The following is a 115,343-nucleotide window of genomic DNA, read 5'->3' on the forward strand; positions in this document are numbered from 1 at the left end:
AGTTCACCAATTTCAATCAGTGGGTAATCAGAATGCGGCCAAACTTTAGTTAAATCAAATGGGTTGATAGCATACGTATTCGCTTCCGCTTCAGGCATGATTTGCACTTTCACAGTCCATTTAGGAAAATTACTATCCGCAATGGCTGCAACCATGTCGCGCTGTGATGAATCAGGATCAATGCCTTTTAGCACGTCGGCTTGTTCACCAGTTAAATTCACTACACCTTGCTGTGATTTAAAATGGAACTTAACCCAGAAACGTTCACCTTTTGCATTCCAGAAAGAGAATGTATGCGAACCGTAACCATGCATTTGACGATAGTTAGCTGGGATACCACGGTCTGACATTAAAATTGTCACTTGATGCATGGCTTCAGGGTTTAATGACCAGAAGTCCCACATCGCTTGAGGATCTTTTAAATTGGTTTGCGGGTTGCGCTTTTGAGTATGAATGAAATCAGGGAACTTGATCCCGTCTCTTAAAAAGAAAGTCGGTGTATTATTACCAACAATGTCATGGTTACCCTGCTTAGTATAAAAACGCAGACCAAAACCACGAGGATCACGCTCAGCATCTGCGCTACCCATTTCTCCACCTACTGTAGAGAAACGAATAAACGTCTCAGTCTCTTTACCTACGCCGTTAAAATGTTCTGCAATGGTGTAATCACTAAGATCTTTGGTTAAGGTAAATTTACCGTAAACACCTGTACCTTTTGCATGTACGATACGCTCAGGGATCCTTTCGCGGTTAAAATGAGCAAGCTTTTCAATTAAATGCCAATCTTGCAGTAATAGCGGCCCGCGTTCACCGGCAGACAGAGAGTTTTGATCGTCGGCAATTGGAGCGCCATTCTGGCTTGTTAAGTAGTTATTGTTCATTTTATTTACCTTTAAATTATTCAGCTAGTAACCATTGTTCAATTAAATCAAATACTGTTGCCACGATATCTCTCCTGGCTGTGTTTCATTGAATTCATAATACCAATCGAAGACTAAATGCAAAAACGATTAAATTTGATTACATTGATTGATAAATACGATTGAATAAATAAAAAAAGAGCGATGCATTGCATCACTCTTTTTATAATATTGTACGACTTAATAGCTGAGTTTGATCTAAAACAACAATAAATGTAAGTTATGTATCAATACTTTACAGGCTGGTAACTTAATAAGTTATCTCTTAAAATGCAGCCGCATAATAATTTAACCAGCGTAACCCTATAGCCTTTCTAATTGTCTACAGGCTTGGACGGCTCACGATATAGTTTAACTAAATAGTATGCATCTATAAGTACAATAAAAAAGTTAACTAAGGCAACAGGGATTGCGTCAATAGCCAATCCATAGGCTACAAATAGTGCAGCACCAATTAAATTCCACCAGCGAAGTTTTTTGATGTTAGACATCATCAACGAAATCGCGACCACGACAGAAGCGAGGTAGCCTACCCATTCCCAAATTGTTGCAGCTTCCATTCATCATCCTTCTTTAAAAGCATCATATTGTCAGTGTAGTTAATTTTAATCATTCACACAGGTTCAAGTTTCGACAGTTATGTTTATTTAGTTGATTTACGTGCTACTACGGCTGCTGTCATTCTCGAAATACAACACAATTCACCAGCGCTGTTAGTTATAAGCACTTCCCAGACTGAGCTTCTTTTGCCTATGTGTACCGGCTTAGTTGTGGCAATTAATTCGCCTTTACGCGATGCTTTTAAGTGATTAGCATTGATTTCTTGACCAACACAGTAAAAGTTTTCGAAGTCGACAACAAAGTTAGCTGCGTAACTGGCAACAGTTTCAGCAAGTGCGACATTGGCACCACCATGAACAATACCAAGAGGGTTATGTACTGAAGGATCGGCAGGCATTGTTGCCACCATATAATCATCACCAATTTCAGTCACTTTAATCCCTAGTGTTTTCATCAAGGTGCCCTTTCCATGCATCCCGATATCCATTTTGGCACAATCTTCTAATGTAACTTCTCTAAACCAAATACTCATGACATCCATCCAAAGTAATAAATTATCATTAGTCTACTGATTAGCCTTTTAATATCAAAGCATTTACAAAAAATGCTTATATATAAAAAGGGATGGCAAGCCATCCCTTTCTTTCATTTTCACTCTATTTACATAGAATTATTGAAACATTAAAAAACTGCAACAATAGGATCTGAGCATAAGCTAGACTCTGTTTCACATATTTTATAAGTCACTTCTGCTGGGGCGTCAGTGAAACGATCGCGGAAGCGACCATCATTAGACGTTGTAGACACCATGACATCATCACGATAGATAGCGACATCTTCACCCACTGCACCACTCCAAGTTAAATCTACTAGCGCACTACCTCGGCGAGACTTCATTGTGCGTGTAACTGCTGCATCAATTGAATATTCAAATACTTCAACATCCATAGAAACAGTATCAGTCTGCGATTCGCTATCAGTCACAACAAGAGAAACAGTATACGTTCCACCAGCTGCATACATATAAGCAGGAGAGACATCTGAAGACATATTGCCATCACCAAAATCCCACTCGTAACTGACAATATCATCGTTAATATCTGAACTAGTATTGGTGAAAGTCACCATTAATCCATCAACATCATAATCAAAACTTGCCAGAGGCGCTGCTGGTGCTGCTTCACCTAGCGCAGAAATATCGAGTCCCCAGCTATTAAGTGCACCGGTATCGCCACCTGCATTATCTGAAATCGACAAGGTCCACGTACCAGCAGCAACTTCACCATCAAACTCAGATAAACTCCAAGTCTGAACTAAGTCATCAGTATTACCGCCAGCACGATCGTGTAACACTGCCTCTGTACCATTTGGTGAGGTTAAGGTTACGATTAGATCACCGATCCAAGTATGTGAAATATCGACATTAACTGCTAAATCAAAGATTTGAACAGGGTCGGCGATTTCAATAGTACTTGTGATAGTGGTATTGTCTGAAATATCAACTGGCGTATCATTACCGTAAGTAAAGTCATTTAATCCAGCCGGATATACTGTCAACGCAACGGCTTTATCTTTGACTGTCATACCGTCATCGGCAGATACGGTCAATACATAATTGCCCCAAGCAGCATCGTCTAATGTCGCCACATCGAGGGTAAAATTATCACCAGCCATTGCGGTGGCGGTTGATAAACTGACACCATCTAACGCTGGAGAAGCCGATACAGTTAAACTCACTTGATCATCCCAACCAGCGATACTGCCAACAGAGAAGTCATAGCTAACAGCACTACCCGCTTCTACCGACTGCGAACTTGGCGAAGCTGATAAATTAAATGAAGGATCAGGATCTGCTGCATCTAAAGCATTTGCGACATTCAATCGGGTACCTGCAACAGTTAAGCCCGTTAAACCAGCATTAACTTCACCTGAATCCATTAATAGCTGCTTCATTTCAACAGCGCCAATATCAGGTGCAACAGACCAAACTAATGCTGCAGCCCCGGCGACATGTGGCGTTGCCATAGAAGTGCCTGAAATAGTGCCATAACTATCATTAGGGAAAGTTGATAAAATCGATGTGCCTGGCGCCCCCATATCAACACTTGTAAGGCCCCATTGTGAAAAGTCCGACATTGCATCATTTCTATCAGTACTCGCAATAGAAAGTACAACATCTGAGTCATAACTTGATGGATAATGTGGATTAACATCATTATCTATGGCGTCATTACCCGCTGCAGCAACAAATAAGATGCCTTGATCACCTGCCGATTCAATGGAATCTTTAAGTGCTTGGCTAAATCCACCGCCACCCCATGAGTTGTTTGTCGCTTTAACATCAACACCATGATTAACTTTTAAGTTAGTAAAATAATCAATACACGCTATGGCGTCTTCAGTACTCCCCGTTCCACCATCTGATAGGAACTTACAACCAATCATAGTGACGTCCCAGTTAACGCCCACTACACCAACACCATTATTACCAGTCGCACCTATAGTGCCCGCAACGTGAGTACCATGGCCATTGCCGTCCATAGGATCACCAGTACCTGTTGTAGGGTTATAGCCATGAATGTCATCGATTACGCCATTGCCATCGTCATCAATGCCGTTTCCTGCAATTTCACCTGGGTTTACCCACATATTGGCAACGAGATCAGGATGGTTATAGTCAACACCAGTATCAATCACACCAATCACCACGTTACTACTGCCCGTGGTGATGTCCCAAGCAGCCACTGCATCAATGTCAGCTCCAGAGGTTCCTCCTGATTGGCCTGTATTATGTAAGCCCCACATATCAACAAAACTAGGATCATCTGGCATTCCTAGTGCTCTATATGTGTAGTTAGGCTCAGCATATTTAACCGCAGGGTGTTTACTGATCATTTTAATCGCGGCATCTAAATCACTGCCACTTTTTAACTCAAGTTTTGCAAGACGACCTGATAATAAATGTTGAAATTTATCATCAATACCATCTAAATTCTTATCGGTTAACGTACCGTTCACTAAACGCTGTGCTGAAAGTCTTTCAAATTTAGTGACATTATCTTTATAAACCACAAGAATTTGATCTTTCTTGTATTCAACTTTGTTTTTAGCGATTGCAGGGGCAACATTTAGTGCCATAGTAGAAGCAATTGCAATTGCAATTGGAGTCATTGTTTTTATCATTTCTGGCTTTCCTATATTCCATTATTAATTCCCAGAACCGGTACCTCAACACTGGTAGCTTTTCCATTAGCCTATTAAGCGAGTTGGTTTTCCACGAAGTGAAATCCGGAATTGTTGTAGCCTTTTGATTGTTGTCATAATGAAAGCAGAATAAAAGTAGCTAAACCTTAAATAGTAATAAACTACTAATCCTATTAGTGTAAGCAATTCGCCTACAAACGAAAAACAACAACACAAAACCAAATATAACAACAACTTAAAATTTTGTAGTACGAAAGTTCTCTTGTTAAAAACCCTCAAAAATATAGCCATTCTTCCGATTGAGATAACTCTCTTCAATCCGTAAGTTAACTCTGTAACTTGTCAAATCAGCTAAAGGATGCGGTTTAGTAATCAAATACGTCAGCAAAGAATTAAACCGATAAAGAGATATCGAATAAGCAATTTCTTAGGTTTATATTTTGATTATTAATGCCCTAGCTAATTCATATTGATGAACGTCAATAACAAGTTTATTTACTTGCTCACCTTCAAATATCAGATAATCAACATTGGCTTTTTTTAAGCCTGATTTGTTTGTATTTAGAAGGCGAATTTCAATATTGAAAGATAGTAAAACAGCTATCAACTCACTCAATATCCTTACAGGGAGCGTCAAATGAAGTCGCAAACAAAGTTATCGTTAATCTCACTCGCCATCGCTACTAGCCTCGCTTTACCCGTTTCAGCTACAGGATTATCACTGCCTGGTGTTGCATCCGTTGAAAAATCAGCAGAAGTTGCAGCTGCTGTTAATAACCAATCAACCGTAGAGCAAAATGGCCTAGGTCAGGATACGTCAGTATCACAATCAGGTTCACGCCATGTGGCTGAAGTCACCCAAAACGGAAATGATCAAATAGCTGAGGTTGTTCAATCTGGTGATTGGCAAGAGTCATATATAACTTCTGCAGGTGATGGGAATCTTGTTACGACTAACCAAGTAGATGATTGGCATATTTCTAATGTCGCTATTACCGGTAATGATAACCAAGCGACCGTGAATCAATCAGGTTTTTGGAATACCAGTGAAACTACTGCACTCGGTAACGAAAACATCGCTGACACTATGCAAGATGGATTTCAGAACAACAGCATCATTCAACATGTAGGTGATAGTAACCTTACGCAATCCACACAATATGGTTCAGCTAACTTAGCAGTATTCCGTGTTGATGGTAATGGTAACGAAGGTGTCATCACTCAAGATGGTAATAATAACCAAGCAGGACTTGTCGCACCGGGTGGTACAGCCAATGTAGGTAATGACAATGTCTTATTCGTTGACCAATCAGGTGACGAAAACTTTGGTGCAGCCATTGGCGTATACGGCGACAGCAATAACATTGAAATCAATCAATCTGGTTATGCTAATACAGGGGTTGTGGCTAGTCTTACAGGTAATAGTAACGACATCGTTATCGACCAATCAGGTGATGTAAACAGCGCTGTGATTGAATTTGCAACTGGCGATGGCAATGAAGTCTATATCTACCAAGATGGTACAGATAACCAAGTAGGTGATGCTAACATCGCTGTCATTTCTGGTAATGACAATGTCATCGATATCGATCAAGCTGGCATGTCTAATTTAACAGAATTTGAAACCAGCGGTGATGAAAATACCGTCACAGTATTACAGGATGGTGAATCAAACTATGTCGCATCAGGGACTTATGGCTTTGGCAATGAGGTCAGCGTTAGCTCTGAAGGCATGAACAATGAAGTCGCAGTGTTTGTTAATTTAGATGACAATATGGTGACAGTTGATCAGACAGGCGATACTAACTTTGCTTATGTAGATACTATTGGATTTGAAAATGAAGTGACTACTGAGCAAGTAGGTTCAGATAACGAAGCGAGCTTGACTAATATCGGTATTGCTCAAGTTATCGATATTGCTCAAGACGGTGAGTTTAACCTCACTGACGTAGTTGCTTTTGGCGATGAACACGTCGTTGATATTACTCAACAAGGTGACGGAAACTGGATTGGCGGTGATGAAGGTTACTTCTCAGTCGATGGTTACAGCAATAACTTAACTATCTCGCAAATGGGTAATGATAACCTAGTCATTGGCTCACAAATCGGCGAAAACGGCATGATTAATGTTTCTCAAACCGGTGATTTCAATACTGCGACTGTATATCAAAATTAATATTCGAGTATTGACAACATAAAACAAAAAAGGGAGCTATATGCTCCCTTTTGTTTTGATTTAATCTATAAATTACGCAAATTCAAAGTGGGCTTGATAAGTTTGTGCCCAACGTAATAACTCAACTCTATTTCGCGACTGAGTTTTACGAAAAATAGAAGAAATATGTGCTTTAACTGTGTGCTCGCTAATACATAAGCGATGGGCTATCTCTTTATTTCTCGCACCACTAGACACAAGTTGGATAATCGTTCTTTCGCGACTAGTTAGCATCTGAAGCATGGCAACTGTATCTGGTGGAATCTCCGTATTAGCATCTAACTTTTGTACTAATCTACGGAAAATTTTACTGATTAACGGCCTGTCATACCAAAGTTCATCAGCTACCATTTTACGCAGCCCTGTCAACATCAAGTCCATACGTTGATCGGAGTAGAGTAGCCCTCTTACGCCCAGTAATAACGCTGACTCTTGATCTAAGGAGCCTCGCTCAACTTGATATAAAGCAACTGGCACATGGTTAACCAAACGAGACACAAGTAAAGGTATCCCTTTACTGTCTAAAGCAGCGCCCTTTTGCGCCACCAAATAAAAACTGTTGGAATTTTTTTCTACTTCCAAATCACTAGCATGTTTAACTATCCTGGTTTTAAGACCTATTGATTCCGCAAGAATGGCCAAATTACATGGCGCTGCAACTTGGTGTAAGAAAACTAATTCATCAATATTTGAGCTCATCACTTTTCTCCCTGAAAAGCATCCCTAACATCCCGATCTAACGGGTTTCTTCCTGAATTTCGATAACAAAATAGTAACAATACTCAATCATAGTATATTTTAACTAGTTAATATGGTTTTTTTGTCATACTAACGCATTAAATAAAACGATAAGTCCTTCTAATACCCTCTATTAATAGCATAAAAAAACTTAACTTCATGCTACAAAAAGCATAAAACACTAATTTTTATTTTTTATCAGTGATGCTAACTGTTTATTATGCAATCGAGTAAGCACTACTAAAGCACTAATACCTCCTAATAAGGCCATCAACATGTCAGATTGAGTATCCCAGACGTAACCTTGAGTACCTAAAAATGCTTCTGCATCTTCACCTGTTCCAATAGCAACCCACCACTCGATTAATTCGTAAAAAGCTGAAAATGCCAGAACGAAACATACAGACAAAAACTGACACCAATACCCTAGTTGTAGTACTTGGTTTCTTAGCATGACCTCACGAGCTAAAATGACTGGAATAAACCCTTGAGCTAAATGGCCTATTTTGTCGTAATTATTTCTATCGCTCCCCATCCACTGCGCTATCCAATCAAATAAAGGCACTTCTGCATAGGTGTACTTAGCTCCAACGAGTAACACACAGCAATGAATGAGTATTAAAACATAGGAAAGTGGTGTTAACGGAAACCGATCACGTGTGAAAAATAAGATAGGAATTGCCAATAAGGCAGGTAATGCTTCTAACCACCATGTAAACATATCTTTAGGCGAAATGACTGACCAAACTAAAACTGCGCAATATATAACTATCCATATAACTTTCTTATTCAAACTAAATCCCTCTTAGATGATATTGTTCTAGAATTAGAATATTAACTTTAGCCATCTAGCCCTCTACAAGCGTTAAAAAAAGTGCTACTTTGGTCGGGCGTTTATATCAGCATAACATAAGCATAACTATTGATAAGAGGGTACCCATATCATGGCGAAACACTCGCTTGACAAGGATAAGATAAAAATCCTGCTGTTGGAGGGCGTCCACCAAACTGCGGTCGATGTACTTGAGCGTGCAGGTTACACAAACATTGAATACCATAAAGCATCTTTACCTGAAGATGAGTTGCTGCAATCCATTAAGGATGCGCACTTTGTTGGTTTGCGTTCCCGTACTCAATTAACTGCAGACGTGTTAAATCATGCTGAAAAACTCGTCGCCATTGGTTGTTTCTGTATTGGCACAAACCAAGTTGATATCGCCACTGCTGAAAAGCTCGGTGTACCGGTATTTAATGCGCCTTTTTCTAATACCCGCAGTGTTGCAGAGTTAGTGTTAGGTGAAATCATCATGCTAATGCGCGGTATTCCTCAGCGAAATGCTCATGCCCATCGTGGTGGCTGGCTTAAAAGTGCCAGTGGCAGCTATGAGGTCCGTGGGAAAACCCTTGGTGTTATTGGTTACGGCCATATTGGTACTCAACTTGGTATTTTAGCTGAGACCTTAGGTATGCGAGTGGTTTTCTACGATATTGAAGATAAGCTACCCCTAGGCAACGCAAGCCAAATTCATTCGTTAGAAACGTTATTAGGTGAAGCTGATGTGATCAGTTTGCATGTCCCTGAAACGCCTCAAACAAAAGATATGTTTGGTGAAAAAGAGTTTGCTCAAATGCGCGAGAAAAGTATTTTCATTAATGCATCTCGTGGCACTGTGGTTGATATCGACGCACTATCAAATGCATTGAAATCAGGTCACCTTGCTGGCGCAGCTATCGATGTATTTCCAGTCGAGCCAAAATCAAATGATGACGAATTTATCAGCCCATTACGCGGCCAAGATAATGTCATCATTACCCCGCATATTGGTGGCAGTACAGCTGAAGCACAAGAGAATATCGGCATTGAAGTTGCTGGCAAGCTAGCCAAATATTCAGATAACGGTTCAACGGTTTCTGCAGTTAATTTCCCAGAAGTTTCTTTACCGCAACACAAAGGCACTTCGCGTTTACTGCACATTCACCATAACCGACCTGGTGTATTGATTAAAATTAACCAAGCCTTCTCTGAAAAAGGCATTAACATTGCTGCACAATACCTGCAAACAACTGCAGAGATTGGTTATGTAGTAATGGAAGTTGATTCGAATCAAGCAGAACAAGCCTTAGGCGAGTTAAAAGCAATTGAAGGTACGATTCGTACTCGCGTTTTATTTTAACCACCAGTGTTAATTTGACGTACTTTTAGTTGTACAGGTGAACTGTGAAATAAAGCTATCTTCATTCAATTGGAGATAGCTTTTTCTTTTGAGCGTTAATGATTTCCGTTACACTCAATCCATATATCTGTTGGTCATCTTAGGAATTAGTTTATGACACTTGCAACGACTCTGCCTGATTGGGATTTTTTACATACCTCTCCTGACTTATTAGTCGCCAATCTTACTCATTTAGGCTTAATTGAAATAACCGGTGAACAGGGAAAAACCTTTATTCACGGTCAAGTGACGACTGACATCATGTCATTACAGGATGATCAATGGCGTTGGGGTGCACATTGCGATGCGAAAGGTAAAATGCTTTCAAGCTTTAGAACCTTTTCAATTGCTGAGCAGCTATTTGCCCTATTACCTGCTTCAGTCCTGCCTCTGAGCTTAGCTCAATGGCAAAAATATGCCGTTTTCAGTAAAGCTGAATTAATTGATGTTACCGCTGATAAAATCATTCTGGGTTTGGCAGGGAAAAATGCGGCAGCATTTATTGCCCAGCAATTTGGTGACATCACAGCTGAATTAACCACAGTTGCAGATACTATTATCCTTAAAGATGGTGAACGTTTCATTGTTATCACAGAAGCCGTAAAAGCCCATGAGTTAGTTGCAGCTTCAGAACAAGTTTTACAAGAGGCTGCCACTTGGCAAGCTCTTGAAATCAAGTCAGGTTATGCCAATATTGATGCTAACCACAGTGGCGAATTTGTTCCTCAAATGTGTAATGTACAAGCAGTCAACGGTATCAGCTTTGAAAAAGGCTGTTACATGGGGCAAGAAACAATCGCAAGAATGAAGTATCGCGGCGGTAATAAGCGTGCTTTATATATCCTTACCGGAACCACATCAGAAACAGTTAGCAGCGAAACTCAAATTGAAATTGCTGATGAAGACGGATTTCGTCGTGCAGGTAAAGTCATTGAGTCAGTACAGCATGAAGGTAAAGTCTTACTCACTGCGGTTCTTGCTAACGACACAGAAAATGATGCAAAACTGCGTATTAAAGAAGATGAAACAAGTGAGCTCAGTGTTATTGCACTGCCTTACTCGTTGGAAGATTAATCATTTATCTTGGTACAGTAGTAAAGCAAAAAAGGATAAATACATTAAGTATTTATCCTTTTTTATATAATAAGATATGAAGAAACAATATTTTATAACACGCTAGAATGACTCTTCATGCTCGGCTTTGATCAATTTCACATCATCCATGACAGATTTAAATTTCTCAACCAGTTCTGGATCAAAGTGCTTACCTGATTCTTTCTCAATCAAACTCAACGTATCTTCCACTGTCCAAGCTTTCTTATAAGGTCTTGCCGATGTCAGTGCATCAAACACATCAGCGATAGCAATAATACGCCCTTCAATCGGAATATCTTCACCAACAAGCCCGTAAGGATAGCCACTGCCATCCCACTTTTCATGATGACTAATAGCAATTCTTTTGGCCATTTGTAATAAAGGGTCATCATGTTCACCAATGATTTCAGCACCGATTGCTGCATGAGCTTGCATTTCTTTCCACTCATCCGCATCTAGCTTTCCTGGTTTCTTGAGAATGGCATCTGGTGTACCGATTTTACCAATGTCATGCATAGGCGCTGCATTATATAGCAGTTCACAAAACCGAGAGGAATGCCCTGCAGCCATAGCAAGTAATCTTGCATAATGACTCATACGAACAACATGCAATCCTGTTTCATTATCTTTGTATTCTGCAGCTCGCCCTAATCTGCGAATAATTTCAAAACGCGTTTCTTTTAGCTCTTTAGTACGATGTTCCACTTCCGACTCTAATAACCTTTTTTGGTCGTATAAACTTAAATGTGTTTTAACCCGCGCTTTAACGACTGCAGGGCTTACAGGTTTAGTAATATAATCAACTGCGCCGAGCGCAAAGCCTTTAGTTTCATCTTCAGTATCAGAAAGTGCTGTCACAAATATCACGGGAATATGGCAGGTTAACGGTTCATTTTTCAGTTTTTGACATACTTCATACCCATTCATTCCAGGCATCATTACATCAAGCAATATTAAATCAGGAGATGATTTTTGTGCGAGAGCTAGCGCTTTAGGTCCATCTATGGCAACTTTGATTTTGTAATCACTACCCAAAATCCCGACTAAGATATCGATATTCTCAGGCGTATCATCAACTATCAGCACAGTCGCTTTTTCCATGTTAATTACCTATATCTTTGCTTAATATTAATCTGTTGCTTGGGAGGAGTGTTGACGAATTTGCTTAATCAACTCAACCGCATCTTCAAACTGATAACCTTTAATCATTAACCCTACTGGTTTTAATTGATCCCAGGTTTGATGATTCACCTGCATCTCTAGGCTATCAATCATATCGATTGCACTCGCATCACCGTCATCTAGCAACACCAACAGTTCATCTAATAAACTGAGAAAAGCATCGTTACTAATGAGATCAGCTGACTCAGTCTTTACTTTTGACTCATTATTATTCAACCATAGATCTATGGCTTCACATAATGACCTCACCAGCATATCAATGGCATTAAGTTCAACTGAAAACTCAACTTCGTCAATCAAGTTCTTTTCAAGTTCCGCAGCAAGCTCAGACAGTTTATTACTGGCTAAATTACCCGATAAACCTTTAAGAGTATGAGCAAATCTAACAGCATCCTCTCGATTATCAGCTTCTATCGCGGCTGCTATTTGCGTTGCAATATTGCGTTTACCTTCAACAAAACGAGTTAAAATCTTTCGATATAATCTGGCTGAGTTCTGCACCAGTTGCAAACCACGATCGACATCAATATCTGGGTGTTGTGGCCAGGTTTCCACTTTAATATTGGCAGTTTTTTCAGGTGTGGCTAACTCGATATCGCTGACTTTATCGCCTAAATATTTAAGTAAGGTTTGATAAAGTAAAGCAACCTCTATCGGCTTAGCCACATGGTCATTCATCCCTACACTGAGGCACTTTTCTTTATCTCCCGCCATCGCATTAGCCGTCATTGCAATAACAGGTAAAGTTTCGTACGCAGGATTCTTTCGCAACTGTTCTGTGGCGGTATAACCATCCATGACTGGCATTTGGCAATCCATTAATACTAAGTCAAATTCTTGCTGAGCTAATTTATCTAAGCCAATCTGACCATTATCAGCAATCGTTAAATCAATTCCCACTTGCTCTAAAAACTCTGTAGCAACTTCTTGATTCATATCGTTATCTTCAACTAACAATATTTTTTTACCATTCAATTGCTGTAATAAGGCTTCATTAAGCTCTGTGGCTTTTGCCCTAACTGGCATATGCCCTTGCTTACCTAGCGCCGACATAATGGCATCAAGTAAACGAGACGCGCTAACAGGTTTGGTTATATAGCCATTAATTCCCATGTCATTGATAGAATCTGTAAATTCCGTTGTTGCATGAGCTGAAACCATAATGGTAAGCGGTGGGTTTGCACTTTGCTGGATGATGGTTTCAGCTGTAGCAAGGCCATCAAGCCCTGGCATTTTCCAATCAATTAAGGCTAGTTTATATTCATTAGAATGGCACATTGATATCGCTTCTGTGCCATCTTTGGCCAGCGCGACGTTAAAGCCCATGCTTTTAAGCATAGTGTGTAAAATGTCTCGTGCGGTTTGATTATCATCAACCACTAAGATTTCCATCCCTTCCAGCTCTTGAGTCACTTTAAGCTGCAGGTCATCAGCCTTACTGACATTAGCAGAAAAGTAAAAAGTGCTGCCGATACCGCGCTTACTTTCAACACCAATTTCTCCCTCCATCAGCTCTACAAGTTGCTTACAAATCGCTAAACCTAACCCTGTTCCGCCATACTTTCTGGTTGTTGAACTGTCAGCTTGGCTAAACGACTTAAACAGTTTGTTGCATTGTTCCGGAGTTAAACCGATACCGCTATCTCTCACACTGAACTTAAGCTCAAGTTCATCACCTTGCTGACTAATAGATTCAATCGCTAAAATCACTTCACCACGATCAGTAAACTTAATCGCATTATTCATCAAGTTTATCAACACCTGACTTAACCTGAGCGGATCGCCCATTAAATGACTCGGAATATTTGGCGCAACAGAGAACAGCAACTCTAATTGTTTCTCAGCCGCTTTTGCGGCAAACATGTCACTGAGATCTTCCAACATGGTATCAAGCTGGAATGGCACGATTTCAATCTCCATTTTTCCAGCTTCAATTTTTGAAAAGTCCAAAATATCATTAATAATCCCAAGTAAGGATTTAGACGCTCGCTCAATTTTCTCAACAAAATTATGTTGTTTCTTATTTAAATCGGTTTGCAGACACAGGTGTGACATACCAATAATGGCGTTCATGGGGGTTCTAATTTCATGGGACATATTCGCTAAGAAATCACTTTTAGCTTTACTGGCAGCATCAGCTTCGTCTTTGGCTTGTTTCAACTCGTTTGATACTGTCATTAAACTGGTTATATCTGCCATTGAAACCACTGAAGATGTCACTTCTCCTTGCTCATTTTTAAGCGCGGCAAAGGTCATGTCCATCCAAATATTTTCACCATTTTGGCTGAGTACCCGTGGTTCAATATTAAAGTTTTCAAACGCCCCACTGATTAACAAATCAAATCTTTCTCTGGCTAATACTTTATCTTCTACAACCATGAACTCGAAAAACAGCTTACCTTCTAAATCGTTGGAGTTAATGCCAATATTACGACCAAAATGCTCATTGCAATTAATAATCACACCATTAGTATCAATATTAACAATGCCCATCTCTGCTGTATTAAGTAAGGTGCGTAAGTGCTTTTCCCTATCAGCTAAACGAGTTTCAGCATTCTTACGATCGGTAATATTCATCAAATAGCCATTCCAGAGAATGGCATCATTTGCTAATGCTTGACCTTTAGCACCAGCCTGCAACCAAATCACCTCACCAGAGGGGTGTCGGTACCTAAATTCAGTGACCCAATGTAAACCGTCTTCGCCTTTACCCGACAAATCATCAATAACCGTTTGTCTTTCAGTGTCAATAATACGCCCGATTAATAAATCTAAATCTTGCATTAACATGTCGCGAGGAAAACCGATGATGCTAATACACGCCTCAGAGAGGAAGCTAAACTCTCGTTCAGTCTCCGAGTGCCATATCATTTGATACACTAAATTAGGTAAGGATTCGGTGATGTTTTCTAACTGTTTTTGTGAGTTTTGAATCGCTTCTAAAGCCTTTTTACTTTCAGTGACATCATTAATACTGCCATCGAACCATAATGGTTTTCCTTGCTCATCATAGCTGGCTTTGCCTTTCTCATGGATCCATTTGACGCTACCATCACGATGAAAAATGCGATACTCAACATCAAAGTTTTGCTGAGTTTCAATTGCCTGAGATATTGCCGTAAAACAATCGGCATCGTCATCAGGATGGATAATGGTATTAAACTGAAGTTTATGGCTTTCTATCAGATCTGAGGCTGGATAACCGGTTATGTCTGCGATGTTATTACTGACATATTCCATCGTCCAATTATCGCTTATGCGGGTTCGATATATTGCACCCGGTATATTAGCCACCAAGCCTCTAAAACGGCTTTCGCTGTCTTTTATCTTACGTTCGATAGCCATCTGACTGGTGAGATCGCGAATAGTGGCAGCAATTTGTTTCTTGCCATCATGGGCTATCGGCAGTAAGGCTAAGTTAATTTCTACCCTAATTTCTGTGTTATCAGATTTTAATGCCACCCAACCTTCTTTCGGGGTGGTGAAACGGGTTAACCCTTGCTCTAAAAAGACAGCCCTTACTGCATCATGCTTTTCTCTAAAACGCTCAGGAAATAGCAATTCAACATTAATATCTAAAAGTGCATCAGCTGGATAGCCAAATAATTCCTGGCAACGTGTATTAGTAAAAATAATACCGCCATGTTCATCAACAATTAACATGGCTTGAGGCGATGACTCTATCACTGCATTTGACCATAGCGCTGCAGAAAATTGCTCTGTCACATCAGTAAATAGCATCTCTACAGAAATGATGTCACCAGAGTCAGCAACAAGAGGCTGCATAAAGACATCCAAGCGTCTTATTTGGCTATCGGCAGCGAGCATTTCAACTTGGTGTGCAGGCACAATTTTTCCTTCCAGTGCTTGCTCCATATAATTCCAATTAACCTCATTAATTGGATCAGCAGTAAACATCCGCTGGTACTTCCTTTTCAAAGTATCAGCATCAACCCCTAGTACTTTCTTTACTCCATCACTCACTTGAGCTAACTGCCCTTTTGGGTCTAAAGAACAATAAAATGACTTATCACTCATACCATCGATTAGACTTGCAAAGCGGCTGCCAGTAGAGTCTTTTAACGCCAACTCTCTTTCTGCTAGTAGGTCAGCTAATTGATTAAACTTATTGGTTAATGTCGACACTTCCGAAATGTTAACTTTATCAGAGGGCAAGCGATCAATTTTCCCTTCACCAAAGTCCATAATGCCATTTTCTAGGTTTTCTAGAGGACGGCTTAAACGTTTAGATGCAAGAATGCTAGTGAATAACAGCGCAATTGATAACAACAATAATATGAAGGCTAATCTTGAAAGGTTGGATAGAAAATACTGATTGAGCTCACTGTCACTGGTCGCAATAACCACTTGCCAATTTAGCGATGACACGATTGCGACACTGACAAGAAAACGGTCGCCTGAAACAGTAATCGCTTCAGTTTGACCAGCTATGTTGTTTGCCAGTAAAGATCTTAATTGATCATTTTGTGGGTCATCAGACAGCCACTTGTCACTACTGCCTTTTAAATCACTGTTAGCTGAATCGTAAAAAATGACTTTGTCGTTGTCATCAAGAACGACTAAATTTTTACTTGGGATCTTCATTATTTGCGGCAGTTTATTTAATGCAACATCTGCAGTAACGACTCCGTAACGATCATCAAGACTCCCGAAAGCTTTAGAGTAAGTCACCATTAAGATGTTACTCGCGCCTTCGTCAAAATACGGTTCAGACCAAACACCAGTGTTACTGTTCATCGCATCAGTCCACCAGCTCCAACTACCATCGGTATAATCGTAAGCCTCAGCACCAATATCGATAATATTGATATCATTACCTTCCCGATATGCAAAGGGAGCGTAACGAAGTTTGTCAGTCAAAAAATTAGGACGATAAGCGATCGCACTGCCAAAAATACTCGGATTACGCTGGAGTCGATTAATTAATAACAGCTCAATTTTTTCAATGTCACCATATATATTATTACTATCGATATAAGTTAAATAGTCAGAAAGACCGCGAGTAGTATTTTGAACGGAATCCAAAACAAAATTAAGGTGATTAGCAGAAAGTACCGCCTGTTGCTCTAGGCGTTGATATACATCTTCTTCATGTTCTAGGTAATTAATCCAGCCATTAAAACCATACACTAACGCCATGATTAAAATCAGCGGCAAGGCAATAAAAGCCAAAATTCGACTTCGAAAACTGTGTAATATCTGCTTATTTTTATCCATAAATACAAGTCTCATTTACAAGTCAAAATTTGATTATTGCCAATCTTAAACAGCGGTTTTCCTTAACTTGGCTTATTCATACCATGCCCACAGTAAATCATGGGCTGACATTAACCAATACATCATAAGAAGGATTGGACTGCTCAAAAAACACCCTTATTACTATAACCCTTAAGCCTATGATTGCAATTACAAATGTGCTGAAACAATAATCAAATATTTAATCTTCATTGTATTTAAAGCCTAATCAAGAAACATAAAACAGTACAACTAAAGTAGCAATCTTGATTTCTAAGGGATTTCTTCAGTTCATCAATATTCGATCTTTTATATAAAATCTATCGTATGATGATGTAATTCATAGATTTACAAGGCCTTAATATGCAAACAGTCGAAACCAATCTTGTTAGTCAACTCTCACTTGTTTCTAAAGGGTTTACTGACGGCGACAGATACCATCAGGTTCTCGATTGCGTAGATTTAGCCTTGCACTCTGGGGATACCATCGCACTCACAGGTCCTAGCGGAACAGGCAAAAGTACCTTACTCAATATTATTGCCGGATTTGAAAAAATCGATAGCGGTGAATTACAGCTTTTAGGCCAGCAAGCCCAGTGTTGGCAAGACAACCATTGGAGCCACTTTCGTCGCCAACAACTTGGCATCGTATTCCAACAGTTTAATCTACTTACCCCGCTCAATGTCCTCGACAATATCCGATTTCCGTTACAGCTAAACAAACTCAAGTGGAGCCCTTGGGCTGATGAACTTATCAATCAACTTGATTTACGTGAAGTCCTTGCAAGACCAGTAGAAACCTTATCAGGCGGTCAGCAGCAGCGGGTTGCGATAGCAAGAGCCCTCATTCATAAACCCAGTTTATTGCTGGCTGATGAACCCACGGGGAATCTCGATGAAAAAGCGGGACAGCAAGTGATGCAGTTACTATGTGAATTGGCACAAGCGGCTAATACAACAATATTAATGGTAACCCATAGCGATACTTGTGCTAATTACATGCAAAGGCGCTGGCATCTAGAGCAAGGAAAAATCCATGAGTAGCCTTGCCGAGATAAGATTAAGCTTAAATGTTTTCTTGGCTCATTATAAGCATGCCCCACTGCAAGCTGGTGCCATTTTGCTCGGCATCATTTTAGCCGTCACATTACTGATTGGGGTTAAATCAACCAATGAGAATGCTGTTCGTAGTTACAGTGAAGCAACCGAGTTACTCAGTCAGCGTGCAAGTTTGCTCATAACACCGAATCCAGGTGAGCGATATTTAACCGAAGAGGTGTATTTTAGATTACGCCAATCAGGTATCAGCAACGCATTAGCGATTGTTAGTGGGCTCGCTGTAGATCCAGAAGGTCGACGCTGGCAGGTTCAAGGCAGTGATTTGTTTGCGGCAATCAACCTACAAACGACTCAAGCTACTGTAAATGAATCAATTACAAATGATGAAAATACCCGTCAGCAAAACAATCTAGTTAACTCAGATATTCCTATTGCTAAACTGCTTGCTGCTGAAAACATTTTATTAATGAGCCAATCATTAGCCAATAAAGTGGCACCTAATGGTGAGTTTTATCTGCAAGATCCTATAGATAAGCAGAAACCGATCAAACTTGAAGTGATTGGCTTAGATGATGAATTAGGACTTGGAAATGCCATTGTTGCCGATATTTCTCTGGCACAAAGACTGTTAAATCAACCTCAACAGCTGTCTTACATCGCACTGTTTGATGATCCTGAGTCATTGATAAATCAAATAACTCAACGCAATCTATTGCAACAACAAGCTAATATTACCGAGCAAGACCAAGGCCAAGCGCTGCAAGAGTTAACTCGTAGCTTCCATTTAAACCTTAATGCAATGAGCATGCTTGCCTTTGTAGTTGGGCTTTTCATCGCCTATAACGGTGTCCGCTACAGCTTAATGAAACGTCAAAAATTACTGGTTCAATTACTACAACTTGGCATTCAAAAAAATCATTTAATGATTGCATTAATCTGTGAGCTGACTTTACTGGTGTTAATCGGCTCTATTATCGGTTTTATTTTGGGGCTTCAACTGAGTTTATGGCTACAACCAATGGTGGCAATGACCTTGGAGCAACTTTATGGCGCCAGACTTATGCCGGGATCTTGGCAGTGGCAATGGTTAGTTCAAGCGATGTTGCTTACACTGTTCGCAGGCCTGCTCGCATGTTTGCCACTCTATCGACAACTGACCAACCAGCCACTAGCGAGAATAAGCACTAAAATAGGCCAAGTCAGTCACTTAATCCGAACCCATCGAATCCAGTTTACAATTGCAATATCTAGTCTTGCTTGCTGTGCAATTGCCTTCCCTTTCGCAAAGCAATATCAAGTTAGCTTAGGGTTAATGGGCGTTGTGATTATTGCCATTCCTCTTTTATTGCCCTTAACCATCTATAAAATCAGTCAATGGCTTGCTCGGCTTTGTCCTGCTGGAATTTGGCATTACATGATTGCAGAAACCAAAGAGCTCATAGGCCCTTTATCACTCGCGATGATGGCAATGCTGTTAGCCTTAACTGCAAACATTTCAATGAATACCTTAGTCGGGAGTTTTGAGGTCACGTTAAAAACTTGGCTTGAGAGTCGCCTACATGCGGATTTATACATGCGTCCTGCCAGTGATAAAATCTTAGACATAAATGACTTTTTAGACCAAAACGACAAGGTCACTGGCATATATAACCAATGGACAATTAATTCCACCTATCAAAATATGCCGATAGAACTTGTCAGTAGAGACTTATATTCAACCAAGGTAACCAGCTCATTAAAAGCCCAAACCAATGATTTATGGTCTGAGTTTCAATCAGGTAACCAAATCCTCATTAGTGAACCCATTGCGATTAAATATGGTTTGAATTTGGGCGACAGCTTTTCTATTGCTCCATTTACCAAAGCGCTCTCCATTACATCACAGCCCATTACATCACAGCCCATTTCATCACAGCCCAATTCATTGCTACCGACGATTGGTGGAATATTTTTTGATTATGGTAACCCTAAAGGCCAAGTGGTGATCGACCAGCTGTTTTGGCAAAACATAGGCTTGCCTAAAAAACCCAAAAGTATTGCAGCCAGTTATCAAGGTGACGTTACTGAACTTGAACAACTATTAGTCGACACTAAGCTTATTGGCACTGCGCAAATGTACAATCAAGCCAAAATAAAACAGCAAGCGATTGCAATGTTCAAACAAACATTTTCCATCACTATGGTGCTGAATAGCCTCACTCTCATCGTCGCTGCAATTGGTTTATTTAGTGCCTGTTTAATGCTCACGCAAGCAAGGCAAGCGCCGCTCGCAAAACTATATGCCTTAGGGCTCAGTAAAGGCCAATTAAGACTGATGACATTCGTGCAGATGCAGCTCATAGTATTGCTCACTTGCTTAGTGGCATTGCCAACAGGAGCAATCTTGGGTTATTTACTGATAAATAAAGTCACGCTGCAGGCCTTCGGTTGGAGTATCGCCATGCTATGGGACTGGCATGCCTACATTCGCGTGGTTGTTATTGCGCTTACAACAAGTGCTGTCGCTATTGCAATTCCTCTATATTGGCAGACAAGAAAACCATTGATAAATAGCTTGCAGCAGGAGGCATTATGAAGCGGTTGCCCGATATATCGTTAACAGTAATCAACAATGCCCAACGGGCTAGCATATTCATGATTGCTTTAGTCACGTTAAGTGCCTGTCAGCCAGAGCCTGCATCATCTATTAGTATGGGCGGGATTTTGGGTGATTCCTCCTCTCAATTAAACCAATACGCTACTGTTACCCCAGGTTATCAATTATCTTTTCCTGCAGATCATTTAAGTCATGATGATTTTCGCCAAGAGTGGTGGTATTTAACGGCCAATATGCAGACTGAATCAGGGGAGCAACTCGGTATTCAGTGGACACAATTTAGGATTGCACTTGCGCCCGAAGCCGCACAGTCTGCTATTTCAGACTTAGATGCTGCAAACCCTAACGCATTAAACCCTGACGCATTAAACCCTGAAGTATTAAACTCTGAAGCTTTAAACTTAGATAGCTCAAATTCAGAAGCATCAAATTGGGCAACATCACAAATATATATGTCCCATGCAGCATTAACGTCATCAGTAGCCCATCAAGCTGCAGAAAAATGGTCAAGAGGTCACCCAGAACTGGCTAACGTTAGCGCAAAGCCATTCACAGCCAAACTGGATGATTGGCAATGGTTGAGCGGATCAGATGGCCTTTTCCCCGCTACGTTATCTGTCGCAACGAATGAATTTAGTTATCAGCTTTCTTTAACCAGCCATGCGCCAATGCAATTGCAAGGTGACAAGGGTTACAGTATCAAAAGTGCTGATGCTGCTGTTGCCTCTTATTATTACAGCCAGCCATTTATTGATTTAAGCGGCACCGTCACAAGAAATGGAAAGCAAGAAGCTGTGACTGGTAAAGCTTGGTTAGACAGAGAGTGGAGTTCTCAGTTTTTGACTAAAGCACAACAAGGCTGGGATTGGTTTTCTATCCGTTTAGATGATGAGTCTGCATTAATGCTATTTCAGCTACGCGGGGCAAATAAAGATTTACCTGCTTTTTACAGTGCCAGAAGAATGTTTGCTGATGGCACAGGCCGCAATATCAGCGGCGATTCAAGTGAACTCATCGCGATGACAGCACTTCAGTGGCAACAAACCGCCAGTGGGCGTTATCCAGTGAGTTGGCAGTTAAGGATTCCTAGTGAACAGATTGATGTCACAGTTTCAGCACTCAACCCTAACAGCAATATGCCTTTATCCATCCCTTACTGGGAAGGCCCAATTGAAGTGAGTGGCAGCCACAATGGCAATGGTTATATGGAGCTCACAGGTTATTAGTCAATATAATTTAACCCATTGAATATCAACGAGCGATATATAAACCAAGATTAAGTCAACTAAAGGTATTAACTTATGCTACCCCATACGTAATACCCAGCCTCTGATATCAATTAATGATAATGACGATTTATCGACTTAATATATTCATGGCAGATTATAATTACATCAATGATTGCACAAAATAAAAACAATTAAAAAAAGTGTAATTTTGGCCTTATATAAGCTTTAATTTCTACCATCTTCACCTAGAATCAATATACTGGTTAAATTACCATCAACTAATTAAGTGACTGAGTAACTTCTAAAATGTGCCACAGATCACATCGTAAAACGTGATCTACAACAACAAACACTCAGTATACTCATTGCGAGGTATACCCTTGCGAAATGTGAGGTTTAAACTCAATTCTATAGAGATGAAAAAGCCATTATTTGGCATACAAAACGATGATTAGCCTGTTTAAGGGCTAACAACTAACAGCAAAGAGTGAGGAAACACCATGAGCATAAGCCGTCGCGAGTTTCTAAAAGCCAATGCCGCTACAGCAGCCGCGTCGGCTGTTGGGCTTGCCTTACCAATCAAAATGGTCCAAGCAGAAGAGAAAGCTGCAGAAATAAAATGGGATAAAGCCCCATGTCGTTTCTGTGGTGTAGGTTGTAGTGTATTAGTCGGAACAAAAGGCGGTAAAGTTGTTGCGACTCAGGGCGATCCAGAAAGTCCGGTTAACAAAGGTCTTAACTGTGTTAAGGGCTACTTCCTATCTAAAATCATGTACGGTAAAGACCGTTTAACTTCGCCATTATTAAGAATGAAAGATGGCAAGTATGACAAAGAAGGTGATTTCACTCCTGTTAGTTGGGATGTTGCTCTAGACACTATGGCTGACAAGTGGAAAGAAAGCATCGCTAAAAAAGGTCCTACTTCTGTTGGTATGTTTGGTTCAGGTCAATGGACTATTTGGGAAGGTTACGCTGCATCTAAATTGCATAAAGCCGGTTTCTTAACCAATAACATCGACCCGAACGCACGTCACTGTATGGCATCAGCGGTTGGTGGTTTCATGCGTACCTTTGGTATCGATGAGCCAATGGGTAGCTATGATGACTTTGAAGCAGCTGATCACTTCGTGCTTTGGGGCGCGAACATGGCAGAAATGCATCCAATCCTTTGGTCACGCTTAACAGATCGTCGTTTGAGCCACGCTGGCAGCAAGGTTCACGTGTTATCGACGTTTGAAAACCGCAGCTTCGAACTTGCCGACAACGCAATGGTATTTAAGCCGCAATCTGACCTAGTTATCTTGAACTACATTGCTAACTACATCATCCAAAACGATGCGGTTAATAAAGACTTCGTTAGCAAGCACACTAACTTTGCTGAAGGTGTGACTGACATCGGTTACGGCTTACGCCCTGAGCATCCGCTTGAGCAAAAAGCGAAAAACCCAGGTAACGGCAAATCTAAGCCTATCTCTTTTGAAGAATACGCAAAATTCGTCAGTACTTATACTGCTGAATACGCTTCAGAAATGAGTGGTGTACCAGTTGAAAATCTTGAAGAAATGGCTAAAGCGTATGCTGATCCTAACATCAAGATCATGAGCTTATGGACTATGGGTATTAACCAACATACTCGTGGTGTTTGGGCAAACAACATGCTTTATAACATTCACTTGTTAACCGGTAAAATCGCCACCCCTGGTAACAGCCCGTTCTCACTAACAGGTCAACCATCAGCGTGTGGTACCGCTCGTGAAGTCGGTACATTCTCACATCGTCTACCGGCCGATATGGTTGTAGCAAACCCTAAACATCGTGCAATGACTGAAGAGTTATGGCAGCTACCTGAAGGTACGATTCCGCCAAAACCGGGTTATCACGCGGTACTTCAAAGCCGTATGCTTAAAGATGGCAAGCTAAATTGCTACTGGACAATGTGTACCAATAACATGCAAGCCGGTCCAAACATTAACGATGAAATTTACCCAGGTTTCCGCAACCCAGAAAACTTCATTGTGGTATCAGACCCATACCCAACAGTGACAGCAACTGCTGCAGATTTAATCCTTCCTACTGCGATGTGGGTTGAGAAAGAAGGTGCATACGGCAATGCTGAACGTCGTACTCATATGTGGCACCAACAAGTTCCAACTCCTGAAGGTGCTAAGTCTGACTTATGGCAGCTTGTTGAGTTCTCTAAGCGCTTTAAAGTATCAGAAGTATGGCCTGCAGAGTTAATTGCTAAAAAGCCTGAATACGCTGAAAAGACTTTATATGACATTCTATTTGCAAACGGCGTAGTGGATAAATTCCCTAGCTCTGAATGTAAAGGTGACTACAACGACGAAAACGATGCATTCGGCTTCTACCTGCAAAAAGGTCTATTCGAAGAATATGCTCAGTTTGGCCGTGGTCATGGTCATGATTTAGCAGACTTTGATACTTACCATGAAAACCGTGGTGCACGTTGGCCTGTAGTCAATGGTAAAGAGACGGTTCGTCGCTTCGTTGAAGGAAGTGATCCATACGTTAAAGCTGGTGAAGGTTATAACTTCTACGGTAAACCTGATGGACGCGCAGTGATTTTTGCTCTGCCATTTGAGCCTGCAGCTGAAGAGCCAAATGAAGAGTTTGACCTATGGATGTCAACTGGTCGCGTACTTGAGCATTGGCATACAGCCAGTATGACAGCTCGTGTACCAGAGCTGCATAAGTCTTACCCTGATGCACAAGTATTCATGCACCCTAAAGACGCGAGCAGTCGCGGCCTGAAAAATGGTGATGAAGTGAAAGTAATTTCTCCACGTGGTGAAGTGAAAACGCGTGTTGAAACTAAAGGCCGTAACAAGCCACCTGTCGGCGTGGTATTTATGCCATTCTTTGATGCTAGACAGCTGGTAAACAAACTATTACTTGATGCAACGGATCCATTATCGAAAGAGACGGATTTCAAGAAGTGTCCTGTGAAGATTGTTAAAGCCTAATTTGACTGAAATGTGATGCCTTATCAAATGAAAAAAGGCATCACTACATCACTAATTTTCTCTATCCATTTATAAACAGATATAGTGGATATGACGGAGTGTAAACCATGAAGAAAATACTCAGCCTTGCTGCGATAGTGCTCAGTCTTAGCGCATGCTCAGGTCAACAAACAGCAGAAACTGCTGCGCCAGTAACTGTTAAATCACTTGCTGGCGATGTAGCGATTACCGCAACAATGCCAGCAGATGCTAAAGCGACTTACCCAAGCCGTGGTACTGCTTTAGCAAGAGATTTTGTGCATATGCCACCGCTCATCCCGCACAGAGACTCATATAAAATTACAGCTAAAAAGAATGGTTGTTTAACTTGTCACAGCACTGAGAAAGCTGCGCGTATGAAAGCGACACCTGTTGATAAATCTCACGTCAAAGCTGATGGCACATTTGATGATAAATACTACTTCTGTGTGCAGTGTCACGTTGCTCAAGCAGACAACAAACAAGCGATTGTTGAGAATACACATACCAACTAAGCTTTATTAAGTTGCTATTTATAGAAAATAAAATGCCACCGTCTTTTGACAGTGGCATTTTTACTTCTTGCTTCTTGATTCTTGATTCAAGCATCAGCCAAGTAATTTACGCATCACAAAATTATTAATTTTCTGACCTCTTACCGCCACACTTTGGGCCTCTTCTTCCACAAAGCCATAGCGGCTGAAAAATGGTTTTGCGGTAATACTCACTTCAGCATATAAACTATTAAGCGTTAACTTTGCAGCCTTGTTGAAGATCGCTTGCATTAATGCATCACCCACACCTTGCTTTTGAAAATCAGCACTACAATAGAAATGATCGATATAACCGTCATCTTGAAGATCGGCAAAACCTGCGATAACACCATTAACTTCAGCCACAAACGGATTAATTTTTGTCACTCTTTGTACCCAAGCGCTTTCATTGTATTCATGAGGCGCCCATGCCGTTACCTCAGCTAACGAATAGTGCTGACTATTAACATTATGGATGGTGTTAAGTTTAAGCTGCCACAAAGGCTTTATGTCGCTTATGGTAAAACGCCTTACGTTAATCATGAGTCTTCCTTGATACTTGTGTTTTTACTTATATGATTGAACCCGATCTTTTCTCGACAAACAAACGCCAAACGATATCTAGCTCTAGGCTTATTTTTTACAACCTACATTCAGTTTCCACACAAATCAAAGAGTAAACCTTAACTCCCTCTATCACCTCGTTGTTGATAAAAACATCAAATTTACAATACTTGACCTGAAATGAGTGTTCATAAAACAGGCAAATAAAGTTAGATCAACGTCACAAGTCAGCTTTCAAAATTGAAGTAGCATCAAAAGCCAAAGACATAATCAATACGACAACCGGATATCAATCTTTGTAGAAATAGATCGCTTATTGAGTAAGCAAACGTACTAATCAATGGCTTTTTATTAGAAGACGTCACGCTCATAGCACACTTACGCTGTTTCATTAATTGTAACGAGTTAGCAGCAATTTAATTTTTCCTAATTAAGCAATACCCGAATAAAGCGATTACGCTGATTTGTTTAATCAATTTTAAAACAACACAGAAATACTCAATACTGTAAATATTAAGTTTGAGAATGGTTTGCACATTATTTTATGGATGAAGGAGATTAACCGATGACTAAAGGTAAATGCCCAGTAATACACGGCGGCGCAACTGAAAGCGGTATGTCCAATATGGAGTGGTGGCCTAAAGCCCTGAACCTCGACATATTACATCAGCACGATAGTAAGACTAACCCACTTACTAATGATGTTAACTATCGAGAAATAGTTAAAACACTGGATGTATCTTCCCTCAAAAATGACTTACATGCTCTCATGACTGATAGCCAAGCGTGGTGGCCTGCTGATTGGGGCCACTATGGTGGTTTGATGATACGCTTGACTTGGCATGCTGCAGGGACTTATCGAGTTGCAGATGGCCGAGGTGGTGCTAGCACGGGGAATCAACGATTCGCGCCACTTAATTCTTGGCCTGACAACGTTAACCTAGATAAAGCCAGACGCCTACTTTGGCCAATAAAGAAAAAATACGGCAATAAGCTCAGTTGGGCAGATTTAATCGCTTATGCCGGCACTATTGCCTATGAATCAATGGGTTTGAAAACCTTCGGATTCGCATTTGGACGAGAAGACATTTGGCATCCAGAAAAAGACATTTATTGGGGCTCAGAAAAAGAATGGCTTGCACCAAGTGGCGGTGAAGGCAGTCGTTATTCTGGAGAACGTGATTTAGATAACCCCCTTGCTGCCGTCATGATGGGATTGATTTATGTTAATCCTGAAGGCGTAGATGGGAAACCAGATCCCCTCAAAACAGCCCAGGACGTTCGAGTAACATTTGAACGTATGGCAATGAATGATGAAGAAACTGTTGCTCTTACAGCGGGCGGACACACAGTAGGTAAGTGCCACGGTAACGGTGATGCTAATTTATTAGAAGCAGATCCAGAAGGCGCAGAAATAGAAGACCAGGGCTTTGGTTGGTTAAACAAGACTAAACGAGGTATTGGCCGAAATACCGTATCAAGTGGTATTGAAGGTGCCTGGACAACCCATCCGACAAAGTGGGATAACGGTTACTTCCAACTATTGCTAAACCATGAGTGGCAACTACAAAAAAGTCCCGCTGGGGCATGGCAGTGGGAACCTATCGATATCAAGGAAGAAGATAAACCTGTCGATGTTGAAGATCTAACAACCCGATACAACCCAATCATGACCGATGCCGATATGGCCATGAAGGTAGATCCTGAGTATCGAAAAATATCTGAGCGATTTTATCAAGATCCAGCCTATTTCTCAGAAGTCTTTGCTCGTGCGTGGTTTAAATTGACTCACCGAGACTTGGGACCTAAAGCTCGCTATATCGGACCTGATGCACCGCAAGAAGATTTAATTTGGCAAGATCCAGTTCCTGCTGGTGCAACTGATTATGATATTCAATCAGTTAAAGACAAGATCATAGCATCAGGACTCAGCACTAACGAGATGGTAACCATAGCTTGGGACAGCGCTAGAACGTTCCGTGGTTCTGACAAGCGAGGCGGCGCCAATGGAGCCCGCATTCGTCTAGCACCTAATAAAGACTGGCAAGGTAACGAACCAGAGCGTTTAGCTAAAGTGCTTTCTGTCTATGAAGATATTGCTAATCAAACAGGTGCCAGTATTGCAGACGTTATTGTATTAGGTGGTAATGCGGGCATTGAAGCTGCAGCCAAAAAAGCAGGTGTCGATATTGTTGTACCATTCTCTGCTGGACGCGGCGATGCTACAGATGCAATGACAGATGCAGCTTCTTTTGACGTACTTGAGCCACTTCATGATGGCTTTAGAAACTGGCTGAAAAAAGACTATGTGGTCAGTGCAGAAGAACTCTTGTTAGATCGTTCTCAACTCATGGGACTAACTGCATGTGAAATGACATTACTCGTCGGTGGTATGCGTGTTATTGGTACAAACTATGGCGGTACTAAACACGGAGTCTTTACTGATAACGAAGGCGCATTGACCAACGACTTCTTCGTTAATCTGACCGATATGAAGTACAGCTGGAAACCAGTTGCAAAGAACCTATATGACATTGTCGACCGTCAAACTGACCAGCTAAAGTGGACTGCCACTCGCGTTGATCTTGTCTTAGGCTCAAACTCTATCTTACGTGCTTATGCCGAGTTATACGCACAAGATGACAACAAAGAAAAGTTTGTAACCGACTTCGTCGCAACATGGGTGAAATTAATGAATGCTGACAGGTTTTAAACAAAGCTAACTACTTAACACCAAACTAGCCTGTGGTGAGTAGCACGCCTACTCACCCGCAGAAAGACTTTTAAACATATTAATTTTTATACCTCAAGTAACACTTAAGGTGTAACAGCTTACAAATATTTAATACGAGGAATGAGTTATGACAGATATTGATATTGGCATTAGTAAAGAAAACAGAGCAGAGATTGCATATGGTCTAAAACGATTACTTGCTGACTCTTACACCTTATATTTACAAACTCATAATTTCCATTGGAATGTAACAGGCCTGCAATTTCGCGAATTACACTTAATGTTCGAGGAGCACTATACCGAACTGGCAACTGCAGTCGACGACATAGCAGAACGTATTCGTACGCTTGATGAACCTGCTCCAGGTACTTATAAAGAGTTTGCCGAACTCAGTTCAATTACTGAAGTTGATGGTGTACCTACATCAATAGAAATGGTTAAGCTACTGACAAAAGGCCATGAGCAAGTGATAAAAACGGCGCGAAGCGTGTTAAAAATAGCCCAAGAGGCTGATGATGAATCAACGGCTTCATTGGTGTCAGATAGAATGGGGATCCATGAAAAAACGGCTTGGATGTTAAGAGCAACCGTTAAGTAATAAACCCTTATTTTAATACTTACTCTCTGCAGCGTAATGGAGCTGTGCTAATTATTATATTGGCACAGTTTCATTATCAACACCTGCACCTGCCCGCAGTCAACACAGTCAACACAGTCAACACAGTCAACACAGTCAACCAGTGTTTAAAGCCCTATCTCAATGCTCTTAAACTACAGCTTGCAACAACTGATTTCAGAATAGACGATTCAAGTTAGCAACCGCAGTTTTCTACTAAATGCTGACATTGTCTATTAATGACTTTTGTCGAAAGGCATGATTCTAAACAATATATAAATGAAGTTAATTTATTCTCTCACCTTCTTATTTAATACAAAGTTAAGTACTTATTTGAACCTAAGTTTGAAAATGACCCATAAAAAAACCGCTGCAAAGGCAGCGGTTTTTTAATTAAAGAGTTTAGTTAATAATTACTTATTAGCTTCACGTTCTTTAACTTCAGCAATCACTTTTTCAGCAACACTGTTTGGACATGGTGAGTAGTGAGCAAATTCCATAGAGAATTGGCCACGACCTGATGTCATAGTACGTAGTGAACCGATGTAACCGAACATTTCTGATAACGGTACGTCAGCTTTAATACGAACACCAGTAACACCAGCCATTTGGTCTTTGATCATACCACGGCGACGGTTAAGGTCACCAATAACGTCACCGACGTTATCATCTGGGCTGAATACATCAACGTTCATGATAGGCTCAAGAAGTTGTGCACCGGCTTTAGGCATAGACTGACGGAATGCGCCTTTAGCAGCAATTTCGAACGCGATAGCTGACGAATCAACTGCGTGGAAAGCACCATCTAAAAGTTCTAATTCAACATCTAATACTGGGAAACCAGCAACAGTACCCGTTCCCATCAATGATGCGAAACCTTTCTCAACTGCAGGCCAGAATTCTTTCGGTACGTTACCACCAACAACTTTAGAGCTGAAAGTGAAACCAGTGTTTTGCTCACCTGGACGGATGATGTAGTCAATTTTACCAAACTGACCAGAACCACCAGACTGTTTCTTATGCGTGTAGCTATCTTCGATTTCACGAGTAATAGTTTCACGGTAAGCAACTTGAGGTTCACCAACGATTAAGTCAACACCGTAAGTACGCTTAAGGATGTCTACTTTAATGTCTAAGTGAAGCTCACCCATACCTTTAAGGATGGTTTCGCCTGAATCTTCATCAGTTTCTACGCGGAAAGATGGATCTTCTGCAATCATTTTACCGATAGCGATACCCATTTTCTCTGAACCACCTTTATCTTTAGGTGCTACAGCGATAGAGATAACTGGCTCTGGGAATACCATTGCTTCAAGAGTACAAGGATGTTTAACATCACATAAAGTGTGACCAGTTTGAACATTCTTCATACCAACGATAGCGATAATGTCACCAGCTTGCGCTGAATCTAATTCGTTACGCTCATCAGCTTGCATCTCAACCATACGACCAACACGTTCAGTTTTACCTGTAAACGAGTTAAGGATGGTGTCACCTTTCTTGATTTTACCTGAGTAAATACGTACGAAAGTAAGTGCACCGAAACGGTCATCCATGATTTTGAATGCTAATGCTCTGAATGGCTCGTCTACAGAAACTGTAGCAACTTCACCCGTAGGTTCGCCTTCTTCATCAGTAAGTGGCTGTGGATCAACTTCAACTGGGTTAGGAAGGTAATCAACAACAGCATCAAGAAGAAGCTGCATACCTTTGTTCTTGAACGCAGAACCACAGTAAGTTGGGAAGAATGCCATTGTACGAGTACCCATACGGATACAACGCTTGATGTCTTCCATAGCAGGCTCTTCGCCTTCCATGTAAGCTTCCATTAGATCGTCGTCTTGCTCAACAGCAGTTTCGATTAACATTTCACGGTATTCTTCTACCATGTCAACCATGTCAGCTGGAACGTCTTCGATCTTGTAGTTTTCAGCTTCACCAGTTTCATCCCATATCCAAGCTTTACGAGTTAATAGGTCAACAACACCTGTAAACTCATCTTCGATACCAATCGGTAAAACCATAACTAATGGGTTAGCTGCAAGAACATCTTGAGTTTGCTTAACAACGCGTAAGAAATCAGCACCCATACGGTCTAATTTGTTTACGAAGATGATACGAGCTACTTCTGATTCGTTAGCATAGCGCCAGTTAGTTTCTGACTGAGGCTCAACACCACCAGAACCACAGAATACACCAACACCACCATCAAGAACTTTAAGCGAACGATATACTTCAACAGTGAAGTCAACGTGGCCTGGAGTGTCGATAACGTTAAAACGGTGGTCATTCCAGAAACAGCTTACTGCTGCTGACTGAATGGTAATACCGCGCTCAGCTTCCTGTTCCATGAAGTCAGTAGTAGATTCACCATCATGCACTTCACCGATCTTGTGGATCTTACCGGTTAGCTTAAGGATACGCTCGGTGGTCGTGGTTTTACCCGCGTCAACGTGAGCGAAGATACCAATGTTTCTGTATTTGGATAATTCGGTCATGATTCAACTTTAATGATTAGTTAAGAGGTACACGGAGTATGAAAAAAGCTTAACACACCGCACATCTGGTTATTTTAGGCGCATATTGTAAGTGGGAACCTTCAAATGCGCAAATAGGACTTGCAAAATTTATCACATTTTGCAAAAAAAAATTGCCTTTAATTTCATTATTCCTAAATAAAACAATAAAATAAAAGTTATTGTTTATTTTTCAAACAACTTAGTTTTTCAGACCCAAATCGTGTATTTTTTATGACGAATAGGTTGAGTAAGACATTTTTTCTGCAATCGGCAACAAAAAAGCGAATTTGTATCAATTAATTCAATCTTAATTACGTTAATTTGTGTCGAGTTCAATCTTGCATAGCGATAAAAAATCCCCAGTTTTTCAACTGAGGATTTAGTTAAGCAATTTAGTTAGCGTAATAGCATTGCTATCACGCTAATTGATTGTTACTCACCATCAATAGGTAAAATAACAAACAATAAATCGCCTTGAGAAACCTGCTGGCCATTACCATTCAGAATACGCTCAATTCGGTATTTCTGATTTTCAGGGTACAGCACAGCGTTTTGACGGTTAAATCCAGCTAGAGTTACTTGCGAGAACATCTTCATCGCTTCTGTAAGCGCTAAATTCTGATCCACAGTAACAATGTCACCTTCTTTAACAAAGTCTGGCTCACCTGGTGCTGGTGAGGTATAGAAGATACCCGCACCTTGTGCCAATACTTTAAGCTCATTACTTTCAGCAACGCGCAGTGATTCAGTATCTAAACCTACTGTTTCAGCAGCGGCTTCCATTTCTGCAACTAGTGCAGGCACATCTAACTCAGCCATTAAGCGCGGCAAGTAGTTAGTATCGTATACACCTTCATTGAACGTCGCATCTTTAAGAATCAACTTCAATAATGGAATATTGGTTGCGATACCTTTAATCACGACATTATCAAGATACTCAGACATCTTAGTGACAACATCTTCACGTGATTCGCCGCGAATAATGATTTGTGCAATTAAGCTATCGTAGTACGGCGATACTTCTTTGCCAGTCTCAGCAATAGAAATGATTTCAATGTCATCACGTTCAGGCATAACGCATTCAGTGATCATTCCTGGGTTAGGTAATAACTGCAGTACACCTTCACTATCAAGTGCTGCTTTTTCAGCTGTTACGCGCACTTCCATGGCGTAACCTTGATCAACAGGTTGTAGATCTTCAATTGAACGGCCCGCAGCAATATCAAACTGTGCACTTACAATATCGATTCCTGATGTCGCTTCCGTTACTGGATGCTCTACTTGAAGACGGGTATTCATTTCCATGAAATACACTTCGTTAGCATCAAGGTTGTAAATGAATTCAACCGTACCTGCGCCCATGTAATCAGTCGCATCACCTAAAGCACGAGTATATTCAAGTACACGTTGTTTCAGCTCTTCAGGCAACATAGTAGAACCAGACTCTTCAATCACTTTCTGGTTGTTGCGTTGCACTGAACAGTCACGAATACCCAATACTTTGGTGTTACCAAATTTATCACGTAATAACTGAACTTCGATGTGACGCAGAGACGTTACATACTTCTCTAAGTATAAATCGCCATTACCAAAGGCTGCTGCGGCTTCTGTAGAAGTCTTTTGGAATAAACCAATCATGTCTTCAGGCTTAGTGACAACCTGAATACCTTTACCGCCACCACCTTGTACCGCTTTAAGCAACACTGGGTAACCAATTTCAAGTGCAACGTTCACCGCTTGCTCAGCGTTAGTCAAAATACCGTGTGAACCAGGTACTACCGGTACATTTTGGTCCTGTGAAGTCTTAATCGCATTTGATTTGTTACCCATCGTCGTCATTGAATGCACACTTGGACCAACAAAGTTAACGCCATTGTTAACACATAGAGCCGCAAACTGAGGGCTTTCAGATAAGAAACCAATACCTGGGTGAAGCGCGTCAACATTTTCGTAGTCAGCGACTTTCAATACAGAGTAGGCATTCAAGTAACTTTCGTCAGATGTATTACCACCAATACAGACTAGCTTATCGTTCACTTTAAGCATGTCAGCAGGCACTGAAGTCATATCAGGATCTGATGCCACTAACACAACATTAATCTTGTTGTCGTGCGCCTTGCGGATCAATTTAACCGCTGTACAGCCACGAGCATGTACTAAGACTTTATCGATTGGCTTCATCAGCTCACGAGGATCGTCTTGAACAATTTTTTCTTCTATTGCTTTCACTTCAGGCACTAAGCTTGATAGTGCTTTAGCAATGATTTCATTGGCATGTAAATTAGGTAGCGGCATTAATGGGTCAATGCTTGATAAATGGCTATCTAACGTATCGCTGAACGGATTGTGAACCAAACCAGTCATTGCACCAGGTACTTTCGACAAGTAGTTCGATAGCGTTGCTGTAGACGGTAAGTAAGCAGGTACTACCATTTGGCCAGCAAATGGCATGTTGGTGCCAGATAGGTAATAAGTTTGCACTAATGGATGGGTAACAAAACTTGCTTGTGCGCCACCGGTACAATCACCAAAACCAAACATCAATACTGGTAATTCGTTATCACGAACAAAACGCGTGATACGGTCATTAACCACAGCCATTGAGAATAGTGCAGCTGCACCTTCTTTGGTTTGCATACCACCAGAACTGATGAAACACACCACTGGCAATTTACGTTTAGCACATTCAATCAATAGCGCACTGAATTTTTCAGCACTGGCCATATCGAATGCACCCGCTTGGAAAGCAATATTTGATACAGCAACACCAACGCGATGTTTGTTATCACCATGCTCAAAGTCAGCGACACCGGTAATCAAACCACATGGGCGAATGCCTTTGTCTAATGCATCTTCAATTGATAAACGGAAACCTGGGAAGTTAAGTAAGTTAGCCGACATTTTGTCGCCATTTAACTCTTCAAATTCAGTGAAGAACTTACCTATAACATTCTCCCAACCCATTTTTCCTTGGCGCTTTTCGTCGCGAAGTACTTTTTGGATTAATAGATCTTGGTAGCCCATGGTGAGGCGGTTCCAGAAATCTTTACGACGACCAATACGCACTGGGTTAATTGCACCTGTGTATTTGCTTTGGTCTTCTTCACTGTCAAAGTATTCTGGTAATAAACGCTCAAAGAAATACGTCAAGATAACGAATAAGCTGTCGTTTAATTGTGGGTTACCAACACTCTTCCATTGCTCTACACGTGTCAGTAATTCTGCACGGTTAGATTGGTCCATGAAGAATTTAAGCCATTTATAGAACTTAGCTTTATCGTTTGCGTCATCATTTTTTGAAAGTGCAATATCGATAGAAGTGTGTAATAGCTTATCAACTGACTCACGAGAAAGACTCTTAGACATCATCGCTTCTTTCGAAATCGACGCTAAGTTCTGAACCACATTGTCGTATAACGCATTAAAGATAAGTACGTTATGACATTGCCAAATGAAATCTTCACGCAGCTCATCGTTAACCACAATATCCAGTACTGTTAACTGGTTTAATTCTGGCCAAGGTGCTTGCGTTTTAGATGCAGGTAATGACTCAAGGTGTTTAATTAACCCCTTAAAGTTGTTGGCTGCGTTGCTCTTCCAGCGATGGTATAAAGACCAACCAATGTTGAACAATAATGCCTTACGGGCTTTTTTATAGTTCTCTTTTGGTTCACCTAAAATGAAACGTGTAATCACGTTACGCTCAGTAGAGATTTCATTACGCTTACTGTCGAACGTGCCCCAAAGCTTATTCAGTTCTTCATCGTAAACCAGCTTATCAGGTGTTGATAACCAAGCTTGGAAGACACTGTCTTGCTCTTGCTGGATACGTTCAAGTAAGTCCCCTTCTGGCACACTCACTTTAGACAAGCGACCGTACTGTTCAACAGAAATTGAGTGAATACGGCTACGCAGTGTCAGGTAACGTAAATAACGGTATGCACTACCAAATAGATTGTGGTGCATTGTAGGGCTACTAGCGACAGCTAAACCTTGGTTGTTTTCAAGCGCTACAAGATTCTTAGATGGGTCTAAGTAACGCGACAAACTACGGTCGTAATGTTCACGTAAATCGGCTGATTCACGTACGAAATTAATTGCAGCAGTCTCAACAGCTTCAATACTACTGATAATAGCGCGGCGAAGATTATGCTGACGCTCATCTTTATCGTAAGGAGAGAAATCTACGATGCCATCAATACAACCAGCAGTAAGTAACTCTTCAGGCGAAACACCCACTGATTTAGCACATTCTTGCCAAGATAAGTTGTACTTACGTGCAATTGATTGCAAACCTTGAGGCTGAATAGTATTGAAAATACCATCACGCAGTGAAAGTAAGATGTTCGCTGCAGCTAATGGAATTGCGCCTCCTGAGTAACCTGCGCCGATAACAATACCGACGGTAGGCACATCAACGTTAGCACTTTCAGCAATCGCTTTAGAAATTGTGTGAGCTTGGTTTTGGCTGTTAGCGACTTCACCCGCATCGGCGCCTGGAGTATCAATTAAATAAACGATTGGCATTGATAGTTCAGAGAAGTGACGAATAGCTTTACATGCAGCTAAGTGATGTTCTGGCATCCAAGCGCCATTACCCGTGGTTCTTTCTTGGGCAATAAAACCAACACGACGAGTACGAGAACCAAAGTTTAATTCGATTTCCGCACTGTAGAATGCACCAAGGTGAGTTTCGCTAATCATCTTACCTTTAAGATCAGCAATAACACGCTTTGCACTTGGGCGATTCTTATCTTGAGTTGGCTGAATGACTTTCGTCACGTAGGTATCGACATCTAATGTCGCTAACTCTTTTAAGTTTGATTGAATTGCATCTTCAGATAACAATCCTTTAATTTCTTCGGCCAAAGATTGCTTGCTATGAGCAGGAAATAATGAAAAATCTTTAGCTAAATGTTCCGCTTGTAAAAATAGCGGATCAGCCGCTTGAGCTGTTGTCTTGTTTACGGGCTGCTTTTTGCTAGTCATCAAAAGATCCTCTGCTTATATAGCCTCTAAAATTTTTAGACGGTAAATATAACTTTGTTCCCTGTCAAATTACCATTAAACTATCGGAGACGCTTTGTTCCATTTTTGAGACAGTGAGGCTAAGGTGCCTGATTTAAACGGTATGATGCTGTTTGCAGCAGTAGTTAGAGCAAAAGGTTTTTCCCAAGCAGCCCGAGACATCGGACAACCAAAATCAACCATTAGTCGCAAGGTTGCTCAGCTAGAAGAGCAGCTAGGCGTGCGGTTACTGCAACGTGACACCCGTAATTTAAGTCTCACTCAAGTCGGTTCGTTATTCTTTCAACACTGTGATTCTATCAGTCAAGAAATCGATGCAGCCAAAGCCATTATTGAAAATACCCATAGTGATATTTCAGGTTCACTACGAGTGGCCATACCAGTCTCATTCTCCCAAGAAGTGATCGCTAACTTATGCAGTAGCTTTATGCGCCTTTATCCTAATATCGAACTGGACGTTCAATTTACCGACAGTAACGTTGGGTTAGTCGGTGAAGGATACGACATCGCCATTAAATATGGTCCACTAGAATCTTCTGACTTAGTGGCTAAACTGCTATTTGAACGTCAACCTATTTTAGTCGCAAGTCCCGGATATCTCAAAAAATCAGGCACACCTGCTACCCCACAAGAGTTGGCACAACACAGCGGCATATTATTAGGCACCAGTTTATCCGCGCCAATTTGGCCTGTGGGTAAAGGTAGTCGCAAGACCATGGCAAGCTTTCAACGTAAAGTGAGAGTGAACAGTGCCAGTATGGTCAAACGCTTAGCACAAGATGACTTTGGCATTGCGATGTTATCAAATAACAGTTGTAAGCAAGAGCTTGCTGCAGGCAGCCTAGTGCCGATATTACAAGAATGGCCAATGGAATCATTTAAAGTTTATGGCGTCTATTCAAGCCGTAAGCAATTAGCCAATAATATTAGTGCCTTTCTAGACTTTTTTGCCAAACGATATAGTAGCCAAGAGTCTCTGCAATCAATAATGAATTAGTACCAGAGCCGTGGTAAATTAAACCATAACAACGAAAAAACATCCTAAAGGAATAGTCATGTTCAAGCCCTTAATCATCAGCACCTTAGTTGCTGCAGCACTGTTAACATCAGCAGCCAGTTATGCCAGAAATGATGCTGCAAACCTAGACGTTGAAGAATTACGTTTACCTAAAGTGATGGATGTTATGGCGGATGTGGCGAACCGTTTTGATAATTTAAATAGTCAATTAGATAGCCAGCTTAGTGCCTCAACAGATGAGTTAGCCATTACCCAAATGGTTGCCTCGCAAGGTACAAAATTATGGCAACAAGCTGTCGCAGATGTAAAAGCGGGCAACTACGATGACCGCGCGCTTTACTGGAGCCGATTGGCAATGCGCCAAACCTTAAAAACCGCTGATGCAGGCTATAACATCGTCCCTTGGCAACGAGACATTCTTGTTAAGGCATTTGAAAAGTCTTCTCGTGGTTTAAGCGATATTCACTTTAAACCAGAAACTCGCATCAAAATTTTACTGACAGGTTTTGATCCTTTCTTTTTAGATAAAGACATCACCCAAAGCAATCCATCAGGCTTAACAGCATTAGCACTCGACGGCATGACGTTTGATGTTAATGGACAGCAAGCACAAATTGAAACCGTGATGATCCCAGTCAGATTTGCCGACTTTGATAACGGCATTATCGAATCATTACTCACACCAATGTATCGCGATAACAGCATCGATATGATTTTCACTGTGAGTATGGGACGCGATGACTTTGATATTGAACGCTTTCCGGCTCGCGGCAGAAGTGCAGCAGCCCCAGATAACTTAAATGTTTATACTGGCGCGAACAAAGCAGCACCTAAAGCGCCGTTTTTTAATGGTGGCACATTAAATGGTCCAGAGTTTGTTGAGTTTTCCTTACCTGTAAGCGCCATGCAAAAAGCAGAAGGCCAATGGCAGGTGAATGATAATCATCAAGTCACTACTATCAGCCGTGGACAGTTTGATGCGAAATCAATTTATGAATTGGCAAATGAAACCTCGGTAGAAGGTTCAGGTGGTGGTTATTTATCAAATGAGATTTCATACCGCAGTATCTTACTCAAACAACAATTTAACCGTGATATTCCAGTAGGTCACATTCATACCCCGAGAGTCAGCGGCTATGATGCAGATACTGAATGGGCTATCGTTGAGCAAATCGTTGAAATGGTAAAACTGGCAGCTGAATAATCAATGCTATAAATGGATTTGCTGCAACCGGATTGCAGCAATCCAGCTCCACAAGATATACTCACTGATATCACCATTGTTGGGTACCAACTCTCCATAACAATGTATTGTGATTATACATTCATGAACCACGATTATTTGAGTCAGGTACAAGCCAGCTTCTATGTTCAAAACCTTGTTTAGTCGCCCAACAAAGCTCTCTTCTACCAAAGCAAGCAGTGTGGGTTCATCCCATACCCGCTCTATAGCTAAAAGCTGCCTACCTAAAACTGAAGTTCAACAAACTGTACTTAAAAAGATTGAAGCTGATTACCAACAGGCAGAGGCAATTCTCGGGCGTCAATTCCCAAGACCCATTGTTCAATTTACCTTAAGAGGAAAAAGTGCAGGTACAGCACATTTACAGCTGAATAAATTACGCTTTAATCCTGTGTTACTTGAAGAAAACAGTACGGAATTTATTGAACAAGTCGTGCCACATGAAATTAGCCATCTGTTAAGTTATCAATTATTTGGGCGAGTAAAGCCCCATGGCGTTGAATGGCAGCGCATCATGCACCAAGTTTATAACGTCCCAGCACACACCACTCATCAACTTAATACCCAGTCTGTAGCAGGTAAACAGTTCGAGTATTATTGTGCATGTGGCCCAGTGCAGTTATCAATTAGACGCCACAATAAAGTATTGCGCAATCAAACCCAGTATCGCTGTAAAAACTGCTCGCAAGTGCTGGCAGCAAAAGCATAATAAATAGCTTATTTGATTAGTTAATCTGATTGCATCACAGGTACCAATCCCTTACCATCCTTCGCAAATATCAACTGATACCAACCCGTATCAATTGTGCCGTATTAATGAAGTTAGGGTTTATTGTGTCGTACCATAAAACAAACAAAATATATCAACTGCCAACACTGCTGTTTATCTTTCTTGCTGTCATTATCACAAGTTATAGCGCGCAAGCAGCAAAGCACCCCACTAGTTTTAGAAGTGCTAAAAAAGTCGCTCAAAAAATTTATAGTACTTCTTTGCCTATGACGAGCTTCTATTGTGGTTGTGATATCAATGTCGTTGGTAAACAATGGAAACCAGATTTAGACAGTTGCGGTTATCAAGTCCGTAAGCAAATCCCAAGAGCCAATAGAATTGAATGGGAACATGTGGTCTCGGCGTGGGAGTTTGGTCATCAGCTGCAATGTTGGCAAGATGGTGGGCGTAAGAATTGTGGCAGAACCAGTAGCCAATTTAAAAAAATGGAATCTGACTTGCACAACCTAACCCCTGCTGTCGGTGAAGTGAACGGCGATAGAAGTAACTACCGATTTAGCGAATGGAATGGACAAGCCACTCAATACGGCCAGTGTGCTATGGTAGTCGACTTTAAAGGTCGTAAGGCTCAGCCGCCAAAGCAAAGTCGCGGCGCCATTGCTCGAACATATTTTTATATGCAACAAGACTATGGATTATCTATTTCTTCCAGCCAAAAACGCTTATTTGAAGCATGGAATAAAACTTATCCAGTTGATCAAGTAGAATGTCTACGGGATCAACTTATTGCAAAAAACCAAGGCAATCATAATAGTTTTGTCTTAAAACAATGTCAGAATCTCGGCCTCATTGATTAAGGATCTACTATGCGCGTCCCAAGAATTTATCAACCTATCAATGAACTTACTGTTAATCAGCAAGTAAAACTAGACGAAGATGGTGCTGCACATATCGGCCGAGTGTTACGCATGAATGAAGGTGACAACATTAGCCTGTTCTGTGGTGATGGCTATGATTATCTTGCAACCATTGTCAGCGCGAATAAGAAAAACGTCACCGTTGAGATTATCGAACAAACAGCTAACGAATCTGAATCACCTCTGAATTTGCATTTAGGTCAGGTAATTTCTCGAGGTGACAGAATGGACTTCACCATTCAAAAATCAGTTGAATTAGGTGTTACCACGATTACACCGCTGTTTTCTGATCGATGCGGCGTCAAACTCAGTGGCGAGCGCCTAGAAAAGAAAATCAATCAGTGGCAAAAAATTGTCATCAGTGCCTGCGAACAATCAGGGCGCAGTTTTGTGCCTACAGTCAGACCTGCAATGACTTTAAGCCAATGGTGCGCAGAGCAAACAGATGCAGTAAAGTTGAACCTGCATCCTCGGGCAGCACATGGTATTAATGGTTTATCATTAAAAAATAACAAAGTGCGGTTATTAATTGGCCCAGAAGGCGGTCTATCAGAAGAAGAGATCGCCATGACAGAAACGCACCTCTTTACAGACGTATTACTTGGCCCACGAGTGTTACGAACAGAAACAGCTTCACTAACTGCGATTACCGCTTTGCAACTAAGATTCGGTGATATCGGTTAATCAATGATATAAGCATTGAGAAAATAAGGATAAAAGTATGATCAAGCTCGGCATAGTAATGGATCCAATCAGCGACATTAACATTAAAAAAGACTCTAGCTTTGCCATGTTAATGGCTGCTCAGTCACGCGGTTACCAACTGTATTATATGGAAATGCAAGATCTTGCCATGGTAAATGGTAAGGCAATGGCCAATATGCGTTCGTTAACAGTTGAAGATAACGCCGACAAGTGGTTTGAATTAGGTGAAAGCATCGACACACCACTTGCTGATTTAGACGTCATTTTAATGCGTAAAGATCCGCCTTTTGATACTGAATTTATCTATGCCACTTATATGCTTGAACGCGCTGAAGAAGAAGGCGTTTTGATCGTCAATAAGCCGCAAAGCCTTCGCGATGCTAATGAAAAGCTATTTACTGCTTGGTTCCCAGAATTTACCCCAGAAGCCGTTGTCACGCGCGATGCTAAACGTATCCGTGATTTCTTAGCTGAACAAGGCGATATCATTCTTAAGCCACTTGATGGAATGGGCGGCGCTTCAATTTTTCGCGTCAAACAGGATGATCCGAATATTGGGGTGATTTTAGAAACCTTAACCGAACACGGCACACGCTATGCGATGGCGCAAGGCTTTATCCCTGAAATTAAACAAGGTGATAAACGCATTTTAGTGGTTGATGGTGAACCCGTGCCTTATTCATTAGCGCGTATTCCAATGAAAGGCGAAACTCGCGGAAACTTAGCAGCTGGCGGAAGCGGTGTACCACAACCTTTATCAGAAAGTGATTTCCATATCGCTCGTACATTAGGTCCTGAGCTCAAAAAACGTGGGCTTATTTTTGTCGGTTTAGACGTGATTGGCGACAAACTCACCGAAATTAACGTCACTAGCCCCACTTGTATTAAAGAAATTGAAGCCGCATTTGATGTGGACATTACTGGCATGTTGATGGATGCCATTGAAGTACGAGTTAATAAACAAGCTTAATCTGTATCCAGCCTATTAACATTGCGTGATAGGCTGGTGCTTTAAGTTTTGAACACGATAGTTTTTCAGGATTTACCATGTTAATAAGAACAACACTGAGCTTAATACTCGGGATAACCCTGTGCTTTTCTAATAGCACATTTGCTAACGAACAATTACTAGCAAAAGCTGATACTAAAGCTGAACAAACTGCATCACAGATCCAAGTGCACGTCTCTAGTGTATCGGACACTTCAATTATCAAAGCATCTGACAATGCGGCGAAAAAAGTAGATCCAAGCACATTACCTGCTGATATCGTGGCGCCTATTACCAATATCGCCAGCAAACAAGTAAGAGTATCAACAGCACCATCTAAACCTAAAAACATGGTTATTATGATTGGTGATGGTATGGGACCCGCTTATACAACGGCCTATCGTTATTTCAAAGATAACCCTGAAACAGAAGAAATAGAACAAACAGTCTTCGACCGTTTGTTGGTTGGTATGGCAAGTACCTATCCAGCTTCTGTAAGTGGTTATGTCACCGACTCAGCGGCTTCGGCCACAGCACTTGCCACTGGTTTTAAAACCTATAATGGCGCGATTTCTGTTGATGTAGAGAAGCGTCCTCTCAAATCGATAATGGAGATGGCAAAAGAGCGCGGTTTATCAACCGGCCTTGCCGTCACTAGCCAAGTGAACCACGCCACGCCTGCGGCATTTTTCGCACATAACGAGCACCGCAGAAACTATGTTGAAATAGCTGAAGCTTATTTAGATTCAGATGCAGATGTCATATTGGGCGGCGGGCAAAAATATTTCTCTGATAGCTTACTCAAGCAATTTACTAACAAAGGCTACCAACACATTACTGAATTTTCAGAGCTTGAAAACATTTCTCAACCTAAAGTCCTTGGTCTATTTGCTGAAGTGCAATTGCCTTGGGTCATTGACGATAAGCAAGGCTACAAACTCAGTACATTAACCAAAAAGTCTTTGCAGTTATTATCTCAAAATGAACAAGGCTTTGTGTTAATTGTTGAAGGCAGCCTGATTGATTGGGCAGGACACTCCAATGACATTGCGACAGCAATGGGCGAGATGGACGAGTTTGCTAACGCAATTGAAGTGGTAGAGCAATTTGTACGTGAAAGCCAAGATACCCTAATGGTCGTTACAGCCGATCATAATACCGGTGGTTTATCGATTGGTGCTAATGGTGAATATGCTTGGAAACCAGAGATACTGCATAACATTAACGCTTCACCAAACAAGATTGCAGAGCAGCTTATCGGCACTGATGATTGGCAAGCCAGTTTTAATAAATTTGTCGGCTTCGAAGCTTCTGAGCAAGAACTTAGCACTTTAGATACAGCGAGAATGCAAGGTCAAAAGCAGCTGACTAAGTCAATCATGACCATTATTGATTTACATACTAACACTGGCTGGACTTCAGTGGGACATACTGCATCAGATGTACAAGTATTTGCTGCAGGACCTGGTTCGCGTTTATTCAGTGGTCATCAAGATAACACTGAAATCGCAACTAAAATGATGAGTTTATTACCGCAAATCTCAAACTAGACAAGCACGTCATTAGATTTTTAATCAAATTAGTACAGATATTAAGAGCAACCCATTAAATCGATGAGTTGCTCTTTTTATTTGCTCACCATTTACAAGTTTTGCATCAAGAAGCACACTATTGAGTTGTACTGACGTTGCTCATTTTCAGTGAGTTTAGAGATAAACACTGCACGACTTATTTGCTATAATCCGCCAATAACTATTGGGTTAATTTATTAAGGTCGATTCTGTGCTCACCAACACTTCTCAAGTTCTGCTACGAAACATTCAATTTGTCGAAAACCAGAATGTACTGATTCTAAATCATGAAGCAGATGCCTTAGCTGTTGAATTGCTGGATACTGCTAGCTCAGTGACTGCATTAGCCTTAGATTTTAATCATCATCAAACAATAGCAAAACAGACAAAAGCAAATCTACACTGTTATTTTGGCCATGACGTCCCTGTAGATGCTCAGTTACAAACTTTTGATACTGTGGTGATTTACTTCCCAAAAGCAAAAGCTCTCGCGCCATATCTTTTCCAGTTGGCTGCCAAGCACCTTGATGTTGGCGGTACACTCATTGTCATTGGGGAAAACAAAGGCGGCGTAAAGTCTCTGGCTAAATTACTACCAAACTATTATTCAACCGCGTTAAAACGTGATAATGCTCGTCATTGTTTATTGTTTGTCGCTGAACTTATACAAGCAGCACCTAAGCTGAATATTAATGACTGGGTGAGTCAATATCAGTTGGCCACACCTCAAGGTAATATCACAATCTGCAATTTAGTGGGCGTGTTTAGCGAAAAGAAACTTGATCAAGGCACAGAGCTATTGTTATCACACCTACCCGAGCTCACAGGCAGAGTACTCGACTTTGGTTGTGGCGCTGGCGTTATTAGTGCGGCGATGCTAAAGGCTAACCCTAGTCTTAATATTGATTGTATCGATATTAATGCCATGGCATTAAAAGCTTGCGAGCTGACACTTGAGGCAAATGACATGAAAGCCAATGTATATGCTTCAGATGGGTTTAAACAAATATCTGGTAAATTTGATGGCATCATCTCAAACCCGCCCTTCCATGACGGTTTAGCGGCAACCACACAAATTGCTAAAGACTTCGTAAAATCAAGCGCTAACAGCCTGTCAAATAAAGGGGTTTGGCAAATCGTTGCTAACAGAAACCTCCCCTATGCAGACACAATTGCTGAAGAATTCGGACAAGTGAACGTGCCAGCTGAAAACAATAAGTACAAACTATATTTTTTTCATAAGTAACAAAGTTTTAACAGCTATTAGGTTTCTAAGAAAAATATATCATTTAGTGAAAAAACAACTGCATTCTGACTAGTTTTTATCATAAAAAACCGCTACATTTTGTTAGTTAATAACAAGAACGTCACTAAGGCGTATTGACCTGATAACCTTCTCAGGCTATGAATAAAAGGTATTTTATGTTGGATTGGAGCTTAGCGGTTTTTAATGAAAACCAAACTCAAGTTGAGTTTCGTGTTATCCCCAACACTCATGGGCCAGTGTCTGAAGACGATGTCAGTAAACTGCTAACTCAACCTGAGTTTGCCATGCTGCGCCCCATGCAGCACAACATTCATAATGCTGTTGCCGAAATCAATGCGCTATGTGGTCAAGATAACGGTCAACATGAGTTATTTTTTGTTATTGCTGAGCGTGCTGATGGCAAAGTAATCATAGATATAAACGAAGATAAAATGTCTGCCTCGATGACGTTAGAAGCAGCTTGGGGTGGCAAAGATCCATCACTGCCAATAATCCTCAACGGACTTAAATCTTACAAAGTAAAAATGGGCTTAAGTAAGCCGAAAATTCTATCTCTTATTAAGCAATTAGCCATTCTTCCCCCTGGAGAGTCTTGTGACAGTGTTATCGCCGTCGGTAAATTACCCGCCAACGGTATTAATGCTAACTTGAGTAGAAAAGTTCCGCTTGCTCGTGAGCGATTACTGCAACCACAAGAGCGTGAAGACGGCTCGGTAGATATGCGTAACCTAGGCGCCATGATAATGGTTAAACCTGGTGATGTATTAATGGTTAAAACGCCTGCAACTTCTGGCACTGCTGGATATAACATCCATGGTGAAGCCATATTACAGGTTGAAGGAAAAGATCTGTCGATGCAGCCTGGTAGCGGCACAGAAATCGACCCTGAAGATCCATATAAACTGATCGCTACGGTGGCAGGTCAGCCTGTTGAAAACAAAAAAGGTATGCAAGTCGATGACATGCTGCAAATTAAAGATGTCGACGTAAAGTATGGTCATGTTGATTTTGAAGGCAGTATTTTAATCACAGGTGACGTTCATGAAGGTATGAAAGTAAAAAGCAGTGGTGACATTACGGTCATGGGCTTTGTTGAATCAGCCACCTTAGAAGCCAATGGTGATGTTATTGTCAGCAAAGGCATTATTGGCAGGCAGATTAAAGAACATGAACTCAGTAATAACATCACAGCTCAAGGGCAAATTTGTGCTCAGTTCGTACAATATTCAAATTTAACTGCCCACAGTGATATTTTAGTGACTAAGCAACTTCTGCATAGTCATTCGCAATCGGATAGCTTTATTACTGTCAGCGATCCTAGCGCAAAGCGCGGTGATTTAGTTGGCGGTAGAGCAACAGCTAAGAATGGCATTAAAGCTGTCGCCTTTGGTGCAACCGCAGGCACAAAAACAGAACTTTATTGCGCTATGCACCAAACTGAGCTTAGAGCAGAAGTTAAAGAGTGCGATGCTAAAGCGAAAAAATTAGTTGTAATGGGGCTTGAAATCGAAGCTCGACTCAGAAAACTTCCGCCTAAATCAGAATGGCAAACTGACGCTGGCATGATAGAGCAAGTGAAAATGATGCTCGATGAAAAGAAAGAAGTCGCTAATAACCGTGCTAAAGCAGAGTCTGAGTGTAAACAGTTACAACAAGAGGTCGGAGGTTATTACAGCAAGCACTTTATTCAAGCTGAACAGCATATTTTCTCCAATGTCGAAATCCATATTGGCCCTGCTCAAAATCGAACCCAAAGAGAGCATGGACCTTGTCAGATTAAAAACCTTCATAATGAAATCAGTTTTGATTACGGTAGCCATTAAAACTGATGGTGATAAATGCTATGGATAACATTTGTTGGCCTGCAATTATCAAGCAACAAGAAAGTGAAGAGCTGATTTATCTAGCCAGTGAGAGAGATTGGCTAGAGTTTTGTTGCTTGCAACCACACATCTATGATCACCAAGATCAGCTATTAGACACTGCAGGGCTAACCTTTGATATTGTTATCGAACCGACAATAGACTCAAGCTTGATGCAGGTACCACAACCCACAGCGGAATTACCTCAACTTGAAATAAGCCAACACCCTATCGATATTGTCAGTTTTATCCATTTGGTTCGACAACACGCAGTATTAAACGGTCATTGCTGTAGCGCTAAAATTGTTTTTAGTGATGTAAAGCAAGGGATTGAAGCTGTCGCTTATCTTGAATCTATTTAGCTTGAGTCACCCTTGCCTATCAGGCAGAATGCCTAGCGGTTTTAATAATTGCATCGAACAATGTATCAATTAAATCACACCACCAATCATCAACTTCTCATCATAACAATGGAACAGCTAAATTTATGGAACTGCTGAATATAGAATGCCTTGGTAAACGCCTACGATTAGAAGGCTCCATGGCGGGCTGGCAACAACTATATTGGGACAATCAATTAGTCTCGCAAAAGTCAGCATCTGTAGATAATCAGGCTTTTAACATACATGAGTTTGAGTTATCACGGCCCGCTTCCATGCAAACATCGAGCACTGATGATGTAATTACAGAAGCCAGTAGAAACATCATAAAAGTCCGTCTCGAAGCCGATGTGCAATGGCAGCCGTTTCTCATAAACTATGTAGTGCTCGTCGATAAAGACACCATTGCTGAAGGACAACGTAATACCAAGGATATTGAACAACAAGTTCCTGAAGTTGCCCCAGTAAAAAAACAACAATTCAGTATGGTGGGATTGGCATCTTTAGGATTTAAATTACTTAAAAGTGCCAAAGTGGTTAAAGCGATGCTGGCAGCTGCGAGTGTTGCTGCCTATTCGTGGCTTTTTTCAATCGAGTTTGCCTTGGCATTAATCGCTTGTTTGGTTATCCATGAGTACGGTCATATCAAGGCAATGAAACACTTTGGCATGAAGACTAAAGGCATCTATCTCATCCCATTCATGGGTGGTTTAGCGGTCAGTGACGAGCGCATTAATACCCGTTGGCAAAATGTAGTGATATCTATCATGGGGCCCACATTTGGCTTAATAATGTCGATAGGTTGCATGATAGCTTACTGGGTCACTGGCAATATATTCTTCGCTGGCCTCGCTAGTTTTAACGCCTTACTAAACCTGTTTAATTTACTACCAATTTTACCTTTAGATGGCGGTCATATTTTAAAAAGCATTACCTTTTCGATGAACAGCATGGTCGGGCTTATCGCCTGTATGGCTGGCGCAGCAATCGGTGTGTTCATCAGTTACAGTTTAGGTTTAGCATTACTTGGTTTCTTGTTATTAATCGGTAGCCTAGAAATTGTGTTTGAATGGAAAACCCGCCATCAAAGTCACTTATTACCGTTAGATAGATACGGCCAGATATTTTCTACGATTTGGTATTTTTTAACTGTGGGTATTTTGATTGGAATTATCTGGTACTTTGCAGGCTCTGGTGACGACATGCTGGCTATGCCACTTGAAATATTGAAGAGTTAACAAGAATTAAAGTGGGTTATTTCGAAAGTTTAACCCACTTACCTTACGCAGTTTATATTGGTATTGAGTGTCCCAAATGATAGCTAGGTTCTAGTACTAGTCCTAAGTTCTAAGCCCTGAGCTCTAAGCTCTAAGCTCTAAGCTCTAAGCTCTAAGCTCTAAGCTCTAAGCTCTAAGCTCTAAGCTCTAAGCTCTAAGCTCTAAGTTCTAAGTTCTAAGCTATAAGCTATAAGCTATAAGCTATAAGCTCAGGAAAAATCATACATCATTTAATCTCAAACACATTCGTCATCACTTTATACAGCTCTGTACCTTGATGCACTGATGCCGAAGCAAAGTGCAAAACAGGCACGCAATCACAAGGTAAACTCACTGACGTTAACGCTTGTTCTGATCCATATTGATCAAGTCGCAATAGGGTAACTAACGGCTCACCTGCTGCCAACGGCTTGCCCACTTCTGCACAATATTCTACTAATCCCGCTTTTGGCGCATGAAACTTTTTATAGTCTTTCAAATAACAGCCCCACCGCGGCATCTCAGCTGGTAGCACTTTCTCTTCAATCACACCTCGGTGACTCAAATAAGCCAAAATTCCTAGCGCATCTTCTTTAGCGTCGGCCATATCAATGCGCTCTTGGCTAGCCAGTTCTAAGGTAAATGCCGCAACCGGTACATCAAATTGACGTTGTTGCGTGGCGCAATATTGTTGAAGCTGCCACCATGGGTAAAAAGCGGCTTCATCCATTGCACCGCCAAATCCATTTGGAATTATCAATGAAAAGGGAATAGAGAAGAATCCTGCGGCTTCAACATCATATTCAGGACAATATAAATGTTTGGCTGATTTCGGACCAGTATGTAAATCTAATACAATATCAGCGTCGTGGGCCATTGATTGCAAGGTAACAGCAAGGCGGTGTCCTGTACTTATGCCCCAACTATTGGCGATACGTTGCTGACAGCTACGAGTTAATAATTCACGAAAAGCCGCAACTAACTCAGCATCTGATAATCCTTGGTTTAGTTCACACCATTGAGGAATATTACTAATAATATCAGCATGTTCATAATATTCACGATTCCAATTGACCCCAGTGATCGGGTCAAACCGCCCCAGGGTAAACTCACCACTTTTTTGGTTAATACCTAGTGGGTTAGCAAGTGGAAGACAGCGAATATCACCTAAAATAGTGTATGATTCTAGCAAGGTCATTAGCTGATAAATAACCGCATTACCTTGTACTTCTGCACCATGAACATTTGCTTGAATGTACACAGAAGGAGCAGCACTATCGCTTCCTTTAAAACTAAACAAAGGCGCTGTAAGCGCTTGACCAGTGGCCAATTCTCCCAACTCAACTTGCGAAGTCAGTGCTTTAGAAGTACCGGTTGATGCTGTCATTTTTAACCTTATTGGCATTACTTATTCAAATAGATTTTGATGCAATGAATTTACTACATCTGCCGCTTCTGATTCAGCCACTAACACACATAAGTTGTGTGGGCTCGCGCCTTGACAGATCATACGAACATTATGGTTTTCTAGTACTGAGAATACACGACTACATATGCCAGCTGTTGAAGCGATTTTATTACCAATAATCGCGACTAAAGCGAGATTATCTTCTACTCTAACTCGGCAATGCTGTGATAACTCTTGCAATAACGACTCACTTAATAAGCCTTGACCGCTTGAATCTGAACCGGTTTTATCCAGTGTCAGCGAGACATTAACTTCTGATGTGGTAATTAAATCAACAGAGATTTTATGCTTAGCAAGCGTTGCGAAGGTTTCCGCTAAAAAGCCCTGAGCATGTAGCATTTGTAAGCTATGTAAATTTAGTAATGTTTGATCACGTCTTAAAGCAACGGCGCGAAAAACAGGGACCTCTTCAACTTGATGACGGATCCAGGTTCCGCCCTGCTCAGGTGCTTTACTTGAACCTACAAAGACTTGAATTTTTTGACGAACAGCAGGAAGAATAGTCGCAGGATGCAATACTTTGGCGCCAAAAGTCGCCATTTCAGCGGCTTCATTAAAGCTGATTTCAGGGATCGGTCTAGCATTAGGGGCCAAACGAGGGTCAGTAGTATAAATACCAGCAACATCAGTCCAAATCTCTACCGCATCAGCTTTAAGCGCTTCAGCCAATAAAGCTGCTGAATAATCACTGCCACCACGGCCTAATGTTGTCGTGCGCCCTTCACTGTCTGCACCAATAAACCCTTGAGTTACAATGACCTGTTCATTTAAAAGCGGCGCTAAATGTTCAGCGGCTAAAGAAGCAATACTCTCTATCTGCGGCTCTGCACGGCCAAAGTGACTATCGGTTCTCAGTACTTGTCTTACATCAAATGCACTCGAAGGCGTGCCTTTTTGGCGAATAACTGCTGAAAATAACAATGAAGAACATTGCTCACCCATTGAGAGTAACTCATCAATAATGGCTTTGCTTCTATCTAGCACTAACTCATCACTAAGTACTGACATTCTACTGAGTAGCTTATCAATTGTTGCCGCCACATCTTGTGGGCGCTCTAGCTTATCAACAATGTCATATTGAACTTGGGCAATTTGAGTCAACAAAGCCATACGGCGTTGGTCATTTACGTTGGCTTGAGTCAACTCAACCAGTAAATTAGTCACGCCACTTGAGGCACTCACGACAACAACACGAGTATTAGAATTAGCAAGAATGATATCTGCACAGCGATTCATTGCAGAAAAATCGGCAACCGATGTGCCTCCAAATTTAGCAACAACTAAACTCATGACAACACCTCAGCAATAGGCTGACTAGCATTTACAGATTGAACAATAAGATTTAAAAACATGATTACGCTCCGAACTTACTTCGTTCGAAGAGCCTGGTGCAGTGATAACGCACCCTTAGAGAAGGGAAACAGCAATCTTTTCACCAGAAGCTCTCCACCAATTAATAGGTGACAATCGTTAGGATTCAGCCTAATCGACCGATATGAAGTTAAACCAATCACTTCGAATATCTCGGCGCTAATCTCCCTCATAAGTCATCATCGGAATAGGTTTTCCTCAGACTCACTACCTAGCTAACGCTCCTCTTCTGTTTCTCCCAATGGAAGAAAGTGAAAAATACCAATAAATGACCATCTAAGTCAATTCAGACTTGTAATAAAGTTACTAAATAACAGAATACTGAAAATACGACATTTAAATGCTTAATCAAACAGGAGAGCTTTTTTGAAGGAATTGATAAGATAAATACTTAAATTACAGCAACAAAGAAGAATACAAAAAACAATCTAATGGATAGTTGAAGCAAATATTATACATCTGCAATAACAAAAATAGCGATTACTGCTCAATGATGTCTTAAAAGGGTTTATATACCTCGCCAATGAATACGTATTTTCAATGCAATTGTGAACCGTCAGTAAGTGATAAATAGTTAGCTCTACAATCCGCCTTCAGAATGAAGCTGTTATTCAACCTTAATCTGCTCTTGCTAGAATAAAACCTACATAAAGATACCATTAACGGCTTCTGAGCAGAGATCTCACCTTAATCAACAATACTTCATTAACAACAATACCTAAAATTTATTCGTGCAAATCTGGTAGTTCATTCACTAGCTGGGTACGTGTTGTAAAGTCGCCAATCATCACTTCATCATCTGGCGCATCTCCGCAAGCCACTAAAGACAATAAACCTTGGTTCACATAATAAATCGCATGTTGTTTGAACTCTCGCCCTAATTCTAACGCTTGCTGTTTATCAATAAAGACTGCCCAGCTTTTTTCCATATGCGATAAATCAGGAGCTGCGCCAATAAGTGAACGATATGGACTGTTATATTGTTCAATTTTTCGCTGTAAACGACGGTCTAATAACCGATTTTGGCAAGGAGCGAGCACACTACCAAGAGGATTATGTGCGGTGACAATGGCGAAAGGAATATCATTAGATAAGCGCTGCGTGAGTAAAAATTGTGTTCCTTGATACTTGTGCCAAAGGCTATCAATTAAATTATCCATTATCTAATATTCTCTGTTAATCCCAGTTAAGTGTAGCAAACCCTTATTCACGCTCATAGTCCATGTGATGCAAGTCACAAGAATAATAATTAAATTAAACAGCAAAATCAAAGGCTTATTAAAAAATTCAATTTTGTAACAATTCTAATGCGTAAATTTGTTAACATTTCATTTGTTAACAAATGCCTAAAACGAGTACAATAATCACCACTAGCTAGATTTTGCTACATAACTATAAGTTGTGGCACAAGCTGTTACATTTATCGGTACATTTTTTCACCATTAAATAATCAAGCTTGAGCATTTTGTTCTACATTTTTAGATAACATTAAATATAGAACATTATTAAATTGCCAAGGAACTTTTATGAGCAATTTAATCTCATAGTGTAACGAATCATTGTTTTAATAGATCTTTAGACTGATTGTGAGTGAGTTAAGACTCAGCATACAATGAGAATATGGATTTTTTATGATCACATTTATGTCACGTATGTCTCTTTTAATAATGTATTAAGCTGAGTGTATATAATGTAGCTAGTCATGAAGCGTGTTTTGTTCAGGGCAGACATAGATAAACACCTATCGTGAAATTTATAAATTATCGGCGTTTCATTAATAAACACGCCAACGCCCTAGTGCAACATGACTAGAATCAATTGTTTTTAATTTAGGTAAATAACATGCAAAACCCACACATTCTTATTGTTGAAGATGAAGCTGTAACCCGTAATACACTGCGTAGTATTTTTGAAGCAGAAGGGTATGTAGTAACTGAAGCAAACGATGGCGCAGAAATGCATAAAGCCATGCAGGATAATAAGATTAATCTTGTTGTTATGGATATCAATCTTCCTGGTAAAAACGGTTTATTGTTAGCTCGTGAGCTTCGTGAAATTAACAATATCGGCCTTATCTTCTTAACTGGTCGTGACAACGAAGTTGACAAAATTCTTGGTCTTGAAATTGGCGCTGATGACTACATCACTAAGCCATTCAACCCACGTGAATTAACTATCCGTGCTCGCAACTTATTAACTCGCGTTAATAGTGCTGGTGCAGAAATCGAAGAAAAAGGTTCTGTAGAATTCTACCGCTTCAATGGTTGGAGCTTAGAAATCAACAGCCGTTCTTTAGTAAGCCCACAAGGTGAATCTTATAAGCTTCCACGCAGTGAATTCCGCGCGATGCTTCACTTTGTAGAAAACCCAGGCAAAATCTTAACTCGTGCTGACTTGTTAATGAAGATGACTGGCCGTGAGCTTAAGCCACATGACCGTACTGTTGACGTAACCATTCGTCGCATCCGTAAGCATTTCGAAAGCTTACCTGATACGCCAGAAATCATCGCGACTATCCACGGTGAAGGCTATCGTTTTTGCGGTAACTTAGAAGATTAATTTTCGCTTATAGCGGAAATAAAAAAAGCCAAGTCGATGACTTGGCTTTTTTATTGGCTGTAATTCAGCTTAACGGACAAACTATATTACGAATATTCTTTGACTAAAGCTCAATCTCGAAACGAAGGGGTAAGCTACGCTTTAAATACCGAGACGTTATTTCTTATGAATGTAGTTTAACTAACCGAATTATTTACGCCTTTTGTCTTTAAACAATTCAATTAAGCTCATTAAACACAAAGCCCCCGCTATCACATTGAGGGCTATTAGTACCGCTACCGTCATTACTTCAACTCATTTTCCAAGAAAGCAGCCAATGACTTATAAAGGTGATTTCTAACTTTTTCACCACGCATTGAATGTTTCGAACCTGGATAATCCATCATCTGAAATAATTTACCTTCATCCTGCAAGGCTTTATAAACGCGAGTGCTGTTTTCAAACAACACATTATCGTCAGCCATGCCGTGATACATCATCAATCCTGATTGATAATTTTTCACATAAGGTAAAACACTACTGGCATCATAACCTGTTTGATTTCTTTCAGGATGACCCATGTAACGTTCTGTGTAATGCGTATCATATAAACGCCAATCTGTGACCGGTGCGCCAGATATTGCAGCCTTAAAATAATCAGGTGCTTTAAATTGCGCCATCAATGCCATGTAACCGCCGTAGCTATGACCATAAATCGCAATATTGTTTCCATCGATATAAGGCAGACTACGCAAATGATCTACGCCCACTTTCTGATCTTCGACTTCTGCATCGCCCATGTTTTGGTAAATAACATATTCAAACTCAGTACCACGGTGCGCAGAGCCACGATTATCTAATTGAAATACCGCAAAACCTTGTTGTAGTAGATACTGAGTAAAGTAATCCGCTTCGCTCCAACTATTCACCACTAATTGCGCATGTGGACCGCCATAAACCCGAACAACAACAGGGTATTTCTTACTGTCATCAAATGGTACAGGTTTGAATAAACGATATTGCAGTGCTTGGCCATCTTCAGCTTTTAGCTCTCCAAACTCAGGCATTTGCCAAAGACCCGCAAAGTCATACAAAGGGTGTGACTGATTAACTTCATTTTGCTCAACCCAAGCTAATTGCTTACCTTTTTCATCGTGTAAGCTCACTTGTGGCGGCTGACTTAGGCTATTAAAGTAATCTAAGTAAACAGGTTTATTATCTGCAAATACCGCAGAATGCATGCCGTTACGGCTGGAGATTTTTTCGATTTCGCCACCAGCTAATGGCACTCGGTATAAATGACGTTCAACTACAGAGTCTTTTCGACCAGAGAAATAAACCCATCCTGCTTTTTCATCAACTAACTCAAGCGCATCCACCGCCCAGTTACCTTGGGTTAATTGCTTTAATACTTTGCCATTTACATCGAACAAATAAAGGTGATTAAAACCATCTCGCTCCGAGGCCCAAATGAATGACTTTTGCTGTTTTAAAAACTGTAAATCATCATTGAGGTTAACCCATGCTTCGCTTCTTTCAGCCACTACCGTTTTTGCAGGGTTATTGCTTTTAACATCCACAATGCGTAAATCAAGCGCTTGCTGATCGCGGCTTTGCCACTGAAATGATAAATGCTGACTATCAGGTAGCCATTTGACTCGCGGCAGATAAATATCTTTTTCTTTACCTAAATCGATCCATGAAACTTGTTGCTCTTTTCCTTCTTTGGCAAGCGTAATCACGCCTAACTCTATTTCAACGTTTGTTTTACCCGCATATGGGTAACGCTGCTCGGTGAGTTTAATCCCATCTGCATAAATTTCATTGCGAGTGACTAATTCAACGCCTGACTCATCAATACGAGTAAACGCGATAGATGACTCGTCTGGCGACCACCAATAACCTGTCATACGGCCCATTTCTTCCTGGGCGACAAATTCTGCCATACCATTTTTAATCGGACCTTTGCCATCAAAGGTCAACTGAGTCAGTTTTGAGCTAGCGAGTTCTAGTACATAAATGTTTTGTTCGCGCACAAAAGATACATACTTACCTTTTGGCGATAGTCGCGCATCAGTAACGAAACCTTCGCCAGTATCAAGCTCCACCGCTTTGTTATCAGCAATGGTAAAATAATATAAAGTGCCAGCAGCTGGGATCAATAATGCTTCGCTGTCATCAGCCCAGAAGTACTCCATGATCCCTTGACCATAAATACGTTGGCGCTCACGGCGTGCTTTTTCTTCATCTGACAATTCACCCGAAGCTAATTTATCGGCATTGAGTAAAATACTGCGCTTTGCCGTTGCAATGTCCATTTGCCATAAATCGTAGAAGTGTTGATTATCTTCACGACTTGCAAGGTATGTCACCAATCTACCATCTGGAGACAACTTCAGTCCTCTAGGGCTTGCACCAGCTAAGGCTGGCGAAGCATGAATTCGTTCAATAGTAAGCGGAGTGTTATTACCTGTCATATTCATTGTTGAGGCCAATACGTAGGTCGAGAAAAGAGAACTAGTCATTACTAGCGGAATTACGGATAACACTGAAAGTGCCGTAGATTTCCATTTCGTCATCATGGTCATTCCTTACAAAAAATGATGGTGTAAATTTCTTATTGTTATTATTTTCAATTTAACCAAATACCAACCTAAAGTAGGTATTTTGCGTGAGTTTATAACAAATCAGTCCGAAGTCATATATTGCTCATCTTTTTCACGCTGTAATGTCACCCGAACTAAGGTATTATCTGTGGCAATAAAATAGAACATTAACCACTGGTTACCGACCTTAACCTCTACTGTCTTAGGAACAAGCATGCAAACTTTGACACAAACCCTTACAAAACAAGCTGTATCAGAATCTCTTTCACAATTAATTTTGAGCTTAGCTGACTGTTCAAAAGAAATTAGCCAAGCAGTTCGCCATGGCGCACTAGCAGGCGTTTTAGGTGCAACTGAACAAGAGAATGTCCAAGGCGAAACACAGAAGAAACTCGACGTTATCACCAACGATATGCTCAAAGATGCACTCAAAGCCGAAGGTAATGTGCGTGGTCTAGCATCTGAAGAAGAAGACTATGTGGTTGAAGTGAATAAGCAAGGTGAATACCTTGTGTGTTTTGATCCATTAGATGGTTCTTCAAACATTGATATTAATTCTTTGGTAGGCACCATTTTCTCAGTATTACCAGCACAAGCTGGTGAGTTAACTGAAAACAGCTTTTTACAAAATGGTCGTCAGCAAGTTGCTGCTGGTTATGTTCTATATGGCCCATCAACCATGATGGCATTAACAACAGGTAATGGCACTCAACTTTATACTCTAGACCCTGATACAAACGAATTCTTGTTAACAGATCCGAGTGTTAGCATCAGCCAAGACACTGCTGAGTTTGCCATCAATATGTCAAACCAACGTTTTTGGGAAGCGCCAATGCAAACTTACATTAGCGATTTGTTGCTAGGTAAAATTGGCACTCGTGAGAAGTCTTTCAATATGCGCTGGATTGCAGCCATGGTGGGTGATGTACATCGCGTGTTATGTCGTGGTGGTATCTTTATGTATCCAACCGATAACAAGAACCCTGAGAAGCCGTATAAGCTACGTTTGATGTATGAAGCTAACCCAATGGCATTATTAGTAGAACAAGCCGGTGGTAAAGCCTCAACTGGTTATGGTGACATCTTAGATATTGAACCAGAAGCCATTCACCAACGTGTAGCGGTAATTTTAGGATCCGCTAACGAAGTTGAAACTTGCTTAAGCTATCACGGTCTTGATTACAGTAGTGAACCTGAAATCAGCTAAGCTGCTTATTTTAAACCTCATCTTTTAAGTGAGGTTTAACTAAAAAACCGCCAGTTGGCGGTTTTTTTATTTCGAGTGTTAGGCCCGGTTATTACTGCCAGCTAAAAAGAGCATAATCGGGCAAATTCAATTTTGCTGCAGGATCTTCGGCTAACTTTAGTTTCATTGCGACAATATCCTTTTGTAATTGCGTGCGAAATTGCCACACTTCAGTGGCGACAGCTTGCAACTCATCCGACTTATCTACACTCCCCTCTCGCACCGCAGCCCAAATCGGTCTTAAATGATCAAAGCCCTGCTTCATTTTCGCCACATTTTTTTCGGTAAATTGATCAATTTCCGCAGAGCTATGTAATGGCGCGACAGGTTGGCTACCAATACTTGAAAAGAATGCTAGATAGTCATCCATGGGAACACTGTCAGCACTTTGCCATTTAGATAAGTTTACCTCATTGAGGAGTTGACTGGTTTCAGGATTAATCACCATCACTGTCGGCGTGCCAAAGTAGGCAGGATAGGCATATTTTTGAGGTAAATAATGTAAGTCATCAAAGTAGCCCACATCAATAAACACACTTTCAAAGCGATCGGATAGTATGGTTTGCATTTGATTTGTCGAAAACTTAGCAGCAAGACCACGGCTGTCATGGCACCACTGTGCGCCCATCACCACCAATAACAATTTACCATTTGCTTGAGCAGTAGACTGCGCCGATGTTACTCGCTTCATATCATTATCATGAGCAATAAACGTATATTGTGGCAGTACTTCACCATGATGCGTCGTTGACTGACATCCCATCAATAACATTAATGGTAATAAAATAAATCCAATCCCTAATTTCACGCAACCTCCCCTTTATTTTTATGATAGTTATCTAAGCATATACAAAAAAGGCCTGCAAATGCAGACCTTTTGTTAACCCCATGTTCAACGAACGGTTAAGCATAGGGTTATCCGTTCGTTGAGCCCCAAAAGACTCAATCAAACTTAAGCTTTTTCAGCTTCAATTTGGTGCGGTTTTTCAGTTTGGTCAACGATGGTTAGTACCGCTGTATCACCAACAACATTACATGACGTCAGCACCATATCGATGATACGGTCTAACGCAGCGACAATTGCAAAAGCCTCAACCGGTAAACCCATTTGGTGAATAAGCACACCAATCATCACCATACCGCCACCAGGAACACCACCTGCACCCACTGACAATAAGAAAACACTGAACAATAAGGCTGGAATTTGATCGCCACTGATTGGCATACCAAAGGCATTAGCGACAAAGAAAATCGCAATAGTAATGTAAATAGATACGCCACCCATGTTCATCGTCGCGCCCAGTGGCACACCAAAACCAGCAACTGCGCGGTTAACACCTAACTTATCAGTTAAGGTACGCATGGTGACTGGAATTGTTGCATTTGAACTCGCAGTTGATAGCGAGAACAAGATTTGTTCGCGGGTTTTTTCACGGAATTGTTTCGCTGTTACTTGGGTAAAGAAGCTTACTGCATAAGGATAAACCACAAAAATCCACAGTAATAACAGACCAAGAATTAACAATAAATACTGCACCACGCTGAAGAAGATTTCAGGCTCTAACGTCGCACCAAGCTTGAACATCAATGCAAATACACCTATTGGTGCAAGGTTCATCACCACTGATATCAAACGCATCATAATGACGTTAGCGGTTTGAAAGCCCTTCACTGCGCCTTTAGCAACTTCACCTAATGACTTGATCACGCCGCCTAGCAATAGCGCCATGAAAATGACTTGCAGCATATTGCCTGACGTAAATGCAGAGAACGGGTTATTCGGTACGATATTGACAATCAAGGTCATCAAATTAGGCAGTTCAGTGGCGGTAATATCCACACCACCAGCACTAGACATATCAACGCCTTTACCTGGCTCGATTAACATTGCTACCGCAAAAGCAGCCGTAATCGCCACTAGGGTATTAATAATGTAAAAGCCAAACGTTTTGCCACCAAGACGGCCGAAGCTTTTTAGGTCTTGTAGTTCACACACGCCGCAAACAATACTGACAAATACTAGCGGCACCACTAGCATCATGATCATATTGACGAACATTTTACCAATGCCAGAAGCGACTTCGACTAATGTCCCCGAAAAGAACGCCACATCATTTAGCGCAAATTGAACGATACTACCCAGTAGTACCCCTAAGAATAACCCGATAAAAATTCGAGTCGATAATGATTTGGTCATAATTTTCTGTATTCCTAGTTCAAGCCGACTTCAGAAAGAAAACACCTAAAAACGACGATAAAATTTGTTTTAATTATTTTTAACGACAAGGATACTGAAACAAGATGCAACATAATTCAATGTTAGAGATCAATAAGTTGTTATAAGGAATGAAACTAGATATTTACAGTGAGGTATAATTGACTGTTTTAAAACAATTAAACCATGAAATTTAATAAAATTGACTGTTATGCCAGTTTTCAAAACCAAAACACAACTCCATAACAGCGAGATCGGTTAGTTAAATTACCAAATTAAGTTAGATACACTGGCTTACTGCAATATGTTTTGCCTTGATGCCATAACACTCGTAAGCAATAACATTTGTTACTAAATGAAATTAATCATAATGTTATCAGCAAGATCGATAAATGTATCAATATAAAGCCATATGAGTCGCTACTGTTAAATCATCACAGTCAATTCAGCTGACTGAATGCTAGCCAATAAAAAAGCAGTTAAGTTGCCTTAACTGCTTTACCCGCTTACATGCTTATTTACGCTTTGAGCGCCATTAACGCAAATTCAAAGCTCGCCTTTTTATGCTAGCCATAGCTCAACATCGTGGATCATAAAGTTACCATTATAAACAGGATCAGGTTCACCTATTGGTTCCAACTCAAAATAGGCTTTATGCTCGTCGGGTAAGCCTTCATAGCCACCAATAACTTGATACAGCCAGTTTTCGGATTCCCATTCAAGCTTATTCGCTTGTAGATACTCAAGCGCCGATTGGCGAAGACCTGAATCAATGACTTCACAGAAATACTCATCGACAGCTAGCTTCAGTGGATTATCTGGGATATCGAAATCTTCCACTGCAGTCATTGTGGTTTCAACATTATGCTCACGCACTTTGCTTGGTAACAAGTCCCGACTAATGGCTTTAATTTTTGATACCGTATCAAGCAAGGTTAACTCATGCTGACTGTTATGCACATCAACACTGGCAGGCTTGATGATCGCTTCAGCGCAATTAAACAACCTAGGAACATGCTTATGGCCAACATGATTTTCTGGTTGATAATCAGGGTGTAAATCAGTGTGCAGTAAAAACCCTTTCAACAATCGAGTTCGGCCTTGGATTTGTCTAAATCGCCCTAAAAGCTCCAATAACCTGCCCTGCACCGCACTGATTTCTTGAGTGCACTGACTTAAAGTTTCTTGTAAGTTAGTGACCAGCAAACGTCGTAACTCACGAATATCACCGGCAATCTCACTTAATTCGCTGAACTGGAACATCTCCAGGCCGTTAAGTAGCTCAGAGACCTGACTTTGGGCTAATTCATTTTCGCGAATTTTAGCGTTAATACTTCCCACATAGCCAAACTCATTATTGATCCGGCTCCATAACACCCTAATGGAGTACCTTAGGCTATCGGTAAAGCTATAAACATGTTCACTTAAGTCAGCTAAATACGCTTCAGCGGCACTGTAATCGATATTATGACGGGCTTCTTTATAATGATCAGCCAAAGTCTTAATGGTGCTAAATGCGGATCCCACATTTGAATCAATCTGCCGATTACGTTCATCACTTAAGGCTTCTTCTAGTAAAGCCCGCACCGAGCGTTTTAGTCGCAGCTCTTCGTCCGGTTCTGGTCGCCATAAAATACCGCTCTTTTTCAGTTTCTCAATCACCGCAACATCATGAGTAGATTCACTGACCGAGCCTGCTAAATAGGCATCCATAACCACATCAGCATGACGACTGAGCTGTTTGAGCAGCTTAACCCCAGCTTGATGTAAATTATTACTCATACTAAATCCCGTTGCGTGGCCGTTTCAGCTTGAGCTTCAAGACTTAGTCCTTCGGTTTCATCAATAAAGCGAATCACCTCATACAGGTAATCAAGCTTACCCGTGGCGATGTAAATCTGCTTTTCGCTGTTTGGCTTAATCAAGTAACCCAGTTCAACTAACCGCTTAAATACCAATTTAATTTGGTTATCGACATTGCTACTGGTTGAGCCAAATAGTCGATACTGGCTTAATTTAGCCAGTTGCTCCATAAAGGCTGGCGTATCTTCAATACGCGCCTGCAGCTCAGTTAATCTTATTGGTGCGCCTTCACTTAAAGGGGCATCTTGGCCACTGCTCTCTTGCACCAGTACTAACCATTCCACCAGCGGAATTAACGCTGAACAAATGTCTTTAAACTGACTCGAGATAACCTTCTTTTCTTGATCACCTAGTTGCTGGTAACCACAAAAAAATACATCGCCTTCAGCAGCCGATGAAATCGTTCGATTAATTTGGTTAAGATATTGCTCAACCTTGTCAAAGGTGGTGCAATTTTTAAGCGCGCGCCAACCATCTTCATTGGTTGTGCGGCAAATAAACTCGCCGCGTAACAACTGTTCAATCAATACCCCTGTGCCGACCAAAGGCGTGTCTGAAGAGACAGAGTTTAATGAGTTTGAAGTAGACGTTATAGACTCAGACATTACACAGTCTCCTTGTTAGCTCGTTGGCTTAATCGTTCTGCCAGAGGATTACTTTTAGGCTTAACCACTTGCAGTTTTCGGGTTTGTTTATTGATAATATAGCGGTTAGCAAACAAGTTAAGCACTTCAGATTCTGGGTTAGGGAAGGCGCCCAAAACACTGATATTGTTATTCACACAAGCATCAAAAATCTTCTTCACATTGGTGTGATGCAAAGTGCCTAATTCATCAATTGGCCAATGAATAGTGACATCTGCTTTACCGCGTAATAAGCGCGTAAATGCCAATAAGAACTTACACAAGATTAAGTAAGCCATACCATGACTTGATGACTCATTAAGCTGTCTATCGGTGCGGATAATCAAATCGCTATTGCCTTCTTTTAGGCGCAATTCAATTTCCAGTAATTTAGCAATACCACCAGATAATGCTGAGCGACCAATGATGTCTAATGCTCGGCGCATACTTGAGGTGTAATGCTCATCAGGCAATTGGCTAAAACCATCCGCTTTCCATTGTTTAAAGGCTTTCACGAACACTTCTAATTCTGGCCAGAACTCTAACTCACTAATACGTGAACGAATTCTCACTGCCGACTCTGAAACACCATCAAGGAATAACTCTTCGCCGACTTCGCGAGTAATCCGCGCGCTTTGTGAGGCAATACGGCGATCGATATCGGCGAGCACATCATAATAAGCGGTTAAATCGATACCAAAAATACGCCCTTGCTCACGAATAGCCATCAGTGATTGCGGCACCATCACATTCAGCAGTTGCTCAAGTTGCGGCACTAACTTACGGTAATCCAGTAAACGGATCCCTTTATCGTTAGTAAAGCTCGACTCATCCCGAGCACGCTCCCAAAACTCAGCTAAACTCGAACCGGATTTACTGACAATCACCGAGTCAAAGTGTTCAACATATTGCTTTACTGAACCCAATAAATAGTCACGTTGCAGAAGTAACTCTTCACCTTGTCTTAAGCGTTCGCCAATACTGCCATCAGCTTCATCTTTACTAGGTGGTAGTTTCAATTCCGCTAATTTGCGCATCACTGCACGTAATTTAGTTAAGTTTTCGGATGCATCGACTTGCGCAGCATCTGAAGCTTTTTTCTTGGTTTCAAGCTGCTGTTTACGTTGCTTCACATCTGCTGTTTTATTTGCAAGCTGCTGCTCTAACTCTAGTGCGGCTTGTTTGACTTTAGATAAGTCGGTTTGCAGTTTAGGTTTAGTGATCATCCATGCATTTTGATACCAATGGTCATAACGCAACACATCACTTCGACGTTTTTCAGCGTTACTGATTTGGCTTTCTAATTCACGGATGTTTCCTTTAAGCGCAACAATCGCTGCTTCATCGACACCGCGAGATTTAAGCTCGTTCTTGTACCAAGTATCACAAGCTTTCTGTTCTTGTTTGGCGTTACTGCGGCGAGTCTCAATATTGGCTTTGATTTGCCCCAGTTGGTTATCCAGTGCGCCAACCACATCTTGCCAGTAAGCATTTTTTTCCATTCGCGCTTCAAGCGCTTGTTCTTTTTGCTCTGATAACCAAGCTAAATGGTGATTATGTTGCTGCTTAAGTTCGTTATCTAACTGAATAAGACGCTTGCTTGCATGGGCTTTTCTATCAGCCAAAGCTTGATTGATTTGCTCTTGAGTACTGCGTTTTTCATCAAATAAACGCCTAACATCTTCACGACTATTTTTATAAGCTGTGCGGGCAAAGGTAAGCTCTTTATTAAGATTATCGAGCTCATCGTTGATGGCAACCAGCTGATCTTCGTGCTCAGCTTTAAGCTCTTCAGCTTGGGCTAAAGCATCTTCAGCTTTATTGAGCCTTAAACGCAAGTCTTGTTCAGAGGCGGCATAATCTGGCACCTCAATCGCTTTAAGATCTAAGCCAATACCAAATAACGACTCGTCATTATTTCCTGAAACACTTGGATGTAAGTCTGTTCGATGGAGTAATTCTGGCGCAATCACTTTACCAAAACTTTGCTCCCAGCCCGGTGACTCTTTGCGTAGAAACTCAAGTAAAGTATGTGACTGAGGAAATAAAACCCCTTTAACATCATCCACATCGCTTAGTCGCTCATTTACTCGAACACTGGCGATGCGTAATGCTTCGCTGACTTGATCGCGCTTTGCTCTGAGCTTGCGTTCATCACTCGATAAACGATCGACTTTTTGATTACATATTTCTTGCTCTTCATCGGCGCGACTAATTCGTTCATCGAATACCGCCAGCGTCATTTTTTCTTCTTCGGTATACGTCACGCCATCAATCTGATGACTTAATTCACCGCGAGTTAATTTGAGTTGGTACTCTTGTTCAGCAAATGCCGCTTTACCAGCATCGGTTTTATCACGCCATAAATTCTCTAGTGCCGCTAAATCTTCTGACGACGCTTCACGCTGACTATCGCGGTTTTCACGCGCTTCATCTTGCTCTTCATGAAGAGATTCCAGCTCACGGTGCAGTTGCTCTGCAATTTTGCTGCGACGAGAACTGTAAGCTGCTTCAATATCTTGGTGCTTTTCAGTTTGTAGCTTATGGCGCTCTGTGAGGTTTTCTAAATCACTGCGCCAATTATCCAAACTGTCTAAATCAGCTTTAGCTTGCTCAATATTGGCATTTAAAAAGCCTTCGTATTGATCTTCAATGGCATCCAGTTCAGCTTCATACTTACGTGTGTCACCTTGCGCAAAAGATAACTCCTGACTGATCTCATCACGTGCTTCTTTCCACTCTTCATCTAATAATCTCAGCTGTAAACTGGCATCTTTAGATTCATTTTGATTGATATCTTGTCTCTCGGCTTCAAAGGTTTCATCTGCGCGATAACCTTTAGCCAATGTCCCTAAACGCAATTCAGCGCTCAGTAACTGGTTAAATTCTTGTTCTAATTTCTCAAACTCTGGGCGAATTTGTTCAAAGCCTTGTACCAACTGGCTTTCACGGATCCAATTCTCGACACGCTGCGGATTAAGGCGAGACGTTGGCGAATTAACTCCGTCTTCTTCTAAAATAGCCGCAACCATCGACTTAACGGTTTCCATTTTTCCTTCTTTGGAATGGACCGCTTTAGCAAGTTTCTCTATATGACGTAATGAATATTCACTGTCACACAATGAAAAGTGATGCGCATAGGTGCGTAACTCACCTTTATTACCACCTGTAGTTAATAAACTGCGATCGTGTTGGATAATCGCGCGATATTCACGGGTGTTCAGTAGATTAGTATGAGTGACTTGAGCACGTTTCATTTCTCGGCCAAGTTCAGCCATGGTATGACAAATAATTGTATCGCCATTACGGTTTTTAACGTAATCATCTAACTCGAAGCCTTTAGCAATAAAGCGATAGTTAACGCCTTTGCCGTCACCAGCTGACGCCATAACCGCTTGATACAACTTGCCATCACTCTTTTGATACTCATAAATGATATAGCTTGAATCGTGAGGTAAGTACCAACGCTCGAAACTGTCACGGGTAGAAGGAACAACGCGGCTTGGGTATTCGCCATAAAACACGGGAACCAGTCGCTGTAACGTGGTTTTACCCGACGCATTGGTACCACAAATATTAGTGTGTCCATCTAATTGAAGTTCTACTACACCTGGGAGGTGAGTATTAATTAACACGATTCTGATCAAGCTTGGCATTGGAGTCCTTTTGCGCAGTCAGCTAAAGCTACAAACTAGATTTTAAGGCACTTTTTAAGCGCTTTTCTTATGAGCTTGGCTTATGATTTTTTACCTATTGGTAATAAGTTAAATCAAAGCGATGAATGAAGCAATTTCGCCGATTATAATGTTTGAGATAATACGCTAACAAGACGAAAAGTGGCGCCTAACAAAGCAGCAAACAGTGATGTTTAATTCATTTATTCCTAATGGAATAAGCGATATTCCAAATAGCGCAACCAGCTTTGATAGAATGGGGGATATTTATCTCTGTACATTGCTCATCAATCAATAGGTTTCCCTTTTCGTATGGCAAAATCTCATTTACTCACATCATTTTCAATTTTGTGTACGCTACCTGCTTCTTTGCTAGCTACCGCTGACGAAAAGCACCATGAAGATCCGACTAAAATTGTCACTAAAGCGGGTGTCGGCTATAACGATCAATTTACCTTTTCGGGATCTATTGGCCTTGATGCTACGCGAATGGTAAACGCACGCATTAATGATGATGGCAGTGAATGGCGCATTGGCGGTTCTTGGTTATTTGATTTTGGTATTGTGAACTTTAACTTTAATCGCAATGAATACGACAATGATGCGAGCTCTAACGGTTATAGTGTGGGTACATTTATTCCATTGAGTTATTTCGGTTTTACCCCTGGTGGCTGGCAAATATTTCCTATGGCCGGCTACAACTATACCGATGGCGACATTGCCGAAGAAGACGTTATAGATGATAACGGCTTTATTTTAGTTCCTAAAACCAGCCATGGTGCATATCTTGGCGCTTTTGCGATGAAGCCTCTCGGAGAAAGTTGGACCTTAATGGCATTTGGCGGTGGCGCTGCTGGTAGTGACAGTTATTCTAGCTATTGGGCTGGCGGCGGTGCGAGTTATAAAATTAATCAGCAGCAATCATTTAACTTTTATGGCTTTATCTCTGAGAGTGACTACGGAAAAACCAATAAAATCGGGATTTCTTATACTTATCAATTTGAGTAAAATGTTTTCTGAGGTTTTGTTTACTTTTATCTCAAAACCTATGATCAAAAAAGCCACCTGACGGTGGCTTTTTAGTGACTGTTTTTTGCTACTATTTTTAAAGGCTGTTTTTTATGACTAATTTTTAGTAACTGTGAATTTATCCTACTGCTTATATTTCGTTAGAGCTTAAACTGAGAGGTCGCACTTTGAAGCTCGTCAGAGAAACCTAATAAGCCTTCTGATACATCTTGTACTTCAGCAAGGATATCTAAAGTTTGAACAAATGAAGCATTCATTTCAACCACGTTATGACTCACTTGCGCCGCAACCGCTGATTGCTGTTCTGTCGCCGCGGCAATATGGGTGTTCATGGTATTAATACTGACAATCTGTTCTTGAATTGACTTAAGCACATCGCCAGTTTCACGGGCATGTTTCTCATTGTCTGATGCTTTACCAATAGCGACATCCATGGTGCTAACCGAAGATTCAGCCGCCACTTTTAAACGCGATAGCACTTCGCGAATCTCTTTAGTTGCATCAGCAGTTTTCGACGCTAATGCGCGGACTTCATCAGCAACAACCGCGAAGCCGCGCCCTTGCTCACCCGCTCTTGCTGCTTCAATAGCAGCGTTCAATGCTAAAAGGTTAGTTTGTTCGGCAATTGAGGTAATGACATTCAAAATTGAATTAACGCTTTCGGTATCTTTGGCTAATTCATTTATCGAGTCTGAAGCCACTTCAATTTCAGCATTAAGCTCTTGAGAGATATTAATTGTACTGGCCACAACGGCTAAACCGTTTGTCGCTTCTTGCTCTGCGCTATCTGCAGCTTCTGCTGCCTGTTGAGCGCTTTGGGAAATTTCATTAACAGAAATACCCATTTCTTCCATTGAGTGTTGCACTGCTTTTGCATCTAAGCTTTGTTTTTCTGTGGCTTGCGTGGCTGTTCCCATACGCTCTTTTAAAGACTCTGCGCTTTGCAGTAATGGCGCTGTCACACTGACGACTTGTTGAATCGCATCAGCAAGAAGACGTAAAAAACGATTGAAGTTAGAAGAAACCTGCCCTAGTTCATCACGACCAGTGACATCTAACTGATGGCGTAAATCACCTTTACCGTCAGCTAATTCACCCAAAGAGTTAGCTAGATTACCTGCTGAACCACTTAATGATTTTGCAATTGATATTGTCGCAATAGCCATAATTAATAACAGCACTAAGCCAATTGATAATGTCAGTGCCAAGCTGCTTTCAGAACGACTGACTGACTCTTGAATGGTATTATTAAATTCAGACACTTTATCGGTTTTATATTGCTGAACACCATTGATAAGTTTGTCGTAAACTTGAGTTTTATTGGCAATAATTTCGCCGACTTTACTCATATCAAGGGTGTTATCTATCATCCCCTTAGCAAGATCATAGGTTATGTCATTATATTGGGAGAGTTCTCGATTCAGTGTTGATAATCGTGAAGCTTGTTCATTATCAAGCCCTGTTAAGCTATTAATGTTCTTCTTTAATGATTCAAAGGTCTTGTTAGCATTATCAATCAGGTCTTCATCAGCAAAAGACACTGCCTGAGTATAAAGCTCATCAAGTCTTTGCACATATATTACGTTTTGATTGGCGAGTTCAACTCGTTGAGAAACCTTATCTTGCATGAAGGTCATGGTATCGTTGTTTTTATTAATTGCTACGATACTGATCGTTAAATTAACAGCGAAAATAATCACTGATAATACAAAAATTAAACCGATTTTTTTAAAAATAGACATATTGCTAAACCAATTCATTTATTGCCCCCAAAGCACTAAAAAAGTAAATTTATGACTTAACAAAGTCATTCAAATTGACTACAACACATTGAATTTAAATTAGTAAATTGTGTAATAGTGATTATGTGATGTAACGACAAAGAATAAAGAAAACAAGCAACTGTTGACTATGGAATTGTTACAATTGTATATATCGGCTTTACAGAGTAAATCTAAAGCTAATGAGCAATATTATTTCTTGAACTGTCTTTAACTTCATACAGTTTATCGTCGGCATGCTTAACTAATCGCTCAAGTGTCATGCCCGAATGCCATTGGACGACGCCTTGAGATAGGGTCACAAACTCACTTGCTAATGAATCAGGATGTTTAAACGCCATTTGGCTTAATTGTATTTTGATATTGTTAGCAACATCTATCGCACCAGAAAGGTCTGTTTCAGGTAATAAAACGATAAACTCTTCGCCACCATAACGGGCGCAAACGTCTCTTGGTCTTTTAATTTGTTTGGTCAATAACTTAGCCAGTTCGACTAAACATTCGTCACCTCGTTGGTGACCTAGATAGTCGTTGAGTTTTTTAAAGTAATCGATATCCATTAAGATAATCGACAGAGGTAAGCCTGTGCGTTCAGAGTGTTGAATTTCTTTATTCAACATTGAGTCAAAATGGCGTCGATTACTCAGCTTGGTTAAGCTATCCGTTAGTGCCAACTGATTTAATTCGCTTACCAAACGCTGATTCTCAACATCTTTAAACACCGCTTTTCTGAACCACTTTTCTACTACTTGTTGACCAGAAATAATCACAGCAAAAAAGCTCAGCATTTTAATCACAGGAATAAATAAGTCGATAGAAAAGAAAAAGACTCTCGCAATCACTAAATAAGCACCAATAATTAATACGGGGACAATCAGTAATCCTCGTGACGGAAATAACGCCACCACAAAAGAAATTAAAATCAAGTGGATCAATGACTCAACGGTTGTTTGAGCAGACAATGCTTGAAATAAAAACAAATTACACACTAATACCCAACAGAGAACCAAGGCGAAAATGAAGGCATAAAATCTTTTGTAATTATTTACTTGAAGGTTTTCTGATAATGCGAAATTGTGAATAAGACCGAACAGTGAAATTAACGTAATTGGAGTGAGGCTGAGCGAAGTAAAAACGATGTCTTTATCTGGATTATTGATCACAATAGAAACAAAAATCACAAAAGTTAGAATGAATGATAAAACACTAAGCCATCGGCAACTTTTTGCTAAGTATTGTTGCGTCTCTATATGCAACTGGAATTCAAAAGTTGGTGTCTTCGTTTGCATGTATCTGATTATTTTTTGAGTTATTATGATTTGATTATAGCTATTTTTTAATCACTTGCGACATTAAGTGTAAGATTAAACACTGATTTTAAATTGAGAGTTTTTACAAACCCAAAAACAGCAACTCCTTGCAACATTTTATCAGCTGGATTAACTCACAGACATAAAAAAAGCTAACCTAAGTTAGCTTTTAACATTTCCGAAAATTTGATTTATTTAAGCAGCGATTTCAGTTGCTTTAGTCTGCTCATCTTCACTGTGTCGAATAAGGTAATCGAATGCACCAAGCGAAGCTGTCGCCCCACTGCCCATCGCAATAATAATTTGCTTATACGCTGAGTTAGTCACATCACCAGCAGCAAACACACCAGGTATTGAAGTTTGACCCTTGCCATCGACGATGATTTCTCCGCGACCAGTCAATTCCACAGTATCTGTTAGCCATTCAGTGTTTGGCACTAAACCAATTTGTACAAAAATACCCGCTAGCTCAACATCATGTGATTGATTCGTTTTGCGGTCGGTATATTTAAGACCCGTTACACGTTTACCGTCACCTATAACTTCGGTAGTCATAGCCTGAGTGATGATATCGATATTACCCATAGAGTGGGCTTTACGTTGCAGCACTTCATCTGCACGCAATGTGGTATCAAACTCAAGAACAGTAACGTGCTCAACGATATTGGCTAAATCAATCGCAGCTTCAATACCTGAATTGCCGCCGCCAATCACCGCGACACGTTTTCCTTTAAACAGTGGACCATCACAATGTGGACAATACGCAACACCGCTACCGCGATATTCTTGTTCACCAGGTACGTTCATTTCACGCCAGCGAGCTCCGGTGGCTAATAATACTGTTTTACTTGATAACTTAGCGCCACTTTCAAGCTCTAATTCAAATAAGCCGCCGTCTTTTAAAGACAATGCACGCTGATTATCCATAATATCAACGTCATAATCTTTTACGTGTGCTTCTAAATTAGCAACCAACTTGGGTCCTTCTGTCTTTGAAACAGAAATAAAGTTTTCAATACCGACAGTTTCAGCCACTTGACCGCCAAATTTATCAGCAACAATACCCGTTCGAAGTCCTTTACGTGCTGCATAAATTGCCGCAGATGCACCCGCTGGGCCGCCGCCGACGACAAGCACATCAAAAGCTTCTTTATTGTTAATCTGTTCGGCTTTTCTTGCTACAGCATTAACATCAAGTTTATTTAATATTTCTACTACGCTAATGGCGCCTACCGAGAATGGTTCGCCATTCATGTATACCGTTGGTACCGACATGATATTGCGCTCATTGATCTCATCTTGAAACAAAGCACCGTCAATCATCACATTGGTAATATTTGGATTAATTGCCGCCATCATATTTAATGCCTGAACAACTTCAGGACACGTTTGGCAGCTCAGCGAAACGTAGGTTTCGAAATGAAATTCACCAGGTAAGGATTTAACTTGCTCAATAATTTCATCGGCAAGCTTAATCGGATGACCACCAGAATGAAGCAATGCAAGCACTAATGAAGTGAACTCATGTCCCATAGGCAAACCAGCAAAAGTAATATTAGTGTTTAGCTGCGGGTTAATAATACTCATGGATGGGGTTCTTGAACCCGTTTTTTCCGTCAAACTCACTAAGTCAGATAGTCCTGCGACATCTGTAGCAAGTGACAATAATTCTTGAGATTTTGGGCTAGCGTCTGCTGACACGACAAGTTCAACTGGGCGCTTGAGGTTTTGCAGATAGGTGTTCAGTTGATTTTTAATATTCGTATCTAACATACGTGTGCTCCTAAAAAGTAAATAAGTTGAGCAAAAAAATGTGTCAATCTCAGTAACTCCAACAAGGTGATGAAACTTGTTTGAGCCAAGGGGGCCTAAGATTGACAGGAGATGATTTGGAACAATGGAGATAATCTAATTGAAACCGTTTTATCAAATATTGGCTCACTCATGATGATGAGATGAGCAAGCCAATGCTGATAATATTTTACGCTTAGATTTTAGTGACTTTTAGATTTTACCTACTAAGTCAATTGATGGAGCAAGTGTTTCTTCACCTGGCTGCCATGCTGCTGGACATACTTCACCATCGTGAGTTGCAACGTACTGAGCAGCTTGAATTTTACGTACTAACTCAGATGCGCTACGACCAATACCAAGGTCATGGATTTCAGCTACTTTTACTTCACCTTCTGGGTTCATTACGAAAGTACCGCGAAGTGCTAGGCCATCTTCTTCAATCATTACACCGAAGTTACGAGTGATTGCGCCTGTTGGGTCACCAATCATTGGGTAGTTGATTTTGCCGATTGTGTCAGAGCTTGCATGCCATGCTTTGTGAGTGAAATGAGTGTCAGTTGATACTGAGTAAACTTCAACGCCCATTTCTTGTAACTTAGCGTAATGGTCTGCCATGTCGCCTAACTCAGTAGGACATACAAATGTGAAATCCGCAGGGTAGAAGAAAACAACTGACCACTTGCCTAGCAGATCTTGCTCAGACACAGGAACAAATTCGCCATTGTGAAATGCTGTTGCTGAGAATGGCTTGATAGTTGAATTGATGATTGATTGAGTCATTGTATTGCTCCGTAAATTTAATTAAGTGTTTAGCTGTATCCGTTTGATGGGATAGATAATAGCGACAACTCAGAATTAAATATAACGGATAAAAACTATCACCTTAATCGGTTTTTTAGAATAAAGATAAAGTTAGGGTAAGTGTTATCGGATTTTACGATGACCAATTTCAACAGTCTAAATAATGAGGATTAAAACAAGCACTAATCAAACAATCATTTATTAAACAAATGCTTATCAAACAAGAGTAACGGACTAACAATCACATCATTAATCACTATCACTCAAGTTTCATATTCTAAAACCTTTATTCCCATTGGGTGAAACGAGTCAGTGAACGCCCTACAGGGTAATCAAGTTGCTGTGACAATTGCTGTAGCTGCTGTTTGTTACTTGCGGCGCTGAATGAGTGAGGTTGTTTACTGGCATAAATCACCCAGTTACCCCCGCCTGTTAGGGTTGCATACACATTCGCAAACTGCTGCGATAGTGTTTGCTTTAACAGCTCGCTTTTACTGTGCTCTTTCCAACAATTTAATACCAAAAAGCCATCAGCTTTAAGGCCTTTATGGCAATGCTCAATAAACTCCTTGGTTAACTGCTTTTCATCAACACCTTGTTCGATATACATATCTGCAAAAATGATGTCTACTCGCTTATGATCGCCTTTAGCGAGAAATTCACCACCATCTTGATGAACAAGATTAAGCTTTTTGCCAATTGGTAATTGAAAATAACGTTTCGAAATATCAATCACATCTTGTCGAAGCTCCACAGCAGTGAGCTTAATCCCCGCATCAAAACGCCTTAAAGCATGCACCAACCCACCGCCACCTAGCCCTAGAATAATTGCACTTTTAGGTGTTGAGAAAAGTAATACCGCTAGCATTGCCTGAATATAAGTATGCTGAGGAACATGAGGCTTAGCTTTAAGAATTTTGCTTTGTTCGTCATTATCACCAAAGGATAAAATGCGGTAGTCGTTATCTTCTAATACGAATATTGGGCCGATCTCATCGTTGCACTGGTGTAACTGCTGGTAATCTAACATTTAACTGACTCTAGTGATCCGACTGTAAATTTTCTTATATTCAACATGACGAATTTGATTGCAAGCTGGACAGTTTACAGGATAAATTCTAACTCTCATCGTCTGAGTTCAAACTTAACAAGAACAATCTGAAATCTAGCCCCAAAAGAGTAAATAAAACCTATGACGACCCAAATATTAATTAGTTGTATTTGCTTAGCGGTGTTTTTCTTTGTGCAATATCAATTAAAGCAAATCATCACTAAGCAATCAGAGAAGAAGCAAATAAATGAGGTCAGAACCCGACTTGTCACTCGGCTCTTATCATATTTATTATTTTTCATTACGGCATCGATTATGGCGGTGTCATTAGGGCTAGGCTATCAAGAAGTTTCCCTATTTGTATCATCAGCTTTTGCTGTGCTTGGGGTCGCTTTGTTCGCTCAATGGTCAATTTTGAGCAACATCACAGCAGGAGTATTGATATTTTTTGCGTGTCCTTACCGTATTGGCGAAAAAATTAGGATCGTTGATAAAGATGAAGATATGACGGGTATTATTGTCGAGATAAGCTTATTTCATGTCATTTTAAAACGAGATAAGGGAGATTTGATGACGTACCCCAATAGCTTAATGTTGCAAAAAGCGGTGATAAAACTGCCTCATACGAATTCAAAGGATGATAACGAGCACCAACCTAATAAAGATGTTACTCAAGTAACGAGTAACAATGTCGAAGCCTCAACTGTCAGCGAGACAGAAAAAAATACCGTAAGCTAATCAATTTTTGACAAGTCAGACTTGCCGTATGCAAGTGCACAAGGCCAAATTTATGAGCTCAAGTTTAAGAGTTTCAGTTTATGAGCCCAAATTAATGGGCTCTATTCATCGGTTAGCTTAATACTCTTTGAAAAAATGCCACCGCTTGCAAATACATTTGAAGTGCTAGCGCCGCATCATAGCGTTCGCCCTCGTCACGCATAAAGGCGTGTTGGGCATTCACTTCTTGCCAACTAAAGTTGATTTGCTCTTGCTCCAACTTTTGATAAATCAATTTACGTCCCTCACTGGATACGTGAGGATCTTGTTTACCAAAAATCATTACTAACTCACCAGCGATGTCGCCAGTTCGAGTCAATGAATCATTGCCTTGCTCGCAAGGTAACGTATTTGAATGAATATCCGTTGGGTATAAACAAAATGCGCCACTGATATCGGCATTAAGCGCTGCACGATAGGCTAAATGGCCACCAATACAAACGCCCATTACACCAACCTGACTGGTGCAATATGCCTGACTACGGGCAAACTCCACCATTGCTTCTGTATCACTGTCATGATGCTCTAGCGGTTTAGCAAATTTATCTGCATTACCTTTGTCTTTTCCAGCATCATCATATTCCAGCACAGTTCCAATTGGGTTTAGCTCATGAAACACTTCTGGCACCATAACAACAAAGCCATGGCCAGCTAAAATTGCAGCGCTTCTAGCAATCGGGGCTGTTTGCTGAAAAATTTCCGAGTAGAAAATAATCGTTGAATACTGGCCTGACTCGTCTGGGCGATAAACATACGTGCGCATCACGCCAGTTGCCGTTGCTATATCATGCACTTCTTTGGTAATGATCATAATCCCTCTTTAATTTTAATCCTTTCACAGTAAGTAAAATGGCTATTCTAGAGCCTGTTTACGATATTAAACCAGCTTAATTGAGTTCGTTATCTGAATGGTGACTCGTCAATAAATCAGTGATATTTTTCAAGGTCGTATAGGCAATGGCATTAAGTGCTTCATCAGTTAAGAAAGCTTGGTGACCAGTAAAAATAACATTGTGACTGGCAGACAAAATTCTGAACACATCATCCTTAATAATTTCATTTGATTTATCTTGGAAAAATAGCTCTTTTTCATTTTCATATACGTCTAACCCTAGCGAGCCTAACTGCCCCACCTTTAATGCTTCCATGGCATCAATCGCATTTAATAAGCCACCACGACTGGTATTGATAACCATGACGCCTGGTTTCATTTTATTAAAGCTTTTTTGGCTCAATAGATGGTGATTATCTTCTGTTAGTGGGCAGTGCAAGCTTATGATGTCGCACTGTGGATACAGTTCATCAAGGCTGATGTACTCAACGCCTAAACCTTTAACGACTTCACTTGGATACGGATCGTATGCAACAACTTTACAGCCAAAACCAAGCAAGATTTTGATAGTGGCGATACCAATTTTCCCGGTACCAATAACGCCAACTGTTTTGCCATGCATGTTGAAACCGACCAAACCTGACAAGGCAAAATTAGCATCTCGAGTGCGTTGGTAAGCTTTATGAATTTTACGGTTTAAAGTTAGCATGATGGCAATGGTGTGTTCGGCGACAGATTCAGGCGAGTATGCAGGGACATTAACAACCGTGATGCCTAATCGTTTAGCAGCATCTAAATCGACATTGTTAAAGCCAGCACAACGCATGGCAATAATTTTAGTGCCACCTTTGGCCAGCTCAACTAAGACTTCTTCACATAAAGAATCATTGACGAAAGCGCATACCACTTCAAAACCATCCGCTAATTTGGCATTTTGCATACAAAGTCGATAATCAAAGTATTCAATCTTGGCACCAAAGTCTTTATTCATCGCATCAAAATGTTGAATATCATAATTTTTTGCGCTGAAGAATCCGATTTTCATTTAACAGTCCTTAGTCAACAAGCTCAAGGGCTTGTCTTAACACACCGATTAACAATTCACGGTGTTATTTTTTATAAAATGTCATCTAGCTAGCATACCAATAATTTAGATTTTGCTATAGATCGCTATTCATTCAAGATGAATTTGCTAAGCTGTTACCCCATTAACATCTCAATTATGTGTAATTCATGTCTAAAAAGCAGCATCAAGAAGTTTCTGAATTCCAATTTTGGCTACAACGCTTAGGCAAAACCAGTTTAAGAGCCTTACATATTGTCGGCATTGTCGGTGCTGGCGGTGGACTATTACTGGGAATAGAGCAAAGTCTTTGGATCAATTACTGGATTTTAGCCATGACTAGCGGCGTGGCATTATTTGCTTGGGAAGTGATTAGAGATTGGCGCTGGTTAATTCAATTGAAAGGCGTGTTAACGATCTTCAAAGTTTTATTGCTGGGTTTATTTATTCCAATGGCAGATTGGAAGCCTGAAATAACAATTTTTATCGTGCTGTTATCGGTCGTAGTATCCCATGGTCCTGCTGGATTACGCCATTATTCTGTGGTGCATAGAAAAGTAATACATGGCAAAAAGGAAATTAAAGGTTAATCTAGTATTATCTTTTGTTATTTTTAAGGTAATAGGATGTTTCCTTATCCGGAGCAATATCGTTTAGCAGCCCCACCGTTAACCACAAGTTTCATGGTGTTTTGGGCACTACTAAGCCACAGTATTTTTGCTGATGCCAGCCCGTTTGCACTTTATCCTTTATTGTCCCTGTTCCCACTGGTACTCATTGGGCATGTGTATTTGATTTGGAATGCACAAGGGATGTCTCGACTTGACCAAAGTTTTTACGCACTAGTCCATGTCCCGCTGGCATTTGTTGTCTGGACCTTTACCATTATGCACGTCAATGGCAACGCATTTTCATAAGTATTTTTGGGTAAGCGACTTATTATAAAGGTTAAGTGAACAACGATTTTTATAAACCTTGAGCGGTATAACTAAAACGTTGGCGTCAAAGCACACTAGGGCGTGCAAGCAGTATCATTCATAGATTGCTTGCACTTACTTAAGCTGAAAGGTATCTTTGCCGCGCATTCTTGTAAAGGGCTTACCATGGCAGACTTCATCTACACTCCCCCTACCGATCCTTGGCTCGATATTATCCATGAAGATAAAGATATTATTGTGCTCAATAAGCCTTCAGGACTCTTGTCTATACCTGGACGTGATGCCCAATACCACGACAGCATTTATAGCCGTGTATTAGAAAAGCACCCCAATGCTCAAATCGTACATCGACTGGATATGGCAACATCTGGTGTCATTGTAGTGGCACTGCGTCGTAACGCTGAGCGAGAATTAAAGCGCCAATTTAGAGACAGAGAAACAGCTAAAACTTATTATGCCAGAGTGGCAGGCCACCTTAATCCTGAAATAAAACAAGTCGATTACCCGCTTATCTGCGATTGGCCCAACCGGCCTAAACAAAAAGTTGATCATAAGCTCGGCAAACCTTCTTTAACTCATGTCGAAATAATCAATTATGCTAAGCAGTCAACGCTGGTAAAGTTAACCCCTATTACTGGGCGTTCTCATCAACTACGCGTTCATATGTTGGCATTGGGTCATGTGATCCTAGGCGATGGCTTTTATGCCGACCCATTAGCGAAACGTTTATCTGAACGACTATTGCTGCATGCCGCAGAGCTCACCATTCATCATCCATATAGCCAACAGAAAATGACATTCAATGCTGAAGTGCCCTTTATTCATCCCGTTGGATTGCAATAATACTAAGTTTACTCCAGTCCTTTTCTTGATAAATGCAGTCATCAACCTCAACAGTTTACGTTATGCATAAATTGTTCATGAGAACTTTTTGATAGCCATTGTTCATTATTCATCGTAAATTAATGCCTAATTATAATTTAATTAGGCATTTTACTATGGAAACTCCATTTCAAAGAGATCAGCTAGACAATCAAATTCTTGAAGCATTAATGGAAGAAGCGCGAACCCCCTTTGCAGAGCTCGCTAAACGTTTTGCAGTAAGTGCCGGTACGATTCATGTACGCGTTGAAAAAATGAAACAAGCAGGCATTATCACAGGTGCAAGGATAACAGTGGATCCTAAAGCTTTAGGCTATGACGTTTGTTGTTTTATTGGCATCAATTTAAAAAGCGCAGGGGATTATCCTGCTGCCATATCAAAGTTAAATGCGTTAGAGGAAGTTGTTGAAGCATATTATACCACTGGTAATTACAGTGTTTTTGTAAAGGTAATGTGCCAATCTATCGACGGATTACAGCACGTTTTAATCAATCGCATCCAATCTATTGATGAAATTCAATCAACAGAAACCTTGATTAGCCTACAAAACCCCATTGTTAGAGGTGTTAAGCCTTAGTAGGTTTATTTATGACTTATAACAACCACTTCCGCCGAATACCTCTAAATGTATAGTTAAAAATAACAACTATTTTCCCAACTTGTAACACCTTTGGTTACTTTTGTTAATTTTTTGTGTTAAAAAGTCGTAGAGTGCATCGAAGAATGCACCAAACGCATTAATGTAAAAACATAATAAACAGCATTGCCACCGACCTAGTCTCTACCCTACAAATGCTTGGACGTGGTAAATGCTTTAACCAAGGAAGAAGTTGTGAAGACTAAATTATCTATAGCGATATCAGCAGCGTTACTCTCTAGCGCTAGCTTTGCAAACACCCAAATGACAGGCAATAAATATGATTTAGAAATATTGTCTATTGACCAACATAAGAAACCAGCAGTAAAGCTGAACAATATTACAACACCACAGCGATTTATTGTTGAGCTGTCTTCTCCTGCTGTTGCTACGTACCAAGGCGGCACTGCAAACTTAGCAGCAACTGCCGTTTCAGCTAAAGACACTAAATTAAACATTCAATCTACCGCAGTACAAAATTATGCTTCGCACCTTGCTACAGAGCAAAAAGCATTCACAAATGCATTAAGCAGTGTGTCTGCAAACAGCAAAGTCGAACGTCAATTTAAAACACTGTTTAATGGTGTCACTGTTACTGGCCAAAACCTAACTGTAGAGCAGTTAATGGCGATCCCGGGTGTTAAATCTGTTTACCCTGAAACTATGTACGACATCAGCATGGATGCATCACTTCAAGTGATTAACACTGAAGCAATGTGGGAAACAGTCAGTGGAATGGAGAATGCGGGTAAAGGTATCCGTGTTGCTGTCATCGATGGCGGTATCCGTCCTGAAAACCCAATGTTTGCAGATGAAGGCTTTGAAGCACCAATGGGTGCTATGCCAACTGATGACTACTGTTCAACGACTGATGAGTCTTTTTGTAATAATAAACTCATTGTTGCCCGCTGGTCTCAACCCACTTTTGAAGTGTGTGCCGATGAATATATGAGCCCGCTAGGTTTCGGTGGTCATGGTACTCACGTGGCAGGTACCGCTGTAGGTAATCAAGTATCAACTCAATTTAACGACATCGATGTAGAATTATCAGGTGTGGCGCCTGCTGCATACTTAATGTCATATAAAGCATTATATTCAAAAGCTGATTGTACTGGTGGTAGCGGCTCTAACATCATGTTAATGGAAGCGCTAGAACATGCGGTTAATGATGGCGCAGATGTTATCAACAACTCATGGGGTGGTGGCGCAGGTGCAGATCCAGCAAGCAGCCCGTATAAAACAATGTTCGAAGCCGCAGAAGCTGCTGGCGTCATTGTGGTATCAGCAGCAGGTAACGATGGTAATGGTGCAAGCACTATTGGCTGTCCTGCTTGTATTGAATCAGGTATTGCCGTAGCAAATAGCACAACGGGTCGTTATTTTGCCAATAGCTTTAATGCCGGCGGCGAAGATTTATTAGCAATTCCTGGTTCTGATACTGTCATTGAAATGGATGTCACGGCACCTGTTATTGCAGCTATAAATGTTGATGAAATGAACTTTGAAGGTTGTGAAGCTTTCCCTGTTGATAGCTTTAAAGGCAGCATTGCACTAATTTCACGTGGTTTGTGTGCTTTCTCAACAAAAGCAGAAAATGCTATTAATGCAGGCGCTGAAGCATTAGTTGTTTACAACAGTAACCCTGGCGCGCCAATTACTATGTCTATGCCTGATGTGACTTTCCCTTCAATAATGATATCTAACGATGATGGCACTGCAATTATTGATGCTATGGGTGAAACAGCAACTACAGGTACTGTTGGCTCTGAAATTAAGCGCATAATGGTACCAGCTCTAGCAGATACTATTAATAGCTCTAGCTCACGTGGTCCAAACGGTAATCAGAATATGCTGAAACCTGATTTGGCAGCACCGGGAACCAATATCTTGTCAGCTTATTCCCCTGATGATGGCGGCGAAGATTTCAACATGATTTCTGGTACCAGTATGGCAAGTCCTCATGTTGCAGGTGCTGCAGCAATGATGAGACAACTTCATCCAGATTGGTCTGCAAATGACATTAAAACAGCATTAACATCTACTTCGACTACCGAAGGCATTTTAGATGATGATGCAACGACTGCGGCAACACCATTTGCGATGGGTGCTGGTCGTATGGATTTAGATGCTGCAGCTAAAGCAGTACTAACCTTCGATAAGCCTTCAATTGCAGCTGATTCATGTGTTGGCCCATGTACTTTCACTCGTACTGTCTACAACAAGAGTGACGAAGATACATCTTGGTCATTAGCAGCAAGCAGTGATTCTGCAGGCATTACAGTATCACCGTCGATGTTGGATATTCCAGCAGGTGGCTCGGCAACCTTTATGGTGACTGTTGATTCAACCTTCTCAGATTACGGTGACTGGATATTCGGTAATGTAATGCTAACAAGTGCTGCAGGTCTGCAAAATGCACACCTACCATTAGCAGTCCTTGCTCAAGAGTCTAGTGATGCTTCACTGATTTCTATTTCATCAGATGACAGTGATTTAACTACAGCTGATGATATGGAAATTACCGCAGTATTAAACAACACCATGTTTGAAAATACGGTCACCTTCACAGCTAAAGCACCTGAAGGAACAATGCTAACCTCAGAAGATGATGTTTCAGTTAGCTTAACTAATGCCACTCAAAATGGCTTTAGCGTCAATGAAGATACTGGCGTTATTACCTGGGTCGGTAGTCTTGAGCAATCTGAAATGTCTATCGATGCGTCAACAGGTACCTACCCGAGTATTTTTGATGCTGACTTAGTATTTGTGCCTGCTTGTGATGAAGGTTGTGATGAAAAATCATTTACCTATGAAGGCTTACCTGAGTTCAAATTTAATGGGGTAACATACGACACCATCACAATATCTGACAATGGTATTGTGTTAGTCGGCGGCGGAAATACTGCTGGCACTTGGAATAATAGAGAGCTACCAGACAGCACAAACCCAAATAATATATTAGCACCATTCTGGTCTGACTTTGATTTGAGTGATGGCACTGCTACTGATACTGGTGGTGGTCAACTAGGTCTGAATGTTATTAGTTTATCAACTGGTACTTTCTTAGTTGTTGAATGGAATGATGGACAGCTTTATGCTGACACATCTGGAACAGGTTATTCATTTAGTGTTTGGATTAAGGCTGGCGATACGGAAGATGTTTCGTTCAATTATCTGAACATTCCTGATATGCCAGCAAACGTATCAATTGGTGCAGAGAATATGGGCGGCACAATTGGCACCACATACCATTACAACGGTGAAGGTTCAGCAGTCACTTCAGGTGATTACTTACAAGTTTTATCTTCAGCAGCTGGCCAAGTTAAAATTGACTATAAAGCAACAGCAAGTGAATTTGACTTAGGCACTATGGACTCTTCAACTACTGTTGAAGAAACTGCTGTGACATTCAATGTACTAGATAACGACACAATGCCTGACCAAAAAGTGGCTCGTTCACAAGTTACTGGCGATGGTATTACTGCGACTGCTCAACGTATAATTAACACTGCAGCTTCTGGTGACTTAGGAAGTGTTGCAATAGTCGATGAGCCTGCAAATGGTACAGTCACTGTGGCTGAATCCGGTGAAGTAACTTATACACCAAACACTGACTTTTTTGGTGAAGATACATTCACTTACTCTGTGACAGATGAAGCCGAAACAGTTAGCACTCCGACTATGGTATCGATTGAAGTTACTAACGTTCAAGATGCGCCTAAGGTTGCTCCATCGGCTTCTGATGATTTTGTAAGAAGAGAGCTTTCTGTAAAGTCAAACTCTACTGATGCAGATAATGATTCATTGACTTATAGCTGGGTTCAAACAGGTGGACCTTCTGTAGACTTCGATGCATCAGCTGAGAATATAAGTTTTACAGCAGATTCTTCTGATACTTATACATTCACAGTGACGGCAAATGATGGAACTGAAGATAGTAACCTCGGAGAAGTCAGTGTAACTGCTAACCCTTACCCTGATGTAAATGACAGCGGCTCTATGGGCTGGTTAACTACATTACTTCTTCCTTTAGCGGCGTTCCGTCGTCGTAAAATGAAGTCGTAATTGATATTTAAGCTTTAACGTAAAAGCCCAGCAATTGCTGGGCTTTTTTATACCTGAAACATCAAAGATTATTCAGAAAATTTCTCTACTCATAACATCACTTAGTGGTTAATCACCAATGTCGAAATAAAGTAACCTAATACCGTTGCTGTCGTGACTCCAATAAAACCTGGGATAAGGAAGCTATGGTTAAGAACATATTTGCCAATATTCGTTGTGCCAGATCTATCAAAGCTGATTGCGGCTAAATCACTTGGGTAGAATGGGAAGAAGAAGTAGGCATAACACGCTGGAATCACACCAATAAGCACAGGTGCAGGGATACCTAACGCAAACCCTAGTGGGAACATAATAGTGAGTACTGCAGCTTGGCTTTTAAGGAAGATTGATGCCATAAACATCGCAATAGCAAATGACCAAGGGTAGGCACTGACTAAATCACTGAGCGAACTCACTAAGTAGGCTTTATGATGGCCAATAATAGTGTCACTTAACCATGCAATACCAAAAATGATCACCACTGCAGTCATTCCTGCAGTAAAGACATTACTATTAACAATCTTTTGCGGTGACACCTTAGTTGCCAATAATATAATCGCACCAACAGATAACATCATAAACTGAATTGCTACCGACATTTTCACGCCTTCTGGCAACACTTCCTTGCTGAACATCGCAATCATGATGACTGATAAGATACCCGCTAAGAATAAAAACAGACCCCGTTTAGCAACCGAATCGGTATGCGCTTGATCGCTAGACTCTACATCAGGATCAATTAGGTTACTGCGAAACTCTTCATCTTTAAGACGTTGCTGAAACGCTTCATCTTTATCTAAATCTTTACCTCGATTCAAACTCCATGCACAACCTGCAAGCACACCGATTAAGGTAGCAGGGATAGTGACTGACAATACATTGATCAAGCTAATATCGAGGCTATTATCCATTGCAGTCGCCATTACCACTGCGGCGGCTGCAGCAATTGGACTTGCTGTAATCCCCATTTGCGAAGCAACCGTAGACATTGCCAATGGGCGCTCAGGACGAATACCTTTTTTATAAGCAACATCATAAATCACTGGTAAAAGTGGATACACGGAGTGACCGGTTCCTACTAACACTGTTAATGAATAAGTACACAAAGGACCGAGGAAAGTAATTTGATTTGGGTGTTTTCTTAATAGCTTTTCAGCATATTTTACCAGTAGTTTAAGACCGCCAGTGGCTTCAAGTGTTGCTGATGCCGCCACAACAGCAAGGATAATCAGCATAACACTGACTGGAGGTGAACCTGGAGCAACCCCAAACACAAACGCTAAAACAGAAACGCCTAATCCACCTAATAAACCGAACGCGACGCCACCATGGCGAATACCAACAAATATTACCGCCAACAACAACAGCATATGAACATAAAACATTAGCTAATCTCCTTAGCAAACATTAAGTAATTGCAGCGACTCCTGCTGCATTAAATTCATTTTCTATGTCATAAACAAATTGGTTATCTATGCGTTGTAGGAATCGCATATTATCATTAGCATAAACAAAGAAAATAACAGTTGAAGGCTGACAGAGTGGTTATTATTTTCACAGCCTTCATCTTGTTTATACATCAAATGCAGTACATCAAATATCAGCTAAAAACCATACAGTGACCTTGCGCAAGGATTTCAACAACAGCTTGTTAAATTTGTGATCTGCTCACACCTATACCGATCAAAGGCTCTAATTTTCCAATTTTAAAATCACAGAAAACCAAGTGAAAATATCAGAAAAGACAACATATTAAATTAGCAATTAATAATATTGAAATAAGGTTTAAATTACTGTTAAAGCTAGAATTGAATAACAATAGTTATATATGAGGAATTGAATTTATTTAGGGTAATCACTACAAAATTATCTATTTATAATAATGAATCCACTAACTAATAGAAATAATATTATTAATTAAATCACCAACAAGTCATTTATTTTTACTCTTAAACTCATTCAGTTCTGATACAGCTTAGTCAGACTATGATTGCTCCAACAAAACGAAATAACTATTTTTACTTGGAGTGGATTATGAAAATTAAACAACTTATTTTAGCGGGTGTAGTAACGTCAATGATGTCTGTCCCAGCAATGGCATCTGATTGGTTTGTTGGTGGCGCGGCTGGATACCAAAAGAATGCTTACGAGACGACGCAGTTAGACTCTTCTGTTAAAGAGAACGAAAGAGATATGGCCTATCAACTTCGTTTTGGTAAGTATATTAACGACAATAGCCGTGTATATGGTACATATGGCTACAACTCTGAAGACATAGGTAAACAGCAGACTTTCTTATTATCTTATGATTACCTAGTCCCACTCGGACAAAGTAATGTTAACTGGTTTGTGGGTGCAACCGCCGGTATGACTCATACCAGTATCAAGGAAGCAGATTTAAGCTCTGGTGACAATTTTGTGTGGGGTGGTCAAACAGGCTTTATGTACAACATCAACGACAACTGGTCGACTGAAATTGGTTACCAATACCTGAAACAAGACTACGAAAAAGATGTTGCCAATGGCGCTAATACCGGTACATTCTCATTAAATGATACCCAACAAGTTTATTTAGCCATTGATTATAAATTTTAATCTTTAGCGGAATGCCTCAATAAAGAACATTCCATCTAATCAAAAGAATAAAAAGCTCAGTTTTGCTACTGAGCTTTTTTGTATGTCTAAATAAAGAACCAAAGAACCAAAGAACCAAAGAACCAAAGAACCAAAGAACCAAAGCATACTTTCATTTCGCAAATTAACACTCACCTATAAACTTACTCAGGAAAGTTCTCTTGAAGATAATTATGAATCTTACTAGAAATCGTGACCAATTCATCTCGAAGCCAGCTGTGAGCAGGATCTTGATTGAGCTTTTTCAACCAAATAAGATAATTTGATACTTTCTTATATTCAAAAGGAGGGCGAAATAACTGCAACTTTAGCTGTTCCTTAAACTGTAAAGCTAAAGAAAGTGGCACGACACTAATATAATCTGACTGACTAACAACCAATAAATTACTGAAAAGTGAGCGTCCATGATAAGCCACTTTACGCTTGGACAAATTAAGGTTGGTATAGTGACTTAAGCTATAGAGATGGTTACGAGTTCGCTCTAAAATAGCATGCGATTCCTGCATGTATTGCTGCTCAGAAATACACCCTTGAATTCTAGGATGTTCCTCGCTACATATCACCACGAACTCATTATCAAATAGTTTCAAGCTTTCAACATTGGGGTGTTCGAACGGCAAAATATCAATCATCAAATCAAATTTTTGCTGTAACAACACCTCATAAAAATTATCGTCTTTATCCATTTGGTCAAAGACTTCCAGTGATATACCTTTATTTTCAATTAATGAAAACTGCTTTAATAGCACCCCTTGCATATGTTCAGGAGCTGTTAGCACAAAACGGCGACTAGAACGCAATGGGTCAAAGTTTCCAAACGAAGTAAAAACACCATTAAGTTGATTTATCGGAGCTTGAATTTGCTGATATAAACTAAGTGAGTAACTCGTTGGCACCACCCCTCGACCTTTTCTGATGAAAAGATCTTGCCCAACTTCATCCTTCAACCTTCCCAGCATGGTGCTCACTGTAGATTGATTGGTATTCAGGTTTTCTGCCGCTTTACTTAAGCTGCCATCTTCCATGACCTGTGAAAACACAGCGAGCAGGTTAAAGTTAGGAATATCATTTTTCATTTGCTGTCCTGAATATCCGTGGGGGTCTTAATATTTCGCAATAACAATTTTTCGCAATATCAATATATCGTAATTTCGATATTTCGATATCGTAATAGCCTATATATCAAAGATTACTATCGAATTAACATGACGTCATTAAATAAAAGAAATTCATATTAGTTCAATAATCTGAGGTATCACATGACTTCTTCACTGAAAAAACTGTTAATTTCTGTCGCGATCAGTTCTGCATTACTCCCTGCATCTGTCGCGTTTGCAACTCCAACTACTGAAGCCGAATCGGCAACAGGCCAGTCTCTGCAAACAAGTTCAGCCGCACATTATCAAAACATTGATTTTAATAAGCGCTATAACGATGGTGTGTTGTTTGAACATGAATCTAATTTGTTTTGGGGTAAAGGCGAGCGCATTAAAGTGCTTTCTAAAACAGGTGAGACATTAGCTTATGTTGAAGACTCTCCTCTAGTACATGACGCGCTAACAAAGCATAGTCGTAAAATGGATCAAGCCATCATTCAAGTCGATGATAACGTATTTCTTGGATACGGTTATGGTCTTGATACACCTGTGATGATTGAAGGTGATGACGGCATTATCATTGTCGATCCAGGTGAGTCAGTACAAATGGCTGCCTCTGTGAGAGATGCTTTTAGAGAAATCACCGACAAACCTGTTAAAGCCATTATCTACTCTCATAACCACATTGACCACATTTCTGGTGTTCGTGCTTGGGTAACCGATGAAGAAGTCGCATCAGGCGAAGTAAAAATTATTGCTCAAGAAGGACTAACTGCAGCAGTGGCTAACTGGTCTTCAAATCTAGGCACCTTATTTGGTCACCGCACATCTTACACTGGCGCAAAACATGTTGAAGAAGGCAAACACGGTACAGTGAACGACGGTTTAGGCCCTCGCTTCATGCAAGGTGACATCTCATTCATTGAGCCAAATGTCACCCTGAAAGATCGTTTAGACATCACTATCGCAGGTGTTGAACTACAAATCGTAAACGTGCCTTCAGAAACAAAAGACGAAGTTGTTGTTTACCTGCCTAACCAAAAAATACTTCATGCAGCAGAAGTATTACAAGGTGAGAACTTCCCTAACTTACACACTATTCGTGGGACCAAGTTCCGTGATCCTGCAATGTGGTTTAAAGGCATTGATGTAATGCGTGGTTTTGATACTGAAATCATGATCAACTCTCACGGACGCCCAGTTGAAGGTAAAGAAGCTGTAGCAAACGTATTAACTTCTTACCGAGATGCAATTCAATACACCCATGACCAATCTATTCGCTACATGAATAAAGGCATGACACCAGATGAACTTGTTGAAGTAGTAAAACTGCCTAAGCATCTAGCTGAACATCCTTGGCTTGGTGAGCATTACGGCACTGTCGCTCATGCTGTTCGTCAAATTTATGTTGGTTATGTAGGTTTCTTTGAAGCTGATCCATGGCAGTTAGAGCCAATGGCATACGAGCAACGCGCAAAAGCATTTGTTGAATTAATGGGTGGTAGAGACAACATCATTAAAACAGCAAAAGCAGCAATAACTGCTGAAAACTACACCTTTGCAGCAGAGATCTTGTCGTACCCAATTACGATCAACAAGCAAGACATTGAAGCACGTGAATTGAAAGCTAAAGCTTATAAAGAATGGGCTGCAAATCAAGTGAACATCAACTGGCGTAACTGGGCATTAAATGCATCAGCTGAGTTAGAAGGTACACGAGATTTTTCTAACCTGATTAGCTTTGCCTCTGTAGATGTATTAACAGCTCTGCCTAGCGCACAAATTTTCGACATGATGACAGCAACATTAATTGCAGAAAAAACACTCAATGTTGCAACTGCGATGACATACAAGTTTGCTGACACCAATGAGTCAATGACGATTGAAATCCGTAACGGTATTGCACAGTTACATACTACACCTTACTCAGGTGCGGATATTCAGATAGAAACCACTCGTGAAGTGTTAAACCAAATCCTGATTGCAGGTCCTAAAGCACAACAGGTGATAGGCGAAAACTTAGGCTCAGGCAAGTTCAAGTTTACTAATGGCGATATCAAAGATTTTGGATTGTTCATGAGTTACTTCGACAAACCAATGACGCCAGAAGAAATTAAATTAATTGTTCGATAACACGTCAACTAGAGGGGCTGTATAGCCCCTCCGTTTTAGGTGGTCACTATGTCTCGTCTATTACTATTACTTATATGTTGGGTGCCATTTTTCGCAAATGCATGCGGCATACACCAAGACACAGGCTTATTCCTTGTCACCGAACCAGGGTCACTTCCAGTATTTGAAAGCACCGTTAATGAAAGACAAAACGGTAGATTTAATAGCTTAAACAGTCCTGAGCACGTCAAGGTATACCAGTTCACTAATGTGCTATCAAACAGCAATCAAAAAGTTTCTTTCAGTTTATTTGAGCCAGTAAAAGGCCATTACAGTGAAGTCTTGATTTCTGAGCACACCAAATTACAACACCGAGAAACACAGCCCTCACCTACTGAGCTATTGCTAATCGCTGAGCTAGATGTACTTGAGGCGTTAGCCACTAAACAACTTAGTTGGTCTGATGCAAAAACGCTTGGTTTAGTCCGCATCAATGGGCAAGCCAAAGACATAGCAATGCTCGAGCGATGGTTTGTAGATTTATTTTAATCGGCTCGCGGTAATTAATGCATATTGCATTTGCTAAGGAATGTTATGAACGTAATTAAAACCATTTTATCTAAACTAGCCACCATCTTTATGGTGCTTATCAAATTCGTATCCTTTATGGCATTGATGCTTGGTGGCGCATATTTATTAGCGCCTATGGGGCTCATTAATTCTAAAGATATCGATATGAGTCTTTTTACCAATACGCCAAATGACACCATGATGATTCTGTTTAACTCAGAGTATTTCAGTGGCTACTTATTTTCAGTCACCATTGCCCTGGTCATCTTTGTTATCTATCTACTTTGGTCAATACATGAAGTGGCAGTCCATCGCACAGAAAAAATGCACAGCTCTCACGTCCAGCTAGTGTTTGCATTGTCATTATGTGGCCTGTTCATCCATAAAGCTTGGTGGGTATTAGCCATCATTATCGCTTTTGCCAACTGGTCTGAAATTGGTGAGTCCATAAGCAGCGTGATTAGAAACAGTCGAAATAAAACCAACGACTTAAAAAACACCTCGAATGAAATAAACAAGGTAGAGGACTAATACTATGAAAGAAGTCATGATCCCTTACATCTTATTAATGTGGATACTCGTATCAACGGGTGCCATTAAATGGACCTTACGCAGTTGCTTTTGGATTGTCTCTGGCGGCGTATTAATTCTGGTTATATTGGGCGTACTTTCACGCCTTTGGGCGCCGGTTGATTTAACTTATTCCTCAACCGTCAAAGCACCTCATGCAGTGCTATCGCCTTTGTTCGGTGAGGAAATTGATCAAGTACATGTTCGTCATAACCAAATCGTCAAACAAGGCGAAATTATTTATACCCTTGTAGACACTAAATCTAACGCTGAAGTTGAAAAAATTAAATCCTCAATCGTTACGCAAGAAGAAAGTATCGCCCAGTTTATTAGAGATTTAGGGCGAACAAAGACATCGCCAGACATTTTTAAAAAACGAGACGTTGAGTATTACCAATCACAACTGCGTATTGCCAAGGCAACTCTCATATCGCTTCATGCCGACTTGGAGCAAACCCATTTTGAGCAAAGCCGAAAAACAGTTCGAGCTCAGTTTGATGGCCAGGTAGCAGTAGTCAATGTCGCTGACGGAAGCCGTGTAGGTAATATGCACCTTTATGATACTGGCAAAAAGTTTATTGAAATGCGCATTCCTGATCAAACGTTTCGCTACGTAGAAAAAGGACAATTTGCAGAATTTTATGTTGATGCTTATCCCGGTGAAGTATTCCGAGCTCGCGTTCACAGCTTTACGGCTGGTACAGGTGAGTCATCGATTTCACCAATTCAAGGGCCACAAAGTGTTAGACAACATGTTGGAGCCAATACCAGTAATCATGGACGTACAGTGATTCTTGAGATTTTTGAGCCTGAAGGCAAAATTATCCCAATTGGCGCAACGGGTTCTGCTTGGATTGCAGCAAACAAACCACACCCATTTTTCAGTTTTATCGATGTGATTGGCGCAGCAACGGTTCGTCTTCATTCATACAAGTCCTACTTAAATGCGATGTAACTTTTCAGGCTCGCCTCATAACTGAGGCGAGTACCCGTTAATTACATTAGTAAAGACGAATTAATAAGGTTATCCATGAATACTAAAATCACAGTCCCGTTACTTTTATCATTATTAGTGGCAAACAATGCATTGGCAGGGGCTTATATGTTCCCAGAGCTGGGCGGCGTGAATGTAAGTACGGCAGGCGCCGGTGCTCAAGCTTTGGCAGAAGGTGCAGAAACCGCGTTTGCAAACTCAGCTGCTATGACCAAGATTACTCAGCCCACCTTAGCTTTTAATATACAAGGCATGGTGTCAGACATTGCATATACTGATACTGGTTCTGATGGAATATTTGCTGGCGGAGAATCTTCAACTCAAGCTGGAACAGCAATGCCAGCAGGTGCTATGTATTACGTCACACCAATTAATGATAGTTGGAGTGCAGGTATTGCTCTGGTATCGGCAGGTGGATCAGTCATTGATTACGGGGCTGACTTTTCGGGCGCATTATTGTTGCAAGACGCTCAGCTCGTTACCGTACAGTTAAACCCAAGTGTCGCTTATAAAGTTAATGAGCAGTTATCTCTGGGTGTTGGCCTAGTCGCTGAGTACGGCCAGCTTGAACAAAATTTTGCAGGAACTGACAAGTTTAAGACCCAAGCAACGGGTAGTGATCTAAACATTGGCTATACCTTAAGTGGACTGTACGAGTTTAACGATGATCATCGACTCGGCTTTTCATACCGTTCAGAAATAGAACATGGCATGGATGGTAACTTAACCATTGCCAACCAAGGACTTGATTCTTCAATTGGTATCATTATGCCTACCACTGCGTCTTTAAGTGGATATCATAATGTCACTGACAAAACGGCTTTGCTATGGAGTTTAGGCTGGACCCAGTTTAGCTCTGTTGCAACAACCGATATTGAACTGGATTCCCGTATTGTCGAGATCCAAAGGCAGTGGGATGACACAGTAACCGCAAGCGTTGGGGGCTACTATCAACTTAACGATAAATGGCGACTAGAAGGTGGTATATCTTATGAATCATCACCGCAAGATGACCCAAGGATGCAATACCCAGATGTGCCAACTGGCGAGCTTTGGAAATATGCAATTGGTGCCACATATGATTTAAACCAGAACTGGCGCATGAATTTTTATTATGAATACCTTGACGTAGGAACCCCAAGTATTGAATTTCAGTTAGCAAATTCAACGCTTAGAGGAGATTACTCAGCAAATATTCACTTCTTTGGCGTAATGACAAACTACCGTTTTTAACTGTAAAGAACAGCTTATAAAATATTTTTCGATAACACTGACGGGGCATATACTGCCTGTCAGTTTTTCAACAAAGTAGCCTAACTGAACTTTAGTCAAAAACACCAAGCTAGTTTCTAGCGACTTTAGCCTCTAAACAGCCAGCTCATATTAGTCGAAAACAGCCACGCTAAAGCAAATCAAAGCAAATAGCACACAGCAAAAAGACAACACAGCAGGCGCCAAATTATTTCTTGGCAAAAAATCGTCACACTTGGAGGTTTTTGAGGTAAATATTGGAGGTTACACATTGATTCTGGATGCCCAGAAACAAAAAAACCTACTATTTAATAGTAGGTTAGAGAGATGGTACCGGTGGGCGGACTTGAACCGCCACGCTCGAAAGCAACGGATTTTGAATCCGTCGTGTATACCAATTTCACCACACCGGCATCATATTGATGTCTCAACAGAGCTAGGCTCAATCGAGAGTCAGAATTATACCTAGGCCATTAACAATGGCAAGCTCTTTAATGCGCTATTTAGTCTATTTACTTTCAACAGCTCAAATCTCATTCAACCAGCGCTCTTTGCTGCGCTAAGCTGACTCTAAACAACAGCTCACACATCCCTTTCGAAAATTCGGTTCTAACTCGACATCATGTAAATAGTGATCGATTGCAGAGTTTACTAATTTTTAATTCATTACATTAGCATTCTAGCAATAACCGACAAGTTAATTGATCGAGATCATAATTGTTAAAAGATGTATCTAGTATGTTATTTATGACTTCACAATAAAGGAGAAAATAAAATGGCATTCTGGTTAGATTTAATGTTTGGTAATGCAATAGGTTTGCTATCTATGATTGTCATCTTCTGCACTATGGGAATTATGTCGTACATGATGTGGATGTTTATAGTGAAGTCGGCTCCAAAGAAATAGGTGTTACTTATTTTTATTTTAGTCAGTTTTTTTTGTGTTTTTTAGCAAATAATTAGGGGGCAATTAGCCCCCATTTTTCTGCCTAATAAACATGAAATCAATGGTGAGTGATCATGGTTGGTGATTAAGCAGCATGTTTTCTAGGTTGCACTAAACCATTAATGAATTGCGGTCTGGCTTTAATCAAATGCGACAATTCTTCTTTACTAGGCTCACCAGCAGGTAATCGTAATACATCGCGATTCAAATACACTCTCGCTTTCATCGAAATTTTATACTCAGCTGTCGGGCCTTGTATCGCGTAATGACGTTCATTACCCACTAACTCAAGAATACTCGTCGCAACTAATCCCTTCACCGCGAGTTCGTTTTGAGGTAATGCCAAAATAGTGGCACCTTGCAGGAAGAATTCACGCAACAATGCACGCTCAGCAGGATCCAGCAATTTAACTTTAGACTCAATGGTTTCTATCGCGCGTTTTTCACGTAAATAATTAATAGATTCATCAACAACAAAAGTGAATAACTGACTTAAGAAGAAAGCTGCGCCGACAATGAGACCTAGGCCAATAAAATGACCATATTCGTTCACTAGGTTATCTAACGATAAAGTCTGCAAGACATGAGAAGGGGCAAACAACAATACAGCACAAGCAACAACCCACCAGAGCATTACACTGACAAGCACACGCTTTGCGTTGGCAAATTTTAAGTTATCTAATTTAATTTTCATCATCTCGCTTCCAAAGTGTCAGATTTTTGAATCTAATACTTCAAAAGCAATTTTGATGCCAAATAGTACGCATTAATCAGCTTATTAAAACAATAACTTACTTTTCAGCTAGCCTTGCTAACACACGACTCGCAGCAATAAAGCCAAATGTGCCTGTAACCATTGTCACAGCGCCGAACCCTGATGCACAATCCATACGCATACTACCTTCTGCTGTCGCTTTAGTACTGCAAACTGAACCGTCACTTTGAGGGTAAACCAGGTGTTGAGTAGAAAACACCGCATCGACAGCAAAACGTCGTTGGACATTTTTAGTAAAATTATACTCACGACGTAAAATCCCTCTCACTTTAGCAAGTAATGGATCTTGGATCGTTTTAGCTAGATCGGTAAGTTGGATTTGAGTGGGATCAGTTTGCCCACCAGCGCCGCCGACAGTCACAATTTTGAGTTTATTTCGTTTACACCAAGCAATTAACGCGGCTTTTTGTTTTACTGCGTCAATACAGTCAACAACATAGTCGATCGATAAAGGATCGCTTTTAGTTCCAAGGTACTCTGCTAGGTTGTCAGCGGTAACAAAATCCTCAATCTCATTGACGACACATTCAGGGTTGATGTCGCGAATACGCTTTGCCATCACTTCAACTTTAGATTCGCCCACTGTTGATGTCGTCGCATGGGATTGGCGATTAATATTAGTGACACAGATATCATCCAAATCAATCAAGGTAATCTGCCCAATTCCGCTTCGGGCTAATGACTCAGCAACCCAGGTCCCTACCCCACCAATACCAATGATAACAACATGAGCATTTGCAAAGTTTTGCAGTGCATTTTGACCATATAAACGGCCTATACCACCAAAACGATTTAAATAAGATTCTGACAACATGTAACGCTCTTGAGTACTCACTAATAAAGGGGCGATATTTTATCCGAATCTGATACAAACCGATATAACTGAACAGTGAAAAATGAGAGTCGATGTCTTTATTATTACTTTCGTTGAATTCAATAACCATACGACACAGTTGTTACCTACAGACGCCAATTAAGTAAACTTAATTAATTTACCGTTAAACAAGCTAAAAAACATGTTATCCAGAACCGTAAACCTTGTAAATCAATATGATACATATCGAATAAAACCAGCCTTTAGTGACAATAATCACACTTTTTAGTGAAGCTTTTATGTCAGTATCAGCCGCAGATAAAGGATCCTAAATAATAGCGCTTACCGCTAAATTATTAGCGAGTCGCTATTGTTATCAATGTTGCGCACAACTGATGAGTGCGTAACAAAATCAAGCCCTTACCAAAGGAAGATTAAGATGATGAAAAAAAACCTGATCACTGCTGCTATTGTATCTTGCACAGCAATGACCTCTTTCACTGCGTTAGCTGATGGCCCAAATTTCTATGGTCGCGCAGATCTTGCATTAACAAATTCTGATTTAGGTGTTGCAACACAAAATCAAAAAGACGGCACAGTTATCGAGAATAACTTTTCTTGGTTAGGTGTTAAAGGCAGTGAAAAAATCAATGAAAACTTCGAAATCCTTTACCAAATGGAATTCGGTGTAAGTAACTTTGATAACTCAGGCGATACTTTCGCAGCTCGTAACACATATATTGGTCTTAAAACCAATGCAGGTACGGCTTTAGTGGGTCGTAACGACACTGTGTTCAAAGCTTCTGAAGGTGGCTTCGATTTATTTGGTAACAGTAACTCTGATATCGATTTATTAGCAGCAGGTCAAACGCGTTCAGGCGACGGTATCAGCTACTACTCTCCAAAAATTGCTGACATGGTGACGTTCAACGCAACTTACTTAATGGATGACAATTACGAATCACAAAGTGATTCAATGTATGCATTAAGTGCAACGCTAGGTGATAAAGCACTTAAGTCACAAAACTTCTATGCCGCTGTTGCTTACCAAGATGGTATTACAGATGTCGAAGCGTACCGTGGTGTGGTTCAAGCTAAATTCGGTAACTTCATTGTTGGTGGCTTATACCAAAACACTGAAAGCTTAAAAAGCGAATTAGCTCACCTAGAAGGTGACTCTTACTTCATCAATGCTGCATATGTAATGGGCAACCTAAAGCTTAAAGCAATGTACGGCTACGATGATTCAGGTCTTGGTAAAATCGTTGACCGCCGCACTGGTCAATTAGAAAACCAAAGTGATGTCAACGTGTTAGATGCACGTAAAGACGTATCTGACGTTGAAATCCAGCAGTTCAGCATCGGTGCTGATTACCGTTTAAGTGCTAATACATTAGTATACGGACACTACACTAAGTACGACGGCGACATGAAGCTAAATGGTGTTGTTGAAGACTTAAGTGATGATATTTTCACAGTTGGTGTTCGTTTAGACTTCTAAACTGCCCTTAAGCTGTTGAAAAATATTACAACGAATTGTTAAGCAATTGCTAAAGCGACCTAACTAGGTCGCTTTTTTTTGCTCTAGACATTCCAATTGAAATTTCCAATATGCAAAACTGCATAACTCTAGCTGACACAAGCCACAAAACTTAACACTTTAGCTACAACTTAACTAACCAGAAAGCCAACTACACCAAGCCTTACACGATATTGACAATTTGTGGAACCTCTATAAATAGGTAGTTTGCTATATTGGTGTTAACTAATAGCCAAAAGTATCGAACTTGTCACATATTTTCATCAAATCATTACGTTATCCCATAAAGTTTGACATAGCCCACAACTTAAACAACCCAAACCTGTAAAAATCCTCTCAAGTTCACGTCGTTGACCTATTACTATTTAGATAGTTCTGTGACTGAAATTCACTAAAACACCCCCATTTAAAGGGGATAGAACCACTGGTTCTAAAGGGAGTATGAAGATGAAAAAGACGCTAATCTCAGCATCTGTAGCCTCAGTAATTGCATTAACTTCTTTCGGCGCAGCAGCTGAAGGCCCAAACTTTTACGGTCGTTTAGACTTAGCTGTGACTAATTCGGACACTGGTGCAACTACCCAAGAAGGGAAAGCTGGCACGGTATTCGAAAACAATTTCTCTCACATTGGTGTTAAAGGCAGCGAAAAAATCTCTGATGCTTTCGAAGTGCTATACCAAATGGAATTCCAAGTTGAAAACACGTCTTCAAGTTCAGATGTTTTCAAGGCTCGTAATACTTTCCTAGGTTTAAAATCTGACTTCGGTACAGTTTTAGTGGGTCGTAACGACACAGTATTCAAGCAAGCAGAAGGCGGCGTTGACGTTTTCGGTAACACCAATGCTGATATTGACCGTCTTGTAAGTGGTCAATTCCGTAAAGCTGATGGTATCTGGTACTACTCTCCAAAAATCGCTGATTTAGTTACATTAAACGCGACTTACCTAATGGAAGATAACTACACAGACGCTAATGGCAACGAATCTTATGAAGATCAGTACGCACTAAGTGCAACCATTGGTGACAAAAAACTTAAAGCTCAAAACTACTATGTAGCAGCGGCTTACAACACTATTGGTGGCATCGATGCTTACCGTGCTGTTGCTCAAGTTAAACTAGGTGATTTCAAAGTGGGCGGTTTATACCAAAACACTGAAAGCCAAACTACTGATCAAGAAGGTGATTCTTACTTCTTGAACGTAGTTTACAACCTAAATGGCGTAAACTTGAAAGCTGAATATGGCGTTGATGAAGCTGGTTTTGGTAAATACTACAGCAACATTGCAGAAGTTGACGGTTCTGACATCAACGTAACTTCAATCACTGTCGGTGCTGACTACCGTATCTCTAAGTCAACGCTAGTATACGGCCACTACGCTATGTACGAAGGTGACCACAAAGTTGCTGGCGCTAAAATCGATTTAGAAGATGACAATATCTTCACTATTGGTATGCGTTACGACTTCTAATTGATTGAGTCACTAGACTCATTTCAATAAAGCTATACAAAAAAAGCGACCCTGAGGTCGCTTTTTTTATGGTGTCATTTTAGTGAACTTAACAAATAAGATTACCCTTTACGGGTTAACACATAAGCCGCTTCATTAAGCCAAGGAACATTCTTTTTCACAAAACGCTGATTGTCAGCAAGCACATCAGCGCACTCAAGTAACTCAACCTCAAAATCAGCAGCAAGATGCGTCTCTATCCATTGCGGGCTAACGGCAAATGGCGGGCCATTGAGCGCAGATTGATCATAATCCAGTGTCACTAATAAGCCCTTAACGCCAGCAGGAATAAGTTCAGCCAGTTTTTTAGCGTACTGTTGGCGCATGGCTTCTGGCCACGCAATGAGTGCGGCTCGATCATAAAATGCGTTAATTGAATGGGTTGATTCGTTAGCTAAGGTGAAAATATCACCCTGGATCAGTGAAACCTGCTCAGTTGAGTAAACTTGATGTTCACCGTGAGTTTGACGATTAACTGGTAGGTTGTTTTCTTTGAAAAAGTCTTCGACAGCAATTTTATTTAACTCGCAGCCAAGCACACTATGGCCCTGCTCCGCTAAATAACACATATCTAAGGATTTGCCACATAAAGGTACAAATACTTCCGCAGATGGTTCTAGCGATAAACGCGACCAATACTTAAGCAGAAATTCATTAATTTGAGGTTGATGGAATCCAATTTGTTTCAAATCCCATTTTTCGTGCCAAAAGCTCGGCTCCATGATAACAAACCCTTGTTCAGTAACTAATGGGCTTCACTGTAATCACAAAAATACTGAGATGCAACACACCATATAAGCTTGGTCACTCACACAGCGTTAGCAAATTGACTTATAATCAAGCCAAGTACGGCAACCGTCACTTAACTCTTATAAGCTCAGGACACTCAAGCTAAGCTAATTTATTGAGCAATAAGCCTTGGGTAGTTACTCAGGCTCACCCTCTAACACAAACTGGACTTTCTTAAGCCATTTACAGTTGTCACATTGGCAGTTACGACGAGAAAGGTGATGCGGACTCAAATTAGAATCAACAAAATCCACTGCTATTAATAGTTGCTGCTTCAATTCATCAACGGATTTTTTCTCTATGGCAACTAGCTCATCATTATGATTCATCCAGATACACTCTTCGCCTTGATGGCAAGTGGTACACTGTTCATCACTGGCATTATAAAAGACGGCATGTGGACAATGCGTCACTTCCATTGACTGTAAAATTCGCTGACGAGGAAACCTAAACAGTGGAATTAAATCTGCTTTATTGATGGTAGGCATAAGCGCTCCTTGATTAAACCGAATCCGTTGATTCAGTTAAATAGTACCTGTCTATGACCAAAAACAACTTGATTCAAGTCAAAGTTTACAACACCGTTTATTTGAGATAGGTAGCTTTACTCTGAATTGCTAATATAAATACTTAAATAGCGCCGACAATAATTGATCCTGCCGCACTTTTAGCATTTTATGAATTCTTAAACATAAAAATTTACCATCAATACTTGCCTGATAAATCTAAATATGAGTTTATGGTGTTTCTAACACATTAAGCCAATGAGTTAGCTAACTGGAGTACAAAGTGCAGACACCTCAGCTACAACACTTTTATATCAATGAAGAACAATCTGTCTATTTATTAAAAGCTGAAGATGCACGTAAACATCGCGCTTGGATAAGACTATGTAACCAACAGCTGAGTAAACTGGGTTATGCGGATATCGAGTTCATCGGTAAAGGCGCCTATGGCTTCGTGTTTGCTGGTACCAATGATATTGGTGAATCCCACGTGTTTAAATTTTCACGTATTACCCTCCCCCGAAGCGTTCAAGACCGACTGGAAGAAGAAGCGTTTATGCTCAGCCAGTTAGTTCACCCAAACGTTCCTAATGCCATCAAGTTTGAACGTGTTGGCAAGCAAGGGATCATGGTAATGGAGCGTGCTCAAGGGGAAGATTTAGATAAAATTTGCCACCGATTAGGCGTACTGCCTGTAGCGATGATTATTAGTATTGCCCGCCAATTAGCTAACTTACTTTATTATCTGCGCACCGGTAAATGTCTTGTTCATGGCGATATAAAACCCTCTAACTTAGTTTACGATATTAAAAACGATCATTTGTCGTTAATCGACTGGGGATCGGCAGTGTTCGCTCAGCGAGATGAACACAACAAAGCGGTTGAAGATAATGTCATGTCGTTAATGTCCAGCGATCAACACCATACCAACGCCAGAATGGGCGATGTCTATTTTATTGGCTCCGAGCAGCTAAATGGTGCGCTCTCAAGCCCACGCTTTGACGAGCAAGGTGTAGCCGCAACCTTATACGCGTTAGCCTCAGGACAAATTAGCCGTTTCGGCAGTAAAGTGATACCAGCAAGCAGCTTAGGTCTGCCCATTGAACTGGCCCGAACATTAGATGGCATGCTAAGTGATGATGTTGAAAGGCAAAACCTTGCTGGAGATTATTTCCTTAAGAGCATGCGCCACAACCATCGAATGCACCTACCAGATTTGCAAACCCAGCCGCTGCATGAAGACATACCGCTGTGGGTATTACCCAAACAGAAACAAGTTGAAACCGTGAGTTATAGCTCTCGAAAATCATTTTTAAAAGAACATAACACCCAAGATCCTATTGCTAAAATGGACGACGTACAGCTGGAAAAGTACTATCGAAACTTTTTAGCTGGCATGGGAGACACTGAAAAAGGCTTCGTAGCTGCAGTGGGTAAACTGGCGCAATATCCAATTGTTGGCGGTCTTGCTATTCACTGGCGTAAAAGCGGCGTGTACATTGATTCAAATCTGGCCATATACGACCCTGATACCAAAGATGTGCTCATAAAAGCAGTCAATAATATGGTCACTTTAGCCCGTGGAATAAAACGGATCGGGGTATTTAAGGCCTGTTTTTTTAATGCAAAAGACACCTTACATCTTGAGAGGGACACGCCTTCTGAGCCTTATAAGATGATCAATGATGCCCAACTTAGTTTTGAAGTGGGTGATGTCCCTGCATCTGAAGGACGTTCTCGATTACACTCCTACTTTGAAGACGGTAAAGATCCTGAAGAAAACCTTGAATTGCCCACTGAGATCATGACCGAGCTTGGCTGGATTAACCAAATTCATCACACTGGTTGTATTATTTTTGAAGCGCTGCCTAATCACCTTAAAGTGCACAGTTATTTACGTTTACTCAATCCTCGTAAACAAGCTGCATTTAGGGCTTCATTAGATCGAATTCTCCATCATGCTAGCAAAATACAAGGTCATGGTGTGTCAGGTTTTATGAAGCTGCCCTATAAAAACACCCGACAGTTTTCGCATATCGATCAAAAAAGCGATCATTTTTACCCTAAAAACCCTAAGCAAGCGCAAAGCTAACCCGCTTCGAACAGCGCCTCACACAAAAAAGCCTCATTTCGTAATGAGGCTTTTTACTATCGCATCAGTGAAACCCTTTAAATAGGTGAACCAGGCGGCATTTTTAGTGGCTTAGTAATAAAGCGATACTCTTTCGACTCTATCCCTTGAGCCAAGCCTTGTAACAGCCAATCAAAATGCGCAGCTTGATAATTACTCGCACGGTTACTGCGGCGTTTGAGCTGTTTCTCAACATAATGCAGCCTTGCAAGTAATTGAGCTTTTACTTCCGGCGAGGTTTTCTCATTATGGTAACTGGCTAACAATTCATCCATCACCACTGTATTGACTCGCATTTGCACCGCCAATAACTGACCGCGCTGCAGATCTTGATAAACCGTTTTCGCCAATAGTTTATCCACTAAACTCACTACAGATAACTGCTCTGAATCATCCATATAGCCTTGATTTACTCTATTTAGTCGTTCAGGTGCTAGTAACCTATTAGCAATTTGGCGGCTCAGTACTTCTGCCATGCCTATTGGATCTGTTAATACACCAATACCAGAATCAAAGCTTTCTCGCGTTTTTCGATAGTTACCCGCTTTCGGCACTAGCATTTCTGTCACTTCTTGTGGAACTGATAAACTCTGCGCCGAAATCACCTCTAACAGTGAAGATAAAGCGGCATGCTGCAACTTTGGCGAAAGGTAATGCCAACGTTCAGCTGAACCTTGCTGCTGGTAACTGTAATCACTACCACCAATCCATTTAGCCGCGGCATCTATCTGGTAACGCGTCAGTAAATAGATAGGCACAAATGCATCACTCAGCTCACCTAATGGCTGTTCTTGCAGTAAAACTTGAGCATTAAATTGCTCAATGGCTGTGCGACGAACTTGCTCTAATCGGGTTAATTCAGCCGCAGCCGAAGCTCCGGTGTCCCATAAACTTGCATAAGCGTGACTGGCTGAAGGTGAACGGGAATCAGCTTCGCCAATATAGCGTAGGCCTTGGGTTCTGGCTTGTCTGACCAACTCTTCCATGTTCGCTTCATTGCCGTAACCATAGGCAATAGTGAACTTATCCCATGCGCCTATACCCTCAGCATATGGCGCTGAGATATCAATTTTATCACCGTTAAGTGTGGCATTAGGGTGTGGATAATCCATCACAGATGCATTGTCATTGGTCGATGCGGCAAAGTTATGGTCAAGGCCAATTGTGTGGCCAATTTCATGTGCCGACAGCTGACGAATACGGGCTAGTGCTAATGCCATAGATGCATCACTTGCCGCTTCTCTGTCTTCCCAGCCAGCTGTTAAACCACGCGCAATTAAGTGATCTTGTTTAACCCGCAAACTGCCTAGAGTCACATGGCCTTTAATGATTTCACCGGTGCGAGGATCTTTGATTGATGCGCCATATGACCAACCGCGCGTCGCTCTATGTACCCACTGGATCATGTTATAGCGAATATCTTGTGGGTCAGCATCTTCAGGCAGCATTTCGACTTTAAAGCCATCAATAAAACCTGCTTCAGTAAAGGCTTCTTCCCACCAGCGAGCACCATCTAACAGTGCAGTGCGGATAGGCTCTGGCACACCAGGGTCGAGATAATAGGTAATAGGCTTGATGACTTCACTGGGCGCTATACCTGGAGTGACTTTTTCTAAACGATGTCTGAGTAAATAACGCTTACTGAGCGGAGAATCTATTGCAGCAGAGTAATCATAATATTCACCTGACAAATACCCACTCATAGGTTGATATTCGCGAGGTTGATAACCTTCCTCTGGTAGCGCCACAAATGAATAGCGCATTCTTACCGAAACAAACTTGCCATCAGGGGTTACTTGCCTGACTTGCTCGCCTTCTTTGTTGCTAGTGAAGGTTAATAAAACGTCCACATCGGCATTCTTTTCAAAGGACTTTATCCCCTCTTCCATAATGACCGAACGCGAGGTATCTAAACTGTAATGACCTTGCTTAGTATCAGCAAAACGCTGCCCGACGCCGTGAAGATCATTAAGGACTAAATCATTCACCGACACTAATGGCGTTTTGCCATCTAAGACTTTGCCGCGCCATAACACTGATTCAGCAAAAGCTTCTTTAACCGCTAATTGCTCAGCAGGATTGTCACTGCTGGCACGATAAAAAGTGTTTAATTGCTTTAATAATATGAAAGGACCTTGGCGCTCAAACTGCACCATTCTGGTTTCACCTAATTGGCCACGATCTAGCCCAATATCATTAGAGCCAACGCCGTGGGGCAAGCTAGTTATCATCAAAAAGGGTTGATTTAACTTTTGGGCCTCTAAAAATAGCTCTCCTGATTTATTTTGGTAATAGAAATTAATAAATCCAGAAGCTTTCTCACTTTGCTTAATCACAGTTTGCGCAGGTGTCGCTGCATACGTCATGATGGGAATGGCGGTTAATGCCAATGAAAGTGCGATGCTGTGGCGGATCATTAAACTATCTCCAAATCGAATAAACAGGGTCTACAAACAAATAAACAACTCAAACTTTAAGCAAGGTAATACAAACAACTATGCTAAGCCAGATTTAAATCTGGCTTAGCACTTATCACTTATGGCTATTCTTATAATCTATCCAATGCTCAAGCGAATCAAATAACTCATTCAAGACGATAGGTTTGGTAATATGGGCATTCATACCCGCTTTTAAGCTCTTTTCTCTATCGCCTGACATTGCATGAGCAGTCATGGCAATAATGGGCATTTGTTCACTGGTATAACGTTTACGCAGTTCCTGAGCGGCTGTGAGACCATCCATCACTGGCATTTGAATATCCATCAATACCGCATCAAATGGCTTAGTATCAATTATATCTAGCGCGATTTGACCATTATCGGCCACCACTACTTCATAGCCAGCACTTTTCAATAACTCTGTGGCGACTTGCTGATTAATAAAGTTATCTTCAACCAACAGTACTAAACCGGCTTCTTTAGTTTGCTCAGGATCTTCCTCGACTACTGGCGCCACATTGAGTTTAGGTTCAGCGGCAAATGCACCGATGATTTCGTCAAATAATGCCGAGGCTTTAAATGGCTTTTGTAACACGGCAAACACACGGCTTTCATCAAATTCAGCTTCTAATGGCTCGGCTGAATAAGCCGTCATTAAGATGATGACGGGACGTTTTTTAAGACGACCATCTGCCACCATCTCATCGATAATATCGATAACATCAGCGCCGCCCATTTCAGGCATCATCCAATCTAGCAGCAGCAAATCCACTGAGCTATGGGTTAGCACATCAATGGCTTCAGCGCCGCTTTGCGCTGTTTTAACATCAAAGCTAAAGTCATCCATAACGGTTGAGTATATTTGCAATGCACTTGGGTTATCATCAACCACTAAGGTGGTTAAGTTATTCAACTGCTCAGGCACCACTAACGGCGCAACAACATTCTCTTCGGCAATTTCAAAGCTAATATTGAAACTAAAGGTACTGCCTTGATTTGGCTCTGATGACACTTCCATTGTACCGCCCATCAGCGACACTAAGTGCTTACTGATCGATAAGCCTAAGCCTGTACCACCGTATTTACGAGTTGTAGAGCCGTCGGCTTGTGAGAAGGCATCAAACAACTTAGCTTGTTGCTCTTTGCTAATACCAATCCCGGTATCACGTACCCAGAATTTAAGGTTGATACGGTGATCGCGCTCACCGACATCTTCACAGCCCAGTTCAATTTCGCCATTTTGGGTAAACTTGACTGCGTTAGATAATAAGTTAACCAATACTTGGCCTAAACGCAGCGGATCGCCACTAAGAATTAAGCCTGCGGTCACTGGGGCATACAGTAATAACTCTACCCCTTTCTCTTGTGCTTTTTGCGCGTTCATATCAATGACGTGATCAAGCACCTTATCAAGCGGGAATGACACTCGCTCTAACTCTAGTTTACCCGCTTCAATCTTGGAGAAATCCAAAATGTCATTGATGATCCGCAGTAAAGACTGAGCCGAGAAACCTGCCTTGTTAAGGTAATCTTGCTGCTGCGGTGTTAGCTGAGTACGCTGCGCTAGCTGCAACATGCCGATAATCGCGTTCATTGGGGTGCGGATTTCATGACTCATATTAGCCAGGAATTCACTCTTATACATATTGGCAAGTTCAGCGTCTTGCTTCGCTTCAAGCAAGGCCACCTCATTACTTTTTTGACGAGTAATATCTTTGTGGGTACCCAACATACGTTTCGATTGACCGTCATCGGCAAACTCTACCGCACGACCACGTGATAATACCCAATGGTACTCACCGGATTTCGCTCGCATCCGATACTCAATCTCATAGGTGCCTTCAGGTTTTTTGGCATAGCCACTGCGGTATTCTTCAACACGCATGCGATCATCTGGATGAATTAACGCATCCGTTGATGAAATAAGCGCAGGGAATTCATTTGGCTTATAACCTAGCATTGAATAGAAAGCAGGGTTACAAATCAGCTGCTCTGAATCTAAATACCAATCCCATAAGCCATCTTCTACCGCATCCATCGCAAGATGATAACGCTCTTCAGATAAGCGTAACTGCTCAGCGGACTCATACTCACGAGTCACATCACGCCAAACCGAAATAAGCCCTAATAGCTCGCCACGACGATTGTAGAAAGGTAACTTTAAGGTATCGAGTAATACTGTCTTGCCGCCAATATCGACTTTTTCTTGATAACGCAGCAACGAGCGATCACTTAAGACTTTCTGATCTTCTTCACGAATACGTGCGCCTTGATCGTGAGTTGCATCGAGTGATAGCTGGCCTACTAGTTCATTTTCTTTACAGCCAAGCATGTATTCAGCTGACTTATTACAGCCTAAATACTTACCCTCTTTATCTTTATAAACAATCGCCTCGGGAATTGAGTCAATCAAAGAACGCAGTAATGCAAATTCACGTTCTCGACGCTCTGTGGTATCACGCAGTCGTTGAGTACGCCGCGCAACGAGATTATCAAGGCGCTTATTCTGCTCAGCTAAATGGCGGGTATATTGTTTGTTTTCTTCAAAAATGCGGCTGACCAGTAAAAACCACGGCTCCCAACCTTCGGTAATTTTCTTTGGCGCAGCAATCGGCTCACGGGAACACTCTTCTAAATGGGTCAGCAGGCGAGATGCTGGATTAACGAATGAACGACGAGTCTGCCAATGCACTATCGTCACCAATACTGATAACGCTAAAACAACTAATAAAAACGTCAGCTTTAACTTATCCCACGCATCTTGGAATAACACGTCTTCATCTTGTAAATACAATAAACGCCAAGGTGGATTTTGCAGTGCAACTGAGTGGATGTAATAACCATTACGCAATATGCCATCGTGGGCATCGAATAGCTCAGACTCAGGTAGCGAGTGTAACTCTGACGGGATCCGCTGACTAATGTGATAGACACGGTTCATATCATTGGCGTCGAAGTCACTGTGAGAAAGGATATTGTTGTATTGATCCAGCAATATCACCGTGCCCGGCATTTTGAAATACATGCGCATTTGCTTAGCAAGCGATGCCAGTGTCATATCTAGGTTGATTGAACCGATAAAATCATCTTCAAGATAAACCGGTAACCCTAATGTAGTTAACAGTCCTTGATCGGCTAAATCAACATACGCTTCGCGCCAGAATACGCTGCGCTGTGGGTTCATTGCGGGCGTTGCAAGTTGGAATTGTTTCTTATTTAACAGTTCTTCTCTAAATCGGGTCTCATTGGTCGACCACGGAAATGAAGACATTATCCGTTGTTTAGAGATGTAGTAAATTGATGATGCTTTTGGCGCTGCTTCTTTAGCAACAGGGAAAGACAATGACAGTTCAAACAGCATTTCTAATTCTTGATAGAAGGTATCACTGCGGCCATCTAACGAGCCCATACCAGTGATCCGCCCCATATTGGTAAAAGGTTCACCGCTAATGGCGTAGCTAGGTTCTAAGGTAAAGAACTGACCATCTTCATTGAATTTTTCATACTGAGGCAAACGATCTTTACGCACTAATTCGCCCAGACGTAAGTTATCAACCGCCACATTACGTAAACTTTTAACCGCGCGAATACTGGACTCAAGCAGTAAATCAATTTGCAGTACATGACGTAAGACTTGCTCTTCACGCTCTTTAATTAATTGCGTTTTTTGACGTTCAAATAGCATCCAAGCCGATAATAGCGCCATAACAATAACGCCAATATAGGTATAAAAAACAGCTCGATTGTACTTTCGTTGAATAAGCGATTTTAGATGTAAATCTGGCTCGGTCGATTTCATTGAAATCCCTATGGTTTGCTCAATAGCGTCGATGTTCAAAAGAAAAAGGAGAGGCGCTACATAGTTTAATTCTGGTTTATTTACGCATATTATCAGGAAGCTATTCTTAAGCACATGAATAACCTAGATCAATCGTTAGAAAACATGTCATTTTAATCAGTTTATAAATGGCTTCTAAAACATAGCAAATTATCACTATAGAATCATGGTGATTTTACCTTTAATACCAAGAAATCTGATTCCTTATTTTGTGATAGATAAAAGCTTCAATTTCCCTGCCATTACCCCAATGACTCACTGCAGAATTAATATTCGCTAGCGTTAAGTGAAAACTGAAAATTGAAAAGTTGCCTCAAAACAATAACAACGACTAAAAACAAAAAAACCGACAATGCCAACGCATCATCGGTTTATCATTTACGGCTAATTTCTCACTAACTAGAAGCGGAACTTATAACCAAACTCAATGGCATTATCACGTTCACCATACCACTCATAATCACTGCCTAAATGGCTGGATTTAAGGAGTTCAGACTTAATTTTATACTTGCCATAGAATGCATGAGCACGAGCATGTGGCAGACGATATTCCGCGCTAAATTCATGCTCCCATACCGTGCCTTTGTTGTTATCAAATACGTTGTCATCCAGTTTGTCTTTGTAAATCGCATCATAAACAAATCTAAAGTCATTCCACGTATACGTTAACCACAGGTCATAACGCATTTCTTTACCCACAGCATCATCATAAACACCGCTACTTAGGCTCAAACGATCTAAATCCTCTGAATAACGAGCACGGAATTTCATTCGAAAATCTTTGGTTATGCGGTAGCCATAAAAAGCGCCAAGACGAAGCTTTTTAGCGTTTTCTTTGATTTGGTAATCCAGCAATGGACCAACTTCGTGTTCATTCTTATCGCCCCAACGATGACGATAACCCGTTTTAACAGTAAATTCATATTGATCAGGTGCATAACCTGTTTCAAGCTCAGTTTTACTGCGGTCATATTGCCATACTTGTTCAAAGCCGAAGTTAAAACCGTTATCCATTCTGTGGCTAAACTCAAGTTTAGGACGATCTGTACGGCCATCTAATACTTTATGTTCCCACTTCATTGTAATGGTGCTGTTCGCTAGTGCTGAACCACTCACCATACTTAATAAGCCCAAGGCTAAAATTGATTTTTTCATCTTAAAATATCTTCCTGTAGGTAGTTAAATACCCGGCATGTGCATCGCACATGCCTTATCAATATCGAATAAATTACAATTCAAGGCGTAATTAGTTGTGAGTGTTACCAGTAAATACATTGGTACTTTCAGCTGGTAAACGAGCAAAAATAGCAGCATCACGCACACCTTCACCCACATCATTAACCGCTTCTAGGGTGTAATCAGTGAAGCTGTTGTTGCTCACTGTGACAGCACAAGTATTTTCGTTGTCAGCATTTTTAATGACGCCGCCACTTGAATCACCAATTTTGACTGCTGCAGTTTCTTTATTGCCATCGCCAATAATGCTGAAACTATTGCCATCAACTAGCGTACCCATGCGTCCTTTACTTGAACTACAGGTCAGCTTGACCATGTCATTTTGTAAGTTACGGCTTTGAGAAAGGAATTCACTGCCCGTTAAGTTAATGAAACCGTATGAACGGATCCAAGCTCCTTTATTTTCGATTTGATCTTGTTCGGTGATATTTGAAGCGTCGAATGAAAGGTTATCCAAGATGATTGGCATACCATCCTCACCGACTTTTTGAATATTAATGACTGCTTCTTTGGCATCATCTGTCGCGCCACATTTAGCTATGGCGTCATTATTAAACGTGATGTTTGTGATTTGTGCACCCGCCGCACCATCAACCACATCAATACAAGCACTACCTGAGATAGCCGCGCCAGTTTGACCTGTTAACGTGATGGCTCTATCGATGGTAATCACACCTGTTGAATATTCAAAGCTTGCGCCTAAAGTAATGGTGCTACCCGCTGTTGCAGCTTGAATTGCCGCATTAACTTCATCAACATTTTCAGGGTAAGTCGGCTCAGGATCTGTGCCGCCACCTGTTACCGTGTTATTGGTTTCAGTCGTATCACCAAAGACATCGTAAAGTGCAGTGCCAATATCGTTGTTTTCGCTGATTAACGCACTGAATTTATCAAAGGTATTGTCAGTGAACTCAGCGCCACAGTTTTTATCTTCTTGGCCTAAGTTACTTGGCACACCAATGGTTGCAGCGATTGTCATACCTGAAGTGTTATCAGCGCCCAAACCAAAAGTGCTACCTGAAATGATTGAACCACGTGGGTCACTGTTTGAGCCACCACGAGAAGCAGAGCTTCCGCAGTTTAGATATACAATATTTTGCGCATCGGCTGATTTATTGACAAATTCAGAGTCAGAAATATCGACTAAACCACGAGAGTAAACCCAAGCATCACTCTCACCCGTTGACTCTTCGAACCCGCTACCGTCAAAGGTTAAGTTTTCAAGCGCAACTGCTGTTTTATCTTTACCCACTTTACCGATGTTAATAATAGAAGTTGAGGTGCTTTCACCCGAACCACAGTCATTCATCACGATATTTTCAAAGCCGATGTTAGAAATCTTTGCTTGATTACCGTTACGTAAAATTTCAGCTGCTTCTGTTGGAATATCGATACAAACTGCGCCAGAGAAAATAGCTTGCTCTGTCTCAGTCACAACGCCTTCTGAATCAGTTGATTGTAAGGTAATAGCTTGATTGATAATTAAGGTTCCGGCATCAGCAAAGTCACCAGCAACATCTAAACTAATAACAGTGCCTGAACTTGCCGCATCAATTGCTGCATGTAACTCAGCAACCGTTGTCACCACATCAGGAGCTTCTGGTGGAACACCTGGGTCGGTATCACCATCAGTTAAGGTATTGTCAGATTCAGTGGTATCACCAAATACATCATAAAGTGCAGTTGATTGATCGCTAGTCTCGCTGATTAAAAAGCCAAATTTTTCGAATGTATTGCCTGTAAAGGTCGCAGCACAATTCTTATTTTCTTGACCTAAGTTGCTAGGCACACCGATTGTGGCCGCTTTAGTCGCATCATTTGCATTGATTTCAGCCAGTGCAAAGATATTGCCAGCCATGATAGAGCCAAGATCATTGGCGTAACTACCGCCTCGAGATGCTGAACTACCACAGTTCAGGTAAATCATACTTTGCGCATCAGTCGATTTATTGGTAAATACACTGTCTGAAATATTCACTAAACCACGTGAATAAACCCAAGCAGCACTATCACTGGTAGATTCTTCGAAGCCAGTGCCATCAAAAGACAGGTTATCTAAAATAACCGCTGTTTTATCTTTACCGACTTTACCGATATTAATAATTGAATTAGAGGTGCTTTCACCTAAGCCACAGCTATCCATGACGATGTTTTCAAACGCCAAGTTTGAAATACGCGCTTGCTCACCACCACGAAGAATTTCTGCAGCTTCAGTAGGAATATCAATACAAACCGCGCCAGATAAAATCGCCTGCTCATTTTCTACAGGATCATCAATTGCGCCATCGGCATCAGAGGTAATGAGGGTAATGGCTTTATTAATAACAATAGTGCCAACATTTTCAAAGCTACCATCGATATTCAAGCCGATAACAGTACCCGCTTCTGCGGTATCAATTGCTGACAATAACTCAGCTGAACTTGAAGCAACCACATCGGCTACATCAGGTGTTTCAACGGGTGGTTGCCCTGGATCTGTTCCGCCATCCCCTGGAGGTTCATCATAAAAGTCACAACCTGCTACTAAACTTGTCGATAAAGCAATGGCCACTAAAGCCGATATTTTTTTAATTCTCATTTTACTGCCCCATTAATGAGTTTAACGTTCATCTTTTTATTATTTGATGCGATAGCTCGCACCCGTATCTTGAGTCGTTAGTACTTTCAGTCCTTTAGCACCACCATCGAAATTAGTTGCTTCAAGCAAACCATTTTCAGCGCGCTGTAGTTGAGGATTACGGTAAATAACCCCGTCCCATGGCAGTTCGATGCCCGCCACTGGGCCATAGTACAAATCATTTTCGTAAGTAGGGTTCACCAAAGGTGCAACGCTTTCATTACCCGTGAGAGCCAAAGTTCTTGAAGCTTGTGCATAAGACAGGTTGTTCTTAAAGCTCAGATCGGTACCCGCAAAGATGGTGCTCACTTTGGCATTGTCATAAAGGCTGACACGGTGAGTTTTGGTGGAATAAAGGAAGTTTTGACGAGAGTCGATAATGGTGTTGTTTTCAATTTTAACTTTATAAGGTGTAGCCTGTTTATTGAGCTCTTTACCTTTCACATCATTATTTAAGGTTTCACCTGCTGCAACATCAGTGATACCAGTGTTCACAGCGATACCGCCACGCACATCACCAGTGCCCATTACTCGTTCAATGTAGTTATTGCGAATCGTATGACCAGCATCATAGAAACGAATACCACCAGATTGCTTTTTGTTGTTACCTAAAATGACATTGTCTTCTACTACATTGTCGGTACCGTGACGCAGTGAAATCATCGAAGCATTATCAACAAAAGTATTGCCTCTAAGCGTGTTACCGCCTGATTTCAATGAAACTAATTCAGTCTCACCATCACACTTCAAAAATAAATTACCTTCGATTAAGGTTTTTGAAGCGTAAATTGAGCTCTTAGAGTCACCTAAACGAATGGCTTCCCAGCTATTTGAGTTATAACGTACAGCATCTGGATTATCGAACTCATTAAACTGGTTGTGCTGTTGGTTATAAAAAAGATTACCTTTGATGGTGTGATGATCAGCGGTGGTGTCGCCTTTTTTCTTTTGTACACCAATCAAGGTGCCGCGTTTATGCTTACCTTCAAAAGTATTGTTGATTAGGCTGTTGTGTTTACCGTATAAGGAAATCCACAAATATTTAGGGTATTCAGCGCGTCTGTCGTCAGGCTGATAAAGGTAGTCATCATTGAAGAAGTAGAAAGTAGAATTAGTTAGCGTATTATTATCACCACGGAAGACCACACCGCCCATTCTTTCTGCTGGGCCTCCATCGGTAAATACCACACCGTCTAAGGTAATATTGTCACCACGAAGATTAAACTGTACTAAACCGGTAAACCAAACTTCCCCAGGGTTCGCAGCTTTAATCGTGACGTTATTTGCTTTGATATCGAACTTGCCAAGGTTGGCATATTTTCCAGCATCGATAACGAGCGTTTCACCATCTTGGAGTGTGAGTAATTTATCTTTTAATGCTGAAGCATCTGCACTTTGCAAAGATGACGCAGCAATAGCACTTTTATTATTTTGCTCAACCATTGGTCCTGTGATTGTTGCCGTCCCCACAACATCAACCGCAGGCTCGGTAGCTGCACAACCTGCCAGCAATACCAAAGAAATAGCTGAAGCGATAATACGCTTTTTCATACTTTCCCCTTTCCTATTTGTATTATTTAACACAAGCTTATTTGTATTATTAATCTTTTGGTAGGAAAAACTGTGAGATTGTTCATAAACTAACTAATTAGGAGTATATAATTGATTATTCTTTGCAACCAAAGCAAAAAAACCTTTAACAATGAGACTTTCAGGGTAAACTTTAATCACAAAAATTAACAATGGTCTCATTAGCTGATTGCTAATTGAGTAGAATATTAAAAATTTCTCCCACAAATTCGTTTGAAAAAGTAAGATATATTGTCTTACAAATAAGGAAGGTTATCGTTATGTTAATGCGAATATTTATCTCTAATGTATTACTTATACTTCTTTTAGGTTGTTCAGGTTCTTCTGATTCACCTGAAACGCCTCCTGAAACGCCTCCTGAAGTGCCTCCAGAAGTGCCTCCGTGCGAAACCTGCAATTGGACAATTGAACAGTGGAAATTGACTATTCCTGAGAGCAAAGACAGCTTTTATGGTTCAGGCGGAACGAGTGCTGCAGAACTAAAACCTGGGACATGCAGTAATAATCAAACCTTCTCAAATGACACAGACATCGCTTATTTCTGGACTGAAACCAATCCACAGCAAATGGTGTTTAACCTTGATTTAGGCATAGATGGCGCGACGACACCCAATACCCAGTATGTACGCTCTGAATTACGTGAGCTATATCGATACGATACTGAAAGTGCATGCTCTACAAGCAATCAAAATTGGTCTATTAGTGGTGAGCATCAATTAATGGCATCGCTGAACATCATTCAATATCCACAAATCTCATCGACGACACCAAAAGTGATTGTTGGCCAAGTACATGGCAAAGATATCAAGCAAGCATTGGTAAAAGTATTATGGGAGGGCGAGGATAAGCCTGTCAGAGTCATATTAAATGACACGTTCAATCCTAATAATGAGACTTGTGATACTTGTCAGCCTTTCAGTATCGAACTAGGCACAGCGCCAGCGTACGAAGATTGGCAATACTCGATTCATCTTGATACTGATGGCGTAACGCTTTCAACTACAATTGCAGGCGCTACAACTCAAAAAACGTTAAAATGGGGCGAACCTGTGATCGCAAATAATGGCCAAGAATACACCTTAGATACCGCTTGGCTTGGTGAAGAATATTACTTTAAAGCTGGCATATACCCTCAAATAGTGACGTCGTCGAACTATGTTGGACAAATATTTGAAGTCGGCTTTACCGAACTTAAGGTCACTCATACTCCATAGCTAGGCATGATCGTAACTGTCCAGGCTGCATAAATTTTCATGCAGCTTGAGAAAATTGAGTTTAAGCTATGTAAGATCATGAGTTATTCATTATTTAAGGTATAAAAATGGACGAATCTTTACTTCCTAATGTCATCCAATTTATTGGACAAATCGATCCATTTGATAAACTGCCTAAAGCCGTAGTTCGCGACCTTGCTGAAGTGGTTAAAATTATTTATGTTTCTCAAGGTGAAGTTGTTGATTTATCTTCAGATAATCAAGAAAAGCATTTGTATATTGTGCGCTCAGGCGCGATGGAGCAACGTAAAAAAAGTGGTGTGTTACGCGCCCGTCTAGAATCAGAAGACTTATTTGGCTTCAC

The 115,343-nt window shown here is 40.8% G+C and carries 81 protein-coding genes, 1 tRNA gene and 1 riboswitch (2 of these 83 cut by a window edge); of the genes, 42 read left to right on the forward strand and 40 right to left on the reverse strand.

Translation table 11 applies throughout. The annotated features are described in order from the left end of the window. The 4 genes from katB to L2737_RS14930 form a co-directional block, all read right to left on the reverse strand. On the reverse strand, window positions 1-884 hold the 5' portion of the coding sequence (gene katB, locus L2737_RS14915) for a catalase KatB (protein ID WP_248956235.1). It extends 577 nt beyond the left edge of the window; 884 of the gene's 1,461 nt are visible here — the first part of the coding sequence; it begins with the start codon at window positions 882-884; its stop codon lies beyond the left edge, outside the window. Between the two features lie 353 nt (window positions 885-1,237). Beyond that, window positions 1,238-1,483 carry a YgjV family protein gene (locus L2737_RS14920; protein WP_102527833.1) on the reverse strand — a complete coding sequence of 82 codons (246 nt, stop codon included), beginning with the start codon at window positions 1,481-1,483 and terminating at the stop codon, window positions 1,238-1,240. Between the two features lie 83 nt (window positions 1,484-1,566). Next, window positions 1,567-2,016, reverse strand: a complete 450-nt coding sequence (locus L2737_RS14925) for a PaaI family thioesterase (RefSeq protein WP_102527834.1) — start codon at window positions 2,014-2,016, stop codon at window positions 1,567-1,569. A gap of 149 nt (window positions 2,017-2,165) precedes the next feature. Then, window positions 2,166-4,667 carry a S8 family serine peptidase gene (locus L2737_RS14930; RefSeq protein ID WP_102527835.1) on the reverse strand — a complete coding sequence of 834 codons (2,502 nt, stop codon included), beginning with the start codon at window positions 4,665-4,667 and terminating at the stop codon, window positions 2,166-2,168. 658 nt (window positions 4,668-5,325) lie between these two features. On the opposite strand from L2737_RS14930, the gene L2737_RS14935 reads away from it, so the two are divergent. Continuing rightward, window positions 5,326-6,864 carry a curlin gene (locus L2737_RS14935; protein WP_248956236.1) on the forward strand — a complete coding sequence of 513 codons (1,539 nt, stop codon included), beginning with the start codon at window positions 5,326-5,328 and terminating at the stop codon, window positions 6,862-6,864. A 72-nt stretch (window positions 6,865-6,936) separates the two neighbouring features. Here the strand turns inward: L2737_RS14935 and L2737_RS14940 are convergent, their stop codons facing one another. Further along, window positions 6,937-7,602: a helix-turn-helix transcriptional regulator gene (locus tag L2737_RS14940; RefSeq protein ID WP_102527837.1), complete on the reverse strand. Its 666-nt coding sequence runs from the start codon at window positions 7,600-7,602 to the stop codon at window positions 6,937-6,939. A gap of 220 nt (window positions 7,603-7,822) precedes the next feature. Continuing rightward, window positions 7,823-8,434, reverse strand: a complete 612-nt coding sequence (locus tag L2737_RS14945) for a DUF2238 domain-containing protein (RefSeq protein ID WP_248956237.1) — start codon at window positions 8,432-8,434, stop codon at window positions 7,823-7,825. 151 nt (window positions 8,435-8,585) lie between these two features. Here L2737_RS14945 and serA point away from each other — a divergent pair, with 151 nt between their 5' ends. Both serA and ygfZ read left to right on the forward strand, forming a co-directional pair. Beyond that, a complete protein-coding gene (serA, locus tag L2737_RS14950; protein WP_102527839.1) occupies window positions 8,586-9,815 on the forward strand; it encodes a phosphoglycerate dehydrogenase in 1,230 nt (409 codons plus the stop codon). Between the two features lie 153 nt (window positions 9,816-9,968). Continuing rightward, window positions 9,969-10,928 carry a tRNA-modifying protein YgfZ gene (ygfZ, locus tag L2737_RS14955; protein WP_229368538.1) on the forward strand — a complete coding sequence of 320 codons (960 nt, stop codon included), beginning with the start codon at window positions 9,969-9,971 and terminating at the stop codon, window positions 10,926-10,928. Window positions 10,929-11,030: 102 nt separating this feature from the next. Here ygfZ and L2737_RS14960 read toward each other — a convergent pair whose 3' ends face one another. Together L2737_RS14960 and L2737_RS14965 are read right to left on the reverse strand one after the other, a co-directional pair. Continuing rightward, a complete protein-coding gene (locus L2737_RS14960; RefSeq protein WP_102526556.1) occupies window positions 11,031-12,050 on the reverse strand; it encodes a response regulator in 1,020 nt (339 codons plus the stop codon). Window positions 12,051-12,077: 27 nt separating this feature from the next. Continuing rightward, window positions 12,078-17,369: a PAS domain S-box protein gene (locus L2737_RS14965; protein ID WP_248956238.1), complete on the reverse strand. Its 5,292-nt coding sequence runs from the start codon at window positions 17,367-17,369 to the stop codon at window positions 12,078-12,080. Between the two features lie 381 nt (window positions 17,370-17,750). Here L2737_RS14965 and L2737_RS14970 point away from each other — a divergent pair, with 381 nt between their 5' ends. From L2737_RS14970 to L2737_RS14990, 5 genes are all read left to right on the forward strand, one after another. Continuing rightward, complete coding sequence (locus L2737_RS14970; RefSeq protein ID WP_229368535.1) at window positions 17,751-18,431, forward strand: ABC transporter ATP-binding protein; 681 nt, start codon at window positions 17,751-17,753, stop codon at window positions 18,429-18,431. Continuing rightward, window positions 18,424-21,021, forward strand: a complete 2,598-nt coding sequence (locus L2737_RS14975) for an ABC transporter permease (protein ID WP_248956239.1) — start codon at window positions 18,424-18,426, stop codon at window positions 21,019-21,021. Before L2737_RS14970 ends, L2737_RS14975 begins: the two co-directional genes overlap by 8 nt. A gap of 59 nt (window positions 21,022-21,080) precedes the next feature. After that, window positions 21,081-22,268: a lipocalin-like domain-containing protein gene (locus L2737_RS14980; RefSeq protein ID WP_248956310.1), complete on the forward strand. Its 1,188-nt coding sequence runs from the start codon at window positions 21,081-21,083 to the stop codon at window positions 22,266-22,268. A 503-nt stretch (window positions 22,269-22,771) separates the two neighbouring features. Then, entirely contained in the window at window positions 22,772-25,255 is a 2,484-nt protein-coding gene (gene napA, locus L2737_RS14985) for a nitrate reductase catalytic subunit NapA (RefSeq protein WP_248956240.1), read from the forward strand. 107 nt (window positions 25,256-25,362) lie between these two features. Next, window positions 25,363-25,788: a nitrate reductase cytochrome c-type subunit gene (locus L2737_RS14990; protein ID WP_229368532.1), complete on the forward strand. Its 426-nt coding sequence runs from the start codon at window positions 25,363-25,365 to the stop codon at window positions 25,786-25,788. A gap of 93 nt (window positions 25,789-25,881) precedes the next feature. Here the strand turns inward: L2737_RS14990 and L2737_RS14995 are convergent, their stop codons facing one another. Beyond that, on the reverse strand, window positions 25,882-26,349 hold the full coding sequence (locus tag L2737_RS14995) for a GNAT family N-acetyltransferase (protein WP_248956241.1): 468 nt from the start codon (window positions 26,347-26,349) through the stop codon (window positions 25,882-25,884). A 586-nt stretch (window positions 26,350-26,935) separates the two neighbouring features. Here L2737_RS14995 and katG point away from each other — a divergent pair. Together katG and L2737_RS15005 are read left to right on the forward strand one after the other, a co-directional pair. Then, a complete protein-coding gene (gene katG, locus L2737_RS15000; RefSeq protein WP_248956242.1) occupies window positions 26,936-29,083 on the forward strand; it encodes a catalase/peroxidase HPI in 2,148 nt (715 codons plus the stop codon). A gap of 148 nt (window positions 29,084-29,231) precedes the next feature. Continuing rightward, complete coding sequence (locus L2737_RS15005) at window positions 29,232-29,702, forward strand: Dps family protein (RefSeq protein ID WP_102526564.1); 471 nt, start codon at window positions 29,232-29,234, stop codon at window positions 29,700-29,702. Between the two features lie 431 nt (window positions 29,703-30,133). On the opposite strand, the gene fusA is transcribed toward L2737_RS15005, so the two are convergent. Both fusA and L2737_RS15015 read right to left on the reverse strand, forming a co-directional pair. Next, complete coding sequence (gene fusA / locus L2737_RS15010) at window positions 30,134-32,218, reverse strand: elongation factor G (RefSeq protein WP_248956243.1); 2,085 nt, start codon at window positions 32,216-32,218, stop codon at window positions 30,134-30,136. Between the two features lie 453 nt (window positions 32,219-32,671). Further along, window positions 32,672-37,228, reverse strand: coding sequence for an ATP-binding protein (locus L2737_RS15015; RefSeq protein ID WP_102526566.1), 4,557 nt, complete (start codon window positions 37,226-37,228; stop codon window positions 32,672-32,674). Window positions 37,229-37,352: 124 nt separating this feature from the next. Between L2737_RS15015 and L2737_RS15020 the strand changes: the two genes are divergently transcribed. The 11 genes from L2737_RS15020 to L2737_RS15070 all read left to right on the forward strand — a co-directional run bounded on the left by L2737_RS15020 (window position 37,353) and on the right by L2737_RS15070 (window position 49,186). Then, window positions 37,353-38,264: a LysR family transcriptional regulator gene (locus L2737_RS15020; RefSeq protein WP_102526567.1), complete on the forward strand. Its 912-nt coding sequence runs from the start codon at window positions 37,353-37,355 to the stop codon at window positions 38,262-38,264. Between the two features lie 58 nt (window positions 38,265-38,322). Further along, on the forward strand, window positions 38,323-39,489 hold the full coding sequence (locus tag L2737_RS15025) for a pyroglutamyl-peptidase I family protein (protein WP_248956244.1): 1,167 nt from the start codon (window positions 38,323-38,325) through the stop codon (window positions 39,487-39,489). Between the two features lie 163 nt (window positions 39,490-39,652). After that, on the forward strand, window positions 39,653-40,237 hold the full coding sequence (locus L2737_RS15030) for a SprT family zinc-dependent metalloprotease (protein ID WP_102526569.1): 585 nt from the start codon (window positions 39,653-39,655) through the stop codon (window positions 40,235-40,237). 167 nt (window positions 40,238-40,404) lie between these two features. Continuing rightward, a complete protein-coding gene (locus L2737_RS15035) occupies window positions 40,405-41,115 on the forward strand; it encodes an endonuclease (RefSeq protein ID WP_241906347.1) in 711 nt (236 codons plus the stop codon). A gap of 9 nt (window positions 41,116-41,124) precedes the next feature. Beyond that, on the forward strand, window positions 41,125-41,859 hold the full coding sequence (rsmE, locus tag L2737_RS15040) for a 16S rRNA (uracil(1498)-N(3))-methyltransferase (protein ID WP_229368525.1): 735 nt from the start codon (window positions 41,125-41,127) through the stop codon (window positions 41,857-41,859). Between the two features lie 37 nt (window positions 41,860-41,896). Continuing rightward, a complete protein-coding gene (gene gshB, locus L2737_RS15045) occupies window positions 41,897-42,850 on the forward strand; it encodes a glutathione synthase (RefSeq protein ID WP_248956245.1) in 954 nt (317 codons plus the stop codon). A gap of 77 nt (window positions 42,851-42,927) precedes the next feature. Next, complete coding sequence (locus L2737_RS15050) at window positions 42,928-44,418, forward strand: alkaline phosphatase (RefSeq protein ID WP_248956246.1); 1,491 nt, start codon at window positions 42,928-42,930, stop codon at window positions 44,416-44,418. A 232-nt stretch (window positions 44,419-44,650) separates the two neighbouring features. Beyond that, window positions 44,651-45,685: a methyltransferase gene (locus tag L2737_RS15055; protein WP_248956247.1), complete on the forward strand. Its 1,035-nt coding sequence runs from the start codon at window positions 44,651-44,653 to the stop codon at window positions 45,683-45,685. Window positions 45,686-45,861: 176 nt separating this feature from the next. Then, entirely contained in the window at window positions 45,862-47,529 is a 1,668-nt protein-coding gene (locus tag L2737_RS15060) for a flagellar assembly protein A (protein ID WP_248956248.1), read from the forward strand. A 20-nt stretch (window positions 47,530-47,549) separates the two neighbouring features. After that, a complete protein-coding gene (locus L2737_RS15065; protein ID WP_157936186.1) occupies window positions 47,550-47,930 on the forward strand; it encodes a DUF4144 family protein in 381 nt (126 codons plus the stop codon). 125 nt (window positions 47,931-48,055) lie between these two features. Next, entirely contained in the window at window positions 48,056-49,186 is a 1,131-nt protein-coding gene (locus tag L2737_RS15070) for a site-2 protease family protein (protein ID WP_229368519.1), read from the forward strand. A gap of 265 nt (window positions 49,187-49,451) precedes the next feature. Here the strand turns inward: L2737_RS15070 and L2737_RS15075 are convergent, their stop codons facing one another. The 3 genes from L2737_RS15075 to L2737_RS15085 all read right to left on the reverse strand — a co-directional run bounded on the left by L2737_RS15075 (window position 49,452) and on the right by L2737_RS15085 (window position 53,203). Continuing rightward, window positions 49,452-50,591, reverse strand: coding sequence for a succinylglutamate desuccinylase/aspartoacylase family protein (locus L2737_RS15075; RefSeq protein ID WP_248956249.1), 1,140 nt, complete (start codon window positions 50,589-50,591; stop codon window positions 49,452-49,454). A gap of 21 nt (window positions 50,592-50,612) precedes the next feature. Next, the gene (gene lysC, locus L2737_RS15080) at window positions 50,613-51,962 is read right to left on the reverse strand and encodes a lysine-sensitive aspartokinase 3 (protein ID WP_248956250.1); all 1,350 of its coding nucleotides are present in this window, start codon (window positions 51,960-51,962) and stop codon (window positions 50,613-50,615) included. A gap of 141 nt (window positions 51,963-52,103) precedes the next feature. Beyond that, window positions 52,104-52,280, reverse strand: a riboswitch (Lysine riboswitch). A gap of 488 nt (window positions 52,281-52,768) precedes the next feature. Next, entirely contained in the window at window positions 52,769-53,203 is a 435-nt protein-coding gene (locus L2737_RS15085; RefSeq protein ID WP_248956251.1) for a DUF3293 domain-containing protein, read from the reverse strand. 682 nt (window positions 53,204-53,885) lie between these two features. Here L2737_RS15085 and arcA point away from each other — a divergent pair. Beyond that, window positions 53,886-54,602, forward strand: coding sequence for a two-component system response regulator ArcA (gene arcA, locus L2737_RS15090; RefSeq protein WP_102526580.1), 717 nt, complete (start codon window positions 53,886-53,888; stop codon window positions 54,600-54,602). 284 nt (window positions 54,603-54,886) lie between these two features. Here arcA and L2737_RS15095 read toward each other — a convergent pair whose 3' ends face one another. Further along, window positions 54,887-57,106, reverse strand: coding sequence for a S9 family peptidase (locus tag L2737_RS15095; RefSeq protein WP_428848395.1), 2,220 nt, complete (start codon window positions 57,104-57,106; stop codon window positions 54,887-54,889). 162 nt (window positions 57,107-57,268) lie between these two features. Next, window positions 57,269-57,403: a hypothetical protein gene (locus L2737_RS22365; RefSeq protein ID WP_267869067.1), complete on the reverse strand. Its 135-nt coding sequence runs from the start codon at window positions 57,401-57,403 to the stop codon at window positions 57,269-57,271. On the opposite strand from L2737_RS22365, the gene L2737_RS15100 reads away from it, so the two are divergent. Then, window positions 57,402-58,394 (forward strand): class 1 fructose-bisphosphatase, encoded by a 993-nt coding sequence (locus L2737_RS15100; protein ID WP_102526582.1) that lies wholly within the window; start codon window positions 57,402-57,404, stop codon window positions 58,392-58,394. The genes L2737_RS22365 and L2737_RS15100 overlap by 2 nt on opposite strands. Before the next feature lie 91 nt (window positions 58,395-58,485). Here L2737_RS15100 and L2737_RS15105 read toward each other — a convergent pair whose 3' ends face one another. The 5 genes from L2737_RS15105 to L2737_RS15125 form a co-directional block, all read right to left on the reverse strand. After that, a complete protein-coding gene (locus tag L2737_RS15105; RefSeq protein WP_248956253.1) occupies window positions 58,486-59,241 on the reverse strand; it encodes a thioredoxin family protein in 756 nt (251 codons plus the stop codon). Between the two features lie 144 nt (window positions 59,242-59,385). Next, the gene (locus L2737_RS15110) at window positions 59,386-60,630 is read right to left on the reverse strand and encodes a dicarboxylate/amino acid:cation symporter (RefSeq protein ID WP_102526584.1); all 1,245 of its coding nucleotides are present in this window, start codon (window positions 60,628-60,630) and stop codon (window positions 59,386-59,388) included. 579 nt (window positions 60,631-61,209) lie between these two features. Beyond that, window positions 61,210-62,430, reverse strand: a complete 1,221-nt coding sequence (locus L2737_RS15115; RefSeq protein ID WP_248956254.1) for a phosphoenolpyruvate carboxylase — start codon at window positions 62,428-62,430, stop codon at window positions 61,210-61,212. Then, entirely contained in the window at window positions 62,427-63,116 is a 690-nt protein-coding gene (locus L2737_RS15120; protein ID WP_248956255.1) for a condensin complex protein MksE, read from the reverse strand. The genes L2737_RS15115 and L2737_RS15120 overlap by 4 nt, the downstream gene beginning before the upstream one ends. Next, entirely contained in the window at window positions 63,116-66,790 is a 3,675-nt protein-coding gene (locus L2737_RS15125; protein WP_248956256.1) for an ATP-binding protein, read from the reverse strand. The genes L2737_RS15120 and L2737_RS15125 overlap by 1 nt, the downstream gene beginning before the upstream one ends. A 330-nt stretch (window positions 66,791-67,120) precedes the next feature. On the opposite strand from L2737_RS15125, the gene L2737_RS15130 reads away from it, so the two are divergent. Next, window positions 67,121-67,816: a hypothetical protein gene (locus tag L2737_RS15130; RefSeq protein ID WP_229368508.1), complete on the forward strand. Its 696-nt coding sequence runs from the start codon at window positions 67,121-67,123 to the stop codon at window positions 67,814-67,816. A gap of 161 nt (window positions 67,817-67,977) precedes the next feature. Here L2737_RS15130 and L2737_RS15135 read toward each other — a convergent pair whose 3' ends face one another. The 5 genes from L2737_RS15135 to L2737_RS15155 form a co-directional block, all read right to left on the reverse strand. Further along, a complete protein-coding gene (locus L2737_RS15135) occupies window positions 67,978-69,597 on the reverse strand; it encodes a methyl-accepting chemotaxis protein (protein ID WP_102526589.1) in 1,620 nt (539 codons plus the stop codon). Window positions 69,598-69,797: 200 nt separating this feature from the next. Then, window positions 69,798-70,907 (reverse strand): GGDEF domain-containing protein, encoded by a 1,110-nt coding sequence (locus tag L2737_RS15140; RefSeq protein ID WP_248956257.1) that lies wholly within the window; start codon window positions 70,905-70,907, stop codon window positions 69,798-69,800. Window positions 70,908-71,123: 216 nt separating this feature from the next. Then, window positions 71,124-72,701, reverse strand: coding sequence for an alkyl hydroperoxide reductase subunit F (ahpF, locus tag L2737_RS15145; protein WP_248956258.1), 1,578 nt, complete (start codon window positions 72,699-72,701; stop codon window positions 71,124-71,126). Window positions 72,702-72,932: 231 nt separating this feature from the next. Further along, complete coding sequence (ahpC, locus tag L2737_RS15150; RefSeq protein WP_102526592.1) at window positions 72,933-73,502, reverse strand: alkyl hydroperoxide reductase subunit C; 570 nt, start codon at window positions 73,500-73,502, stop codon at window positions 72,933-72,935. A gap of 307 nt (window positions 73,503-73,809) precedes the next feature. Next, a complete protein-coding gene (locus tag L2737_RS15155; protein ID WP_248956259.1) occupies window positions 73,810-74,553 on the reverse strand; it encodes a spermidine synthase in 744 nt (247 codons plus the stop codon). 162 nt (window positions 74,554-74,715) lie between these two features. Between L2737_RS15155 and L2737_RS15160 the strand changes: the two genes are divergently transcribed. Beyond that, the gene (locus L2737_RS15160; RefSeq protein WP_248956260.1) at window positions 74,716-75,312 is read left to right on the forward strand and encodes a mechanosensitive ion channel family protein; all 597 of its coding nucleotides are present in this window, start codon (window positions 74,716-74,718) and stop codon (window positions 75,310-75,312) included. Between the two features lie 112 nt (window positions 75,313-75,424). Here the strand turns inward: L2737_RS15160 and L2737_RS15165 are convergent, their stop codons facing one another. Both L2737_RS15165 and L2737_RS15170 read right to left on the reverse strand, forming a co-directional pair. Further along, a complete protein-coding gene (locus L2737_RS15165; RefSeq protein ID WP_248956261.1) occupies window positions 75,425-76,162 on the reverse strand; it encodes a dienelactone hydrolase family protein in 738 nt (245 codons plus the stop codon). A 76-nt stretch (window positions 76,163-76,238) separates the two neighbouring features. Continuing rightward, the gene (locus L2737_RS15170; RefSeq protein ID WP_248956262.1) at window positions 76,239-77,228 is read right to left on the reverse strand and encodes a 2-hydroxyacid dehydrogenase; all 990 of its coding nucleotides are present in this window, start codon (window positions 77,226-77,228) and stop codon (window positions 76,239-76,241) included. Between the two features lie 188 nt (window positions 77,229-77,416). On the opposite strand from L2737_RS15170, the gene L2737_RS15175 reads away from it, so the two are divergent. The 5 genes from L2737_RS15175 (at window position 77,417) to L2737_RS15195 (ending at window position 83,769) form a co-directional block, all read left to right on the forward strand. Next, window positions 77,417-77,836, forward strand: a complete 420-nt coding sequence (locus L2737_RS15175) for a hypothetical protein (protein WP_102526597.1) — start codon at window positions 77,417-77,419, stop codon at window positions 77,834-77,836. Between the two features lie 36 nt (window positions 77,837-77,872). Beyond that, window positions 77,873-78,163, forward strand: coding sequence for a hypothetical protein (locus L2737_RS15180; RefSeq protein WP_102526598.1), 291 nt, complete (start codon window positions 77,873-77,875; stop codon window positions 78,161-78,163). 186 nt (window positions 78,164-78,349) lie between these two features. Continuing rightward, window positions 78,350-79,027 (forward strand): bifunctional tRNA pseudouridine(32) synthase/23S rRNA pseudouridine(746) synthase RluA, encoded by a 678-nt coding sequence (gene rluA, locus L2737_RS15185; protein ID WP_102526664.1) that lies wholly within the window; start codon window positions 78,350-78,352, stop codon window positions 79,025-79,027. Window positions 79,028-79,182: 155 nt separating this feature from the next. Beyond that, entirely contained in the window at window positions 79,183-79,644 is a 462-nt protein-coding gene (gene asnC, locus L2737_RS15190) for a transcriptional regulator AsnC (protein ID WP_055022683.1), read from the forward strand. Between the two features lie 255 nt (window positions 79,645-79,899). Next, window positions 79,900-83,769: a S8 family serine peptidase gene (locus tag L2737_RS15195; RefSeq protein ID WP_248956263.1), complete on the forward strand. Its 3,870-nt coding sequence runs from the start codon at window positions 79,900-79,902 to the stop codon at window positions 83,767-83,769. Window positions 83,770-83,870: 101 nt separating this feature from the next. Here the strand turns inward: L2737_RS15195 and L2737_RS15200 are convergent, their stop codons facing one another. Then, window positions 83,871-85,193: an anaerobic C4-dicarboxylate transporter gene (locus L2737_RS15200; protein WP_248956264.1), complete on the reverse strand. Its 1,323-nt coding sequence runs from the start codon at window positions 85,191-85,193 to the stop codon at window positions 83,871-83,873. 649 nt (window positions 85,194-85,842) lie between these two features. On the opposite strand from L2737_RS15200, the gene L2737_RS15205 reads away from it, so the two are divergent. After that, window positions 85,843-86,403 (forward strand): outer membrane beta-barrel protein, encoded by a 561-nt coding sequence (locus L2737_RS15205; RefSeq protein ID WP_248956265.1) that lies wholly within the window; start codon window positions 85,843-85,845, stop codon window positions 86,401-86,403. A 182-nt stretch (window positions 86,404-86,585) separates the two neighbouring features. Here L2737_RS15205 and L2737_RS15210 read toward each other — a convergent pair whose 3' ends face one another. Next, a complete protein-coding gene (locus L2737_RS15210) occupies window positions 86,586-87,518 on the reverse strand; it encodes a LysR family transcriptional regulator (RefSeq protein ID WP_248956266.1) in 933 nt (310 codons plus the stop codon). Window positions 87,519-87,701: 183 nt separating this feature from the next. On the opposite strand from L2737_RS15210, the gene L2737_RS15215 reads away from it, so the two are divergent. From L2737_RS15215 to L2737_RS15235, 5 genes are all read left to right on the forward strand, one after another. Beyond that, window positions 87,702-89,672: an alkyl sulfatase dimerization domain-containing protein gene (locus tag L2737_RS15215; RefSeq protein ID WP_248956267.1), complete on the forward strand. Its 1,971-nt coding sequence runs from the start codon at window positions 87,702-87,704 to the stop codon at window positions 89,670-89,672. 48 nt (window positions 89,673-89,720) lie between these two features. After that, entirely contained in the window at window positions 89,721-90,200 is a 480-nt protein-coding gene (locus tag L2737_RS15220; protein WP_248956268.1) for a hypothetical protein, read from the forward strand. Between the two features lie 45 nt (window positions 90,201-90,245). Continuing rightward, window positions 90,246-90,752, forward strand: a complete 507-nt coding sequence (locus L2737_RS15225) for a magnesium transporter (protein WP_248956269.1) — start codon at window positions 90,246-90,248, stop codon at window positions 90,750-90,752. Window positions 90,753-90,756: 4 nt separating this feature from the next. Beyond that, a complete protein-coding gene (locus tag L2737_RS15230; RefSeq protein WP_248956270.1) occupies window positions 90,757-91,746 on the forward strand; it encodes an efflux RND transporter periplasmic adaptor subunit in 990 nt (329 codons plus the stop codon). A gap of 75 nt (window positions 91,747-91,821) precedes the next feature. After that, window positions 91,822-93,018 (forward strand): OmpP1/FadL family transporter, encoded by a 1,197-nt coding sequence (locus tag L2737_RS15235; protein WP_248956271.1) that lies wholly within the window; start codon window positions 91,822-91,824, stop codon window positions 93,016-93,018. Between the two features lie 346 nt (window positions 93,019-93,364). Here the strand turns inward: L2737_RS15235 and L2737_RS15240 are convergent. Further along, window positions 93,365-93,449, reverse strand: a tRNA-Leu gene (locus L2737_RS15240). 362 nt (window positions 93,450-93,811) lie between these two features. Here L2737_RS15240 and L2737_RS15245 point away from each other — a divergent pair. Continuing rightward, window positions 93,812-93,943 carry a DUF3149 domain-containing protein gene (locus tag L2737_RS15245; RefSeq protein ID WP_065109785.1) on the forward strand — a complete coding sequence of 44 codons (132 nt, stop codon included), beginning with the start codon at window positions 93,812-93,814 and terminating at the stop codon, window positions 93,941-93,943. A gap of 124 nt (window positions 93,944-94,067) precedes the next feature. Here the strand turns inward: L2737_RS15245 and L2737_RS15250 are convergent, their stop codons facing one another. Continuing rightward, the gene (locus L2737_RS15250; protein ID WP_102526602.1) at window positions 94,068-94,679 is read right to left on the reverse strand and encodes a superinfection exclusion B family protein; all 612 of its coding nucleotides are present in this window, start codon (window positions 94,677-94,679) and stop codon (window positions 94,068-94,070) included. Between the two features lie 94 nt (window positions 94,680-94,773). Next, complete coding sequence (gene tcdA, locus L2737_RS15255; RefSeq protein ID WP_248956311.1) at window positions 94,774-95,568, reverse strand: tRNA cyclic N6-threonylcarbamoyladenosine(37) synthase TcdA; 795 nt, start codon at window positions 95,566-95,568, stop codon at window positions 94,774-94,776. 445 nt (window positions 95,569-96,013) lie between these two features. Between tcdA and L2737_RS15260 the strand changes: the two genes are divergently transcribed. Next, window positions 96,014-97,072 (forward strand): porin, encoded by a 1,059-nt coding sequence (locus tag L2737_RS15260; RefSeq protein ID WP_248956312.1) that lies wholly within the window; start codon window positions 96,014-96,016, stop codon window positions 97,070-97,072. A 486-nt stretch (window positions 97,073-97,558) separates the two neighbouring features. Continuing rightward, the gene (locus L2737_RS15265; protein ID WP_102526603.1) at window positions 97,559-98,581 is read left to right on the forward strand and encodes a porin; all 1,023 of its coding nucleotides are present in this window, start codon (window positions 97,559-97,561) and stop codon (window positions 98,579-98,581) included. A 101-nt stretch (window positions 98,582-98,682) separates the two neighbouring features. On the opposite strand, the gene L2737_RS15270 is transcribed toward L2737_RS15265, so the two are convergent. Both L2737_RS15270 and L2737_RS15275 read right to left on the reverse strand, forming a co-directional pair. Further along, window positions 98,683-99,342: a thiopurine S-methyltransferase gene (locus tag L2737_RS15270; RefSeq protein ID WP_248956272.1), complete on the reverse strand. Its 660-nt coding sequence runs from the start codon at window positions 99,340-99,342 to the stop codon at window positions 98,683-98,685. Window positions 99,343-99,546: 204 nt separating this feature from the next. Then, a complete protein-coding gene (locus L2737_RS15275; RefSeq protein ID WP_248956273.1) occupies window positions 99,547-99,897 on the reverse strand; it encodes a hypothetical protein in 351 nt (116 codons plus the stop codon). Between the two features lie 301 nt (window positions 99,898-100,198). On the opposite strand from L2737_RS15275, the gene L2737_RS15280 reads away from it, so the two are divergent. After that, window positions 100,199-102,007, forward strand: coding sequence for a serine/threonine protein kinase (locus L2737_RS15280; RefSeq protein ID WP_102526606.1), 1,809 nt, complete (start codon window positions 100,199-100,201; stop codon window positions 102,005-102,007). 77 nt (window positions 102,008-102,084) lie between these two features. On the opposite strand, the gene L2737_RS15285 is transcribed toward L2737_RS15280, so the two are convergent. The 5 genes from L2737_RS15285 to L2737_RS15305 all read right to left on the reverse strand — a co-directional run bounded on the left by L2737_RS15285 (window position 102,085) and on the right by L2737_RS15305 (window position 113,726). Next, entirely contained in the window at window positions 102,085-104,463 is a 2,379-nt protein-coding gene (locus L2737_RS15285; protein WP_248956274.1) for a zinc-dependent metalloprotease, read from the reverse strand. 115 nt (window positions 104,464-104,578) lie between these two features. After that, window positions 104,579-108,283: a response regulator gene (locus L2737_RS15290; RefSeq protein ID WP_248956275.1), complete on the reverse strand. Its 3,705-nt coding sequence runs from the start codon at window positions 108,281-108,283 to the stop codon at window positions 104,579-104,581. 438 nt (window positions 108,284-108,721) lie between these two features. Further along, a complete protein-coding gene (locus L2737_RS15295; protein WP_248956276.1) occupies window positions 108,722-109,477 on the reverse strand; it encodes an oligogalacturonate-specific porin KdgM family protein in 756 nt (251 codons plus the stop codon). 91 nt (window positions 109,478-109,568) lie between these two features. After that, on the reverse strand, window positions 109,569-112,136 hold the full coding sequence (locus L2737_RS15300; protein WP_248956277.1) for a polysaccharide lyase domain-containing protein: 2,568 nt from the start codon (window positions 112,134-112,136) through the stop codon (window positions 109,569-109,571). 39 nt (window positions 112,137-112,175) lie between these two features. Beyond that, on the reverse strand, window positions 112,176-113,726 hold the full coding sequence (locus L2737_RS15305) for a polysaccharide lyase 6 family protein (RefSeq protein WP_248956278.1): 1,551 nt from the start codon (window positions 113,724-113,726) through the stop codon (window positions 112,176-112,178). Between the two features lie 299 nt (window positions 113,727-114,025). On the opposite strand from L2737_RS15305, the gene L2737_RS15310 reads away from it, so the two are divergent. Continuing rightward, window positions 114,026-114,979, forward strand: coding sequence for a polysaccharide lyase family 7 protein (locus tag L2737_RS15310; protein WP_102526612.1), 954 nt, complete (start codon window positions 114,026-114,028; stop codon window positions 114,977-114,979). Window positions 114,980-115,086: 107 nt separating this feature from the next. After that, a protein-coding gene (locus L2737_RS15315) for a putative nucleotidyltransferase substrate binding domain-containing protein (protein WP_248956279.1) crosses the window boundary here: on the forward strand, window positions 115,087-115,343 show its start. Its footprint extends 1,609 nt past the window's final position; 257 of the gene's 1,866 nt are visible here — the first part of the coding sequence; the start codon lies at window positions 115,087-115,089; its stop codon lies off the right edge, out of view.

This window comes from Shewanella electrodiphila, from assembly GCF_023283985.1.
GTDB lineage: Bacteria > Pseudomonadota > Gammaproteobacteria > Enterobacterales > Shewanellaceae > Shewanella > Shewanella electrodiphila.

Coding starts and splice junctions, on each gene's coding strand:
- L2737_RS14920 (WP_102527833.1), bottom strand. CDS start 1,483: ATGGAAGCTGCAACAATTTGGGAATGGGTAGGCTACCTCGCTTCTGTC.
- L2737_RS14925 (WP_102527834.1), bottom strand. CDS start 2,016: ATGAGTATTTGGTTTAGAGAAGTTACATTAGAAGATTGTGCCAAAATG.
- L2737_RS14930 (WP_102527835.1), bottom strand. CDS start 4,667: ATGATAAAAACAATGACTCCAATTGCAATTGCAATTGCTTCTACTATG.
- L2737_RS14935 (WP_248956236.1), top strand. CDS start 5,326: ATGAAGTCGCAAACAAAGTTATCGTTAATCTCACTCGCCATCGCTACT.
- L2737_RS14940 (WP_102527837.1), bottom strand. CDS start 7,602: ATGAGCTCAAATATTGATGAATTAGTTTTCTTACACCAAGTTGCAGCG.
- serA (WP_102527839.1), top strand. CDS start 8,586: ATGGCGAAACACTCGCTTGACAAGGATAAGATAAAAATCCTGCTGTTG.
- ygfZ (WP_229368538.1), top strand. CDS start 9,969: ATGACACTTGCAACGACTCTGCCTGATTGGGATTTTTTACATACCTCT.
- L2737_RS14960 (WP_102526556.1), bottom strand. CDS start 12,050: ATGGAAAAAGCGACTGTGCTGATAGTTGATGATACGCCTGAGAATATC.
- L2737_RS14965 (WP_248956238.1), bottom strand. CDS start 17,369: ATGGATAAAAATAAGCAGATATTACACAGTTTTCGAAGTCGAATTTTG.
- L2737_RS14970 (WP_229368535.1), top strand. CDS start 17,751: ATGCAAACAGTCGAAACCAATCTTGTTAGTCAACTCTCACTTGTTTCT.
- L2737_RS14975 (WP_248956239.1), top strand. CDS start 18,424: ATGAGTAGCCTTGCCGAGATAAGATTAAGCTTAAATGTTTTCTTGGCT.
- L2737_RS14980 (WP_248956310.1), top strand. CDS start 21,081: ATGATTGCTTTAGTCACGTTAAGTGCCTGTCAGCCAGAGCCTGCATCA.
- napA (WP_248956240.1), top strand. CDS start 22,772: ATGAGCATAAGCCGTCGCGAGTTTCTAAAAGCCAATGCCGCTACAGCA.
- L2737_RS14990 (WP_229368532.1), top strand. CDS start 25,363: ATGAAGAAAATACTCAGCCTTGCTGCGATAGTGCTCAGTCTTAGCGCA.
- L2737_RS14995 (WP_248956241.1), bottom strand. CDS start 26,349: ATGATTAACGTAAGGCGTTTTACCATAAGCGACATAAAGCCTTTGTGG.
- katG (WP_248956242.1), top strand. CDS start 26,936: ATGACTAAAGGTAAATGCCCAGTAATACACGGCGGCGCAACTGAAAGC.
- L2737_RS15005 (WP_102526564.1), top strand. CDS start 29,232: ATGACAGATATTGATATTGGCATTAGTAAAGAAAACAGAGCAGAGATT.
- fusA (WP_248956243.1), bottom strand. CDS start 32,218: ATGACCGAATTATCCAAATACAGAAACATTGGTATCTTCGCTCACGTT.
- L2737_RS15015 (WP_102526566.1), bottom strand. CDS start 37,228: ATGACTAGCAAAAAGCAGCCCGTAAACAAGACAACAGCTCAAGCGGCT.
- L2737_RS15025 (WP_248956244.1), top strand. CDS start 38,323: ATGTTCAAGCCCTTAATCATCAGCACCTTAGTTGCTGCAGCACTGTTA.
- L2737_RS15030 (WP_102526569.1), top strand. CDS start 39,653: ATGTTCAAAACCTTGTTTAGTCGCCCAACAAAGCTCTCTTCTACCAAA.
- rsmE (WP_229368525.1), top strand. CDS start 41,125: ATGCGCGTCCCAAGAATTTATCAACCTATCAATGAACTTACTGTTAAT.
- gshB (WP_248956245.1), top strand. CDS start 41,897: ATGATCAAGCTCGGCATAGTAATGGATCCAATCAGCGACATTAACATT.
- L2737_RS15050 (WP_248956246.1), top strand. CDS start 42,928: ATGTTAATAAGAACAACACTGAGCTTAATACTCGGGATAACCCTGTGC.
- L2737_RS15060 (WP_248956248.1), top strand. CDS start 45,862: ATGTTGGATTGGAGCTTAGCGGTTTTTAATGAAAACCAAACTCAAGTT.
- L2737_RS15065 (WP_157936186.1), top strand. CDS start 47,550: ATGGATAACATTTGTTGGCCTGCAATTATCAAGCAACAAGAAAGTGAA.
- L2737_RS15070 (WP_229368519.1), top strand. CDS start 48,056: ATGGAACTGCTGAATATAGAATGCCTTGGTAAACGCCTACGATTAGAA.
- L2737_RS15075 (WP_248956249.1), bottom strand. CDS start 50,591: ATGACAGCATCAACCGGTACTTCTAAAGCACTGACTTCGCAAGTTGAG.
- lysC (WP_248956250.1), bottom strand. CDS start 51,962: ATGAGTTTAGTTGTTGCTAAATTTGGAGGCACATCGGTTGCCGATTTT.
- L2737_RS15085 (WP_248956251.1), bottom strand. CDS start 53,203: ATGGATAATTTAATTGATAGCCTTTGGCACAAGTATCAAGGAACACAA.
- arcA (WP_102526580.1), top strand. CDS start 53,886: ATGCAAAACCCACACATTCTTATTGTTGAAGATGAAGCTGTAACCCGT.
- L2737_RS15095 (WP_428848395.1), bottom strand. CDS start 57,106: ATGACTAGTTCTCTTTTCTCGACCTACGTATTGGCCTCAACAATGAAT.
- L2737_RS15100 (WP_102526582.1), top strand. CDS start 57,402: ATGCAAACTTTGACACAAACCCTTACAAAACAAGCTGTATCAGAATCT.
- L2737_RS22365 (WP_267869067.1), bottom strand. CDS start 57,403: ATGCTTGTTCCTAAGACAGTAGAGGTTAAGGTCGGTAACCAGTGGTTA.
- L2737_RS15110 (WP_102526584.1), bottom strand. CDS start 60,630: ATGACCAAATCATTATCGACTCGAATTTTTATCGGGTTATTCTTAGGG.
- L2737_RS15115 (WP_248956254.1), bottom strand. CDS start 62,430: ATGAGTAATAATTTACATCAAGCTGGGGTTAAGCTGCTCAAACAGCTC.
- L2737_RS15120 (WP_248956255.1), bottom strand. CDS start 63,116: ATGTCTGAGTCTATAACGTCTACTTCAAACTCATTAAACTCTGTCTCT.
- L2737_RS15125 (WP_248956256.1), bottom strand. CDS start 66,790: ATGCCAAGCTTGATCAGAATCGTGTTAATTAATACTCACCTCCCAGGT.
- L2737_RS15130 (WP_229368508.1), top strand. CDS start 67,121: ATGGCAAAATCTCATTTACTCACATCATTTTCAATTTTGTGTACGCTA.
- L2737_RS15135 (WP_102526589.1), bottom strand. CDS start 69,597: ATGAATTGGTTTAGCAATATGTCTATTTTTAAAAAAATCGGTTTAATT.
- L2737_RS15140 (WP_248956257.1), bottom strand. CDS start 70,907: ATGCAAACGAAGACACCAACTTTTGAATTCCAGTTGCATATAGAGACG.
- ahpF (WP_248956258.1), bottom strand. CDS start 72,701: ATGTTAGATACGAATATTAAAAATCAACTGAACACCTATCTGCAAAAC.
- ahpC (WP_102526592.1), bottom strand. CDS start 73,502: ATGACTCAATCAATCATCAATTCAACTATCAAGCCATTCTCAGCAACA.
- L2737_RS15155 (WP_248956259.1), bottom strand. CDS start 74,553: ATGTTAGATTACCAGCAGTTACACCAGTGCAACGATGAGATCGGCCCA.
- L2737_RS15160 (WP_248956260.1), top strand. CDS start 74,716: ATGACGACCCAAATATTAATTAGTTGTATTTGCTTAGCGGTGTTTTTC.
- L2737_RS15165 (WP_248956261.1), bottom strand. CDS start 76,162: ATGATCATTACCAAAGAAGTGCATGATATAGCAACGGCAACTGGCGTG.
- L2737_RS15170 (WP_248956262.1), bottom strand. CDS start 77,228: ATGAAAATCGGATTCTTCAGCGCAAAAAATTATGATATTCAACATTTT.
- L2737_RS15175 (WP_102526597.1), top strand. CDS start 77,417: ATGTCTAAAAAGCAGCATCAAGAAGTTTCTGAATTCCAATTTTGGCTA.
- L2737_RS15180 (WP_102526598.1), top strand. CDS start 77,873: ATGTTTCCTTATCCGGAGCAATATCGTTTAGCAGCCCCACCGTTAACC.
- rluA (WP_102526664.1), top strand. CDS start 78,350: ATGGCAGACTTCATCTACACTCCCCCTACCGATCCTTGGCTCGATATT.
- asnC (WP_055022683.1), top strand. CDS start 79,183: ATGGAAACTCCATTTCAAAGAGATCAGCTAGACAATCAAATTCTTGAA.
- L2737_RS15200 (WP_248956264.1), bottom strand. CDS start 85,193: ATGTTTTATGTTCATATGCTGTTGTTGTTGGCGGTAATATTTGTTGGT.
- L2737_RS15205 (WP_248956265.1), top strand. CDS start 85,843: ATGAAAATTAAACAACTTATTTTAGCGGGTGTAGTAACGTCAATGATG.
- L2737_RS15210 (WP_248956266.1), bottom strand. CDS start 87,518: ATGAAAAATGATATTCCTAACTTTAACCTGCTCGCTGTGTTTTCACAG.
- L2737_RS15215 (WP_248956267.1), top strand. CDS start 87,702: ATGACTTCTTCACTGAAAAAACTGTTAATTTCTGTCGCGATCAGTTCT.
- L2737_RS15220 (WP_248956268.1), top strand. CDS start 89,721: ATGTCTCGTCTATTACTATTACTTATATGTTGGGTGCCATTTTTCGCA.
- L2737_RS15225 (WP_248956269.1), top strand. CDS start 90,246: ATGAACGTAATTAAAACCATTTTATCTAAACTAGCCACCATCTTTATG.
- L2737_RS15230 (WP_248956270.1), top strand. CDS start 90,757: ATGAAAGAAGTCATGATCCCTTACATCTTATTAATGTGGATACTCGTA.
- L2737_RS15235 (WP_248956271.1), top strand. CDS start 91,822: ATGAATACTAAAATCACAGTCCCGTTACTTTTATCATTATTAGTGGCA.
- L2737_RS15245 (WP_065109785.1), top strand. CDS start 93,812: ATGGCATTCTGGTTAGATTTAATGTTTGGTAATGCAATAGGTTTGCTA.
- L2737_RS15250 (WP_102526602.1), bottom strand. CDS start 94,679: ATGATGAAAATTAAATTAGATAACTTAAAATTTGCCAACGCAAAGCGT.
- L2737_RS15260 (WP_248956312.1), top strand. CDS start 96,014: ATGAAAAAAAACCTGATCACTGCTGCTATTGTATCTTGCACAGCAATG.
- L2737_RS15265 (WP_102526603.1), top strand. CDS start 97,559: ATGAAAAAGACGCTAATCTCAGCATCTGTAGCCTCAGTAATTGCATTA.
- L2737_RS15270 (WP_248956272.1), bottom strand. CDS start 99,342: ATGGAGCCGAGCTTTTGGCACGAAAAATGGGATTTGAAACAAATTGGA.
- L2737_RS15275 (WP_248956273.1), bottom strand. CDS start 99,897: ATGCCTACCATCAATAAAGCAGATTTAATTCCACTGTTTAGGTTTCCT.
- L2737_RS15285 (WP_248956274.1), bottom strand. CDS start 104,463: ATGATCCGCCACAGCATCGCACTTTCATTGGCATTAACCGCCATTCCC.
- L2737_RS15290 (WP_248956275.1), bottom strand. CDS start 108,283: ATGAAATCGACCGAGCCAGATTTACATCTAAAATCGCTTATTCAACGA.
- L2737_RS15295 (WP_248956276.1), bottom strand. CDS start 109,477: ATGAAAAAATCAATTTTAGCCTTGGGCTTATTAAGTATGGTGAGTGGT.
- L2737_RS15300 (WP_248956277.1), bottom strand. CDS start 112,136: ATGAGAATTAAAAAAATATCGGCTTTAGTGGCCATTGCTTTATCGACA.
- L2737_RS15305 (WP_248956278.1), bottom strand. CDS start 113,726: ATGAAAAAGCGTATTATCGCTTCAGCTATTTCTTTGGTATTGCTGGCA.
- L2737_RS15310 (WP_102526612.1), top strand. CDS start 114,026: ATGTTAATGCGAATATTTATCTCTAATGTATTACTTATACTTCTTTTA.